Genomic DNA, 115,343 nt, shown 5'->3' with positions numbered 1-115,343 from the left:
CAGCGGCACCAATGCAGGGCGGGTCAGCGGCGGCTCGCAGATGGAGAACAGCGGTCAGCCGCTGACGGCAAACGATGTTCCCGATGTCGACCTGTTCGCCACCGGCACGCTGCAGGACCCCGAGGACAAGACCCAGCCTCCCGGCGTCGACGAGCAGCCCTTCCCGGCGGACGCCAAATTTCGCATGGTTCATGTCGCCAATGGCCGCGCCATGATCGAGGACGATGCCGGCCTGTGGATCGTCCAGCGCGGCTCGAAGCTGCCCGATACCAGCGTCGTCTCGTCGATCGAGCAACGGGGCGGCAAGTGGGTCATGGTCACCAGCACCGACCAGGTGATCGAACTCTCCAAATAGCGGCACACCGGATTTACCCCCGAGCCGCGCAAGGTCCGCGCAAGACTGGCAGCCTAGTCTTGTACGTACCAGCCCGGAGATCCCCATGGAGCCCGTCAATCTTTTCGATCTCGCCGCCAAGCAGTCGCAATGGCTGTCGGTGCGCCAGTCGGCCATTGCCGGCAACATCGCCAACGTCAACACGCCCGGCTACACCGCCGGCGATGTCGAGCCGTTTGAGAAGGTGCTCGACCGCACGGCAGTGTCGCTGACCGCCACCCAGGCAGGCCACCTCGGCACTGCCGCCACTAATGCCGGCTTCACGGTCAAGCCAGAAGAGACGACCGGCGCCATCATGCCCTCGAAGAACACGGTCGTGGTCGAGAACGAACTGATGAAGGCCGGCGAGGTCCGCCGCTCGTTTGAACTCAACACCGCGATCGTCAAGGCCTTCCATTCGATGATGATGATGGCGGTGAAGAGCTGACCATGGACTCCTTGACCTCAGCCCTCAAGATCGCCGCGTCCGGCCTCAGCGCCCAGTCGGACCGCTTGCGCGTCGTCTCGGAAAATCTCGCCAACGCGCAGTCGACCGGCAACACCCCGGGCGCTGACCCCTATCGCCGCAAGACCATCAGTTTCGTCTCGGAACTCGATCGTGCCTCGGGTGGCACGACAGTTGAGGTCAACTCCATCGACCGCGACCCCAGCGACTTTCCCGTCGAATTCCAGCCCGGCAACGAGGCCGCCGACGACAAGGGCTACGTCAAGATGCCCAATGTCAACGTGCTGGTCGAGATGGCCGACATGAGCGAAGCCAACCGCTCCTACGAAGCCAACCTTCAGGTCATCAAGCAGGCGCGTGATCTGATCTCCATGACCATCGAGCTGATGAGGAACCAGTAATGATCAGCGGCATTGGCGGTATCGGATCGCTTCCCCTCAAGCCGGAGATCGGCGGCGCCGATACCACGACCGACCTGTTCCAGGGCACCAAGGCGCCGATGGCCGGCAGCGAAATCGGCACCACCTTCGCCGAAGCGCTGAGCCAGGCTGCTTCAAAGACCGTCAACACCTTGCAGAACGCCGAGCAGGTCTCGATCCAGGCGCTCAAGGGCGACGCCGATACCCGCCAGGTCGTCGACGCCGTCATGAGCGCCCAGCAGGCCCTGCAGACCACGATCGCCATTCGCGACAAGGTCGTCTCCGCCTATCTCGAAATCACCCGTATGGGCATCTGAGGAGACTTGCCGTGAAAGCACTCGCCATCGCAGCGACCGGCATGAATGCCCAGCAGACCAATCTGGAAGTGATCGCCAACAACATCGCCAACATCAACACCACCGGCTACAAGCGCGCGCGCGCCGAATTCTCCGACCTGCTCTACCAGGTCGACCGCACGCAGGGCGTGCCCAACCGCTCCAATTCATCGCTTGTGCCGGAAGGCGTGTCGATCGGCCTCGGCGTCAAGACGACGGCGGTGCGCAACGTCCATACGCAGGGCGAACTGACCTCGACCGGCAACAGTTTCGACATGGCGCTGACGGGCCGCGGCTGGTTCCAGATCGAGGGCGGCGACGGCGGCACGCTCTACAGCCGCGCCGGCGCCTTCAACACCAACGCCACCGGCCAGCTGGTGACCGTCGACGGCGCCAATGTCATCCCGGCCATCACCGTGCCGACCGATGCCATCGAAGTTGTCGTCAACAAGACCGGCCAGGTCTTTGCCCGCATCGACGGCCAGACCGACCTCCAGCTGCTGGGCCAGCTGCAGCTCGCCAACTTCGCCAATGAAGCAGGCCTCGCGCCGCTCGGCGACAATCTGTTCCAGGAGACGCCGGCCTCCGGCCCGGCCAATGTCGGCGTGCCCGGCGATCCCGGCTTCGCCTCGGTCGAGCAGGGTTATCTCGAGGCCTCCAACGTCGATCCGGTCAAGGAAATCACCGAGCTGATCTCGGCGCAGCGCGCCTATGAGATGAACTCCAAGGTCATCCAGGCCGCCGACGACATGGCCTCCGTCGTGTCCAAGAACATCAGGTAAGATTTGATGGTCTCTCCGGCCTTCCGCTCCCCGCTTTGCCGCACCGCGCTGATCCTGGCGCTGGTGGCCGGCGGTGTGCCGGCGTTTGCCCAGGAGAGCGCAGACCAGCAGACCACCACTCAGGTCGCGAGCAGTAAGGCAACCGGCGAGATCGTTCTGATCCCCAACCGGGTCATTTATCCCGGCGAGATGATCGACACCGGCGTGCTGAAACCGGTGACGCTGCTCCCCGGCAAGCACAGGCCGGATGCGGTCGCCACGCGGGCCATGGAACTCCAGGGCAAGGTCGCCAAGCGCACGCTGCTGCCCGGCCGCTATATCCCGGTCGCCGCCATCCGCGACGCCTGGCTGGTCGAACAGGGCGCCGACGTGCAGGTCTATTTCATCGCCGGCGACCTCACCATTTCGGCCACGGCGGTGTCGCTGCAGCCGGGTGCCGCCGGCGATTTGATAAAGGTCCGCAACACAGACAGCGGCAAGATCTTTTCCGGCACGGTGATGGCTGACGGCACCATCCGGGTCAGCGCGTCATGAGACGCGGAGCTGCCCTTCTGCTCGCGGCCGTTGTCGGCCTGCAGCCGGCGCTGGCCGACGGTCTTACGCCGAAGCAAAAGCGCGATCTTGCCGGCCAGAATGGCGGCGCCTTTGTCGATCCCGAATACGATCCGGCCACCACCAACCGCATGTTCAGGGTCTCCAACGGCCCAAGCTCTCTGCCACCCGGCCAGGTCGCATCGCGCATCAAGGACATTGCGCAGCTGCAGGCTTCGCGCGACAACCAGCTCGTCGGCTACGGCCTCGTCATCGGCCTCGCCGGATCGGGCGACAGCCTGCGCAATTCGCCCTTCACCGAACAGTCGATCCGCGCCATGCTCGAAAATCTCGGCATCGCCACCGAAGGTGGCAGCGCGCGGGCCAAGAACGTCGCCGCCGTCATCGTCACCGCCAACATGCCGCCTTACGTGCAGTCGGGCGCCCGCATCGACATCGACGTCTCCTCCATGGGCGACGCCACATCGCTTGCCGGCGGCACGCTGATAATGACGCCACTGAAGGCGGCCGATGGCGAGATCTATGCTGTCGGGCAAGGCTCGGTCATCGTTTCCGGCTTCACTGCCCAAGGCGATGCCGAAAAGCTGACGCAGGGCGTGCCGACGGCCGGCCGCGTGCCCAACGGCGCCATCGTCGAGCGCACTGTGCGAGCCGAATTCGAGGACCAGGCGCTGCTCACCTTGCAGTTGCGCAACCCCGATTTCTCCACTGCCGTCCGCATCGCCGACGCCATCAACGGCTACACCTCGCAACGCTTCGGCATGCGTGTGGCGGCGGAGCGCGATGCACGCACCGTGCAGATCAGGCGGCCGAAGAATGTTTCGGCGGCGCGCTTCTACGCCGAGATCGAGAATTTGGTGGTCGAGACCGACACGCCGGCACGCGTCGTCATCGACGAACGCACCGGCACCATCGTCATCGGCAACGAGGTCAAGATCTCGCGGGTGGCGATCAGCCACGGCACGCTCACCGTGCGGATCACCGAACAGCCGAAGATCGTCCAGCCGGAACCGTTCTCCAAGGGCGTGACAGCGGAGGAACCCTTCACCACCATCGATGCCACGCGGCCTGACGCCCGCGTCAATGTGCTCGACGGACCGAACCTCGAAACGCTGGTGTCGGGCCTCAACCGTCTCGGCGTCAAGCCGGACGGCATCATTGCCATTTTGCAAGGCATCAAGTCGGCCGGCGCTTTGCAGGCCGATCTGGTTCTCCAATAGGCCATGCCGATGATCGATTTCTTTTCCCAAAAGCAGCACCGCCGCAGCGCAGCCTTGGCAGCTTGCGTCATCGCCGCCACCGTCCTTGCCGGCCGCACTGTCCGCGCGGAAGAAGCGGTGCGGCAGGTTCTGCCTGGCGGGCAACAGCCGGCGGCAGTGCAGCAGCTGGTCCGCGAGAAGGTGCCCGATGAAAGCGAGATCCAGCGCTTCTGCTCCAACATCGCCGACGCCGCCCGCGACCGCCGTTACGCGCTGCAGGCCGAAGAGCTGAAGCAGCTGCAGGCCGGCATCGACCTCCGCATGAAGGCGCTGGACGACAAGCGCGCCGAATACGAGCAATGGCTGAAGCGGCGTGAAGTTTTCCTGGCCCGCGCCGAGGATGGCGTCGTCAAGATCTATGCCGGCATGAAACCGGATGCCGCGGCCGAGCGCCTGGCCATGGTCAACACCGATCTCGCCGCCGCCATCCTGATGAAACTCGATTCGCGCAAGGCCGGCGTCATTCTCAACGAAATGGACCAGAAGGCGGCAGCCACGCTCACCGGCATTATGGCCAGCGCGGCGCGAAGGGTAGACCCGTCATGAAGTCGCATATACTCGCCCTGGTCGCCACCGCTTCACTTGCCGGCTGCGCCTCCGACCCCAGGGAGATCGGCAGGGAGCCGGCGCTGTCGCCGGTTGGCACCGGCATTACCGGCAGCGTCAATGCGCCCTACTCCTATCCCGAAACGCCACCCGCGCCAGTGAAGAAATTCTCGCTGTGGGATGATCGCCAGAGCCGGTTGTTCACCGACCCACGCGCGCTGCGCGACGGCGACATCCTCACCGTCAGGATCAAGCTCAACGACAAGGCCAACTTCAAGAACCAGAACGACCGCAGCCGCACCGCCGGGCGCAAGCTCGGCTATGACGTCAACCTCGGATGGGAAGGTGCCACCACCAGCGGCAAGGGCGACGCGGGGCTGAGCTCCACCACCGAAACCAATGCGGACGGCGAAATCAAGCGCTCGGAGAACCTCGAGCTCAACGTCGCCGCCGTCGTCACCGAAGTCCTGCCCAACGGCAATCTGATGATCCGGGGCTCACAGGAGGTGCGCGTCAATTACGAGCTCAGGGTGCTGACCATCGCCGGCATGGTGCGTCCATCCGATATCGGCGCTGAAAACACCATCTCTTATGAACGCATCGCCGAGGCGCGCATCTCCTATGGCGGCCGCGGCCGCGTCAGCGAAATCCAGCAGCCCGCTTACGGTCAGCAGATCCTCGACCAAGTCCTCCCCTTTTAGGACTGGAGAACGGCGCCGTGGCAAATGTCGAACAGGTTCAGCAAAAAAAGGGCCCGTCGCTTGTCATCCAGCTTGCGATGCTGCTGGCGGTGACGGGCGCCGCGATCGGCATGGGCTGGATGTCCGGCGGCTATCTGAAGGGCGTCGGGGGACCGGTGCCTGTGCCCGCCGCACCGGAGAACCAGTCCAATGCCGAGCAACCGAGCAAGGCGGCCGAACATGCTCCCGGCACCGGGCCGACGCTTGTCCAGCTGGCGCCGATCACCACCAATCTGGCTTCGCCTGCTGACACCTGGATAAGGCTGGAAGCGTCGGTGGTCTACGATGCGCCGCAGCCGCCGGAACTTACCGAAAGCATTCACCAGGACCTGCTTGCCATGGTCCGCACCCTGAAGATGCATCAGATCGAAGGCGCCAGCGGCTACCAGCATTTGAAAGCCGACCTCGAGGAGCGCGCCGCAATCCGCAGCGGTGGCCATGCCAAACAGGTTCTGATCAGGACATTGCTGCTCGAATGAGAAAACTCGTCCTCGCCGCCGCGATCGTCGTCGCCGCCACCTCTGTCGCCGCCGCCCAGCAGCTCGATCTCGGCGGCATCGGCAAGGCCGACGGCGCCACCGTCGGCTATATCATCCAGATGTTCGGTCTGCTCACCGTGCTGTCGGTGGCGCCGGGCCTGTTGATCATGGTGACGAGCTTCACCCGCTTCGTCATCGCCTTCTCGATCCTGCGCGCCGGCATCGGCCTGCAGTCGACGCCGGCCAATCTGATCCTGATCTCGCTGTCGCTGTTCATGACCTTCTACGTCATGGCGCCGACCTTCGACCAGGCCTGGAACACCGGCGTCAAGCCGCTGATGGACAACCAGATCAGCCAGACCGAGGCGTTCGAAAAGATTTCGGACCCGTTCCGCACCTTCATGCTGCACAATGTCCGCGACAAGGACTTCGACCTGTTCGCCGATCTCGCCCGCGAACGCGGCCAGGTCGTTGCCAGGGACACCGTCGACCTGCGCATCCTGGTGCCGGCCTTCATGATCTCCGAAATCCGCCGCGGCTTCGAGATCGGCTTCCTGATCGTGCTGCCGTTCCTCGTCATCGACCTGATCGTCGCCACCATCACCATGGCCATGGGCATGATGATGCTGCCGCCGACCGTCGTTTCGCTGCCCTTCAAGATCCTGTTCTTCGTCCTCATCGACGGCTGGAACCTGCTTGTCGGCAGCCTGGTGCGCTCCTTCACCTGACCGTCCGCGCGCCCTTGGCGCCTTGCTAAAATTTTATGCAATATATTTCCGGTTAACCGTCCCGTTTAGTCCTTTGGTAGGGACTTGCCCGCATATTGCTCGCAGATGGCGGGTGATCGGGTCTCACGATCATTGGCATGATGCCGCTCCGTCATACCGGAAAAGCCGGTATGTCAAAAACACCCTGTAAAAATCAAGGTACGAGTAGCCATGTCCAGTATCATGACGAACGCCTCGGCGCTGACCGCGCTGCAGAGCCTGAACAACACCAACAAATCCCTCGAGCAGACGCAGGCCCGCATCTCGACCGGCTACCGCGTTGCCACCGCTTCCGACAACGCCGCTTACTGGTCGATCGCGACCTCGATGAAGTCCGACAACAAGGCCAACTCGGCCGTGCAGGACGCCCTCGGCCTCGGCGCCGGCAAGGTTGACACCGCCTACACCGCCATCAACGACGTCAAGGACCAGGTCGACCTGATCAAGACCAAGCTGGTCACTGCCCGTAGCGCCTCGAAGGAAGACCAGCAGAAGATCGCGACCGAAATCAACGCCATCCAGGCGCAGATCAAGTCCTCGGTCGCCAACGCCAACTTCGCCGGCTCGAACCTGCTGCAGAACGACGCTGCCGCTGCGTCCGACCTGAAGATCGTTGCGGCTTACAACCGTACCGGCGCGACTGTCACCATCGACACCATCGACGTCAAGGCTGCCGATACGCAGGTTCTCGATGTCGCCGGCACGGGCGGCATCGTCGGCGGCCTGCTCGCCGCTGCCTTCTTCGACCCGAGCACCACGGCGGTTACCCCCGCCGCCATCGACACCGCGCTCGGCACTGTTGAAACCGCGCTTGCCAAGCTGTCCACCGGCGCTGCCTCGCTCGGCGCCGCCAAGTCGCGCATTGACACCCAGAAGAGCTTCCTGTCGAACCTGTCGGACTCGATCGACAAGGGCGTCGGCGCTCTGGTCGACGCCGACATGAATAAGGAATCGACCCGTCTGCAGGCCCTACAGGTCCAGCAGCAGCTCGGCATCCAGGCGCTGTCGATCGCCAACGGCAACTCGCAGTCGATCCTGTCGCTCTTCCGCGGCTGATCTCTCGACATTACGACTGACACCATCCGTCGGGCCGCGCCAACAGCGCGGCCCGATTTCTTTTTGCGGCTGTTGATTGTCTTGCTAAATGGCTGCCGATTTTTGCTCTTGGCCAGCGCCCTGAATGGCTTGGTTTAACAGGCCGTTAACCATATCCCGGTAGTCATGGTTAACCATTCCATGGCGGGCAGACCATACGGTCGATGGGCTTATGCCTACCCCCTTGATGAAGTTGATCCGGCGTGTTCGGGACACGCCAGTGTTTGAAAAGGGGTAAATATCTTGGCTAGCATCATGACGAACGCTTCGGCTCTGACCGCGCTGCAGAGCCTGAACAACACCAACAAGCAGCTTGAAACCACCCAGTCACGCATTTCGACCGGCTACCGCGTCGCCACCGCCAGCGACAACGCCGCCTACTGGTCGATCGCCACCACGATGAAGTCCGACAACAAGGCGCTTTCGGCCGTTCAGGACGCGCTTGGCCTCGGCGCCGGCAAGGTCGACACCGCCTACACCGCCATCACCGACATCAAGGACCAGGTCGACCTGATCAAGGCCAAGCTGGTCACTGCACGCAGCGCCAGCAAGGACGACCAGCAGAAGATCGCCACTGAGATCAAGGCTATCCAGGACCAGATCAAGTCGTCGGTCACCAACGCCTCCTATGCCGGCTCGAACCTGCTGCAGAACGACGCTGCCGCGACCTCCGACCTGAAGATCGTCGCGTCCTATAACCGCACCGGCACGACCGTCGCCATCGACACCATCGACGTCAAGGCGGCCGACACGCAGGTCCTCGATCTTCCCGGCACCGGCGGCATCGTCGGCGCTCTGCTGGCGACGACCTTCTTCGATCCCAGCACAACCCAGGTCCTTCCGGCAGCCATCGACACCGCACTTGGCGCCGTTGAAACGGCGCTTGCCAAGCTGTCCACGGGCGCTGCCTATCTCGGCGCCGCCAAGTCGCGCATCGATACCCAGAAGAGCTTCCTGTCGAACCTGTCGGACTCGATCGACAAGGGCGTCGGCGCGCTGGTCGACGCCGACATGAACAAGGAATCGACGCGGCTGCAGGCCCTACAGGTCCAGCAGCAGCTCGGCATCCAGTCGCTGTCGATCGCCAACGGCAACTCGCAGTCGATCCTGGCGCTGTTCAAGCAGTAAGCCTGACCCGGCTTTCTCCTTCTTGAATTGAAGGGCCCCGCCGACAGCGCGGCCCATTCGCTTTGTGGCTGTGTTTTTACGCCTGTAGTTGACCCGGAACCGCTGCACACTTCCGGGCGACATGCTCTATCATCTTCGCACAAGCTTCGCGGTCTAGTGTTCCCACGGAATATCATGCTGGGAGCGCTTGAATCGTGCCGCAACAGATCCAGAGCATCATCTCGAATCTCAGGGCATTTGGCGTCAGGCGCCTTGCCATGCTGGCCGGCATTGCCGCATTGGTGATGGCCGTCATCGGCATCGGCTCAGTCTATCTCAACCGCCCGGCCTATGAGACGCTCTATGTCGGGCTCGATCGCTCCGACGTGAACCAGATCGGCCTGGTGCTCGGCGAAGCCGGCATCGGCTTCGACGTCGGCTCCGACGGCACCTCCGTGCTGGTGCCGGCCGGCACCACCGCGCAGGCGCGCATGCTGCTCGCCGAAAAGGGCCTGCCGACCAGCGCCAATGCCGGCTACGAACTGTTCGACAATGTCGGTTCTCTTGGCCTGACCTCCTTCATGCAGCAGATCACCCGCGTGCGCGCCCTGGAAGGCGAGATCGCCCGCACCATCCAGTCAATATCCGGCATCAAGGCCGCCCGCGTTCACATCGTCATGTCCGAGCGCGCCAATTTCCGCCGCGACGAACAGCAACCCTCCGCCTCGGTGGTCATCCGCTATTCCGGCATCGACGCCGAAAAGAGCGCCATGTCGATCCGCCATCTCGTCGCCGCCGCCGTGCCGGGCCTGTCGGCCGACAAGGTTACCGTGCTCGATTCCAACGGCAACCTTCTCGCCGCCGGCGACGATCCCTCCAACACAAGTGCTGCCCGCACGCTCGGCGTCGAGCAGACCGTCGAGGCGCAGATCGGCGACAACATCCGCCGCGCGCTGACGCCTTATCTCGGCCCCGACAATTTCCGCGCCAGCGTCAAAGCCGACGTCAATACCGACACCCGCCAGACCGAAGAGACAATCTTCGATCCGGAGTCGCGCGTGGAGCGTTCCGTGCAGTCCGTGCGCGCCAACGAAAACAGCAATCAGAGGCAGGCCTCGACCCCGGCCACCGTCGAGCAGAACCTGCCCGAGACCCAGGCGACCAGCACCGATGGTCCGCAGACGTCATCGGAGAATGATCGCAAGGAGGAGATCACCAATTACGAGATCAACTCCAAGAAGATCGCCACAGTCTCCAACGGCTATTCCGTCACCAAGATGTCGATCGCCGTCGTCGTCAACCAGCAGCGGCTGATGACCATCCTCGGCAAGGACGCCACACCCGAACAGATCGCCAAGCGCGTCGCCGACATCCAGAAAATGGTCGCCTCAGCCACCGGCTTCGACGACAAGCGCGGCGACATCATCGATGTCTCGGCGGTCGAGTTCATCGACGGGCTGGACGGCGAGCCGGTCGAACAGCCGGGCATAATGGCGTCGATCGGAACCCATGCCGGTACGATGATCAACGCCGGCGCGTTCATCGTCGTGGTGTTCCTGGTCGCCTTCTTCGGCCTGAGGCCAATGGCCACCGCGCTGAGCGCGCGGCCGACGCCGGCACTTGCCGGTCCGAGCTTCGACGACGTCCAGCGTTCGCTGCCGACACCCGAAGCCGCCGGCGCCGAACCGGCGCCGGCTGCCTTGCCCGGCAGCCGCCCCGGCCCGACTCCACTCGATGATCTTCGCCAGAAGATCAGGCCGGCGCCACAGGAGCGGCTTGCCCGCATGGTCGACATCAATGAGGAGCGCACCGCGCAGATCCTGCGCAAATGGGCGGCCCAGGAAGCAGCGGTATAGACCATGGCCTCGGCAGCGCTTTTCGACCTTTTGCCGGATTTCGGCGCACGCAGCCAGCGTGCCGGCCAGCCCTCGCTCGCGGCCATGGCCGAGCCAAGGCCGGAGACGTCGGCGCCGCAGGCCGACATCGGCGCGCTGATCGCCGAAGCGGTCATCGATGCCGAAGCCGCCCTTGAAGCCCGCCTTGCCATCGCCCACCAGGCAGCGCTCGAGGCGCAGAGACAGGCCAATGCCGATGAAGCAAAGGCCTTTCTGGAAAGTTTCGGCGGCGATCTCGGCGCGGTCGTCACTGCCCGTATCGAGATCATGGAGGCCAAGGTCAGCGACCTCGTCGGCGCCACCGTTGCGCGCATCATTGGCGGCCTTGTCAGCGACGATCTGCAGAAGCGTTCGCTGGAAGCCCTTGCCGACACGATCCGCGAAGCCGTCGGCGACAGCGAGGCGGTGCGCATCGCCGTGCGCGGACCGCTGTCATTGTTCGAGGCACTGAAGGCTTCGCTCGGCCCACGCGCGGCCAATCTCGATTTCATCGAGGCGCCCGGCTTCGACCTTACCGTCGCCATTGACGAGGCGGTGTTCGAAACCCGCATTGCCGAATGGTCGGCCGCCTTGTCGGAGGCCCTATCATGAGCGGGGCCCTATTATGAACGAGTGGACGTCATGAGCGTTGTCGAGGCCGCAGACGCCAGGCACGAGATCATCATCGTGCGGCGCAATCACGACGACCACGACGACGCCCACCATGGCGGCGTCTGGAAGATTGCCTTTGCCGATTTCATGACCGCCATGATGTGCTTCTTCCTCGTCATGTGGCTGATCAACGCCGCCAACGAGCAGACCAAGGCGGCCGTTGCCAGCTACTTCAATCCGGTCAAGCTGGTCGATCGCAACGCCAGCCGCAAGGGCCTCGAAGACCTCGGCGATGGCCCGAGCAAGGTCGGGCTGACGGCCGACGACCCGCGGGACAAGACCAGCAAGGCCGGACAGGACGGCATCGGCGGCGCCGGCACCTCGGACAAGAAGCAATCGAAGGAATCGGCGCCGAAGACCGATCTTTCCGACGAGCATCTGTTTGCCGATCCCTATGCTGTGCTGTCGGAAATCGCCACCGACACCGGCGTCATGCAAAATGTCAGCGAGAAGGGCGATGGCGGCGCGCAGGCGTCCGGCCCGGCTACCGGCGCATCCGGCGGCCAATCCTACCGCGACCCGTTCGCGCCGGATTTCTGGTCGCAGCAGGTGGCTGCACCAGGCGCCGAAGCCACCGCCGAACGCACCAAGATCGAAGGCGATCCCCTGAAGCCGGGTGACAAGGCGGCACAGACGCAAGTGGCGGAGGTGAAGGCCGTGCCGGCCGCGCCGCCAGTGGCCGCGGCGCCGCTCGAGCCGCTGGCGAAATCCGTTTCCGATAAGCCGCTGACCAAGGCTGAAGCCAAAGCAGAGGCCAAGGCCGAAGCCGCCGAAGCACAACCCGCACCCAAACCCGAAGCCGCAGAAAAAGCGCCGACGGCCGCCACTGTTAGAGCCGCGGCGCAGGTCAAGCAGGAACTGGCCGAGGCCTTCAAGCCAGGCGACAAATTGCATGATGGCGTCTCCGTCGAAGCCACCGACAAGGGTGTCGTCATTTCGATCACGGACCAGTTCGATTTCGGCATGTTCGAGATCGGATCGGCTGTGCCTAGGCGTGAACTGGTGCTGGCGATGGAAAAGATCGGCCGCATCGTCAACGAGCAGAAAGGCACGATCAGCATCAACGGCCACACCGACGCGCGGCCGTTCCGCAGCGACACTTACGACAATTGGCGGCTGTCCACGGCGCGCGCCCATTCCGCCTATTACATGCTGGTGCGCGGCGGCGTCGACGAGCGCCGCATCACCGAGGTCGCCGGCTTCGCCGATCGCGAGCCGAAAATTGCAGCCGACCCGATGGCGGCCGCGAACCGCCGCATCGAAATCCTGATGGCGACCGACGGATGAGGCGCGCCGCGATCATCGGCCGCGCCGTCGGGCTGCTGCTGCTGAGCGCTGTCCATCCGCCATCGGCCTTCGCCGAGGACGGCTTGCAGCCCTATCAACTGGTGCGCTCGCTGCAGCTTGTGCAGGACCGCATCGCCGCCGGCGATCACGCCGCGCTGCCGATGCAGGCCAAGCTGCTCGAAATGGCCGACACAAGGCTGCGCGCGGCGGACGCAGATGATTTCAGCGACCCGAAGAATTTTCGCGCCTTGCTGGTCTATGGCATGAGTGGCGGCAACCCCGTCACCGTCGAGGCGGCGGTGTCGCGCGCCAAGACCGACCCGCAAAGCCTGACCATCGCCAAGGGCATTGTCGATTATCTGAACGGCCGGCAGGCGGCTGCGATCGAGGCGCTGAAGCCGATCGATCCGATGACCCTGCCCCCCGATGTCGGTGCCTTTCTGGCGCTGGTCAAGGGCTCGCTTCTCGCCACCGAGCAACCGGTCAGCGCGCTTGCGCTGCTCGACGATGCTCGCCTGCTCAGCCCCGGCACGCTGGTCGAGGAAGCAGCGCTGCGCCGCTCGGTCGGCATCGCCGCCGCGCAAGGCGACGGTGCGCGTTTCGCGCTTGCCTCAACCCAATATGTCGAAGACTACCTCTATTCGCCCTATGCCAGCCAGTTCGCCGACGCATTCGTCTCCGGCGTCATCACGCTGCACATGGCAATCAGCCAGGACAAGCTCGCCGACATCACCGCAATGATGGATCCCGAGCGCGAGAAGGTGATCTATCTGCGCATCGCCCGCCGCGCCGCGATCGACGGTTTTGCCGATCTCTCCGCCTTTGCCTCGGCCAGGGCTGAACGGGGCCGCGACGGCATCCACAATCAGGACGATCCGCGCGCCCAGCTCTATTCCAGTCTGTCCACGGTAACGTCCGGCACCATCGGCGAGGTCCGCGCCAAGCTGGACAAGATCGATCGCAACCAGCTTTCGCAAAGCGACCGCGACCTGCTCGATGCCGCGCAGGCCGTGGCGGGTGAAGTCATCGCCCCGCCGGCGCCGCTGCCTGCCGAAAAGCCCGCACCTGCCGCGGCCAGGCAGGAGCCGGTCAAGACCGCGGCAGTGGAAAGACCCGACGAGCCAGAGCTGCCGCCGGTCGAAGGCGCGATGCCGGAACAGCCAGCCGCCACAACGTCGAGTGAACAGCCCGCAACCGACCAACCGAAGGCGGCAAGTGAGCCGGCCGCGCAGGCACCGAGCACGCCAGAGGCAAAGGCGGCGGAAACGCCTGCAGTCGCCTCGGCCAGCGATGCGGCTCCGGTCGTGCCGGCATCGGTGCCGGCCCCCGCCGCAGTAGAGCCTACCGATCCCACCGACGCCGCCATGGCGAGGACGCGTCGCCAGCTCGATTTGATCGACCAGATGCTTGGAGCAGCCCCGAAATGACCACCAATGTTGGCCAGGCCCTGCCGGCTCCCGCGCACGCCGGATCGAAGCAGTCGGCCTCAAACGCCAAAGGTGGCGACAAAAGCTTCGGCGACATGGTGCGCGGCGACGACGATGCGCCGACACCGATAGGCCAGGGAGCAATTGAGGCCGCGTCGCACGAGCTGCGTTGGGCCAAACGCAGCCCTGCCGGTCCCGGCAAAAGCGAAATCCCACACACCCAGTCTGGCAAAACGGGGACGAAATCCGCTGCCGGCAAGGCCGCAAAAGAACATGCCGATAGTGGCCCGGACAAACCATCCAAGGACGCTGAGGTGGCCGGACGAGACGCGGATGCAGGATCGCTGCAGGATCATTTGCCACTGGTGCTGGCGCTGCACGATATCAGGCATTTCTCAACGGTCCGGACAAGCGGGAACGGCATCGCGACGAATGGACAGACTGGGCAACCGGCGCCCGCTGGCGAGGCCATTTCTGCACAGACGTCGCCTCTGAAGAGACACCGCGCAGCGTCCGGCATTGACAACAGACTCGACACGACGACGCGATCGGAACGGGCCAAGCCCGGTACCAGCGTTTCCGCACAGGATCAGGGGCAAAAGCTGCCCGCGATCGGGCTCCAGTCCGGCAAACTGCCGCACCAGGATGGTCCGACGCCTCCTCTACCGGCGGACCAGACGGCAAGCGACGTTTCGGCACCCGAGGCAAAACGGTCCGCGCCGTCGGCGAAGTCCGTCGATGGAGCCCATTCCGCGGCATCGGCCACACAGGGAAAACAGCCGCCATTCGCTGCGCGCGTCGACATTGTCGCCGAACAGAGCTTCCCGGCCCCGGCGCAAAACCCGATGAACCAGACGACTTCGGCGCTTATCGACGTGCTGGCTTCGGACAACGGACTGCGGCAAGCGGTTTCGACGCCGTCGACGAGCGCCCAGACGGCCGGTTCTGTTGCCGTTCCGACACATATATTGAAGATCGAGCTTCACCCGGCAGAGCTCGGCATGGTCACCGCCAGTCTCAGGCTTTCCGGAGAACAACTTTCGATAGAATTGAAGCCCGAAACCCATGAGGCTTACCGCCGTCTCGCCACCGATAGCGACGCCATCGTGAAGTCGTTGCGCGGGCTCGGCTTCGATGTCGACAAGGTCACCATCCTGCAACCTTCGATAGCAGTCCACGCAGGGGTTCGCAGCGATGCAGCGAACTCGCAGCCAATGCCGCAAGGCCGCGACCAGTCCGCTTTTCAGCCCGGAAACTCGAGCGGCAACAATACGGGTTCGGGCGGCCAGCAGTCGGGAAGAAACCGCAATGACGATGCCCAGGAATTCGGCCGCACTGGCGCGCCTGCTCGCGAGCGCGATGGCGAGGATATGTTTATCTAGCCTCATCGCCGGGCCTGCCAACGCCGCCACCAACCCTTGCGAGCCCGAGATCTTGCGTGCCGCCGACCGCTATGGCGTGCCCGCCGGCATCCTCTATGCGGTCGGGCTGACCGAGACCGGCAAGAAGGGTAGCTTGCAATCTAACGCATTGAATATAGCGGGAAAAGCGGTATTTCCAAGGAGCCGCACTGAGGCCCTGGCCGCCTTCGAAGCAGCCCGGCGCGAGGGCAAGACACTGATCGATCTCGGCTGCATGCAGATCAACCATCACTATCACGCCGCGCATTTCCGCAGCGTCGACGACATGCTCGACCCGCGCCAGAATGTCGACTATGCCGCACGCTTCCTGGCCAGCCTGCATGCGCGTCATGTCAGCTGGTCGATGGCCGTCGCCCGCTACCACGCCGGCCCCGACAATGATCCCGCGCAGAAATTCTATGTCTGCCGCGTCATCGCCAATATGGTCGCCACCGGCTTCGGCAAATGGACCCCGAACGCCCGCAACTTTTGCAACCCTTAGGTGAATCATCTCTTGCGAACGGCTGCAAATCCACGCCCGGCGGGTGACGTGCCACGTCACCCGTTCGGCAACCAACGATACAACCTCCTGATTGCGGTTATTTCGAAACTCGAAATAACTCCCAAGAAAATAGCTACAAGAAATGATGGTTGTTCAGGATTCCCGGCACCGGTTACGGCTCTTCCCACGGGGCAGATGATCTGATTCGGAGGCGGGGCCGATGATTGTAATCGTTGACGAGCGAGAGCTCGTAACTGAAGGCTACAATTCACTTTTCGATCGTGAGGGCGTTGCCTGTGCAGGCTTCGCGTCCGGTGAATTCGGCGAGTGGGTGACATCGGCCGCCGACACGGATTTGCGATCGGTCCGAGCCTTCCTCATCGGCGACTGCCGCGAAGGCGCCATCTCGCCACGCCAGATCCGCGACCGCACCGGCGCTCCGGTTATCGCGCTCAGCGAACAGCACTCGCTCGAGAATACGCTGCGGCTGTTCGAGAGCGGTGTCGACGACGTCATCCGCAAGCCGGTCCATATCCGTGAGATCCTGGCCCGCATCTCCGCCATCCGCCGCCGCGCCCATGAGGACGTCAGCTATACCGAGATCGGCGCCATGCGCATCTTCATGGACGGCCGCGATCCCGAGATCGATGGCCAGCCGTTGCCTCTGCCGCGTCGCGAGCGCCGCATCCTCGAATATCTGGCGAGCAACCGCGGACGCCGCGTCACCAAGACCCAGGTCTTCAACGCCATCTACGGCATCTTCGACGAAGAGGTCGAGGAGAACGTGGTCGAGAGCCACATCTCCAAATTGCGCAAGAAGCTGCGCGAAAAGCTCGGCCAGGACCCGATAGATTCCAAGCGCTTCCTTGGCTACCGGCTGGTGTTCTGATGGCGGTCTGCGCCAGCCTCGCGCAAGACAGAAATTATATCCTCGCGACCACAGATGGGCCTAACGATGTTGGGCATTGAGGAGACGTTCGATGAGCCTTTACGGAATGATGCGGACCGGCGTTTCCGGCATGAACGCGCAGGCCAACCGCCTTTCGGCGACAGCCGACAACATCGCCAATTCCGACACCACCGGCTACAAGCGATCCTCGGCCGAGTTTTCGACGTTGATCATGCCGCAGGTCGGCGGCGCCTATAATTCCGGCGGAGTCAACACCACCATCCGCTCGGCCATCAGCGCCCAGGGCGTGCTGCAGTACACGACTTCGGTTTCCGACCTTGCGGTGAACGGCAACGGTTTCTTCGTCGTCCAGGACCCCAGCGGAACGCCCTTCCTCACCCGCGCCGGCGCATTCGTTCCCGACGCTCAGGGCAGACTGGTCAACGCCGCCGGCTACCAGCTGATGGCCTACAGCTACGCCAACGGCACACCGGCTGCCACCGCCAACGGTTTCGAAGGGCTGGTGCCGGTCCAGATCTCCGACCAGGAAATGACGGCGACGCCCAGCACCACAGGCAATTTCAACGCCAATCTGCCGGCTGGCGCCACGCCGCCCGCCGGTCCGCTGCCTTCCACCAACAGCCCGACCGCCGAATACACGTCGAAGTCCTCGATGGTCACCTACGACAATCTCGGCAACAAGAAGCTGCTCGACGTCTATTTCACCAACACCGGCACCGGCACCTGGTCGGTCTCTGTGTTCGACCAGTCCCAGGCGACGCCGGGCACATCCTTCCCCTATACGGGCGGTGCGCTGGCCACGGCCAACTTGACCTTCGACACCACCACCGGCAAACTCACCGGCGCCGTCGACTCAATCACCATCCCCGTGCCGGGCGGTGCGTCGCTCGATCTCGATCTGTCCAAGCTGACCCAGCTCGGCACCGGCTTCACGGTCTCCGAAGCCAAGGTCAACGGCAACGCGCCCAGCACGATCGAAAAGATCCAGATCGGTGAGGACGGCGTCATCTACGCCCAGTATCAGGACGGCTCGACCAAGCCGCTGTTCAAGATCCCGCTGGCTGACGTCCAGAGCCCCGATAACCTCACCGCACTGCCGGGCAATGTCTATGCACAGTCCACCGACTCCGGGACCGTGCGCATCGGCTTCGCCAATGAAGGCAAGCTCGGCAGCATCATCTCCGGCGCGTTGGAAAATTCCAACGTCGATATCGCCGAGGAATTGACCAACATGATCGCGGCGCAGCGCAGCTACACCGCTAACTCGAAAGTGTTCCAGACCGGTTCCGACCTCATGGATGTCCTTGTCAACCTGAAGAGATAAACGACGGGCACTAGTGGGATGAACCCAAACCAGAGCAGCGCGGTGCGCGGATTTCGAATTCAAGGCCACACCGGCAAACCGGCCGGGGTGGTCTGGAATTGCAGGTTTCCGAACGCCGACGCCGCCGACAGGGCAGAGACGTCATCCCCTCCCCACTGGCCTCGTGAAAGACCCGCATGTCGCTGACTTCCGCATTGACCATAGCCCAACAGTCGCTTCAGACCACATCGAAGCAGACCAGCGTCCTTTCCCGCAATATTGCCGACGCCAGCAACCCCGACTATGCCCGCCGCACGGCGGTCGTCGTCAGCAGCGCGCCCGGCGCCCGCTCGGTCGAGATCCAGCGCGCCACCAACGCCCTGCTGTTTCGCCAGAACCTTAGCGCGCAATCGGCATGGAGCGGCCAGAGCACGCTTTACAGCGGAATTGACCGCCTCGCCGTTGCCGTCAACGGCGTCGACAACGCCTCCTCTGCCTCGACCGCGATCGGCAAGCTGCAGAACGCGCTGCAGCTTTACGCCGCTACGCCATCCAACCAGAACCTCGGCTCCAGCGTCATCGACGCGGCCCAGCAGGTGGTGCGCGCTCTGAACGACGGCACCAACGCGATCCAGGATTTCCGCACCCAGGCCGATGGCGAGATATCGACGGCGGTTAACGATCTCAACTCGCTGCTTAGTCAGTTCCAGGACGCCAACAAGGCGGTCATCTCCGCAACCCGTTCGGGTACCGACGCATCCGACGCGCTCGACCAGCGCGACGCTTTGCTGAAGAAGATCGCGGACTATGTGCCGGTGTCGACCTTCACGCGGGGCGACAACGACATGGTCATCACCACCAAGGATGGCACGACACTGTTCGAGACCATTCCGCGCTCGGTAAGTTTCACCCCGTCGGCGGGCTACACGGCCGGCACACCAGGCAACACCATCTACATCGACAATGTGCCGGTCAGCGCCGGGGCTGGCGGCAACACCAGCGCCGACGGCAAGCTCGCCGGGCTCATCACCTTGCGCGACGGCGTCGCGGCGACGATGCAGAGCCAGCTCGACGAAGTGGCGCGCGGCCTCATCACCGCCTTTGCCGAAACAGCACCTTCGCAGCCCGACCGAACCGGCCTGTTCACCTGGTCGGGTGCGCCCGCCATTCCGGCCGCCGGCACGCTGATCGACGGGCTTGCCGGCTCGATCAAGGTCAACGCCGCAATGGACCCGAGCGTCGGCGGCAATCCGGTGCTGCTGCGCGACGGCGGCGCCAATGGTGCGGCGTATATCGCCAACACCGCCGGCAACGCCTCCTATTCGCAGCTCTTGATCGGCTATGGCGACAAGCTCGACAAGCCGATGCCTTTCGACGCTGCGGCCGGCATCACCGTGACGTCCAGCGTCTCCGACTACGCCGCCAATGCCATTGGCTGGTTCGAAGGCCAGCGCCAGCAGGCCTCGAGCAATGCAGACGCCAAGGAAGCGCTGGCATCGCGCACCGCCGAGGCGCTGTCCAACGACACCGGCGTCAATGTCGACCAGGAGATGTCGCTGCTGCTCGACCTCGAACACACCTATCAGGCCTCGGCGCGCATGATGAAAACCGTCGACGACATGCTGTCAGCCCTGCTCGATGCCGTAGGATAAGCCATGAAAGCCACATCTGTCTCATCAGCCGCCCTCTCCAACGCCGCGCGCTATCAGCAGATGCGCATGCAGGCCGAACTGGTCAAAGCCACCAAGGAATCGACGACCGGCACCGTCGCCGATGTCGGTCTGGCGCTCGGCGCGCGCACCTCGCAGGCGGTCACCTTCTCGCGCGACCTCGACCGGTTGAACGTCATCATCGATTCCAATTCGCTGGTCACCGCTCGGCTGTCCTCGACGCAGGCTGCGCTTGGCCAGCTTTCCGACACTGCGCAGAATTTGCTGACCGCACTGACCGCCGCCGGCAATTCCTCGAGCACCATCACGCAGCAAGCCGGCAAGGCCGCCGTGCAGCAGATGACCTCTATCCTCAATGCCAGCGTCAACGGCGAATATCTGTTTGCCGGCACCAACACCGACGTCAAGCCGATCGACGATTTCACCGCCGCCGGCTCGCCGGCCAAGGCGGCGTTCGACGCTTCCTTCTCGTCGTATTTCGGCTTCACGCAGACCGATCCGCTCGCCGCCAACATCACCGCCGCCCAGATGGACGGCTTCATCACCAGCAATGTCGTGCCGCAGTTCATGGGCGCCGGCTGGCAGGCCAACTGGTCGAACGCCACCGACCAGCAGATCGTCAGCCGCATTTCGCTGGGCGAAACCACCCAGACCTCGGCCAGCGCCAATGAAGACAGCATCCGCAAGCTCGCCATGGCTTCCGCCCTGGTCACCGGCCTGCTCTCCGGCAACATCAGCCAGGCGGCGAAGACCACCGTCGTCGGTCGCGCCCAGGCGATGGTCGGCGAGGCGCTGGGCGGACTCGGCCAGTTGCAGGCCGAGACCGGCCTTGCCGAGAAGCGTGTTTCCGACGCGAGCGACCGCATGAAGACGCAGGTCGACCTGTTCGAGCGCCATATCCTCGATCTGGAGGGCGTCGATCCGGCCGAGGCCGCCACCCGCGTCGCGGATCTGACGCAGCATATCGAGACGTCCTTCGCGCTGACGGCGCGCCTGCAGCAGATGAGCCTGCTGAACTACCTGACCTGACAATCTCAACCGCAACGGTAGAGCCAAACGATGTACCAATTCTCCTACGCCGACATCCAGACCGACTCCGTTGCCGATGCGAAAGATCGCGAGCGGCAGCTTTTGACCCGCTCGATCGAAATGCTGGCGGCGGCGGCGGCGGTCGGCCACACCTCGATGGAGGCGGTCGAAGCGCTGCACTTCACCAACCGGGTCTGGACCACCTTCGTCGAGGATCTCGGTTCCAGCGACAATGTCCTGCCCAAGGAACTGCGCGCCAACCTCATCTCCATCGGCCTGTGGCTGCTGCGCGAGGCCGAGGACATCCGCCAGGGCCGCACCGACAATTTCGAAGGGCTGATCGAAGTGTCCCAGATCATCCGGGACGGCATTCAATGACCAACACGCTGAAGATATCGCTGAAGCCGAACGAGAAGATCTACATCAACGGCGCCGTCATCCGCGTCGACCGCAAGGTCACCGTCGAGCTAATGAACGACGTACAGTTCCTGCTCGAGAACCATGTCATCCAGGCCGACGATGCCTCGACGCCGCTCAAGCAGCTCTATTTCATCCTGCAGGTGATGCTGATGAACCCGGCCGGCGCCATCGAGGCGCGCGCCATGTTCCGCCGCTCGCTGCCCTTGCTTTTGGCAAGCTTCGAGGATGAGCAGATCAGTGGCGCGCTGAAGCAGATCGACCGCATGGTCGGCGAAGACCATATCTATGAAGCGCTGAAGGCTATCCGCGCGCTTTATCCGCTCGAACGCCGCGCACTTGGCGGCAATGACGATGTTCTGGGTGCGAAGCGCCCGCTGGCCGTGGGAGCACAATACTGATGAATGTGGACATGACGACGACGATCCCCACGGGCGCCAACCAGGGCACCCAGCAGACGTCGAAGACAGCGGTCGACTACCAGTCGTTCCTGAAGCTGTTGATCGCCGAGATGAAGAACCAGGATCCGACGAAACCGATGGATTCGACACAGTATGTCGCCCAGCTCGCCACCTTCTCGCAGGTCGAGCAATCGGTGCAGACCAACACCAAGCTCGACCAGATCATGCAGTCGTCGGCGCTGTCGCAGGCCGATGCCCTGATCGGCCGTTCGATCACCTCGGCCGACGGCAAGACGACCGGCGTCGTGGCCTCGGTCAAGCTTGCAAGCAACGGCGTGATCGCCGTGCTGCAGAACGGCACCGAAGTGCCGGTCGGCGCGGGCGTTTCGATAAAGCCGGCCAGCTAGACAGTTCCATAGAGGCGCGCTCACATGAACGAGGCCGACGCACTCGACATCGTCCAGTATGCGGTGTGGACGGTGCTCGTCGCGTCCGCGCCGGTGGTGCTGGTTGCCATGGTGGTCGGCATCGGCATCGCGCTGATCCAGGCCCTGACCCAAATCCAGGAAATCACCCTGACCTTCGTACCCAAGATCGTAGCCATCATGCTGGTCGTGGCGCTGACCGGTCCGTTCATCGGCAGCCAGATATCGGCCTTCACCAACGTCATCTTCGAGCGCATCGAAAACGGGTTCTAGGCAGCGCTTGCAGGCGGCTGTGTTCCGGCTAGATTGCAGGCCATGACTCAGGCAGAACTCACCGGCAGGCCATGTGCGGAATAGCCGGCGTCTGGCGCAAACGAAACCCGATCGACGCCAACGACCTGTCGGATGTCGCCAGCATGATGCAGGCGCTGGTACATCGCGGCCCCGACGATCATGACAGCTGGCACAACAATCGGCTGGCGCTCGGTCACCGCCGACTTACCATCATCGATCCCTCGCCCGCCGCCCGTGAGCCGATGCTGACTTCTTCCGGCGATGGCGTTCTCGTCTACAATGGCGAGGTCTACAATTACCGCTCGCTGCGCGAAACGCTGCAGGCGCAAGGCGTCGTCTTTCGAACCATCTGCGATGCCGAAGTGGTTCTCGAAGCCTTGCATCACTGGGGTCCCGAAAAAGCCGTGCCGCTGTTCGACGGGATGTTTTCCTTCGCCTATTTCGACGCTCGCAGCAGTGCGCTGTGGCTTGCGCGTGACCGTCTTGGAATCAAGCCGATGTCGGTGGCCGACACGCCGGAGCGAATCCTGTTCGCCTCGGAGGACAAGGCGATCCTCGCCTGCGATGGTTTTCCGCGCGACATCGACAGCCGCGAGATCACCTTGCGGCTTGCCTGGCAGAGCCGCGATTCCAGCTACAGCCTGTTCGACCGCATCGAGCGCCTGCCGCCCGCCGGCCTGTGGAAGATCACCGACCAGGGTATCGAGAAGCGCCGCTTTTGGCATGTGCTGGACGTGCTGGAGACCGCGCGCATTACCGGTGACGTATCCTCTGATGCTGAGCACATGGCGACGCTCGAGGCGTTGCTTAAGGACAGCGTCGGGCTTCACTGCATCGCCGATACCAGCGTTGCCACCGCCTGCAGCAGCGGTGTCGATTCCGGGCTGATAACGGCGCTGGCAAAGCGGTTCAGGCCGGAAGTCCATGGTTATGTCGTCGACCCGCTGCTCGGCCACAGCGAGGCCGAAGACGCCGAACGCACCGGCCGCCATGTCGGCGTGCCCTTGCGCCGGGTGCCGGTCGACAGGAACCGGTTTTTCGAACTTTGGCCAAGGGTAATCTGGCATCTTGAAAGCGATGGCTGGCACGCCAGCCATGTCGCGCTGCTGGCGCTTGCCGAACGATGCCGGGCCGATGGCGTCAAGGTGCTGCTCACCGGCGAAGGCGCAGACGAATTGTTTGGCGGCTACCCCTTGCAGGCCTTGAGCATGAAGAAGTGGCGTTCCTGGTCGTGGCCCCGGCGCCTAGTCCATTCGAAGCGCTCGCTCGACCGGAGATTCGAGCAACAGCGTCATGCCCCCTACAAGGTCTCGGCTGGAAGCCACTCACAAATGGATCGCAGCATGGTCCTGCGTGCTTTGTCGCCGGAGCTGAATTTCCTGCAAACCGAGATCTTCGACCGGCTGGAGCCGGTGACGCCGCCCGCGGATCGCGCCTTTCTCGGTAGTTGCCTCTACGACCTCTATTCGCATCTGCAGGACATCCTGCACCGGCACGACCGGCTGAGCATGGCGGCGTCCGTGGAACTGCGGGTCCCGTTCCTGGAAAACCGCCTGATCGACTTCGCCATCCATTTGCCGAGGCGGCAGAAATACCGCGACAAAACAGGAAAATGGCTTTTGCGAAAGGTCGCTGAAAAGCATATTCCGCGCCAGAACGTCCATGCGCGCAAGATCGGCTTCGAGATGTCGTCGCAATTTTCGGCCGGCACGGAGACTTTGCTGCGCGGCGGTTTCCTGCGCGATGCCTTGAAATGGCCCGCCGCGAATTTGGAGGACATGGTCCAGCTCGCGCGGCGCGAGCAACCGTCCAGGCTGCGGCTTGTCGGCATGGAGCTTTTCCTGCGCCTTCACGCCGGCGGCGAGACGCCAAGCACGCTGACCGAAGCCTTGCATGCCGCTGCCCGGGACAGAAGCTGACTTCGCGCGCGGCCGACAGCCCCGCGCAGTGGACCAATGAGAACATCGCTCTGGGTAGCGGACCCTTCCCGGCTGACGTATTTTCGCCTTGCTATCCTGTTGTTGGACCATGATCTTTTTCGAAGATGCGTTCGCCCTTTTGGATGTCGTGCTCTATTTCAAACGGATGCCATGATTGTCGTCCCGGCGGACGAAACCAGCACGTGAAGGTGGGACAGGTCCAATGATCGATGACGAGCCGGACAGCGAACGCGTCTCGGCGCTGGCGCCGTTCCGGCACGGCATCTTCCGCGCCGTCTGGTCGGCCAGCCTGGTGTCGAATTTCGGTGGCCTGATCCAGGGCGTCGGCGCCGCCTGGATGATGACCACCATCGCCACGTCGCCCTATCAGGTTGCGCTGGTCCAGGCCTCGGCCACTCTGCCGATCATGCTGTTTGCACTCGTCGCCGGCGCCATCGCCGACAGCTTCAACCGGCGCAAGGTGATGCTGATCGCCCAAATCTTCATGCTGGTCGTCTCTGCACTTCTAACGCTGTTCACCTGGAACGGCTGGATGACGCCGTGGACGCTGCTTGCCTTCACCTTCCTGATCGACAGCGGCACGGCGCTCAACAACCCGTCCTGGCAGGCATCGGTCGGCGACATGGTGCCGCGCAACAAGCTGCCGGCCGCGGTTGCACTTTAATTCACTGGGCTTCAACCTGACACGCAGCGTCGGTCCGGCGATCGGCGGCATCATCGTTGCCGCCGCTGGTGCGGCTGCTGCCTTCGCCGCCAATGCGCTGAGCTATATAGGTCTCATCATCGTGCTCTTCCGCTGGAAGCCGGAGCTGCCGGTCTCGACGCTACCGCGCGAGACGCTGGGCGCCGCCATGGGCGCCGGCCTGCGCTATGTCGCCATGTCGCCCAACATCGGCAAGGTGCTGGTCAGGGGCTCTGCCTTCGGCTTCAGCGCCGGCGCGGTTTTGGCGCTGCTGCCGCTGGTGGCGCGCGACGTCGTCAAGGGCGATGCCTTGACCTACGGCATCATGCTCGGCGCCTTCGGCATCGGTGCCGTCGGCGGCGCGCTGATCAGCGTGCGTCTCAGACAATTGCTGTCCAGCGAGACGTCGGTGCGCATGGCCTTCGCCGGCTTTGCCGTCTGCGCCTTCAATGCCGCCATCAGCCTCAATGCCTGGCAGACTGCGGCGGGTCTGCTCATCGGTGGCGCCTGCTGGGTGATCGCGCTGTCGCATTTCAACGTCACGGTGCAGATGTCGACGCCGCGCTGGGTCGTCGGCCGGGTGCTGTCGGTCTACCAGACGGCGACCTTCGGCGGCATTGCGCTGGGCAGCTGGATCTGGGGCGTCGTTGCCGATGCGCATGGCGCCGAAACCGCGCTGATTGCGGCGGCCATTGCGATGCTTGTTGGCGGCGCCATCGGCCTGTTCCTGCCGCTGCCGCAGCAGACGACTCTCAACCTCGACCCGCTCAACCGCTTCAAGGAGCCGCATCTCGGCCTCGACCTGAAGCCGCGCAGCGGCCCCATCGCCATCATGATAGAGTACATTATCCGCGACGAAGATGTGCCCGAATTCCTCGCCACCATGGCCGAGCGCGGGCGCATCCGCCGCCGCGACGGCGCCCGCAACTGGACGCTGGCTCGGGACCTAGAAAATCCCGCAGTCTGGATCGAACACTACCACACGCCGACCTGGCTGGAATACATCCGCCACAACCGGCGCGCCACCCATGCCGACGCCGTCGTCGGCGAGCGGGTGCGGGCGCTGCACAGCGGCGACGAACCGCCGCGCGTGCGCCGCCTGATCGAGCGCCCGACGACCGCCGGCACCGCGCTGGTCTCGCCGAAGGGGCCAATCGATCACTGAGCTCGCCATAGCCGTAGCGCCGGTCAGCCGGCGCTCTGGATCATGTAGAGCTTGCGCGTGGTCTCGCGTATCAGCCACTCGCCCTTCCAGCCCTGCGGCAGGACGAGGAGATCGCCCGGACCGAGTTCCCGCACCTCGCCATCGATGCGGCTCAGTTCCACGCGCCCCGAAATGATGTGGCAGATCTCCGACGAGCCCGAACGATCGGCGGTGAAGCGGCCGGGCGTGCATTCCCAGATGCCGACATCAACAGTCCCGTCCGGCGATTGAAAGAACGAGCGCACGGCCTCGACCTGATCCCCTTCAATCGAGGTTGGCTTAGGAGAGAACGCGCCGATCTCGGCCTTGGCGAGATCGTGGAAGGTCGAAAGATCGATCAAGTCTAGCTCCATGGATAAGAGCAATTCCAGGAAACGGGTCTGCCCCGGAATTGCGTGAGAACAAATGGCTTCAGTGGCCGGTGATGCTGTCGGCCAACGCGGCCAGCTTCGAGGTGCGCGCAAGCCCTGCCGCCTCGCGGCCATCGGCAATGCGATAAAGCTGGTACATCGAATGCACGCCCAGCCAGCGGAAGGGCTCCGGTTCCCATGGCCTGACCTTGCGGTTGACCCAAGGCAGCTTCGTCAGCTCGGTGTTTGCCCCGAGAACAAGGTCAGCCAGCGTGCGCCCCGAAAGGTTGGAGCTGGACACGCCGAGGCCGACATAGCCGCCGGCCCAGCCGATGCGGGTCGCGGGGTCGAGGCCGACCGTGGTGCACCAGTCGCGCGGCACGCCGAGCACGCCGCACCAGGCGTGATCGATGCGGCATCCCTTGGTCTGCGGCAAGAGCGTCGTCAGGATCGTGTGCAGCTGGTCGATCGTGGCCTGCTGCGTCTGGCCGTTGACGTCGGTGCGCGAGCCGTAGCGATAAGGCACGCCGCGTCCGCCCATCGTGATGCGTCCCTCACGCGTGCGCTGGGCATAGCAATAGGCATGCGCCGCATTGCCGAGCAGTTCGTGCCCTTCCCAACCGATGTCGCGCCACAGGTCGGGCGGCAGCGGCTCGGTCACGATCTGCGCGCTGTTGAGCGCCAGCCAGGTCCGCTCCTCGCCGGGGATGCCTGATGTAAAACCCTCGGTCGCGCGGATGATCGTCTCCGCCTGCACCGTACCGCGGTCTGTCGTCACGCTGCCCTTGGCGATGCTTGTCACCGTCGTCTTCTCATAGATCGGCACGCCCAGCCGCTCGGCGGCATCGGCAAGCCCACGCACCAGCTTGGCCGGCTGCACCCGCGCCTGGCCATGCACGACGAAGCCGCCCATGACGTTACGGATGTTGATGCGCGTGCGCGTTGAGGCGGCGTCCAGCATCTCGACGCGGTTCGGGTCGACATCCCAGGAACGGATCGTCTCGCATTCTTCGCGCACGCGCTCCAACTGCGCTGCGTTGGTGGCCACCGTCAGATTGTCGACGCGGCGAATGTCGGCGTCGATGCCTTCCTCGGTCGCGACCCGGATCACTTCGTCGACGCAGCCTGCCATCGCAGCCTGCATCGCCATCACGCCTTGGCGGCTCGATGTCTTGAGATATTTTTCGCGCGACCAGCTGAAGCCGCCCGACAGCCAGCCGCCATTGCGCCCCGAAGCGCCGAAGCCGGCAAATTCGCGCTCGACGATCACGACGCGCAGCGATGGCTTCGCCTTTTTCAGATAGTAGGCGGTCCACAGGCCGGTATAGCCGGCGCCGACAATGGCGACATCGGCCTCGATGTTTCCAGGCAAGGGCGGGCGCGGAACGGGAACCGCCCCCAGATCCGCATACCAGAACGATATGTCGCCGTTGCGCTTGGCTTGCATGGAATGACTTTCAGATGGGATCAGGCCAGATGGGATCAGGCCAGATGGAATCAGGTGAGTGTGGTGTCGGCGCTTGCGTCGTCCGCGAGCAGCTTGGCGTCGCTGCCGTCGAAGCAGAGCTCGACCTTGTCGCCGAGGCCAAAACTCTCGCCGGTTAGCGGTGAGCGCACGATCGCGGCCGAGCCGTCGGCGAGCTTAACTTCGTATTTCGATTCCGAGCCGAGATAGATGGCTTCCGCGATCGTCCCCGACAGGCGGTTGGCGCCATTGCCAGCACTTTGGCCGGGCCGCCGTATGGCGAGCTTTTCGGGACGCAGCAACATCACCGGGCTGACTTCTCCCGACAGTTTACGCGGTACCGCCACCGTCTCGCCGGCGATGCTCATCGCGGTGCTGTTGCCATCGCTGCGCGCCTTGCCGCGCAGCACGGTGGAATCGCCGATGAAGCGGCCGACGAACAGCGTTGCCGGCTCGTCATAGAGCTGGCGGCCGGTGCCGACCTGCTCGATGCGCCCGCGGTTGAACACGGCGATGCGGTCGGACAGCACGAGCGCCTCTTCCTGGTCGTGCGTGACATAGACGAAGGTGGTGCCGAGTTCGCGATGGATGCGCTTGATCTCGAGCTGAAGCCATTCGCGCAGCTTCTTGTCGAGCGCGCCGAGCGGCTCGTCCATCAGGAGCAGCGGCGGGTCGAAGACGATGGCGCGTGCCAACGCCACGCGCTGCTGCTGGCCGCCCGACAATTCGCTGGGATAGCGATGCGCGAAATCGCCCATCTTGACCATGTCGAGCGCCCTTGCCACGCGTGTCTGCCGCGTCGCCTGGTCGACGCCGCGCAGCGTCAGCGGATAGGCGACGTTGCGGCCGACGCTCATATGCGGGAACAGCGCGTAATGCTGGAAGACGACGCCGATGTTGCGCTTGTGCGCCGGCATGCCGACGACGCTTTTTTCCCCGACCAGAAGCTTGCCGCTGGTGACATCGGTGAAACCGGCAATCACGTTGAGCGTCGTCGTCTTGCCCGAGCCGCTGGGGCCGAGCAGCGTCATGAACTCGCCGGGCTCGATGCGCAGCGACACGCCGTCCAGCGCCTTGAAGCCGCCATAGGCCTTGCTGATCGCTTCGAGATCGATCGCCGCGCCCTTGCTTGTCGGCTTCGGATTCATTGGCGTCCTTTCCGCTCGCGGCCAAGAAGGAGCATGCCGCCGCCGATCAGGATCGTGGTCGCGAAAAGCAGGATCGTGCCGACAGCCGCGACCGTCGGATCGGCGTCGCGCGTGATCGAGGCAAAAATCTGCACCGGCAATGTCTTGAGATAGGGGTTCGTGATGAACAGCGACACGACAATCTCGTCGAACGAGGTGGCGAAAGCGAACAGCAGGCCTGAGAGCACGCCCGGCGCGATCAGCGGCAGCGTCACCGTGCGAAACGTGGTCAGTGCGCCGGCGCCCAGGCTCGCGGCGGCTGTCTCCAGCCGGCGGTCGAACACTTCGAGACTGGCCGAGACCGCGATCAGCACGAAGGGCAGCGCAAGGATGGTGTGGGCCAGCACGAAGCCGAGCAGCGTCCCGACGAGCTGCGTGTCGAGATAGACGGCATAGATGCCGATCGCCAGCACCACGCCCGGCACCACCATCGGCGTCAGCATCAGCATACGCAAAAGGTTCGCCGGCCGCGCCTTCATGCGGTCGAGGCCGAAGGCGGCAAGCGTGCCGAGCACCGTTGCCAGGACGGCAACGATGGAGGCGACTTTCAGCGAGTTCAGGAAGCTGTTCGACCAGTCCGGATTGGTGGCGAAATTCTGGTACCACTGCCAGGAAAAGCCTTGCGGCGGAAACGCCAGCGATTTGTTTTCGTTGAACGACATCGGCACCACGACCAGCGTCGGCGCCACCAGCCATATCGCCACCAGCAGGCAGACGAGCCCGAGAAGAACGCGGGTGAGCGGCTTCATCTCCATCAGCGCCGCCCCGCTTCCCGATGACTGGACCGCATCACGGGTGCTGCCAGCGCCAGCAGCACGAAGGTGGTGACCAGCAGAACGACGCCCATGGCGCCGCCCCTGCCCCATTGCAGCAGGCTCAGCACCTGCGTCTGCACCAGCGTCGACAGCATGGTCGAGCGCGGGCCGCCGAGCAAAGCAGGCGTGATGTAGAAGCCGAGCGACAGGATGAAGACGATGATCGCGCCGGCATAGACGCCGGGCAGCGACAGCGGCAGATAGACGGTGAAGAACGCGCGCGACGGCCGCGCACCGAGGCTTTGCGCCGCACGCATCAGCCTGAGGTCGATGCCTTGCATCACGGAATAGAGCGGCAGGATCATGAACGGCAACAGCACCTGCGCCATGCCGATGACCACGCCGGTCTGGGTGCGGATCAGCTTGACGCCGCCGAACCCGACCGAGCGCAGCAACGAATTGATGACGCCCGAATCCTGCAGCAGGATCACCCATGACAGCGTTCGCACCACACCACTCACCCAGAACGGGATCAGCACGCAAAGCACAAGCACCAGCCGGACGCGCGGCCCGACCGCGGTCATCAGATAGGCATAGGGATAGGCCGCGATGACGCACACCAGCGTCACCCAGGCCGAGATGACAAAGGTCCGCTGCAGCACCGTCAGGTTCACCGGCGCACCGAAGAACCAGGCATAGTTCTGCAGCCCCCACTCAGGTTCCGACAGGCTGCGCAGCACGATGGTGAGCAGCGGGTAGCCGATCACCGCGACAAGCAGGATGAGCGCCGGCGCCGTGAGCGCGAACGGCCGCCATGCCCGACCGGGCCGCACATCGGCGGCGGGTTGGGCGATGGGTTCGGACGCGCTCACGGCCTGGCTCTCACTCGGCTGTTCAGTTGCCTGCCATCAGCGCCGACCACTTCTCCTGCGCCACCGGGAAGTTCTCGACCCAGAACTTGATGTTCTGCTTGTAACCCTGCTTCTGGCGCTCTGGCGTGTTGGTCAGGAAGGCGGCGACCGACGCATCGACCTTTGGCTGCGCGTCATTGTTGATCGGCGTATAGGAGGTCTGCTGCGCCAGGATCTCCTGCGGCCCCTTGCCGAGATAGGCATTGAGCAGCGCATAAGCCGCATCCGTATCCTTGACGCCGACCGGAATGGTCATCTGGTCCATCACCACCAGCCAGTCCTGCCAGGCCGGCGCATATTTGGCGCCGTTCTTCACCGCCGTCATGGCACGGCCCGTCCACATCATCAGCATGTCGGCCTCGCCGGACTCGGCGAGTTGCTGCGATTCAGCGCCGGTCTTCCAGTAGATCGTGTCGGGGCCGAGCTTGCGGATCACGTCGATGGATTTGTCGATGTCGGCCACCGTCATCGCCTTCGGATCGCCGCCCGACGCCTTCAACGCCTGCTCCAGCAGGCCACCGGTCGGATCGCCGGAACCATCCAGCGCGCGCACGCCCGGGAATTTTGCCGTGTCGAAGAAATCGGCCCAGCTCTTGGGCGGGTTATCCCCATACTTCTCCTTGTTGTACATCAGCACGACGCCGTAGTTCATCGCCGGCACCGAGCATTCGCCGACCTGGCCCTCGGGCACCTTGGAGACGTCAAGCTTGCTGAAATCAAGCTTCTGGAACAGCTTGCCGCAATAGACGTAAGGCGGCAGGTCGGCGGTGTCGACGACGTCCCAGGTGACGTTGCCGGATTCGACCTGCGCCTGCAGCTTGGCGATCTCTGTCGGCCCGTCATTGAGCAGCGTGGCGCCGGACTTTTCGACGAACTCCTTGAGCGCGGCGGCCTGGCCGTCCTGGTAGATGCCGCCATAGGAGACGAGCGTCAGCGTCTTTCCCTTGAGCGAGCCTTCCTTGACCTCACCCGCGACAGGCTTTTCCTGCGCGAACGCTGCGGTTGCCAGAACGCCGAGCGCCAGCACGGCGCCAAGGCCAAGATGTCTTGTTTTCAGCATGATTATTGTTCTCCCATTTGACCCGCATGGATTGAACCTACCTGGCTGCGAGCGGTTTCCAGGCCCTGTATTGATCGAGTTCGGCGCGCACCGAAGTCGGTGGCGCAATGATCCACATCACCTCGGCTCGACCACTGCCGATGTTCTCTGAGCGATGTGCTGTCGATGTCGCGTATTCGATGCTGTCGCCCTCTTCCAGCACATGCCTGACATCGCCGAGCGAAACCTCGACGATGCCGCGCAGCACGACGAGCATCTCGTGCGCGTCGCCATGGGTGTAGAGCGCTGGGCCGGTCGAGCCGCCGATTTCGAACTCGCCGACATAGACTTCCATGTCGCTTAAAGGGGGACGCGAGAGCAGCATCTTGCGGCAGCCGTCGCTGGGCGGCAGGCTCGGCCGCTCGCTGCGCAGCAAGACCCCGCGCTGCCCGGCGGCACTATCCTCGAACAGCATCGCCACGCTCACCCCAAGCGCCGAGGCCATCTGGTTGAGCGAGGCGGTGCTGGCGCCGGTCAGGCCGCGCTCGAGCTGGCTGATGAAGCTGGCGCTGGTCCCGGTCAGCTCGGCGAGTTCGCGCAGCGAAAGCCGCCGGCCGAGACGCAGGCTCTTCAGCCGCTGGCCCAGCATCTGATGGGCATGCGTCGCCGTCGAGGCGACGCCATTCTTGACCGGAGCCTGGTCGGTGCTCATCCCGTCTTTTTCTCCCACTGAACAATTTGTACAGTGACACTGTACACGTGGCAAGCGCCGAGTAGGGACATTTAAGATGCCGGCCGAGGCCTAGTCTTCGCCCGACAGGTCGCGCCGCGCCTTGTCGAGTTCCTCGGCGTAGCGCCGTATCAGATGGCCCTCGGTCAAAAGCCCGACAACGGCCCGGTTGTCGAAATTCTTGACCACCTCCAGTTCCTCCGCGACGGCGCGCTGGATGGTTTCGGCGGTGGACTGGACGTTCATGGTCGGCACCAGCACCGCATGCCGGAATTTGGCCGGCGCCAGCACCGGCGTCTCACCATCGGACGGATCGCTGTGCAGTTCGGCGACGATCAGCACGCCGACATAATGCCGGCTGCTTGCGGCGCCCTGGCGCTGAGGCGCAGTCAGGCTTGCCGCCCCGCTTCAATTCCCCGCGAGCGTGTCGAGGTATATGAGCGATCGCTTACGCAATCGACGCAGCTGTGCTATTTTTGGCCGTCTCTATTTCCCTCAAGGAGGAGAAGATGAGTGCGCGGGGATTTTTTTCATTAGCTGTTGGCATGATTTTTTTGAGCTCGTCTGCGGTGAGCAATTCAAGCATGGATATGCCGGTTAGGTCTGTTGTGTCACACCCGATGTCTCTTTTTTTGGCGGGAGGCAATCCGGAAAACCAAAGCCGGCCGGCAAAGGAATTTATCCAGACTGCACAACAAGATGTTTGCTGTCCTGGCGGCTACCCTTGGTATCGCAATTCGACGAACACCTGCTACGGCAGCTATGAAGACTGCCACGATACCGATGGCGGCGGATGGTCCTGCAGACAGGTCAACGCCTGCTAGACTTTCTTGGGCCTACGCCTTCTTGACTGTGCCCGGTCCTCAGATCGGCTTCGGCTCGCCGGCCTCGTAGAGCATGAGGTTGCGCTCGCCTATGCCGAGCGATGCCCAGCTCGCCCGCCAATCGGCGATGTGAGGCGAGCGGAAATGCGCGTCGAGCGCGGCCCTGTCGCTCCACACCTCGATTACATGGATGAGCCCGGCGTCGAGCACGTCCTGCGCGTAGGAGTATTCGATGCAGCCGGGCTCCGCCCAGCTGCCCAGTATCATGCGCCGCATGGCCGGCCTTGCCTCGTCGAGCCGTTCCGCCGGCAGGCGAATGGTGCCGATGATCACCAGCATGATCTCTCTCCTCAAGGCCTCTGTCGTCCCGGCAAGTAACCAGTCCTCCCACCCTCGCGCAAGCTTGACCGGTTAGGCTCGAAGGGCTGTCGCGTGCTCGGCAGGCTTGTGATTGGGGACGATATGGCCGTCAGCGAAAGCTTAGCGACAGGAACAGTGGCCAAGAACGGCCGCGATGTCTTCTTCGCCATCGGCATCGTCATCATCCTGGCCGTGCTGTTCCTCCCGATCCCGGCCTTCCTCATCGACATCGGCCTCGCCTTCTCGATCGCACTGTCGGTGCTGATCCTGATGGTGGCGCTGTGGATCCAGCGGCCGCTCGATTTCTCGTCCTTCCCGACAGTGCTGCTGATCGCCACCATGCTGCGGCTGTCCCTCAACATCGCCACCACGCGCATGATCCTGTCGCATGGCAATGAGGGCACGCACGCCGCCGGCTATGTCATCGCCGGCTTCTCCAAACTTGTGATGGCCAGCGATTTCGTCATCGGCCTGATCGTCTTCATGATCCTGATTGTGGTCAACTTCATCGTCATCACGAAAGGCGCCACCCGTATTGCCGAAGTCGGCGCCCGCTTCACCCTCGACGCCATCCCCGGCAAGCAGATGTCGATCGACGCCGACCTGTCCGCCGGCATGATCGACGACAAGACAGCGCAACTGCGCCGCCGCGAGCTGGAAGAGGAATCCTCCTTCTTCGGCTCGATGGACGGCGCCTCGAAATTCGTCCGCGGCGACGCCATTGCCGGCCTCATCATCACCGCCATCAACATCGTCGGCGGCATCGCCATCGGTTACATCAGGCACGGCATGGGCATGGGCGAAGCCGCCGATGTCTTCATCAAACTGTCGGTCGGCGACGGCCTCGTCACCCAGATCCCGGCGCTTATCGTTTCGCTCGCGGCCGGCCTGCTTGTGTCCAAGGGCGGCACGCGCGGCTCGACCAACCAGGCGGTGTTCGGCCAGCTCGGTGCGCATCCGCGCGCGCTCTATGTCGCGGCCTCGCTGCTCGTCCTGCTCGGCCTGATGCCCGGCCTGCCGTTCTTCCCGTTCTTCACGCTAGCCGCCGGCATGGCCGGCCTTGGCTACGTCATCCCGATGCGCGCCAACCGAGAGGCTGCCGCCGCCGAAGCGATCAAGGATCTGGAGAAGGCGAACAAGGTCGAGGAAGAGAAGAACTCGGTCAAGGCTTCGCTGACCACCGCCGAGATCGAGCTTCTGATCGGCAAACAGCTGTCGACGCGGCTGCTGGTGTCGCATCAGGAACTGGTGTTCCGCATGGCCAAGATGCGCAAGAAATTTGCCACGCAATATGGCTTCGTCGTGCCGGAAGTGCGCGTCGCCGACGATTTCGGCATCCCGCCGAAAAGCTATCAGATCAAGGTCCACGGCACCGTCGTCGCCGAATACCAGATGCGCGTCGGCGAGATCATGGTGCTGCTCGGCAACCGGGATTTGCCCGACGTTCCCGGCGAGGAAATCCGCGAGCCGGCCTTCGGCATGCGCGCCTTCTCGGTGCTCGAAACCTTCGCCGAGGATCTGAAGCGCGAGAACTATACCTTTGCCGACAACATGTCGGTGCTGCTCACCCATTTGTCCGAGGTGATCCGCAACAACCTGCCGCAGCTTCTGTCCTACAAGGACATGAAGGCGCTGCTCGAGCGCCAGGATCCGGAATACCGCAAGCTCGCCGACGAGATCTGCACCTCGCACATCTCCTATCCCGGCCTGCAGGCGGTGCTGAAATTGCTGCTGGCCGAACGCGTATCGATCCGCAACCTGCATTTGATCATCGAGGCTATCGCCGAGATCGCGCCGCATGTGCGCCGCACCGAGCAGATCGTCGAGCATGTCCGCATCCGCATGGCCCAGCAGATCTGCGGCGATCTCTCCGAGGGCGGCATGCTCAAGGTGCTGCGCCTCGGCAACCGCTGGGACCTCGCCTTCCACCAGAGCCTCAAGCGCGACGCCAAGGGCGAGGTGCGCGAATTCGACATCGACCCGCGCCAGCTGGAGGAATTCGGCCAGGACGCGACCAAGGCGATCCGCAAGCATCTCGAGGCCGGCGAGCGTTTTGTCCTCGTCACCGCGCCCGATGCTCGCCCCTATGTGCGCATGATCATCGAGCGCCTGTTCACGACGCTTCCCGTTCTCTCCCATGTCGAAATCGCCAAGGGCGTCGAGATCAAGGTGCTCGGGACGATCTCGTGAACATACTGTCGCAAGGCGTCGTCATCGCCGCCTTCCTCGCCTTCTGTCGCATCGGCGCCTGCTTCATGCTGATGCCGGGCCTGTCCAGCGCCCGCGTGCCGGTCCAGGTCCGGCTGTTCGTGTCGATCGCCGCCACCGGTGGCCTGCTCGCCTTCCTGTGGGACAAGATCTTTCCCTTCGTCGATGCGCGTCCGCAGGTGCTGGCGCCGATGATCATCTCCGAACTTTTGGTCGGCGGGCTGATCGGCGCGATGACGAGGCTCTACATGGAGGCTCTGCGCTTCATGGGTTCGGCCATCGCCATGCTGATCGGCTATGGCGGCACCGGCGGCCCCGCCATCGAGGAGCCAGAACCGCAGGCGGCTCTCGCCGCCATCATCTCGTTTTCAGCGTTGCTGCTGCTCTTCGTCTTCGATTTCGACCACGAGATCATCCGCGCTCTGGTCGCCTCCTACACGGTGGCGCCGGTCAACGTCTTCTTCAATCCGCAGGCCGCCCTGGTCGATCTCACCGACACGGTGTCGGACGCCTTCTTCCTGGTCATCCGGCTCGGCAGCCCGTTCATCGCCTATGCCATCCTGGTCAATTTGACGATCGGCTTCGTCAACAAGCTGACGCCGCAGATTCCGGTCTACTTCATCTCACTGCCTTTCGTCATCGCCGGCGGCATGATCATCTTCTACTTCGCCATCGGCACCATGCTGTCGCTGTTCGTCGACGGCTTTGTCGATCTGACGCTGGCGAGGTGAGATGAGCACGCGCAAGGAACGGCTGAAGAAACTGGTCAAGGTGCAGGAGCAGTTGAAGGCCCTGCACGAGACGCGCCATGCGGCCTTCCTGGCGGCAGCGGCAACCGCCGAAACCGAGGCCAGGGAACTTGTCCAGCATTTCGACGCCGACCAGTCGATGGCGGTGCTGTTCCCTGACCTCTACCATCGCCGCATCGCCAATGCGCTAGTCCGGCAGGAAGCGAGCCTGGAAAGCGGCAGGCAGGAGGTCACGCTCATCGCCACTGCGACGGCGCGCACCAACATGGTCGAGCGCGCCTACAAGGACGTGCGCCGACAGGACGAACGCGAACGCTCCGACCGCGACCGGCTCGATCTGATCGCGCAGAGGCGCGGGCAGGAATAATCGAAAGTTAAAGCCGCGTCACTTGCGGACGGCGTTCGGTTTCGTTCCGTGCGGCGGGCTGTATTGGGTGTACGGCGCCGTGTTCGGCCTCTGCGCCTACGCCACCTACGATCTGACCATGGCGACGCCGGCAGCGCCCACCGCAAACGACCAGATCGCATCGACCCAGCCGGACTTGCCGCTGCTGATAGCAATGGCCCAGCATCCGGCGAAGGATTTCAAACCGGCAAGCCTGCCACAAGCTTGTTGCGGCATGGTCGCTCAGGAAACCCGGCAAAGAGGCGGACTTTCTTGGCGATTTCTCCACCCAGTGACATCGTTCTCGATGTTGCCCGAGCCGTCGACCCGGCGGATATCGAGGCTGCCCGTGCCGCGCTGGCCAAGCGGGCCAACGGCGTTGGCGGTAATTTTTCTGTCGACATGGCTGCTTCGGTCGATGCCGGCTCGATCCTGTCGCGCGCTACCGCCGACAAGGCCGCCGCAAATGCCGATCCCGCCAGCAAGTTCAAGAAGTTCGAGGCGATGGTCTTGCAGACCTTCATCCAAAACATGCTGCCCAAGGACACCGAGGGCGTCTACGGCAAGGGGCTGGCCGGCGACATGTGGAAATCGCAGCTTGCCGAGCGTGTCGCCGACGTCATGGCCGAGCGCGGAGGCATCGGCATCGCCAAATCGCTGCTCGCCGACCACTACAAGGACGGCAAGCGCACCGTGCCGATCGGCCCGGTGTCAACCGGGCCGCACAAGACCGAGATCGACCAGCAGACCCGGCTGTCCACCTCGCTGGTCGAGGAATTGCAGCGCAAGGCCGCACGGTCGATGACCGGCGACGAGACGACCATCAAAACCGAAATCAAGATCTAGACCAGGATTTTCAATGGCCGATTTTTCAAAATACTCTTCCAACCTGCCGGCGCGTACGTCCGAAGCGCCGATCCCGTTTGCACGGCCGGGCAACCTTGCCGCCATCATCGGCCGCATCGAGGAAGCGGTCGAGGAAGAGACGGCCGGTTTGAAGAACGACACCAGCTATGACCTCAAGGCCTCCAACGCCCGCAAGAGCCGCTACCTCTATGAGCTGACCCGCGCCATGAAGGGCGCCAACGAGATCGAATTCCTGGAACAGCATCGCGACAGTCTGGCGCGGCTGCGCCAGAAGCTCGCGAAAAACGAGGCTGCAATCCTCGCCCACCTCAACGCGGTCAACGAAGTCGCCACGCTGTTGAAGAACGCCATTCAGCGCGCCGAAGCCGACGGCACCTATTCGGCCGGCGAATTCGGTTGGGCGAGCTGATGATTTCGGCAACAGGCGGGAACAACCGGTGATCAAATTCATCGCCGCCGCGATCTGGATCTGCGCCGCCACGCTTGGCGCGGTGTTCTATTCGTTCCAGGCGGCCGGTGAGCGCGGCGTCGGCGAGACGCCGAAACCGATGCTGGGTGGCCTCGACTACGTCAAGACCGACATCATCTCGGTGCCGCTGATCCGCGATTCCAAGATCGACGGCTATTTCCTCACCAAGCTCGTCTACACGGTCGAGCCGGCCGAGATAAAGAAGATGTCGATCCCGGCCGAAGCGCTGATGACCGATCAGGTCTATTCCTATCTCTACTCCAATCCTCAGATCGACTTCACCAAGAAGGAAACCATCGATCTCGATGCCTTCCGCAAGGCCATACGCGACACCGTCAACGCCCGCGTCGGCGCCGACCTGGTGCATGAAGTGCTGATCGACCAGGTCAACTTCCTGACCAAGGACGAAATCCGCGACAACGCCATGCGCCGCCGCAAGGATCCGGCCACGCCGACCGAACCGGCCCCGGCGGAATCGGCCCAGGCCGAGGCGGCGAAGCCCGCTGCTGAACACTAACCTTCGTCGCAGGGCGAATGTTCTCTGCCGCATTCCTTCCGACTGAAACGAGATGACGCATCGCGCGTTGACGTTTACGTCAACTCGAAGCTATATGCGCCAAGCGACCAGGATCGCGGTACGCGCGAGACAGTGACTTCGGCGGAGGCCGGTCACTGAAGCGCGGCAAAACGCAACGAGACCAGGAGAACAGTCATGAGCGTTCAGGACATTGCCGAGAAGATGAGGTCGCGCGTGGCGAGCGCCGGGTTCGAACATTCCGTGAAGTTCGATACCGGCAGCAACGGCGTCATCGTCATCGACGGCGCGACCGTCTCGAACACCGATGCGCCGACCGACTGCACCATCAAGCTGTCGCTCGACGATCTCGATTCGCTGATCGCCGGCGACCTCAACCCGACCATGGCGTTCATGTCCGGCAAGATAAAGGTCGAAGGCGATATGTCGGTCGCCATGGCGCTCAGCCAACTGATCGGCTGAGCCCTTCGCAAAAACAAAACGCCGCCCTCGCTGAAATGCAAAGGACGGGCGGCGTTTGTTTTTGACCAATCAGGCGGCCAGCGACAGCCTCTGCGCCTTGAGCTTGCGACCTGCAGCCCTCAGCGTGCCACGCGCGCCGTCGAGCGCACCATCGATCAGTTCCAGCGCCAGCAGGCGGTGCCGCTCGTACGGACCAGGCATGGCGAGCGCGCCGGTCTTCTCCGCCGAGAAGCCGAAGCGGCCATAGTAAGGCGCATCGCCGACCAGCAGCACCGCGGCATGGCCCAGACGCGCGGCCTCGGCCAAAGCATGGCGCATCAGCGCCGAGCCGATGCCGGCGTTCTTCAGCGCCGGATCTACGGCGAGCGGTCCGAGCAGGAGCGCCGCCGGGCCACCCTCGCCCAGACGCACGTCCCACAGCCGCACCGTGCCGGCAACCGCGCCGGTTGCATCGCGCACGACAAAAGCGAGGCCTTCGGAAGGCCGGCGGCCACGCCGCAGCTTCTCCGACGATTTCTTGCGCCGCATCGGCCCCATGGCGCGATCGAGCAACGCTTCACGCGATGCAATGTCTGCCGCAGTTTCGGCGACGATGGGAATGGCGCCGGCCATCTCCCCCTCGAGGGGGGAGAATCCAATGCCGTCAATGTAATTTACAATGTCCATTTCCGCGATCCTTCACGAGCGGAGCTTGTTCCACAGGCGAACCCGGGCGGACGCAAACGTCCGCCTGGGGTGATCTGAAGGCCGAAGCCGTCAGATCACGTAGGATCGGAGAGGCTCGAAGCCGTTGAAGGCGACCGCCGAGTAGGTGGTCGTGTAGGCGCCGGTGCCTTCGATCAGCACATCGTCGCCGATGGTCAGCGACAGAGGCAGCGGATACGGCGTCTTCTCATACATCACGTCGGCCGAATCGCAGGTCGGGCCGGCGAGCACGCAAGGTGCGGTCTCCGAACCGTCATGGCGGGTGACGATCGGATAGCGGATCGCCTCGTCCATCGTCTCGGCCAGACCGCCGAACTTGCCGATGTCGAGGAACACCCAGCGCACATTGTCGTTTTCGGCCTTCTTCGAGATCAGCACGACTTCCGACTTGATGACGCCGGCATTGCCGACCATGCCGCGACCCGGCTCGATGATGGTCTCAGGGATCGCATTGCCGAAATGCTTGCGCAGCGCCGAGAAGATGGCCTGGCCGTAAGCCTGGGCCGCCGGCACATCACGCAGATAGCGCGTCGGGAAACCGCCGCCCATATTGACCATCTTGAGGACGATGCCTTCGTCGGCGAGCGTGGCGAACACCTTCTTGGCGTCGGCCAGCGCACGGTCCCACGCCGTCAGGTCGGTCTGCTGCGAGCCGACATGGAACGACACGCCATAGGCGTCGAGGCCGAGCGTCCTGGCATGGCGCAGCACGTCGACGGCCATCGCCGGCACGCAGCCGAACTTGCGCGACAGCGGCCACTCGGCGCCTTCGCCGTCGGTCAAAACGCGGCAGAACACGCGCGCGCCGGGAGCGACGCGGGCGATCTTGTCGACCTCCTCGACGCAGTCGACGGCAAACAGCCGAATGCCGAGCTGGTAGGCGCGTGCAACGTCACGCTCCTTCTTGATGGTGTTGCCGAAGGAGATGCGGTCCGCCGGCGCACCGGCGTCCATCGCCATCTCGACCTCGGCAACGGAAGCGGTGTCGAAGGACGAGCCCATCGCAGCAAGCAGGCGCAGGATCTCCGGCGCAGGGTTTGCTTTCACCGCATAGTAGATTCTGGAATCGGGCAGCGCCTTCTCGAAGGCACGGAAATTGTCGCGCACGACATCGAGGTCGACGACGAGGCAGGGGCCGGACGGACGTCGGGTGGCGAGGAAGTCGAGGATGCGCTGGGTGGCCATCGGGGTCTCTCCATTAACGCCTTGCGGCGCGCAATAAGGCTGCGGGACGCGGGCTTTCGGCCTCGCGAACACGCGGTCAAACAAAGGCGGGACGGAAATCCATGGAACCAGCCGGTGGAGACCCCGGAACCATGAAACGCCGTCTCGCGGCGGTGAACCTTGGCCTTGCCCGGCCTCGGTTCGCTTTGTCTGCCTTGGCTTGGATGGGAGACCCGTCCGCACTGCCGGCAATGAAGGTGTGCCTCTTCAGTAACCCCGGTCTTTGGACGACCGGCAGAACACCAGAAAGGCCCGCACCGTCGTTGCTTCAAGGTGTCCTCGGGCTGGCGGTTGGCCGCTAGACCGACTGGAGGGGTTAGCTCCAGTTACCTTACCGATTTCCCTCACCATTCGAGGATCGGCGGACACCCACAGGCACGTGCGACTTTGGGCAAGCGCGATATAAGATCGAAAGATTTCACAATCAATAAAAATCGTACTCCAGGTTGTAAAAATTCCGGCATCGAACAATGCTGGGCCTACTGTATACGGATATCCAACGATGCCAGGCACGCACGGCCCGCTCAACGCCTTTCTCGACCTGCGTCGAATGCCGGTGGCCAATGCGGAACTGGGGCCACTGGCCGGGCTGCGCCTGGCTGTGAAGGACATTTACGACGTCGCCGGCTACCGCACCGGTTGCGGCAATCCGGTGAAGTTCGCCGAGTCCCACGCCGCGTCCAGCACGGCACCGGCCGTGCAGATGATTCTCGACGCCGGCGCGCGTTTCATCGGCAAGACGCAGACCGACGAGTTCGCTTTCTCGCTGATGGGCCAGAACGCGCATTTTCCGTTTCCGGTGAACCCGGCTGCCCCCGACCGCGTCACCGGCGGCTCGTCCTCCGGATCGGCCGCGGCGGTGGCCGGCAAGCTCGCCGACATCGCCACCGGCTCGGACACCGGCGGCTCGATCCGCGCCCCGGCGAGCTTTTGCGGATTGATCGGGCTGCGCACCACGCATGGCCGCATCTCGCTCGAAGGCACGATGAAGCTGGCGCCGAGCTTCGATACGTTCGGCTGGTTCGCCGACGACATCGAAACCTATGAGACGATCGGCAAGCTGTTGCTTGGCCGCGACCCGCATCAGCATCCGCTCAACCGGCCGCTGTCGATCCGCTGGCTGGACGCCTTCGTCGCCGGCCCGGCCGAGGCAGCCGAATATGCCAGGATGAGAGCGCTGGCCGCCAGTCTTGTCGGTGAGCCGGCGCCGGTAGAGTACAGCTTCGCCTCCTTCCCCGACGAGCTCTACTGGTGCTTTCGCCGCCTCCAGGCCGCCGAGGCCTGGCAGCAACATGGCGCCTGGATCATTTCGGGCGAGCGCAATCTCGGGCCGGGCGTCGAGGAGCGCTTTGGTTTTGGCAGGACAATCGACGAAAAGACCGCGCGGGCCGAGGCGGTGCGCCGCCTGACCTTCCGCTCCGAGCTGGCTGCCTTGCTCGGCCAAGACGGGTTTCTTGTCCTGCCCACCGTTCCAGGCCCCGCACCTCTGGTCAAAAGCGAGCCGCAGCAGCTCCAGGCCTACCGCGAAAGGGCCTTGCATCTTTTGTGCCTTTCGGGTCTTTCAGGCTTTCCGCAAATCACCCTGCCGCTGGGCTCGGTCGACGGTGCCCCTTTCGGCCTCTCGCTGCTCGGCCCTCCCGGCAGCGACATTGCCCTGATACGGCTCGGCCGGCGAATTCTCGATGCGGCACGAAAGGCCTGATGATGGATACACTGACCCGCATGCGCGCCTTCATCGACGTCGTCGAGGCCGAAGGCTTTTCGGCGGCCGCGCGCAAGATCGGTCGCTCCAAGGCGCTGCTGTCGAAATATGTGCGCGAACTCGAGGACGAACTCGGCGCGCTGCTGCTCAACCGCACCACGCGGCAGTTCTCGTTGACTGAGGCCGGCCATACCTATTACAGCCGCGCTTCGGAAATCGTGCGCGAGGTCGACAGCCTAGCCGACGCCGTGCGCGAATCCTCCGGCGACGTGCGCGGCAGGATCAAGCTCTCCGCGGCGCGCACCTTCGCCGACGCGCCGATAGGCCAGTCGCTCATCGACTTCGCCAAACAGCATCCCGACATCGTGCTCGACATCCATCTCGACGACCGTTTTGTCGATCTGGTCGAGGAAGGTTTCGATCTTGCCGTGCGCATCTCGCGCCTGGAGAACTCATCGCTGATCGCCCGCCGCCTGGGGCCGTTTTCGATCAAGCTTTGCGCCTCGCCGGAGCTGATCGCCAAGCACGGCAAGCCGACGCGCCCGCAGGATCTCGCCAACTTGCCCTGCATCGTCGACACCAATGGCCGCTCGCTCGCCAACTGGCGCTTCAGGGGCGATGGCGAGGAGTCAGTCAGTGTCAACGTATCGGGTCCCATCGAGGTCAACAGCCCGATGGCCGCGCGAGCCGCCGCCGTGTCCGGTCTGGGCTTCACCATCCTGCCGGATTTCATCGCCGCGCCCGACCTCGCATCCGGGCTTCTGGTGTCGTTGCTCGACGACCGCATCCAGTCGGGCAGCGGCATTTTCGCCGTCTACCCGCACCGTCGCTATCTGCCGGCCAAGGTCCGTGTCTTCGTCGATTTCCTGGTGCAATGGTTCAAGAACCGCGAGAGCGCTTGAGCCGGTCCTGCCGTGCCGCGGTCCCAATTTCGCCCCGTTTCTGGTAACCTCTCGAAATCTCTCCGAGGCCGATGGAACAGCGACCGAGAATGCATCTGAAACGGCACGCAATCATGCTGGCTTCGGCCCTGGCGACGACTTTTGCCTCCGTCGGAGCGGCTGGCGCGCATCCTCATGTCTTCGCCGAGGCCCGCCTCGACGTGATCCTCTCTCCGGATCACCAAAGTGTGAAAGCGCTGCGTCACCTCTGGCGTTTCGATGATCTGTTTTCGAGTACGGTGATGATGGAGTTCGACAAGAACTCCGACCTGAAGCTTGACGACAAGGAGCTGAAGGATGTCGCCGACACCGTTCATGCCTCGCTGGCCGAGTTCAATTATTTCCAGCTCGTCACCGTCGACGGCAAGGACGTGCCGATGACGCCGCCACCGCATCTTATGGCCAATTTCGAAAACGACCAGCTGATCATCCTGTTCGAATCCGAACCCAAGGTGCCGATCAAGCTCGCCGGCAAGATCGATTTCGGCGTCTACGATCCAACCTTCTACACAGCGATCGACTTCACCGAGGATAGCAACATCACGGTGGAAGGCCTGCCCTCGAGCTGCACCAAGAGCGTCATCCGGCCTGATCCAGACGAGGCGATCAAGGAAAACCAGAAGACCCTGACGGACGCGTTCTTCAACGACCCGACAGGCACCGACATGAGCAAGATCTTCGCCACCAAGCTCGAACTGAATTGCCCGCCAGAAGGATAGATCCGGTGATGAAACCGTCCCTGCGTTTGGCATTCGGCCTCGTGGCCGCTGCCCTGCTGATGACGCACTTTCTCGGGCAGGCCCATGCCCAGAGCTCACTCGGCATCGGTGTCAATGACGGCATGGCGCCCACCACCGGCCCGTTCGCCCACATCCTGATGTGGATCAATCTGCGCCAGCAGGAATTCTACCGCGCATTGGCCACGGCGATGAAAGCAATGCGCGAGGACGGCAGCAAGATGTGGCTGCTGATCGGCCTGTCCTTCGCCTATGGCATTTTCCACGCCGCCGGCCCCGGCCACGGCAAGGCGGTGATCTCGTCCTACATGGTGGCCAATGAAGTGGCGCTCAGGCGCGGTATCCTGCTGTCCTTCGTCTCGGCGCTGCTGCAGGGCCTGACCGCGATCCTGGTGATGCTGCTTGCCTATTTCGTCCTGCGCGGCACCGCCATCTCGATGACCGACGCAGCCTGGTTCATGGAGATCATGAGCTATGTCTTCGTCACTTTGTTCGGCGCCTGGCTGCTGTGGCGCAAGCTTGGGCCCACGGTCCAGCGCTGGTTCGGCAGGGCGCCCGCCTACAGCCTGTCGGCAGCCCACGCCGGCCATGGCGGCCATTCGCATGCCGGTCACAGCCACGCGGCGCAGGCGCATGCCTTGCATGTGCATCACGACCATTCGCATGATCATCACGATCACGCCGCGCACGACCACGACACGCACGATCATTCCCATCACGACCACGCTCATCACAATCACGCCGCTCACGATCAACCGGCCGGCGAGGTCTGCGACACGTGCGGCCATTCGCATGCGCCTGATCCGGCGCTGCTGTCGGGCGACCGCTTCGACTGGCGCACGGCCTGGTCGGCTGTAGCCGCCGTCGGCATCCGCCCCTGCTCCGGCGCGCTGATTGTGCTCAGCTTCGCGCTGCTCAACGGCCTGTGGCTCGGCGGCCTGCTGTCGGTGCTGGCGATGTCTATCGGCACCGCCATCACAGTCTCGGCGTTGGCGACGATCGCTGTGACAGCCAAGAACTGGGCGGTCTATTTCGCCGGCGATGGCCGCATGGGCAACCGTATCCACACATTCGTCGAAATCGGCGGCGCCGCGTTCGTCTTCCTGTTCGGGCTGTTGCTGTTGTCGGCGAGCCTGTCCGGAACTGTATGACCGCGGCGGGTCAGGCCTGACCCGCGATCTTTCCGCCCAACTCATCCTCGATATGAGCGCGGATGATTTCATCGAAACTGTTTTCGGCGCTGAAGCCGAGGTCCCTTGCACGGCGCGCCTCGAAGCGCGTCGGCCAACCCTTGACGATCGCCCAGATGGTCTCATCCGGCTGTTCGCGGATCAGCTTCACGACGTCGGCGCCTGCAATGCGCTCCAGCGCCTCGATCTGCTCGCCGACGGTGACGGCAACGCCGGGCATTGTGAGGTTGCGGCGCGGCCCGACAGCGGCACCGTCGAGCCCGGCGGCATGGATCAGGAAGTTCACCGCCGAACGCGGGCTGGCATGGGTGTGCAGCACCGAGCGCGGCACCGGCAGGATCGCCTCGTGGCCGCTCAGCGGCTCGCGGATGATGCCGGAGAAGAAACCTGACGCCGCCTTGTTCGGCTTGCCGGGCCGCACGCAGATGGTCGGCAGCCTTATGCCGATGCCGTCGAAGAAGCCGCGCCTGGAATAGTCGGCCAGCAGCGCCTCGCTCATCTGCTTCTGGGTGCCGTAGGAGGTCAGCGGCGTCGGATGAAAGTCGTCCGGGATCACATCGGGGAACGGCGCGCCAAACACCGCGATCGACGAGGTGAAGACGAGGCGCGGCGAAAAGCCCGCCAGCCGGACCGCATCGAACAGAGCCCGTGTGCCGTCGAGATTGACGCGGTAGCCGAGATCGAAATTGGCTTCCGCCTCACCCGACACGATGCCGGCGAGATGGAACATGACGTCGGGGCGTGACGCCACCAGGCTCTCGGCAGCACCGGCGTCGGCAAGGTCGCCGGTATGCGTGGCGATGCTGACGCCGTCCATCGCCGGCGCCTGCGGCGGCACGATGTCGTGCAGGTCGAGCCCGGTGATCTTGCGGCCGTTGAGCGTGCCGTCCTTGGCCAGCCGGTCGACAAGTTTGCGGCCGACCATGCCGGCGGCGCCAGTAATCAGGATGCGCATTTCAAAGCCTCTTATTTGCCCTTGTTCTGGCTGCGACCCCGCAACCAGAACACCAGAAAGAATGCCAGCACGAAGGCGATGCCGACGATGCCGGCAAGTACGGTCGAGATATTGCCGACAGCCAGCATCACCGTCGGCAGATAGAACGCCGCGATGCCGAACAGCAGCATGATCCAGGCTGCGGCAATCAGCGCGTTTCGCGTGTCGCGATCCATCATGCCGTCCCGCCACAGCGGGAACTCGTCAACTCGGATGCCAATGCCATGAAATTCCCTGTCAGTGATAATGGCCGTGATGCGGTGGCGCACCATGGTCGTGGTCATGATCGTGCTCGTCATGGCTGTCGGCGCACTGGCCGAATTCCGGTTCGACCGTCGCGTGGCTGATGCCGTGTTCGGCGGCGAGCCGCTTCTTGATGGCGCTGACCGCCTGGTGCGGATCGACGCCATCGTTGAGGCAGGCATGCAGCGTCGCCATGTTGCTGGAGCCGTCCAGCGACCAGACATGCATATGGTGCACTTCGCGCACGCCCTTGACGGTGCCGGCAATGTCCTTGGCGATGATGTCGCGGTCGAGGCTTGCCGGTACGCCTTCGAGAAGGACGTGGGCGGCTTCGCGCATCAGCGACCATGCGGTGGACAGGATCAACACCGAGACCAGCACCGACAGAATCGGGTCGATCGGCGTCCAGCCGGTGGCCAGGATGACCAGCGCCGCCACGATCGCCGCCGCCGAACCGAGCAGGTCGCCCAGCACATGCAGGATGGCGCCGCGCATGTTGAGGCTGTCGTGGTCGCCGCCATGCAGCACGAAGAACGAGGCGAAGTTTACCAGAAGGCCGGCGATCGCCACCACCAGCATCGGCCCGCCCAGCACCGGCGCCGGCGTCATCAGCCGGCCCCAGGCTTCGTAGACGATCCACAAAGCAATGGCGAAGATGGCGATGCCGTTGGTGTAGGCGACCAGCGTCTTGACCCGGCCGAAACCATAGGTCAGGCGCACTGTCGCCGGCCGTCCGCCAAGATGGAAGGCGTACCAGGCAAGGCCAAGCGCGATCGAGTCGGCGAGCATGTGGCCGGCGTCGGCCAGCAGCGCCAGTGATCCCGTCAAAAGGCCGCCAAGCACTTCGGCCACCATGAAGCCGGCGGTCAGGCAGGCTGCGATCAGCACACGCTTCTTGTCGGTCGAGCCATGCACGTGGCCGGCGCCATGCCCAGCATGCGAACCATGATCATGGCTGTGCGCCATCGGAAAAAACTCCTGTTACGCGCCGAACTCGGCGCGGAAATCCTCGAGCCGCCGCTTCTGCCGGCCTTCGCCATCGAAATTGGCGGGATCGAGCCATGCCTCATAGGCTTTGCGCAGCGCCGGCCATTCCTTGTCGATGATCGAGTACCATGCCGTATCGCGGTTTTCACCCTTGACCACAAGATGCTGGCGGAAAATGCCCTCGAACTTGAAGCCGAACCGTTCCGCCGCGCGCTTTGACGGCTCGTTGCGGTTGTTGCATTTCCACTCGTAGCGGCGATAGCCGAGCCCGTCGAAAATGTACTTCATGAACAGGAACTGCGCCTCGGTCGCTGCCGGCTTGCGCGAGATCAGCGGCCCCCAATAGATGTTGCCGATCTCGATGACGCCATAGGTGGGATCGATGCGCATCAGCGTCTGTCGCCCGGCGACCTTGCCGCTGGCCTTGTCGATGACGGTGAAGAACAGCGGATCCTCGCTCGCCTCGACCTTGTCCAGCCATGGCTGGAAATCGGCGCGGGTTTGCGGCGGGTAGTCGGGCAGCCAGGCAAAGCGTCCATCGATGTCGGGCACGGACGACGCCTCGTACAACCCATCGCCGTGCTTTTCGGCGCTCAGCGGTTCGAGCCGGACATAGCGCCCGTCAATGGGCTTGCGCTCGGGCCGCGGACGCGCTTGCCAATCTTTGAGATTTTCCGACACGCAAAACTCCAATCCGTTTGACTTTTGTGAGCAGACGCTCACAAAAACGCGACCTAACAGCAAGAACCACACGGACGGGAAAAATGCTCCACACGATTTCGGCCTTCGACCGTCTCGGCGAGGAAAACGCCTTTGCCGTGCTGGCGCGGGCGACCGCACTGGCTCAACAGGGCCGCGACATCGTCAATCTCGGCATCGGCCAGCCCGACTTCAAAACGCCGCAGCACATTGTCGAGGCCGCGATCAAGGCGCTGCGCGACGGCCACCATGGCTACACCCCGGCCAATGGCCTGCTGGCGACGCGCGAAGCGGTGGTGCGGCGCACGCTGACCACCACCGGCGTCGAGGTCTCGCCGGAAAATGTGATGATCCTGCCCGGCGGCAAGCCGACCATGTTCGCGGCCATCTTGATGTTCGGCGAACCCGGCGCCGAGATCCTCTATCCAGACCCAGGCTTTCCGATCTACCGCTCGATGATCGAGTTCACCGGCGCCGCGCCCATTCCGGTGCCGATCCGCGAGGAGAACGGCTTTGCCTTCTCGGCCGAGGAGACGCTGGCGCTGATCACGTCGAAGACCAGACTGCTAATCCTCAACTCACCGGCCAACCCGACCGGCGGCGTCACGCCGCGCGCCGAGATCGAGAAGCTGGTGAAGGGACTGCAAGCGCATCCGCAGGTCGCTATCCTCTCCGACGAAATCTACGACGTCATGACCTATGACGGCGAGACGCATTTTTCGCTGCTCAATTTTCCGGAAATTCGCGACCGGCTGATCGTGCTCAACGGCTGGTCGAAGACATGGGCGATGACCGGCTGGCGCATGGGCTGGTCGATCTGGCCGAATGGCGACAAGGGCGGGCATCTCTACGACAAGGTCCGCAAGCTGGCGGTCAATTGCTGGTCCTGCGTCAACGCGCCGAGCCAGTTCGCCGGCATCGCCGCCATCGACGGCCCGCAGGACGATGTCGACAAGATGATGCGCGCCTTCGACAACCGCAGGAAGATCGTGGTCGAGGGGCTGAACGCGCTGCCCGGCGTCTCCTGCATTACGCCCAAGGGCGCATTCTATGCCTTCCCGAATGTTTCGAAGACCGGCTGGAAGGCCAAGAAGCTCGCCTCGGCACTGCTCGAGGAGGCCGGCGTGGCGCTGATCGGCGGCCCCGATTTCGGCATTCTCGGCGAAGGCTACATCAGGCTTTCCTACGCCAATTCCGAAGAGAACATCTTGCACGCGCTGGAGCGGATCGAGGCGTTTTTGAAGAAGTAGGCCTTCGGCTGTTCACCCACGCCCCACGAACGGCATCTTGGTCGCCATCACCGTCATGAACAGCACATTGGCGTCGAGCGGCAGGCTGGCCATGTGGACGACGGCGTCGGCGACGCGCTGGACGTCCATCACCGCCTCGGCGGCGATGGTGCCATTGGCCTGCGGCACGCCGACCGTCATGGCATGCGCCATATCGGTCAGCGCGTTGCCTATGTCGATCTGGCCGCAGGCGATATCATAGGGCCGGCCGTCGAGCGCCAGCGTCTTGGTCAGCCCCGATATGGCGTGCTTGGTCGCGGTATAGGGCACCGAGCCCGGCCGCGGCGCATAGGCCGAGACCGAACCGTTGTTGATGATGCGGCCGCCCATCGGCTTTTGCTTGCGCATGGCGCCGAAGGCGGCGCGGGCGCATAGGAACGATCCGGTGAGATTGACGCCGACAATATCGTTCCAAACCTCGACCGGTATCTCGTCAATCGGCGTCGACTTGTAGCTCATGCCGGCATTGTTGAAGAGCAGGTCGACGCGGCCGAAGGCTGCGGCCACCGTCTCGAACAGATCATCGACTTCGCCGGCCTTGCTGATGTCGCAGGCAACCGCCAGCGCCTTGGCGTCCGTTTTCCCGGCTTCGGTAATGGCGGCATCGAGCACCGCTTTGCGGCGGCCGCAAAACACCGTGTTCCAGCCCGCCTTCACCAGTGCCGTGGCGACGCTCTTGCCGATGCCGGTGCCGGCGCCGGTGACGATGGCGGTTTTCTCTGGGAAGGCTGTCATGGATTTTGCTCCTGCGCGCCGCGCATCCCGGCACAGATCGGGGTGCATCCGAATGCACCGACCCATCGCAAATGAAGGCGATCATGGCAAGTCGGACACTAATGCATGTCGCTCAAAAGTGGCCCCGGTTCTGAGAGAACGACATGCATCAGGACAAAAACATGAAGCGCCACGCGCTTTATGTGATCGGTCCGACAAAAAGGGCGGTCATTGGCGACCGCCCCCTGATCTGAACCGGGCTTGGGAGGAGGAAAAGCCGATCCGACTGACTAAAATCATGCGCTTCCTCGGTAAACGAGCAGTTAACGCTTTTCCCGCCGCGGCTGCGTTGTCTACCAGCGCGGGTTCGGCGCCGTGCCTGACGGAACCGGCACCTTGGCCGCCGACACCGTCGCCTCGACATGATCGACGAGCGCATCCGGCAGGCCGAGCCGGCCGGCGAGCAGGTCGAGATAGCCGCGTTCGGCGCGCGTATCGGGGTCGATCGTCAGTCGCGACGCCGTGTAGAGCTCGAGCCTCTGCTCATCGGTCTTGGCGCCTGCGACCAGCGTATCGAGGTCGAGCGGGCTATCCAGCTCGGCCATCAGAAACTTTTCCGCTTCCGTGCCGATGCCGGCCAGACTGAGCTTGCCGGCGATCTTTTGGCGTTCCGCGTCATCGACATGGCCATCGGCCTTGGCCGCCGAGATCATCGCCCGCACCAGGGTCAGCGTGAACTCGTCCTCCCCCTGTGGCGCCTGTGAAGGATGAAAGCCGGTGTCGGCGGGCGGCGGCAGCAATTCCGGCTGGCCGGCCGCCGGCGCCTGCTCGGGTGCATTGCCGGCCTTGTAATTCTGGTAGGCCTTGTAGGCGAGACCGCCGATCGCAGCCAGTCCGCCGAGCTTCACGGCCGTGCCGGTGACCTGCCGTCCCGTGCCGGTTCCAAGCAGCACCGCGGCCAGCGCACCGGCGGCCAGCGGATTGTCCTTGGCCATCTGCACAGCCTGCCCGGCCTTGTCGCGAACGGTGCCGGTTGTGCCGGGAACTTGCGAGCCGAGCAGATCGTCGAGAAGCTTCTTGGGGTCGAACATGGTGCCTCCAGAAAAGGGCCCGCACCAACGTGGACGGGCAGGTTTTGGACGTTGCAGACGTAGGTCCCGCACACTGACATTACAATGACGGAGGCGCGCTTTGCTATCGGCGCCGGCAATGCCGCAAATCGGTGATCCGTGTGTCGATACCGGTCTCGGCTTGCGCTAATGTCGCCGCCGCATTGCCGAGGGAGGAACCTTGCTGTGACCGATCAACCTGGCCGGGAACCGGCGCGCGATCCGCAGGATCTGGAACGTTTGTTGATCGACCGGCAATGGGCGGGAGACATTGAGGGCATGGTAGCGCTGTTCGAACCCGATGCCGTCATCGACACCGGAGCAGCCGAATTGACGCGTGGCCATGAGGCGATCCGCGCTTTGTTCGAAGCCTTTGCCGCGAGCTGGCGAAAATTCCAGCGCGGCGAGCAGCGCCCGGCGGCCATTAACGGCGACCTCGCGTTGACGTCGACCAGGCTTGCCGACGGCTCGATAACCTCAGAGGTCGCGCGCCGGCAGGCCGACGGCACATGGCTGTGGGTGATCGACCGCTATTCTGTCGTGTGGTGATCCAGTCAGGGCGTCGGCGGCACTTAACTGCCGATATGTCCCCTGCCCTGCGCCTGCGCAAGTTCGACCTGGCGCTGGCGCTCGGCATAGCGGGTGCGATCCTCATCCGAGCGTGCCTCGTAGCAATGCGGGCATGACACGCCGGTGGAAAAATGCGGCGACAGCCGGTCCTCCGGCGTCAGCGGATGCCGGCAGGCGCGGCAGAGTTCGGCCTCGCCTTCGGTCAACCCATGCGACACCGAGACCCGCTCGTCGAAGACGAAACACTCGCCCTGCCACAGGCTGTCTTCGGCCGGGACCTCTTCAAGATATCTGAGGATGCCGCCCTTGAGATGGAACACATCCTTGAGGCCGAGCGACTTCACATAGGCCGTCGCCTTTTCGCAGCGGATGCCGCCGGTGCAGAACATCGCGACCTTGCGGCCGTCGAGTTGGTCGCGGTGTTTTTCCACCCAGGCCGGGAATTCGCGAAAGCTTGACGTGCGCGGGTCCACCGCGCCCTCGAACGTGCCGATCGACACTTCGTACGCGTTGCGAGTGTCGATGACGATGGTGCCGGGGTCCGAGATCAGCGCGTTCCAGTCGGCCGGCGCGACATAGGTCCCCGCACCCGTCGCCGGGTCGAGGTCTTCGACGCCCATGGTGACGATCTCGCGCTTCAGCCGCACCTTCATGCGATGAAACGGCATTTCGGCGGCAGTGCTGTATTTGACCTCGAGATCGGCAAGACCCTCGATGGCCTCGAGATAAGCGATCAGGTCGGCTATGTCGGTTTCGCTGCCGGCGACCGTGCCGTTAATACCTTCCTGCGCCAGAAGCAATGTGCCCTTGATGCCGCGCCCGCAGCAGAAGGCGGCAAGTGGCGTGCGCAAGACCCGCAGCGCCTCGAAGTCGCCCAGCCTCGCAAATTTGTAGAGTGCGGCAACGCGCACGGGTTCACGGTTGGTCATCGCCAAGCCACTAAACCGTGGTCAAAGCGGATTCAAGGCAGAGCTAAAGACACTTCGTCGGTATTCGCCAGCAGGCTCGTTGGCCGACATGTGACATCGCGGCAGGCCGGGTTTCGTGGACTCGGAATCGGCCTTCTGCTAATCGGTTGAAATCATACAGGGAGAGACAAGCAATGCCCAGCAAGACCGAAAAGCTCCTGTCGCTGCTCAATGGCCAACCGGTCATTCCGGTGCTGAAGATCGCCAATGTCGCGGACGCCGTCCCGCTCGCCCGGGCGCTCGCCGCCGGCGGCCTGCCGGCGATCGAGATTACGCTTCGAACCGCCGATGCGCTGGAAGCGATCCGCCGCGTGGCCGGTGAGGTCGAGGGCGCCATTGTCGGCGCCGGCACAATTCTCGATGCCAAGCAGTTCGACCAGGCAGCGGCGGCTGGCTCGAAATTCATCGTCAGCCCCGGCATCACGCGCGAGTTGCTGGCGGCGGCCAAGGACAGCGACGTTCCCTTGCTGCCCGGCGCCATCACGCCCGGCGAGATCATGGCTGCCCGCGAGGCCGGCCTGCGGTTCCTGAAATTCTTCCCGGCCGAACAATCCGGCGGCATCGCCTCGCTGAAGGCCTTTGCCTCGCCGCTGGCCGACGTAAAATTCTGCCCGACCGGCGGCATCTCGGCCAAGAACGCCGCCGACTATCTCAGCCTGCCCAATGTCCTCTGCGTCGGCGGCTCGTGGGTGGCGCCGGACGAGTTGGTCAAGGCCGGCAAGTGGGATGAGATCGAGGCGCTCGCACAGACCGCGAGCAAGCTCGGAAAATAACCTCCGCTACTTTATCTTTGCGCAATTCCCAAGGGAAGCGCTCTTTTCCCGGGAAAATCACACTGTTCCCGGAATTGCACTCGGCACAAAAACCCGCCAGCTGCGCCGACCGGGTTTGCTACGCGTTGAGATTTTGGTTCCCGCTCATGGGCTCGAACCACGATTCACGCCTTCAAAGGGCTTAGACCCAATCCAGCTTTGTCCAGCCTGGTCCAACGAAAGCCCGAAAAACCGCGGCTCGTGTGCAGTTGTACTCAAGCTTGTGTATGCCTGTCCAAGTGCGTATATTGGACAAATTGTTGGACAAGGAAACTCGGCAATGGCCAAACGGGTAAGAGACGCGCAGCTGGAAAGCAGGACGGCTAGAGCGAAACTCGCTCAGCGAGGCAAGCCCTACTACAAGGCAATCGGCGTCGGCCTGCACGTCGGTTACCGGAAGGGAAAGACCGGCGGCGTTTGGGTTGCACGGCTCTATAAGGGCGAGCAGGATTACCTCGTGCAGAAGGTGGGCGTCGCCGACGACGTCCGCGATGCAGACGGCGCAGCCATCCTCGATTTCTGGCAAGCGCAGGCTGCGGCTCGGGCGTTCGCCGCTACTGTCGAGACGCCGTCGACAGCCGACGTGGCGCCGCTCACTGTCGCCGATGTCGTCACCGCCTACGTCGTAACTCGCGATGTACGCGACAGCCGCCGCCGAGGACGCGCGGTGCGGTCAGACGCAAGCCGGCGCCTACATCGATACGTCCTGGGGCAAGGCAAGCGCGGCGCGCATGTAGCTGTCCCGGCCGCGCCGCTGGCCGGCGTGGCGATGGCTGCTCTGAACGACGAACACCTATCAGCCTGGCGGGCAGGACTGCCACCACTCAAGGAGACGACGAAACAACGATTGGTCAACGACCTGAAGGCCGCGCTGCACAGCCAGCGCAGGCACCTCCCGGCGGCGCTTATAGTCAATGCAGCGCTGCGTTCCGATGTCGATGTCGATGACAGTGCCGATGTCGCAAGAGAGAACCAGATTTTGGCTGACGGCCAAGTCGTAAGGCTGCTCGTGGCAGCGCGGCAGGTCGACGCCGAGGAGGGCTGGGACGGCGATCTCTACAGGCTGGTGCTCGTGCTGAACGCCACGGGCGCGCGCTTCAGCCAGATCAGCAGAATGCGGGTGCGTGACGCCCAGCTGAAGGAAGGGCGTTTGATGGTGCCGTCAAGCCGCAAAGGGAAAAGCAAGAGCGGCAACATCGCAGTGCCTGTCGAGCCGGCGGTCATTGAAGCCTCGCGGCCGGTGGTCGTTGGCCGCACCGGTGACGCGCCGCTTCTGGAGCGTTGGCAGTACAGGCAGATACCCGGCAGCATTAAATGGGAGCGAAACGGGCGCGGGCCGTGGCAGACGTCATCAGATGTCGCGCAGGCGTGGAAGGCGATCCGCGAGCGTGCCGAGATGCCGACCGTAATCATGTACAGCCTTCGGCATTCATCGATCGTGCGAGGCATCAGGGCCAACTTGCCCATAAGGCTGGTCGCCGCGCTCCACGACACGAGCGTAGCTATGATCGAGCGTCATTACGGCCGTTGGATCGTTGACGGGTTGGAAGATATGGCACGCGATGCGATCGTGCCGCTGATGCCAGCGCCGCCGCTTGGCGAGGGCAAGGTTCTGCGGATAGGAGAGTGGTAATGGGCACCCCCGATTTGAAGCAAGGTCTTGCCAATGTGCTGGCTGAGCGCGAACGGAGCAAACGCGATGCGCTGGTAGCCCGCACCGACGCGGCGCTAGCCAAGATCGACGGCGAGCTCGCAGCGGCCATGCGCCACGTCATCCTCAATGTGGATGTGCCATCGGAGCCGCTTGAACGATTGCTGAGCGCAGCCGAAGACGCCCGACACGGAATAGGAAGACCGGCAAAAGACGCCACTAAGTCGGCGGTCGAGGCGGTCACCGCGGCGGCGGTCGACGCGCTGATAGGTTCCGACAAAAGCCTGTCTCTAAAACAGGCTTGTGAGAAAGTGGCCGCCAAAACCCGCGGTAATCTCAACTGGAAAAAGCTGCGCACCCTCCGCTCGAATATCATGGGCGGCAAAGCGCCCCGCGATGCTGTGGATTGCTATCACTGGCGCCGCAATGGCACGCCCACCCAAACGTTAGACCCGCCGGCACCAATGACGCTAGACGAAATTGAGCAGATGTGGGACGCGCTCGCAGCCAAAGAATAAAAACTACCCTCTTTTACTACTTTCTCGGCAGGTAAATATTCTTCGCATCCACCAGCCGCCCGATGGGTTCACCTTATTCCAAGACGGGCCAAAAAATGAGGATGCAAAACAATGAACGCCGTCATGCAAGCCCTTAACGCCGAGATCAGCGTTGCTTCGCGCGACCCTTCAATTCCGGGGTTCTGCCAAAGGCATAAGATGGGCCGATCCAGCTATTACAACTTGAAGGCGGCAGGGCACGGCCCGCCCGAGTATGTGATCGGGAAATTGGTGCGTATCTCGGCCGAGGCTGAGGCCGAGTGGGTGCGCGAACGCGAAGCAGATACGTCGCGCGCTAGAACCGCTGCTTGAAGCAGAACGCCGGCCGCTGAGAGACAGCAACCGGCGCGAGAAGAGCCTTCGAACTGAACAGTGTTCAAAACATATATTCTTCTCCTGCTTTTTGTCAATCAGACGGCGGCCAAACCGAAGGCATGCCGATATGTTCACCAAAAATACACAACGACCGGCCCCCCGCGAAATCGTAGCGGCTTGGCAAGAGCTCTACCCCGACACGTTCAATCTACGTTTCCGCAAACCGCTGAAGATCGGTATTCGCGAAGACATGCTCGCCGCCGGCCACGGCCTGACCGAAGTCACACTCGGGCTGAAATACTATGTCGGCGGGTCTGGCTACTTGCGCGGCTGTCAGAAGGCCGGCGCCGTTCGCATCGACTTAGCTGGCCAACCAAGAGGGATCGTCACCGAAGCGGATGCGACCTACGCGTTCAAGCTCTTGGCGGGGCAGGCCGCCAGGAGCCATCAGGAAGTACCGATCGAACCTCCAAAGCCGCCGAAATTGCGGGACAGTCTGGCGGCGCTTAGAGCGGCCGCAAAAGCGCGTCGCGAACAGGTGGAACATACTACATCATGAGCATGTTCCAGAAGGCGACCGACAACAAGGCCGTGGCAGCATCAAATTCCTCGCTCGATGCCGCGCTGATTTGGGCCGAGAGGGGCATTCCGGTGTTTCCCTGCCACGGCAATCAGAACTCGGAAAAATATAAGCGTCCACATACACCACGCGGCTTCAAGGACGCGACGACCGACGCGGCGACGATCAAGGCGTGGTGGGCAAAGCACCCGGATGCGATGATCGGCGTGCCGACTGGCCCAGCAAGTGGTTTCGACGTCGTCGATCCCGACCGGAAGAACGGCAAGGACGGCTTTGCTTTCATTCCTGATTGGGAGACGCTGAGCCCCGCCATTGTCAGGACGCCCAGCGGCGGCGCGCATCTGTACTTCCGCTCCGACGGTACGATCAAAAACGCCACCGACGTCAATGACATGATCGGCGTCGATGTCCGCGGCGATGGCGGCTATGTGATCGCTCCGGGATCAGCGGGCTATATGTGGGCTGATGGTCGCGATGACCTGTCGAACCTGCCGCCCTTTCCGGAAGCGTTTCGCCCCGGCAGCAACAGGCCAAAGCTCAACCAGAAGCTCGAAGAGCGTTTCCAGCCCGCAGGGCAGCCCGGCGACAATCCGTATGCCGAGCCATGGGTGCTAGGGATCGCACTTGAGGCGGTCCCAACGCCTAATAGCTACACGCCTTGGAACAACGTAGCGATGGCCATCTATCGGGCAACCGAAGGGAGCGAAGACGGGTTCGAAGTCTTCGACAGATGGTCGCGCAAGGACATGAAGAATTACGGCGGCACGCGGGAACGGTGGGAAGCCCTTGAAATATCGCCGCCAAACAGCATCGGCGCTGGCACTGTCTTCCACATGGCAGACGAGGCCGATCGATCCTGGCGCGAGCGCGCTGAGGCCGTTGAGCCCGGTTGGCAGCAACGGGCGATCATCGACAGTTCGCAACGGACATTGGCCCGGCTCGCTCGGTTCTTCGAAACGGACAGGGGCCGGGGGATCGCCGTTCGCATCCAAACCTATTTCGCGGAGGTGGGGCCGAGAAGGGCCGCCACGCACCTACATGCCGTGAGCCTCGCCGATTTCGACGGCCAGACAGTGCCGCCGCGGCAGTTCATCGTCGAAGGCATGATCCCCGATCGGAACGTTACGGACCTGTCTGGCGACGGCGGCACCGGCAAATCGATCCTCGCGCTTCAGGCCTCTGTGGCAATTGTGACCGGTACGGAATGGCTCGGCTTTCCAGTCGTTCCCGGCCGCGTGCTCTACGTGTCGTGTGAGGACGAGATGGACGAAATACGCCGCCGAGCAGAGGCGCTTTGCCGGCAACGCGAGATCACGTTCAAGCACCTTCGCGACCTCTACATCATCGACCTGACGACGGCGGACGGCACCGAATTGGCGGCGCTAGACAAAGGGAAGCTGTCGCTTACGGTGGTGTTTGCCGGTCTGGAAGAGAAGATCGCCGAGTTGCGGCCGAAGCTGGTCATTCTGGACACGCGCGCGGATGTTTTCGCAGGTGATGAGGTAAATCGGTCTCAGGTCCGCGGGTTCGTGAAGGCGCTTCGAAGGCTGTGCTTTCAGTACGATCTCGCAATCTTGATGCTTTCGCATCCTTCGTTGACTGGCATGAGTAGCGGTAGCGGGCAGTCAGGGTCGACCGCTTGGGGCAATAGCGTGAGGTCAAGGCTCTATCTGGACCGGCCGAAAGGCAGCGATGGCAGCATCGTCGATCCCGACTTGCGGGTGCTGTCCACCAAGAAGGCGAATTACAGCGCATCCGATACAGAAGTCAGTCTTCGCTATGTGGGTGGCGAGTTCGTTGCCCAGCGCGAAGGCGCGCTGAGCGAGCTCGATCCGCAGGTGCGGGGCCACAAAGTAGAAGATCGGTTCGTAGAATTGCTCAAGGATTACGATTTGCAGGGGCGCCACGTCAACGACGCTGGGACATACTATGCGCCCAAGGCGTTTGCGGAAACGGACCCGTCAATCGGTCAGCGGCACTTCCGCACGGCCATGCTGGCGCTACTCAAACAGGGACGCATAAAGAAGGTGCAAAGGGGACCGGCATCACGCGCGACGTCGATGCTAGTAATGGTGCAACCATGAAACACCCCCTGCAGCCCCTCCTGCAAGCCCCCTTGCAAGTGGGCGAAAACGGCTGCAAACACCCCTGCAACCTCCCCTGCAACCTCCCCTTCAACCTCCCATGCAACCCTCCCTGCAACGCACCTACCTCCCCCTATAGGGGGAGGGTCTATGGGACCCTCTCTCCCCTCGGGGGTTTCGCGCGAGAAAGCGAAAACGGCGTTGCCAATGCAATGGAGACTGACCCCGCGCGCTGGGCGCGGCGCGACCAAAGCCAAGTGAGCCAATTCCAACCGAACGAAACCCTGCTCATGTCGAATATCATCAGCCATCGCTTTGATACGCGGCGCTCTCTCCCTCCGCCTAAAAACGGACCCGGCAGCTTGAAAAGGAGATCTGCCATGCGAATGCCAGACGACGACCTGCAAAAAGCGCTTGCCGAAATGCAGCGATTACTCCGCGAACCGCCGCCTGCCGAGCCCGCTGCTCCAAGTCCTAGCGCAAGCTCGCTGGAGCAGATCCGGAATTGGATCAAGGAAGCAGAGCTGCAACTTCGCGGCGGCCGCAGTCGGTAAAGGGCGGTGGTCAGACGCCGCGAGCCGCCGTCACCGGCACCTGCACCTGCGCCGCAAGCACGGCAAACGGACCGTGATGTCGGAGCGGATATGACACCCCCTAACACGCGTGCGCGCCCGCGCGCGAGCGCGCACGAGACTTCGAAGCCCATCAACAGGACCGGCAAGGGCTGGTTTCCGGTCGGCAACGCCGGCGGCCAATCGACCTATCGCCTAGAGGCCGCCACTCTCGCCGAGCAAGGTGCAACGTTATCCGAGATCGCCGCCGAACTGGGATGCTCCGATCGCACCTTGTCACGTTGGCGCCTCCAGTATGCTGAATTCCGTGAGGCCCTCGACCTCGGCCGGAAGAGACGGGCGGTTGTGCAGGCTGACGCCGTCTTAGCCCGCGAGATCGAAGCGCAGCGCCCAGTCCATGAGGCCGCATTGGCGCTTGAGGAGATGCTGAAGGAACTCGTTGCCCCTACTACAGCGGTTGATGACCCTGCCGAGCCCGCCAGAGGCCGCCAGCCGCTTTCCGGCACCCGAGAGCCTCCCGACCCCGCCAGTCGCCTTGCTGAGCGACGCGCCGAAAGGCGCCAACCGGTAGATGCGTGGCAAGGCGACGCGTACCAGGGTGGCGAGCCGGGCGATGGCGAGCCCGTCGAGCTCGACGACCCCCGCGCCGACTGGTGACCTTGCGCCCAAACGCACACCTGCGCCGTCCTAAGGCGCAAATAAGACTTAACTGAACGTAGAAAAACTAACAAAAACAGAGGAGTTACAGCGAAAACGTGATACTTTGTCCAATAATTGTACTATTAAAGGGGTCCGAAATGCCCGCAGCTGGTGCCCTGGCAGCCCGGCCTCAGCCGACAGTCACGAAGCCCGAGGCTCAATCTCGCGTAACCACGGGCGCTAGCTCTTCCTCGACCGGATCGACGGCAGATCCGTCCTTGCCCGCCGATACCGAGACGCGCTGGCTCAGCTGATCGCCGCGCTCGTGCGGCGCGCCCTAACGATTCATTCCCGTCTATCCAATCGAGAGTCTTCGCAATTCACCCGCTACATTGGGTCCGAACTGCAGATCATGCAGTCGGCTTTCGTTGAGGTCAGTAATCAGGGCGGCCATGTTCTGCCACCTGAGACGACGACCACCACCTGCTGCCCGCATGCCTCGACCGTCGACCAACTCGACCAGCTTGTCCTGGGCTTCGGGCGAGATGCCGAGTGCATTGCCGGTATAGACGAACTGAAGTCCGGTCAGCTTGCCGAAGTCCGCTATATGCCTGTCCGGTTCAAACTCCGGGAGAATCTCTGGAACCCCCTGAACAAGAGTGGAATTAAGGATTTCGACCTCGCTCCACATGGCCGTCCCGATCGTGTTGGTGACCTCTGAAATCCACGGGCTTGCGACACCGTGGAACGAAAGGATCAATTCTCTTTTGGCGCGGGTCATCGCGACATAGAGTTTACAAGAAGTGCGATACGCCTCCTCTTCAGGAGCATCGTGCGGAGGCAAAATTCCGTTACGGCACTGAAGAATGATCAGTGTGTCAAATTCGTAACCCTTCGTCTGCTCCAGATCGCAAAACACAAGACGATCCGAGCTGGGATCGTAGGCGCCGTCAAGCGCGGCGACGCCGCAACTCTTTGCGAATCCCTTTACGTCCCGGGCGGAAAAGCCTGCAAAAGCGACGCACACAGTCTTGGCGCCTTGCTCCAATCGTGACGCGGCATAGGTCCGTGCATAGGCTATTTCCTCTTCCAGTGTATCCGCGGCAAGCGCCATTGGAACGTCACCGCTGAAGTTCGCGAACTTTGGGTCCAGGATTTCCAGATCCTCACTATTGAACATTTCCTCGTAAAGATTGTTTCGCAGCACGTCATATGCTGCCGTAAGGATCTCTCGGCTATTCCTATAATTCTGTCGGATACGTTCCCGGGTGATGCTGGCGAGACCCGCATCGGTAAGGGATCGGTGCTTCGGCAAGATGGTTTGGGCGATATCGCCACACAGGAATACGTCGTTTGGTCCGGTTCTGACGAGTTGTCGAATAATGCGAAGCTCGGTGGTGCCGAAATCCTGAGCTTCGTCGACGAGGATGTTCGAGTAGAGGGGTGCAATTTTGTCCCGGTGCTTCGTCAATGCCGATGTCAGACCGAGATAGTCGATGACGCCGACATCGCGCATCTTCCTCTCCCAGCCGTCTAGTCCTTCCAGCAGACTCTGCCTGCGTTCGGGTAGTATCGGAAACCTGCGCCCCTTTCGCTCTAGATCTAAATATGTAGCGCGACCATCCGGTGCGACGGCACTTCTTATCCAGTCGAATTCCTCACGCAAATAGGCCTCGCCATTGACGTTGCGCGCAGTCATCGATCTGTGCAGCGGCATCAGTATTTTCGCGTCGTCATTGTTCGTCCACTGGCGGTAATACTCGCGGAATACCTCGTCGACATGTTCGCCGGACTTCCAAGTCACATCGCTGAAATGGCGGTCGTTCTGCGGTTCGAACATATGTAGAAGCCGCTGAGCCAATTGGAAAAATGACGTGACTTCAATCCTGCTCCTCACTAACGCGTCGGTGCAGGCGGCGTCGACGAGTTGTCCGAGCAGGCCGGCAAGGCTCCGGTTCAGTGTGAGCAACAAAATCTTCGCATCCGACGATTCCGCCAAGCGCATAGCACGGCGAACGGCAACGCAGGTCTTGCCGGAACCAGAAACGCCAGAGAGCTGGGAAACACCAGGGTAGTCGGCTTTTACGACCTTTTCCTGCTCGGGGTGAAGATAGAGAAACCACTCGTACCAGTTGGATCGTTTGTCAAACGCGGCCAGCCAGGCCTCGTATTCAGGAGACCCGATGCGCAACCGACGGATGTCCTCACCGTCGGCCACCTCGAGCATCTCGAATTCGCCGACATCGTCGAGGAGCCCTATCCGCCCCATACTGAGATCGACATGGGCCTGAGCGCCGTCATAGTTACCCGCGAGGAGTAGACTAAAGACGGCCCGCGCGAGTTCAGCCTTCTGCGCTTCGGGAATCTCGCCGACCAGGAATTCGAGCTCGACCGTGGTGGAGCGGGCGTCGAGCGCCTCAAGCTTCCGCGCCACGCTGCGCGGGAGACCGTCCAGCACGTGATCCATCGCTTCTGCGTCGAGGCGCTCGACGAGCGGCTTGTCGTGGTGGTCGGCGCGAAACTCACTCCCATGTGCGATCTGGAGGCCCGATCCCGGAACCAGTTTCGCTCTGCCGTCCTTAACGGCAAACTGCTGGCCACGGTGGGCATCGAGCCAATGGTCAGTGTCAGCGTGGTCTCCGACGAAAAGAAATCCGCAGGTCTTGTCCGTTTGCTGCGTTACAAGTCGCCAGCCATCACCGAGATCGTATTTAACGCAGTTGCGTATGCGGCTCTCGCCGTGGTTGGTGACGGAGACTCCAATGAATCGGAAAGGGTCTGGTTCTCCAAGGCTATTCAGAATTGCCTTGACCTTGATTGCCCTGTTCTTCCCTTGCCCGCCTGTTTGAATGGCGCGGTGTAAGGACTTATCGAACTCCTTCGTGATGAAATATGCGATTTGCCCGCCGCCGGGGCGGGCCTCGGCCTTGATGCCTGATGTGATGTTCACGTTTTCCCCGTTCCCTTCCTACGCCTGATCGACTGGCCCTCATCGGCGATGCTGCTTCTTCTCCGAAGAGTAGTCTTACCGCCAGAAATTCAGAGTCTGTAACGTCATGTTGAATACTGCTCGTTTGTAGGTCGGCCCGTTGCGATCCCAACTCTGAAAGGAAACGGTCAGAAGGAGCATCGCTCGTTCGGCCTAGCTATCGGTCGTGTTTTCGTTGGGGGCTGGTTCACCGCTCAAAATGATTGCTGCGAGACGCTCGATCGCTAGCATATCGAGGCCGGAACCCTGAATTTCTCGCGTTGTGATCAGGATGCGGTCCCCATTCCCCCGATCTTCAATCGTGCGGACACCGGCATCGAAGTATGCTTGGCGCTTGATTTCCCACCGTCGCGCATAGTCAGGATCGACTAGTAGGCCCAGATGCTCCCAATAATAGGTGATGCCTGCATCATCATCTTCGATCGTGAAATCTGGGTAGCGCGTCCTGTCACCAAGTTTGAGAGGCTGTTCATAGACGTAGGGTACGCCCATGGCGTTCAACTTTTCCGCAATCGCGAGTTCCGCCTTCGACCGAACGAGTTCATTGCGGCTGGTGCGATGAATGAGGCCCTGCTCAAGAAATACCGGTCCGCGCTCGGAAACCACTTCGATCGGCTCGGGATCGGTGAAGAGGTCTGTCATGCGTCGAGCGATTTCGGACGTAGAGGGGTGCGTGTAACGCTGGAGCGCGCCGATCTCATCTTCGTGCAGAAGGACGATGTGATCTTGCTGCCGAGTCAGCGCCGTATAGAGCATTTCGCGTGACAACGGACGACAGTTGCGCGGCAAGACGAGCAAGGTCCGACCGAACTGGCTCCCCTGCGTCTTGTGAACGGTCAGCGCATAGGCAAGTTCAAGCTCCGGCGAACCGTCATCGCCACGAAATTCCCAGGCGGGATAGGTAAATTTTACGCCCGTTTGGCTTTGGAACTCGACATCGATGTCGCGGGGCCGCCGCTTCATCGTCTTCGTCCTATAGCCTCCGACGATCACGCCTATATCGCCGTTGGCGACGTAGGCTTTGTCTTGAAGGGGATAGGTACGCCGGCGGCCGTTGTTCCGGACATTGATAACCTTGTCGCCCCAGAGGAGCGCTTGTGGCCCGGCGGGTTTTGGAATCTTCGTCCCCCATTGGGTGGATTCAGCCATGGCGCGGACGCGTGTTCGGAAGCGTTGTTGTATAGACAGATTTAGAGCGTCAACGCCAGCGAGCCCGGCCCGCACCGGGGACAGAACCTGCCAGTCATGTGACTTCGATGCAGCTCCATCTTTGCCGCGAACTTCGCGCGCGGACCAGAAATACATTTTGGGCGGCGTTCCAAATGGCGTGGCTCCGAGACTTGCCTCGAAGCCGGCTTCGTCTGTAGCGTCGGCCAGGGCGAGTTCCGTCACAAGTTCAGCGTTGAGTATGTCGCGGACAACGGCTGGACCGGACCAATGCACGGCCCGGACATGGTCAAGGCGACCTTCACGTAGCCGGTCCCAAACTTCGTCCGCTCCTGCGTCGAGCGGTTCGCCGCTGAACATCCGGGCTAGCATGACATCTCCACGGCCAACACCTCGCTGGCGGCCCATGATCGTGAGTTCAGCATAGCCGCGCGCAAGACGAGGAAAGATCGGCGGGAGTGCTGGCGGCGCCAGATATCGACAGATATCGACGAATGGTCGGCCAGCCCCGATTGGGGGCAATTGGCGGGGGTCGCCTACGAGGACAATCCGATCTACTCCCTCGACGGCGTCAAAAAGAGCCGCGAGTTGATCCTCTGTAAGCATTGAGGACTCATCTATGATGATCGTTCGATAGCTCTTCTCCCGAGGGGCTTCAGGGTTCCAAAAATACCGACCGCTATCCCCGTCGTAGCGTTTCAAGCGTTGGAGAAACTGTGCCAGCGTCTGCCCCTGGCCGAGTCTTTGGGTAGCTTCCTCCAGTCGAACTCGTGCCTTGCCGGTTGGGGCAAGGAGCAGCACGCTGGAACGGATTTCTGGCAGGTCGCAAAGGATCTTAAGTAGCGAGGTTTTACCTGATCCCGCCGGTCCAATCAGGACGGAAAACCTAGCGCATGCAATCTGCTCGAGCGCGGCGGTTTTCTCGACGCGCGCCAACACCTCATCCTCTGTGAGGGTTTTGTCCTTGGCGCCGGCTCTGTCGAATTCGGCATCCACCAGGTTGCGCCAAGGATGCGAAAGCTCATGCACACGGCCGGCCACGCGTTTGCGAACTGAAGCTGCAATCATCGCCTTCGCGGTTGCATAACGCTTGAGTTTGAAGGTCGATTCGCCCGCGATCGTCTTACCTGGAGAGACTACGGCATCGATAAAGCCCTGTCCCATTGCCAGGACATCTTCGTCGGCCGCGCATTTGGGCTCCAATGGTGCATCCAATGCTCGCCGAACAATCCAAGATCGCGGCAGGAGAGTATGCCCCTCGTTGGAGACAGCTTCCTCCAGTAGATCCACGACAAGCCCACGAACACGGCGGCGATCGATGGAGTCGGTCATCGCGGTCGGCGACGTCAAGGGTGCGGTGGCGCGCACTGCGTCGATGGGGAATACTCCACGGTCGAGTACCGAAAACGAAATGCGATCTGCGGCCGCTTCATCCCTTTCGAATAGCACGTAGGGGTTCGCCAGAATGTCGGCGTCGGAGACGTCCAATCCTGCCATCTTGCGATTGCTGGGTTGATAGGCGCGATCAGCTTGTTTGGGTGTCAACTCACAGCGCGCGATCAGATCGAAAAGCGATCGCCGGTCTTTCGGCAACTTGCGCCATTTCTCCCGAAAGCTCGCGCCGAAGCCAAAAGCCTCAGCTTCAGGAAACAGTTTTGGGTCTCCGACAAAGGCGTCAATGAAGGCCACCGCGTTGAAAACCTCGCCATCCCGCTCCCCAGCTCGAACGATCTCGTGGGCGAGCAGAGCTCCGTGTTCGAGGCCAAAGGCGGTGAGCGCGGATCCAAGCCCAGGGTGAACACCCCGGGCCTTCCAGAGACGACCGAGTTCTCGATCCAGCCAGGCAAGCTGCGTCCGCACTGGAATGCCGACATGTTCAGCTATGGCCTTGAGCGCCCTGACGCATGCCAGGAGGGAAGCGATTGCGCCATCGTGTGTGAGATGCTCCGAGCCGTATGAGAAGGACTCGAATTGATCGTCCGGCGCAAACGCGATGCAATCTTCAAGCGGAAGGCCGGAATTAGCCTGTGCGGCCACCAATACGTCCGTGTAAGGCATTAGGAAGCCGTCGGACTGATCCGGGCGAATAGAGTGGCGGACGTTACGTTCCCAAAGGACGCCCTTCAGATCGCCAGCGCGCTCGTAGACATAGTCGGTTGGTTGCCCGATTCCTTTCACGCGACCAACGCCGACGATTACGCGTCGAGAATTTTCCGAGAGCGGTGTCCGCTTGGCGTAGAAAAAGCACAGGGACGACTCAGGTTTAAGCGCGCCGAAGAATGTGTCCAGCATGATAAGCTGGTTGTGGCGGTCTTGGATCCAGCTTGTCTCAAAGGATAGGTCCGGTTCACGCGCGGGATCGTAGCCGAGTTTTAGCGCTTCGGCCTTTCCGACTTCGCCCGCCCGCTGATCGCCCTCGACCTGGCGGCGCAGCATCCAGCCGAACGGAATGCAAGCCGCGGCAAAGGCCTCTAGCCGCAGGGGGGTCTGTCCGAAGTGCCCGTGCGTGTCTGGGCTCGACAGCTTGTATGGGTGGGTCTTCTGAAGTGTAAGATCGTGCTCATCCATGAACCCACCACGCTCATTGACGCAAGGGGGAAGGTCGGAGCGATCAAGGCTTCCGAACGCGCGGCCAGCGAACTCGTCGCGGTTCTCTCGGATACCGCCGGCGATGCGTGCTAGCACGAGACATGAAGTGTTTGCCGATGGCAATTTACACACATGCCCATTCCAACCAGCGTCGTGCCAAGGCACCCTTATTGTGATGTGGCGTTGTGACAACGGCCGTGAACCCTGGATCATCATCCCCCCGTCGTGAAAGCTATTATTGCTCTTTGCTTTATTCTCTGTTCACCTCAAAGATCTCGTCGTCAAGGCCCTTGTCGATGACACCGATTTCCTCGTCGAGATCTGTCCTTTATCGGATTTAGAATGTCGATAGCGGGCGACATGCTCTACGTTATCGGTGAAGGCCGGGCAAACGCGCGTCCTTGCCGATCCCCTCGACTGTGATCCTGGCAATGGACTCGGCGGCGGCGGTCGCCCGCATCGGTGCACCGGCATCGAGAACCTGCCTGCCGAGTTTTATGGCATCCCGAAATGAGGACATCGCTGCGGTCTGTAACAGGAAAAGTGCGCCAAGAACTGACCTTCAACAGTAGAGAGCAAGACGAGATCGTCTACTCGACTCTTAGATTGTGAACCTATAGCTTCAGGGAAGGAATCGGGGCAGACTTGGAAGAACACGACAACATCGCACGCGATTTGTTTGGGGAGCCTGTGCCTGTGTCGGCACCCAGACGCAGGAAGAAGGCTGGGATTCCTTATCGTTCGTCGGCGAGCACTGCCGAGGCTACCAACGATCCCGGTTCCCCAGAAGTACGATTGCAGTTCCCTGCCGTTTTCTCGATCGATGGGTCGGTCGCAAAGAATCCGATACGCCAGTTCGCCAAGCGAACCGGAAAGTATGCGGGAACGCTCGAACCGGTTACATTCAAGCGATTGGCGGGTTTTCGCTTCCGGTTGATGTCAGGCGAAAGCGTTCTGATTGTCTCAAAGAAGACACTCACTGCTGTCAATGGTGAGCCGGTTCTTTTGGTTCCAGGTGCCGAGACAGCCGAAGCGATCAAGGATGGGTTAGAGAAGCGGCTCGGCGTCTGGTTGTCACCCAAGCCAAAGAAGCCCGCCACGCTCTCCAAGGAACAAGCGTGCGCCGGCTGCGGTCGAGTCATGGACTCTTGGCGCGACCAATTCAGCTTTCGGGAGGGAGCACCTACCACAGATACGACCCCGGAGGTCTTTGGTCTGCGAAAGCCGCAGGTAGGAGCGCTCCACGCGGCGCTCGCTCACATTACAAGTTCAGTCGAACCGGCAACAATTGTGATGCCCACCGGCACGGGCAAAACAGAGACGATGCTCGCCATCTATGCGCACGAGCGTTTCGAACGCATAATAGTGGTGGTGCCGACCGACGCGTTGCGCGAACAAATCGCTGGCAAGTTCGAAACGATGGGCGTTTTGCAGGATCAGCTCTGCCTTCCGTGGCACATCGAATACCCCGTAGTGCTCCGGCTAGAGCACATCCCAAAGTCAGGAAACGACGTGGATGAGCTGTTCGCCCGAGCGAACGTGATCGTGACAACCATGGCCATCGCCGGCCGAGCGATACCCGAAGTGCAAGAACGCATGGCCCAGATGTGCGGAGCGCTCTTCATAGATGAGGCGCATCACATCAAAGCAAGGACCTGGAGGGCGTTTCGCGCGTGGTTCGCTGAAGCCGCGATTGGGAAGCTGATCTTCCAGTTTACCGCGACCCCCTTCCGCGAGGATGGCGGTAAGGTTGACGGTAAGTTTATCTACTACTACCCGTTGCTCAAAGCTCAGAAGGAAGACTACTTCGGAAAGATCGCGTTTCGGGCCGTCAGCGATCTGGATGGCGAAGAGGCTGACGACGAGATCATTCGGCTCGTTGGCGAGACGTTGGATCGAGACATTGCAGCCGGTCTTTGCCACTTGGCGATGGTTCGCTGCAAGACAATCGCCCGGGCGCGGCATCTTCACTCGCGATATACCCGCGAACTTGGAAGGTATAGACCGGTCATCGCGCACAGCGATCAGAGCGATACGGAACGGCGGCAGAACCTAGCGAAGCTGCGCCAGTTTGAGAGCCGTATTGTCATTTGTGTCGACATGCTTGGCGAAGGTTTTGATCTGCCCGAGTTGAAAATAGCGGGCATTCATGACGTGTTTGCCAGCGTGGCCGTGACGCTCCAATTTGTCGGGCGTTTTGCCCGCGCCAGAACCGATCTTGGCATTGCAACGGTCATTGCCAACACTGATCAAGACCGCGTGGATCGGGCGCTGGCCAAACTCTACGCCGAGGAAGCGGACTGGAACGCCCTAATCTCGGCCATTAACGCTGACCGCGTCGGACGCGAAATGGGCCGTGCCGAGGTTTTTGCTGGATTTACCGGAGAACTTCGGGAGATACCTCTTCAGACTATCGAACCGACAATGAGCACCCTCGTCTTTCGGGCGAAGGGCTGCGAGCAGTGGGACCCACATAAGATCGAGGATACCGTCCCGCACGGATCTTTCGTCGGCATAAAGCTCAATCAAAAGGAACGCATCGCCGTCTGCATTCTTCGGCATGAGCAGATTGCGAAGTGGACGACGTCAGCCACGGCAACTGACGTATCCTGGGAATTGATCCTCGCACACTGGGACGATCAAAATGGGCTGCTTTACATTAGCAGCACGGACGGATCAGCAACCGACTCACTAGCGCAGGCGATCTGTGGTGATCAAACGACGCGCATTCGGGGGCAAACAGTCTTCCGCTGCTTTCATGAGTTTAATCAACTCGTCATCCGCAATCTGGGCATGACCCATCGGCAGGGTGGCGGGACGCGTTACTCGATGCTCATGGGTATCGATGTCAGCGATGGCATAGATAGCCTAATGAAGTCCGAGCGTATCCAGAACAACATCTTCGGATCGGGCTTCGAAGACGGCGAGCCACGAACACTTGGATGCTCGATCAAGGGCAAGTTCTGGTCACAGCCCCGTGTGCATGACCTGACCGATTGGACTGAATGGTGTCATCGGATCGGGGCGCTGCTGGACAATGACAACATCCCGGAGTCGGCGGCCTTCGCCTCGGCGATGCGCCCAAAGTCAATAACCGTGCGGCCCGATGCGCATCCACTGGTCATCCATTGGCCCATGAGCCTCCTGCTGTCGTTTGAGGAGCGGATTGAAATCGCCTTTGACGGCGATTCCTATCCATTTGCCGAGTGCGATCTTGTTCTCGCGAACAACAATCGGACTGGGCCGCTGAGGTTTGGAGTTCGTGCGGGCAATAAGCATGCCGAGTTCGAAATCGGGTTCACGGCTACTGACGCGACCTATACGCAGATAAGAGGGCCAGCGTGTAGGATTAAGACCCGGCGACACGATCTGCCGATGGCAGAGTTCTTTGCTGACGACGCTCCGCAAATTGATTTTGGCGATGGATCATTCCTGATCTACTCGCATCACTATGTACAGCCGAAGGAACTCGATCTCGCCCCTATTCTTGATAGCGTCCTGGTCACCTGGGACTGGGCAGGCACTAACCCGCGCATTGAATCTCAAGGGCCGGAACGGCGCCCTGACTCCGTTCAGTACCGAGTGATCCAAGAGTTGAAGAAGAGCGACTACGACATCATTTTTGACGACGATGGCACTGGCGAGTTTGCGGATGTCATTGCTATCAAGGTGCGAGAGACGGTCGTCGACGTGCTCATGTGCCACTGCAAGTTTGCCGGAACCGATACTGGGGCTGCGCGCTTAGACGACCTCTATGAAGTTTCAGGCCAAGCTCTAAAGTCAGTTCAGTTCTGTCATAAGCCCAAGCGGTTCATCCGCAATATGGTCAATCGTGAAAGACGCCGGTTGGATCGGGGTGAGTCGACCCGTTTCGATCGTGGAACTCTCGGCACCTTGCGACAGCTATATTCGCGCTGGGACCAGTATCGTTTCGAGTACAAAGTTTGGATCGTTCAGCCGGGCTTGTCGAAGAAGGCAGCGAGTCAGCCAATCCTTCAATTATTGGGGTTCGTCGAAAAGGCGTTGATCGATCATCGGCGCATTCCGTTGACAGCAATTGTACGTGAGTGACAGCACACTGGAACAAGGATGATGTGTGCATCGTCCAGGGGCGAACGCTGAGTGTGGAGGTTTGCTGAGCACGAAGACTGCAAGCGTCGCGATGGTGATACAAGGGATGCCATGCTCTGCGGGTTCACCCGTGTTTTCTGAATTGCCTTACGGCCTCGACTGGCCCTGCCTTCCAAGAAAAGCAGTTCTGCCGGTGCCGAAGCTTCCTTGCGCTTGCGTGGGGTGAGCATGTAAGCAGAGTTGCGATTTGGGGGGCTGGGCGCAATGGGTATCACTTGGATCTACGAGGATAGCCAAGAAGCCGTATATTCCAACACGGAACATGTTCCCCCTCCTGGGGGGTGGGCGACTGTCCATTTCACCTGCCCATTCTGCGATGAATCCTTTCCCGACTTCCCCGCGATGCAACGGCACGCATCGAGCGAACACCGATTGCAACGGCCAGTTCTCATGTGGAACGGATATGAGGTTGGTGCGGATCGGAGGATCGTTTCGCAAGGCTCGTTCGCTGTCGCTAACTGCATGAACGTCTTGGTTTCGGTTGATGGCGCCCGCGAGCAGCCGATCACGATTGACAAACTTCTGGCATTCCTCAAATCGGCGACCAATGCCCTTGTCAGGATTCGGCTTGAAAACCGACCCGACAAACGAATGACCACTGCCGTATCGGCCTATCGTCTCGAATTCCGCATCGCAGATCAAGTTTCGCTTGCCAGGGTCGAGGAGGCCTTTCGCCAGCACATCATGCATTCGACGCCGACACCGGATGCAATACGGATTTTCCTTGAGGACCCACGTTGCCTTGGAGTCGCCGGCGAATATGCTTCAGGCCTCTATGCCTATGTCCATGCGCTTCTCCTGAAGGAAAAGGTCGGCGACGGTGGCCTTATGTCTGACTATGCCATGCATTCCGAACGCTTCGGAGAGGCCCTACAGAAACTCGAGGATTTAGATCGGAAGCTCGCACGTTTGGTGTGCACGATCGTGCGCCTAATGCGCAACGACATCTCCGGCGAGGGCAGTGCCGCTCCCGGTAACATCGGGATCGCGCACAAAATGCTGTGCGGGCCAGCTGCACTAGGATCGTCGAAGCGTCACAACAGTTCAGTGCAGGACGAGCGCTTGTGTCCTGTCGATCATGGCACGAGCCGGGTGATAGCGCTGGCCAGCAGACTGGCGGAAGCTGATCGCTGGAGTAATCTGCTCGAAGAGGAATGCCGGTCAGCTGCGACCAGCGATAGCCTTTCCGTCGACGACCATCGGAAAGTCTTCGCATATTGGGCAGTAACGGCAATGCGCCTTGGTGATCGAGAAGCTGCACTCTATCCACTTCAACAGATAGCCAGCATATATCCCTTCGAGCAGTGGGCCGATGCCGCACTCGCAAAATACGGACGGGAACTCGGATGAACAGAGATCGAACCGGACCGGGCCCCGACGATGGTCCGTGGAACAGATCGAATGAGGGCGAGCATCGAAAGGCGCATGCACGTCCCCAGGCGACGATCGAAAATGCTGACTCTAGCGACACCAAGCCCGCGGTTCTGGACCAGCGCGACCTGCTCACTCGTGCCGAGTCGAAGTACCTGGGAGCAGCGGACGAATCGCCTTCTCGTAAGACAGATCTTTCGGACATGTCGGTCGTGGAAGACGAGCATCCTGCCGCCGCAACACCAAAGGTCCCAGGCAGCGAGGAAAATGCTGAAAAGGCAGTCGAGCCGACGTTGGAAGCCTATTTCGGACCGGATGTCGTTCAGGTATCGGCTTTTGTCAAAACGCTGAAGAATGCGAAGATCCGCAAGTTCGGTGCGGCCGATACCTCGGCCGCAGAAGATCTGGTCGCCGAGAATGACAAGGACGGCTCGATGCTTTGGCAACTTGTCGCCCATGCATCGAGCTTGCATCCAGTTTCCATATGGGTCTGGCCGTTCATCCAGAACCGGGTCAACAGACTAGTCGGCGCTCAGATTGATATAAGCGAGCAATCGCCCACTCAGATTATCTGCAATGTCGTCACGGCCATATCTGGTCCGCTTAACGGGGACGATCGACAGGGAGCGAGGCGCGCGGAGAACGATCTCCGCCTCGCCATTGCTTGGTTGCTCGAGCGTCGCAACGCTGATGTGACGGACATTGCCGAGCCGATCTCCCACCTCTTCATCAACACCGAAGGCGAGGTGGAAGGACGCGTCCGCAAAGCGATGGCAGTTGGCAGCAAGGTGGAACTCCAGGCTACCATCGCTGCCCTCTTCCTTGCCGGCGACCAGATAAGAAATGCAAAGCGCGAGCGCGATCTCGAGCGGCGAGAGCGGTTCGACCTGAAGGTTGCATTGGATTCGCTGCGCGAAGAGACAGCCAGCCGTGGCGAGTCGATCCGCCGCTTGGAAGGTGAGAAGGCCAAACTAGAACGACAACTCGACGAAGAGCGGAGAAGGGCCGACGGCGATAGGCGGCATCATGCCCATTCTTCGTCTCAAACGCGAGCGGATTTCAGCACGTCCGTGCAACGGGTGAAGGGACTCGTCGAGGAAGCAGGTGAGGCGGTCCAGATCGCCATGAAACGAGCCGACGAAGGAAGCCTGCGAGGACTCCAGGCCGCCGAGAGGCGTATTACGTCAGCAGTTGATGCAATATCGGAGATCGGCAAATGAGCGGACAGATATTCGGGATCGATTTCGGAACGACGAACAGTTTAGTGACACTTATTGACGAGCAGGGGCGCCCGATCCCCCTCGTCGAGATAGAGACCAACCGGCCGCATCCATCGGTCCTCTGGTACCGCGGGAGCGAAATCGTCGTCGGCCGCAAGGCTCGCCGCCACCTCGACATCACCTCCGACGGAGCTCCCCCGGGGTTCGTCCGCTCGCCGAAAATGGCGTTGCGCCAGGATAGCGCGATCCAGGTCGACGGGCGCATTATCGACCCGTCCGACGCGGTCTCGGAGGTTCTGAAACATCTGGTCGCCGACGCCGCTAAGCCTCGCGACGGGCGCGTAGGAGAGCATGTCGCTAGAGCTGTAATGACGGTTCCTGTCAATTTCGGCGGTCCGCAGCGGAGGGCCCTGCGCAGGGCGGCAGCGAAGGCCGGAATCGGCGTCGTCCAGTTCGTTCACGAGCCGGTGGCTGCGCTCTACGCATATCTACGATCCCAAGAAAATGTAGATCGCGAAATAGCGCGTTACGAAGAGCGCACGATGCTGGTTTTCGACTGGGGCGGTGGCACCCTCGATCTCACCCTTTGCCGGATTCAAGGAGGCATGATTCGGCAGATCGACAGCCTCGGAGACAACGACGTCGGCGGCGACCGCTTCGACGAGCGCCTGCGCAACCTCGTCCGCGAGAAACACGCAAAATCCTGTAAGCTGCCCGATGTCGTCGCCCTTGAGCGACCGGGCATGGCGGCTCGGCTTCTCAATCAGTGCGAAAACGCGAAGATCGATCTCTCCGATCCTGACAAGGATCGCACCGACTTCATTATCAACGGCTATTTGCAGACCGACGACCAATCCGCGGATCTTCTAGAGGTCGTCACTCGCGAGGAACTAGATACCATTACGCGGGATATCGTCCTGCAGGGCCTTGGCAGCATAGACGAAATTCTTGAGAGGTCGGGCCTACAGGCAAGGGATGTTGAGTTCTGTCTCGCCACGGGCGGGATGGTGAACATGCCGGCGATCCGCAATGCTCTCGCAGAGAAATTCCCAGGGAGATACCGGGCGCCTGCGAACGGCGACAGGATCATCTCGGAAGGTGCCGCATGGATCGCGGCGGATGGCCTTCGGCTCTGCCTCTCGAAGCCGATCGAAATCCTCAGCGCAGATAGTACTGGGCGCGGAACCTATCAGACTCTTGTATCGGAAGGGACAGTCCTGCCGATTGAGAACGCTAACCATGCAGTGATGAATTCTCGACTCTATTGCGTGGACCCGAGGGAAGGAGTCGCCTGCATCGAATTCGCAAAGCCGAGACGCCCAGGCAAGCCACGTCCCTCAGACAAGCGAACAACACTTCAGACGCTTACGGTTTCGGTCGATCCGACCGCGCGTCCTCTCATCGAACGCATCATCTGCGATCTTGTTATCGACCATGACTACGTTGCAACCGCCACCCTTCGATCGACGGCTAGGGGCGATGTTCGCGATGTCGAGTTCCACGATCTCGACTTCGCACTTGCTCTGCCCCGCCATGTCAGCGATCCCGTCAAGCGAAAGGATGGCCCAATAAAGAAGCGTCCTTCTCAGCCAGTAGACGGCCCCTTTTTGCGTGCGGCCGGTTCGATAAATCTCACTCAGCGTCCAAACGTCGTTTTCGCACCAGGCGCCGATGATCGTGTCGATCCTTTTTGGCGGTTCGTGCCGGGAGACATCGTTGGCAGCTACCAGTCAGGCTACTTCGATGTCCGCAGTACACAGGCCACCGAACGGCAGCACGAAGAGAGAGATTTCTATCAGCCCTGCGCTTCGTGCCGACGGCTGCTGACGGAGATCAGAGCAGTTGGCCCAGTCGAGACCTGTCGGGGGAGGCGGTGCGGAATATCGCTACCTCCGTTGGCAGAGCCCATGATCGGTCCTTTCCCTCAGAGTCTCTAACAACGACAGGTGCTTTTGCCGTCAAGGTGGGGTTCGAGACGGCCAAAGCTCGTGCATCAATCTTGCCTGCCCTTGGATGTCAAGGCTTCGACGATCGCTGTTGCTCGAATGAGAGCTGTCCGCGCGGCCGAGAGTTCAATCGTCAATTCGAGTCCTTCCTGATCGGCTAGCTGCATGATTGTCTTCATTACCGCCGTCGAATTCCTGGCCAATAGAATGAGGTGCAAACCACCTGGGCCATGATCTCCGTTCAACCAATGCCTCGCGCTACGGTCACTGGCACCCGTCCAAAACATCACCGTTTTCGTCGCTAGACGGCTTGTGCCGACCTCGGATGCCAAGGCTTTGGCGATAGCTGCTGCATATGCCGCTTCGGTTGCGCGAATGGATCCTTCTGGAAATTTATTGCCGCTTTTCGGAAACATATTTCCGGCTCCTTGAGCTAAAATCGTTTCGCAGCTTCCTGCTTGTTCCGCACGTGGCCCGAGATGGTAATCAATTGGAACCAGACGGGCGGGAGCGAAGCCCGGCACGCGCGTTCCAGGATTCGAGCCGCCCAATACGTTCGCATGTCGACCGAGCACCAGAAGTACTCGACCGACAACCAGGCGTCGGTGATACAACGGTATGCAGAGGAGCGCGGCTTCGAAATCGTCCGAACTTACGCGGACGAGGGCAAAAGCGGCCTACGTCTTGTCGGAAGGGATGCCTTGCAGGCCCTTCTGGACGACACCGAAAGCGGCCGCTCGGACTACGCAGCAATTCTTGTCTACGATGTCAGCCGATGGGGACGCTTTCAGGATCCCGACGAAGCGGCCGCGATTGAGCTTAGATGCAAGCACGCCGGGATTCGCGTTCACTACTGCGCCGAGCAGTTCGAGAACGACGGCAGCATCGGCTCTTCCATTGTAAAAACAGTCAAGCGGGCGATGGCCGGCGAATACAGCCGTGAACTCTCCGTGAAAGTTTTCGCCGGCCAGGCTCATCTGATTCGCCTTGGATTTCGGCAGGGCGGCGCCGCCGGATACGGATTACGTCGGGTTCTTGTCGATCAGAACCAAAATCCGAAAGCCGAACTCGAACGAGGCGAACAAAAGAGCATCGCGACCGATCGGGTCATCCTTGTCCCTGGGCCAAAACATGAGGTCGACACCGTACGAGAGGTCTATCGGAAGTTCATAACCGAGAACCGCACCGAGCGAGAAATCGCCGAGATTTTGAACGCCCGTGGAATCCTGTCAGACCTCGAACGGCCTTGGACGAGGGGAACGGTGCATCAGCTCCTGATCAATGAAAAATACATCGGGAACAACGTGTGGGCACGTACGTCCTTCAAACTCAAGCAGTCGCATGTCCGAAATCCTGAGGACGCCTGGGTACGAGCCGACGAGGTGTTCGACGCGATCGTCGACAAGAATTCCTTCATCAGGGCACAAGCCATCATCGGAGCAAGGTCGGATCGTCTGTCGGACGAGAGCATGCTGAACCTCCTCGGCGCAATTCTGGCGAAGAACGGTCACCTCTCTGGCATCATCATCGACGAGGCAGAGGACTGCCCCTCGAGCAGCTCGTACACGTCCCGCTTTGGCAGTCTGCTGCGCGCCTATGCTCTCGTCGGGTTCGTTCCCGATCACGACTATCGATATCTGGAGATAAATCGCGCCCTTCGAAGGATGCACCCTCACGTGATGGCGGAGGTGATGGAGAGAATCAGGGCAGCTGGGGGAACTATCGAACAGGATTTGTCAACGGACATGCTGACGGTGAATCACGAGTTCACCGCATGCATTGTGATCGTCAGATGCTTCCATACCGGGGCAGGTTTGCTTCGCTGGAAGCTTCGTTTGGATACGGAGCTGAACCCAGATTTGACGATCGCAATACGTATGGATTCAAAAAACGCGGAGCCGCGAGACTACTATCTGCTTCCCCGTTTGGACATGCATACGGCCGTCTTGCGTCTTTGCGAGCACAACGGGTTATCTCTCGATGCATACCGATTCGAGACGCTGAATACTTTTTATGAGATGTCCGCACGAACCCTGATAGAGGAGGCCGCATAATGTCCGCGACGCCGGCGCAGCGGGTTGAAATGATCCCCATAGAAAAGATCACGATCGTCAATCCCAGAATACGCAACAAGCGAAACTTCAGTGATATCGTCGATAACATCTCCGAAATTGGTCTGAAACGTCCGATAACAGTTGCCCGTCGCGCCGAGGCGGGAGGACCATATTACGATCTGGTTTGCGGACAGGGCAGGCTGGAGGCTTACAAGGCGCTTGGCCAACATGAGGTCCCCGCTCTTGTCGTAGCAGCCGATCCAGAGGACTGTCTCGTGGCCAGTCTGGTCGAGAACTGCGCACGCAGAAAACACCACGCGATCGATCTTCTCAACGACATCGGCCGCATGAAACAGCGTGGGCATAGCATTGCCGACATCGCCAGGAAGACAGGACTCACGGCGGAATACATCCATGCGGTGGTTAGGCTTCTTGAAACCGGCGAGCAGCGCCTTCTGCGAGCGGTGGAATCCGGTCACATTCCGTTCAGCGTCGCGCTCGACATAGCGGAGGCGGACGACCAGGATGTCCAGGCTGCACTTCAGAACGCTTACGAGAAGAACCTGCTTCGCGGAAGAAAGCTCCATGCCGCGAAACGGCTTGTTGAGCAGCGACGAGTTCAGGGCAAGCGGCTGAAGAACCACCCGCATTTGAAGCCGAGGAGACTGTCGACGGAGGCCCTTGTCCGCGCTTACCAACAAGATACGGATCGGAAGCGGATGCTGATCAGGCGCGCGCAGGCAGCGAGGAACCGCCTCATCTTTATCGCTGAAGCCATGCGCAGGCTGCTGCACGACGATGAATTCCGGGACCTGCTCTCCAAGGAAGGGCTGACGACCTTGCCCAAGAATTTGGCGCAGCGTCTTGATCGCCTGGAGGCATCCAATCCATGAGTACGGCCGGCAAAACAGCTCTCGTCAAAATAGCGTTTGAGACCGCGAGCCTCCGTATTTCGATCGATGAGATATTGCCGCTCCGGCAACTCACGCCTTCGGTAATAAAATCGGTGAAGTATGCCCAGATCGCCGCTTCCATCGCCGAGGTAGGCATCATCGAACCTCCCGTCGTGGTCAGGGATAGCACCGACAGAACCCGCTTCCACCTGCTTGATGGCCATATTCGGATCGACATCCTGCGGGGGCGTGGCGAGACCGAAGTCGTGTGCCTGGTGGCCACCGAAGATGAGGCGTTCACCTACAACAAGCGTATCAGCCGGATCGCCATCATCCAGGAACACAAGATGATCCTAAAGGCGATCGAGAAGGGCGTGTCGGAAGAGCGGCTCGCACGGGCTTTGAACGTCAACATAAACAGCATCCGCCACAAACGCAGCCTGCTGGAGGGTATCTGTCCGGAAGTCGTTGAACTGCTTAAGGACAGGCATGTGCCGATCCACACGTTCGGAGAATTGAAGAGACTGAAATCGATCAGGCAGATCGAAGCTGCCGAACTGATGATCGCGATGAACAAATACTCCATCAGCTATGCGAAATCCCTGGTGGCTGCGACACCTGACAGCCAGCTCGTTCGAGACGTCAAAACCGTGAAGGGTCTAAGCCAGCAACAGATCGAATTGATGGAGGGCGAGTCATCCACGCTCGACCGTGAATTCAAGGCGATTGAACAGGATTACGGAAGCGATCACCTGGATGTCGTCCTCGCGACAGGGTATGTGGCCCGCCTGCTCGAAAACGCTCGTATTGTGCGGCATATGGCGCAACACCATCCAGACCTGCTTGCTGAGTTCCAGAAGATAACAGAACTTCAGAAGGCGGCATAACGGGGGACCGGACCCATCGAAAGCGGGGATCGCAGGAGACGCTACACTCTCGGACAGACTGGCGGCGCGGGGATAACGGCGAACCCGTTCGGCGCCCACAAGGTTGGCTGTCATATGTCCAGCCAGCGCAGCTTCAACGGCGATGGCAGCGGATTCGAAAATCAAATCCAACGTCCGATTACAGCCTGCAGCCATCCACAAAATTCAGTATCAAACGTCGTTCCGGAGGTGAGCGACCTCGTCTCGGCCACCTGTAGCCCGAACTTCTACTGCACTGGAGGTACTCAACGCATAGAGCACCATTCCGTTCATCTCGAAGGGGAACATGATCGGATTTGAAGCAAGCGCCGCCACGGAAATTGGGCGCCCTGAGTATCGAATGCACGCCTCCACGAGCCATGCGATAAGTTTGGGCTCGCTCACCTTTGTTTTCGGCACGCGAACCAAGCGCTTGCCATTCACTGTGCGCTCAAGCGTCCGCCAGCTTGTCTGAGACTGAAGCACCATGTTGGTCATGCGGCGGGTACCCTCACGCTCGCCATAGATCTCGGCCATTCGCCGATGCACCTCGGCGGACGCGCAATCGTCCTGCAGCCCGGTCAGACGCCCGACAATCTCGGCCACCTTTCCAAAGAACGGATAGGTGGTGATGGCCATGCCCCAGGTAAGCACGGGAATGGGGGAGAGCGGGAAATCCCGATAAATTTGAATGCCGCGATCGGAAAAGTCCACTAGATCAGGCCTTGGCTCCAACCACAGACGATTGAGCACCGTACGGGTCTTCTTCTTTGCCGGTTCGCCCGAATGGGTTGCGTCGATCAGCTCCGTCAATTCCTCGATATCGGAAAGGCCAGCGCGAACGCGAAGCGCAGCAGCCGCCCAATCGAGTTGGATGAAGCGATCAAAGCCGATCTTTGGTGCCATTGCATTCATTTACTCGTACTCGCGTGGGTTACCTTGATGAACGGAACGACGAGCTCCTCCACCGAGAGGCCGCCATGCGCTACGATTGGCTCGCCCTTCTGAACAAACGCGCCGCGCCCGTGGGCGAACAGCGGCAAGAAGTCGGCTGGCAGTCCGGCGATATCAAGCCGAGACGCATCGATATCCCCTGGCGTCGATGCGGCTAGGGCGTCGCTCCGGTAGGTTCGCACACGCGCGCCGCGAAGCTCGGTCGCAACGCCCTGGTTGAGCCGGCCGATTCCCACGGCATCGACGTTGCCGTGGTCTGCCGTAAGGTAGATGTGAAATCCCTTTTCGAGCAGCTTACTGAATAGTTGCTCAATGAATCCCGAGTCGCACCAGGACTTGACCTGGTTTGCGATTCCGCGCTTTCCGAGGACGGAGCCATGAACGACCTCGTCGATCGTATCGACAACAATTCCCGCCGCCTTGATCGCCGGATCGGCGATTGCCGCCTCGATCTCTGACAACTGCCCCGTGCGCTTAATACCCTTCCGATAGGCGACCTCATTCGCGCGCAGTCCGTGATCCTGCCAGAATCGCGACCACTGGATCGGCTCCTGCGCTGTCGTTTCGATGGAGTTAGCGAATTCCCGAGGCTTCAAGCCGGAGAACAGTGCTTGACGGGAAACAGAGGTGAGCGTCGGCAACCATGCAAAGCAGCCATTCTCCTCGAAGGCGAGGTGGGGTGCTCGCTGTGCCAAGCACTCGCGAATTTGGACCCATTGGTCCATCGCCATGCCGTCGAATACTAGTAGAGCCACACGGACCTCTCCTGCATCACGACGCAGCGAAAGGAACCGCGGCACATGATGCACCATCACAGGCCCCTTTGCGACAGGGAGGGACGGCAAATCGGCGTAGTGCGCGATCACCCATTCGCGAAGACGTTCATCGGCCGCCTTCTGAACTTCGAGAACCTGATCGCCTATCGGCTCGGCCTGAACCGGCGGCAGACTGTGGAATCGAAAAATTACCTCACCCAGACGGCGAGACAACTGCACCCAGTCCCGGTGGGTTGCTTCCGCGCCGGGCAGTGAGCCAGCAAGACGCGAGGCGCCTTCCGCCACAAGTTTCGCGAGAGCGTCGGGATCCTCGACGACACCGACTTTCGCCCACTCCGGTATGCCTGTCGGCCGCCCTTCGATCGCCACCGGGTGAAGTGTGCCGTCGAGAAACATCGAATCCACAATGACCCGAACATCGGGATGTTCGAACGGGATGACAGGCGTGCTTTCACGCCCGCTTCGGGCAGGGTCCACAAGCCGCGAGCTTACCAATCCGTTTCCCGCCAGAAACTGATCCCAGGCGTCCTGAACCATCCTCAGGAAGAAAGCTTTCGACGAGAATAGGTCGTCGAGCGGCAGTTCCTTGAATGCGCCTTGGCTGTCGATGACGCTCGCGACGTGACTGGCGAGAACCGGTGGAAGCACCTTGTCGCTGAAATGCAGCCGCAGCAGCTCGCGCCAAAGCGCCTCGGGCCGGGAAATCAGGTATGGGCTCACGCCGAATATATGCGTGAGGATGAAATCCTTCGTCCCGGCGTCACCGAGCGTCTGCGCCGCATGTCTCAGCTGGGCATCGAACAGCGCCTCGAGATGCTCGGCCCCAATCTGGCGCACGACGCTGTAGCTAAGCTTCGGAAAGAGGTCCGCTAAGCTGAGGCTGACTCGTCGTCCGTCGCGTAGGTAATCCCACGGCAAATCGTCGACGATGCCGCTGCGGAGATGAAGCACCAACGCTTCAGCTGGACCTGGTTCACCTCGGTCCCAGGCTGTGCGATACCTTTCCTCATAGTCTGTCCGGAACGCGACCGAATCCTCGAATGGTAGCAGCTCGAAACCTCGACCGCGTAGGCTCGCGAGTATCTGCTCGTCGAGTAGGACGTTGTCGGGGTCGGCTGCAATCCAGAACCGCGAGAGCTCCGACGGAAACTCTCTCAGTATGTGCTCGATCCAACGGCTCATGATGCCGCCTTCTCTTGGCCGATCCGAAGCATCAGCACCGCGTTTAGGTCGGGCGTGTAGGCCTCGGCGATATCGAGCATCGCCATGCGGGCTTCATGTTCGGCCAAGAGACGTTTGCGGCGATAGTCGCGCACCGTGGGCAGGCCGATGCGGCCGATCGCCTGGTGGCGCGCATCATAAGCGTAACGGGCTCTCTCCCGCTCGTCTCGAAGACGCGCATGGTGTTCCTCGACCAGCTGCAAAAACCGCTGCTCACCCTGCGTGCGTGCCGCGTCGTGTGATGCTTCGAACCAGCGCGCGCCATCGTCCACCAACGGCACAGCCGCAAGATCGATCTGCTCGGTTAAAAGCAAATCCCAGATCCGCTTGGCGGTCGGCATGAAGGTTCGGCCGTCGTCGGCGACGAAGATGCTTAAGAACCGCCTTCGGCTGAATCCTTCGGCCGAAAGGCTGATCTCCCAGAGGGACCACACGCCGTTGACCGTATCGGGCAGTCCCCCGATCCTGACGAGCGGGAGTGGCTGTGCCGCCACGCATCTAGGTAGCTGGTTGATCACGGCGCGGGCACGTGGATCCTCCAAGGTGACCCATTCGAGTTCCGGATGCTCCGCAGCGGTGCGGGCATCGAAACACACCCGGGCGGACTCGCTTCCATCCACCCAGCGCACGCGCCAAGCATCACCCTCCTTGATCGCGGCTCCGCCGCGCGCCGGCAATCCCATGGTGATAGCCCGTTCCAGCCAGAACTGCGCCGGATGATCGCGCCACTTGCGAGCGTCGTCGGCGTCAAGCTCATGACTGTCGGCAATCAGGTCGCTGCTATTCCGGCTTTCAGCGAGCCTTGATCGAAGCTGTGAGACGACCGCATCGCATTCCTTTTCGATCGCGTCCGGGTTCTGGAGCCCCTGGACGAAAAGCTCATCGAACAGCGGCTCGGTTTCGACCGAATCCATCACGTCCGCCGCCTTGTCGAAGCCGAACTCCTCGGCGATCACAGCGAGCTTGGCTTCCAGAACCTCCCGAACTCGATGTTCGACGGTCTGTTCGAGCACGAAGTTGAACGCGCGCACGATATGCGGCTGACCGATGCGGTCTACACGACCGATGCGCTGTTCGACGCGCATCGGATTCCACGGCATGTCGAAGTTGACGATCACGTGGCAGAACTGAAGGTTCAGACCCTCACCGCCGGCATCCGTCGAAATCATGATGCGCACGTCCTGCGCGAATGCCTGCTGTGCCTTGGTGCGCGCGTCCAGCTCCATCCTCCCGTTCAGGGTGGTGACGGAGAAGCCGCGGCTCTCGAGAAACTCTGCCAGCATAGCCTGGGTTGGCACGAACTCGGTGAATACCAGCAGTTTCAGCGCGGGATCGTTTTCCTCCTGCTGCAGCTTGTAGATCAGCTCCAGCAGCGCTTCTGCCTTTGCGTCCGTACCCTGAGCTTCAGTGGCTCGAGCGAGTTCAAGGAGCGCATCGACCTCGGCTTTTTCCATCTCCCAGCCCTTCGCTTGAACGGCGACGTCCACCTGGGCTTGGCCGTCGAGTTCGGCCCAATCGTCTAAATCGGGCGCATCGAACAGCGACAGCTGAAGCTGTGGCTGTTCGAGTAGGGTCCTCCGCTTCTCGAGCGTGGTGCGGATCGCTGCGGTGCTCGACGTCACTAGCCGCTGCATCAGGATCATCAGGAAGCCAATGTGGCGCTGCTTGGCGGCCATAGCCTGGTTATAACCATGGCGCACATAGTCGGTGACTGCCTCGTAGAGCCGCTGCTGGGCCGCGTGGCGATCCTGCCAGGCGACGGCTTGTAGCCGCGTCCTCCGCGCCTTGAACAGCGGCTGCCCGTCCGCATCGATCGCGGCCCGCTTTTCGGTACGGATCACGAACGGCCTGACGCGATCGCGATTGACGCTGCCTTCGTGGGGGAAGGAATCTCGATCTACGAGCTGCATCAAACGCATGAACTGGTCAGTCTTGCCCTGGTGCGGGGTGGCGGAAAGGAGCAGCAGATAGGGTGCCGCCTCCGCCAGCGCCGCACCCAACTTGTAACGCGCCACCTGTTCCGTGCTGCCGCCCATGCGGTGCGCCTCGTCGATGATGACGAGGTCCCATGATGCCGAAACCAGATCCTCGAACCGCTCCCGATTGTAGGTGCTGAGCTGATCCAGGCTCCAGCCACGACGACTCTCGAGCGGCTTCACCGAATCCAGCGAGCAGATCACCTGATCATGTAGACGCCAGAGGTTCTCCTCATCATTCCGCCATTGACGGAATGCCGACAGCTCAGCCGGCTCGATGAACTGTAGTGTCTCGCCGAAGTGCAGGCGCATTTCTGTCTGCCACTGACGCACCAGCCCCTTCGGTGCGACGACCAACACGCGGCGGACCATACCGCGAAGCTTTAGTTCGCGGAGGATCAGTCCGGCCTCTATCGTCTTGCCGAGCCCGACCTCGTCCGCCAGTAGGTAGCGGATCCGATCGCGGCTCATCGCCCGGCTCAGGGCGTGGAGCTGGTGGGGCAGTGGAACAACGCTGGACTGGATCGGCGCCAGAAGCAAGTTGTCCTCCAACGCATCGAGAAGCTTAGCCGCTGCCGCCGTATGCCTCATCTGCTCTACGGTTGGCCGGACCGAATCCAGCCCGAGCAGGTCACGGGCGCGGGCGCGAATGACGGCATCCTTGGCTGGGAGCCAGACGCGGTAGGCGGTCTCGCCCCACACATCCTGTCTCTCGACCACGCGGCACGGCGCTCCATGCCGCTCATACCAACACCAGTCGCCTACATTTTTCCCGCCACCCCCACGCGTCACTCATCAGCCTCCATGCGGGTGAGCGCCTGGTCATACCAAAGCAGCAGCTTTTCATCTTCCTGGAGCGCCTCCTCCGGGATTTTCTGGGAGATCGCGATGATAGTCTTGTAGTCCCTGGCCGCCCACGCGGTCTTGAACCCTGCTCGGAGGACCTCGAGACGGAACTCTTTGAGCCTCCGACCGGCGATGGTCTTGTAACCTTCGAACTCTTTCAACAGTGAGCGTTCGCGCTTCTGCTCGAGATCCTTCGCCTTGCTGGGGTCCGGAACGTAACAGCGGTCTTTGGCTTTCGCTTTGAGCCGGGGATCGGATTTTTCAAGGTTTCGGAGGTCGTGATAGTTCGTTGAGAGATAGTTGTGGATCTGGCTCGGCACATCGCCACTGCCGTCGTAGCGTAGGAAATTGCCCTCCAACAGGTTGGAAAGCTCCGGCTTCTCTTCATGCTTCTTCCATCCCGCGCCAATCTGGGTAGTGAATTCGGGGTGGATTTCCTGGTAGGTCGACGGTCGCTTACGCAGGAAGTCGGTCAGCCAGTCGATGGCGCTACGCTCATCAGCGACAAACATTTCCATCTGCGGCGCTTGAGCCGACTGCGCGCGCTTGCGATCGTATTCGGTGACCTGCTCCGAAAGAAAGATCATGCCGTCACGTTCCGAGTGGCGGCTACGCAGCCCCTCCAGGAATTCCTCGGTTGAAAGCGGTACGGGAAAGTCGTGGCGCACGAACCATGCAACCATACGGTCGTAAATACGGCGAGGATCGCGTTCGACCACAAACTCCAGCCCCCCATTCTTCGACTTCGAGATAGGTAGCTGGCGCAAATGGGTTTGCACAAAGTCCCAAGCGGACTCGGGCGCTGCTCCACGCTCGGCTAGGCGCTGTTCCAGCCCGCCATTGGGCTTGTAGGCAGAGATCACGAGGTCCTGTTTGACGGCAGTCGTGGAGGTCACCTGGCGGTAGCTTCCCTGCACCTTGTCGAGCGCGGTCACCTCCGCAACCACAAAACCGGCTTGCTGCAGTGAAACCTGGATCGCATTCCAGACCGATGCCTTGCTGTTGGAGAAGACAACGGTCATCCATCGGCCGGGTTTCAAGACGCGATAATACTCGGTGAAGCAACGTTGCATGAGGCGCTGGTAGTCGGGGAGAGCTTTTTGCTTGAATCGATCGATGATCGCTTCTGGCTCTGCATCCGTCGTCACACCATGCCAAGACTCAACTAGGAAATTTAGATCAGAATAGTAGATGTTTTCGCCGAACGGTGGATCGGTAAAGACATAGTCAATCGAGGCCTCGCGCAAGGGCAATGAAGCAGCGGTTCCTGTGGAAACCGCTGCGGAGCTTCCTCCGGTGCGATACCCACGGAATGCTTTCTCTAGACGGTTCAACTTACCGCCCAGATTGTACCAGGGGCTACATTCCGAAGTTTGAGACGCAACATAGTATACCCCGTTGAGCGCACGATTTACTTGTGAAAAGTGCGAGGGGCTATAGCGGTTTAGAATCGAGAAGCCCCAAATCGACTGCTCAACCATAAAGATCAAGGCAGCTCTAATTCGAGCATCCGCGTGAGCCTTAGATTTCCCCCAAAGAAGCCCAATAGCGTGGGCGGCCCGTGGTAGAAAGAAATGGTGCAAGTGAGTGACACCCGCCTGATCCATGCGTGCGCGCTCGTGCGTCATGTGCATGGGCGGTATTTTGATCGTTGGGAGTACAGTAGGAAAATTCAGACCCGCGATCTTCTGGATGACGGCAAGGTCATTCTCATCGGGCTTCTTCTCATACCGGGTTTTTCCAACTCGGTAGGAGATCAGAGCTGGCGCTCGCTTTGGTACCTTGAGGACTTTGCCCGTGGCCGCATCGATCTCGTTTATCCAAAGCTTATCGAGTTTTCGCTTTGTGAGTTCGGCTCCACAGTGCGGGCATGGGAAATCGTCCTTTACACGCCTAGTCTCTTCATCCAATGCTTCGTCGGTGAAGTTCACCTCACCTGTGCATTCCGGGCAGCTATAGAGTTGCGTCCAGACGGTAAATTCAATCCGCCCTTTTGTCTTTCCGTCCGAATGCAGCGTCTCGTACATCCAACCGAGTTCGCGCTCGACATCGCGGAGCAGCTGCTTCCCCGCCTTGGCGAAGGCATCGACATCGAATGGCAGGTTGTAGTTCGCGCTAATGAATGTCGCCGCGGGCGACAGATCGTTCAGCACCGCGCGGCGCGCCCCCCATTTCGGCCCCGCAGACCCAGCCTTCTTCCACTCCATCTCCAGCTTGTGGCGATAGGAGGGAGGCGCCGTCCCGCACCACTGCGCCGCAACGCCCGTCATCCCCGATCCGGCAAACCCGTCGAGCACGATGTCACCAGGCTCGGTGAAGTGTAAGATCGATGGTACGATAGCCAAGTGCGGGACCTTGGTGTGGTAGGAATGGGCCTTGTAGAGAGGGTCGGTTTTTCCCTCCGACACGTCGATCGCCATCGGCTCCCGCGCGTATTTTTCGGCGGGGTCGTAGGGCTTGCCATAGCGCGTCACGAACTCCGCGAGCCACGGGTTAGGGCATACGGTGTAGTATGGCGGATCCGACATGGCGAGGATGGCTTCGTCGGTCCCTTGCGGAAAGCCTTCCTGCTGGCGGAAGGCCGGATCCTTCAGCTTGTCCGCAAGCAGCTTCAGGAAATGCTCCCTCCGAGTTTCTTCGCTCGGGAAGGTCAAGCCGAGGCATTCCACCGAGGCGGTGGTCCGTTTTGAATGGGATTGAAGGAGATCGTTCATCGGTTTGGTCTCATTTTTTCTTGGCTATGTGCGGGCATAGCGATCACTCCACCACGAAGCGCAGCTTGTTAGTGTCCCGACCTTTGCAGCGGTCATTGAGGAATGTTTCGAAGCGTCTGCGCAGATCGTCGGGCGTAGCTGGCGACCCACCTAGGAGCAAAGCTACCCTGATTTCGTCGCCAGTCACGTTGATCTTCTCGAGCCCCGACAGCGCTTCCTGAACGGCAGAAATGAATTCAGGTGTGACGAATTCCGGGAGTGTCTTCTTCTCCGCGAAGCCCGTCACGATCTTACGCGACGACGCCTTCAGCAGATCGAAGTTCGACTGGATGATCGGATCTTCGAGATTCTCGACCAATGTCTGAACCCAGTTTTCGAGAAGCCTATCAAGTTCATCGTCGAGTTGCTTGAGCACGTTGGCGGCAGGCAGCATATCGCTCTGTTCGCTGGATGGTCGGAATTGGCAGTGCGGGCAGACCGGGCTGGCTGAAAGCTCGGATTCCACCAGCGCGGCGCAGCTTCTCAATTTGTCCAGCTTGTCGTCGAAACTCGTCAGCTGGCTGGTCGGCATCAATGAGATCCCGGCCAGCGCGCGCATCGCGGTGAGGCGCGGATCCTTCCTCAGCGACGCCTTCGTCTTGTCCTCCGCGACTCCCAGCCGCGCCTTGCTGTGCTGGCCGATATAGGCGGTGACGTAATCCTTCTTCAGCTGGGAGAGCGTTTGACGATATCCGGCGCCCTGCTGAGCGGTCCGATCTTTCGACAACTTGTCGAAGACATCTTTTCGCGTGGCATCCGCCTGCCTAACCCATGTGTGATCGGGCGAGATGACTATTTCGGCTTGCGACAGGTAACTCGCAGTGCCGCCCAGTTCGGCCACAAACTCCATCATCCGTTCGATGGCCACCAGCGTCTCGAGGTTCTTCTTCTGTGCTTCGATATCGTCCGAACCGATGCGCAAGTTCTTGAGCTTGCCCACTGTGTTGTAAGGCGACAGGCTCTCGGTGAGGGCCTTCAAGGCGTCCAGACGGCCGCGCCATTCGCGGATCTCATCCTCGCGTAGCAGCGGCTGCCCCCAGAAGCTGAGCCTACTCTGCATGTCCGTTGTGGCGTGGAGCACACGCCGCACAAGTCCGCCGACAGCTTCGACCAGTTGCTTCACGGGTTCCTCGGAGCCCTGGGTGGCCAATTGCGCCAGTCCCGGCGAGAGCCCCAGCAACTCGAACAGCGCGCGCAGGACGGCTACATTGATCTCCTTGGGCGCCTCGACGTGCTTGAACTGCTTCAGGTCATCCAGGGCCCGCTCGGAGAGCAGCGTGACCTTACCGGAGTCGATCTTGTCGCCGGTGACCGCCAAGACAATGTCACCGGAATATACGAGCCCGCCGAGCACTGTGACCAGCAGATCCGGCTCTAGACGATATTTGAGAGGCGCGAAATATTCGACGTCACTCGAACCGCTCAGCAGTTCGCTGCGGTTGAGAACCTGGCCATGCCCCTTGCCCTTCAGGCGGGATAAAATCTCCCGCGCGTAACGTGACCGCGTGGGATCGATTCGATCGCCATCCAACATCTCCAGGGCGTCTAGAATCCCAATAGCGTCCTTGGTCCGCGTACCACCGGCCAACGACTTAAGCGCATTCCCCACGAGCTGCTTGCGGTTGGATTCTGTGACCAGCACCGAGAAGGTCGGATATTCGGGTGAGACCTCGGCGAACTGGTTGTTGAGCGCCAGGCCGGAGATGACGTTCACGACATCGCGGAAATTGATCCGGTCATCCGGCCCGAGCTGGGCCTTGTCGCGGAGTGAGACACCCTTGGTCCATTCCTGCAGGGTCTTGGTCTTGCCCTGATAGGTGACCTCGTAAGCGGTCATCTGCTTCTCTTGCAGCCATTTTCTCATGTCACGCAGGGCGTCGTTCACCTTGTCGAGATAGGTGGACTTGGCGCCACCGCTTGCAGTCGAAGCGAGATCCTGGGCGGCCGCATAGAAGGACAAGTGACGCTTGAAGGATTCGTCCCGGCCCTTTAGTCGGAAAAACACCTCGTCCGGTTTGGTCTCGTCGCGGAACCGCGGCGGTTCGAACGGCTGGATGAAGTAAATGTAGAAATCCCGCTCGGGCTGAGCCGTGGGCCGGTCGTTCGGCGCGCCGAAGAACAGATAACCGTTGCGCTCGACACGACGGTCCTGCCACTCGATTTGATACTGCCAGATCTGATGGCCTGTGACGTAGGCAGTGTCGTCAGTACGCTCCATCAGCTGGCGGATCGCGCCGTAGTAGGCGCGGTCGAGCGCATCATCTGATAAGGCCTCGGTGCGTTTCTCAATCTGGGCGTCGTAGTCAACGTCCTTCTTCAGATCGAGATAGTACTGCTCAGTATCGGGCGCCTTCGAAATGAACTGCCCATTTACGGTCTTGATCGTTTCTCGCAACACTGTCTGCACGAGCGAGAGGAGATCAGCGGCCGGCTCACCTCCCATGTCCTCTATGCCCGGCTGGTAGAGGCACAGCGTGTCGCGCAACTCCTCGGCGGTCGGCCCGATCGGAACGTAGATGTCGCCGCCCGTCGTCAGCCTATACACGGAGAGGCCATTGACGATGCGCTGTGCCATCGGCCGATAGGCAGGACGCGTGAAGGCCTTCTGAACGCGCTCGGCCAAGATCTCTGACACCTTGAGAACCGGGCCGATGTTGGGGTCAGCGCGCAGCACCGAGTTGGACGTCACCGTGTCCCAGAACTTATCATAGCCGATCAGACCGGGCCGATCGGTCGGCACCTCATCGATGAGGATTGCCTGGATCTGGTCCCGCAGCGTCACCAGCGCGCCACGCTTCTCGGTGAAGATCAGGCGCTCGAATGTGCTGATATATTCGGGATGAACGGGAAACAGCCTGACGTACTCATCCATCCGCTCGTTCATAGAGCCGTAGAATTTGGCGAATGACGTGAGATGGGCTCGGATCTTGTTCTGTTGATCGGCCGACTTCTTGAGCAGCCTCTCGGCGACCACGAAACTGACGTCCTGCCGCGCCAGCAGCACCTGGGCGAACCGCTCCTGAACGCGTCTGAGGCTGTCCGCCACGTGCGCGAAGCGGCTGCTATCGAAGATCGCCTCCTGAACACCAGCCATGAAACGGAAGCGCAAATGCTTTGTCACTTCGCCGATTTCGCGCAGGAACGAAAGGTCAAGAATCAGATCATGGTCCTTGCGGGACCGAAGATACTCCAGGAACTCGTCGACGACGAGCAGCACGCCATGGTTCGGATGGACATCGGCGAACGCCGCCATCATCTCCTCGAAGGCTGGCTTGTTGCTGACAACCTTTTCGGCAGGTGGGAAGGAGAAGCTGACGCCCTGCCTCTCGAGGAAAAGCTCCAGCTGCTGCGTGATGATATCCCGTAACGACATCTGGCTGGAGATCTCGATCCGATGGACCTTGAACTTTCCCGCGATGGCGCCGGCAGCGTCGGCGACCTTGAGATGGCGGATCATCGGCACGTAGGCGGCATCCTCCGCCACCAATGAAAGAACAGACATCAGGTGGGATTTACCTGTGCCGTAGTTGCCAACGATCAGGACACCTTTGTGGTCGACCGACTCGTCGAAAGACAGCTGCGGGATGATCTGCTTGCTGATCCTCTCGGCCATGTCGTCGGAAATAACATAGGTCGCGACGAGCTTCTTGGCTTCGTCTGGACGGTTCGCGTCCAGAAGCTGGATCACCGACTCGATCGGCTCAAACTGAATTAGATCGCTGTAACGCATCGAAAACTCGCCTTCCCCCATCAATTGGTTCTAAACGGGACCAGGCCATCGACGCCGTAGTCCTGATATTCTGGATGCCCTATCGCCGCGTAGGTGAGCCGGCCGCCGCTAAGCTCACCGGGCCAGACCGCTACGACCCGTCGCACGTGCGCCTGTCGCTTCAACAGATCAAGCGGGTTGAGTTGCAGTGAGCGGTCGAACAGCAGCTCGATATTGTCAAGCAGGACGAGTCCCTCCACGGCATGCCCTGCCGCCACATCCTTGAAGATGCCACCCGCCTCGGCATGACGGCGAGTGCCTGGGACCTCCAGCAGCAGACGCCCCAGGGCCGCGCCGACGTTGACTACGCCGAACTGCCGCCGCTCCGCCAGAGCATTCAACAGTTTCGTCTTTCCGGACCTGGGCGGCCCGACCAAGAGGATCAGTTTGCTGTTGAGGGTAGCAACGTCCTCGACCCGCTGGTTGAGCGTCTCAAGCATGCGCGACTGTCCGAACGATCAGTCCGGTCCCATGTCGGCACAGAGCGGCGCGCCTCGACGATTGAGGCGCGCGCTTACCACAGCCGCCCCGGCGCCCGATTTCTTGTCTTGGACGAGGATTGTGACTCACTAAAGCTTCCCCCAACTCTTGCTTATGGCGCATGTCACGAACAGACAAGTAACTTCCAATTCCAACCCCTCGTCACCTTCGGGTGACCGTCTGACGTCTCAAAGCTGCAGAGCTTGGTAGCCAATAGGCCATGCGCAGCAGGCGCACCGCTTAGGCGCCGGTCAGTTGCGACGAACGCCACTCGTCGAGAGACTAAAGCGATGTAACCTCTTGGTGGCGATCCAGCCCGCGGCGCGACCGACCTCAATGCGGGCCATTACTAAACGGTGGCGATAGTCACTGCTAGCGCCATGCCTCGCTCAAAGTCCCGATCGGTGCGAAAGGGCGGCGAAACCAAATCTCGGGGGGTCGCCGCTCTGCTTATCGCCCTTCGCCATCACGGCGATTATCGGCCAAATATTGGACAATCCAGCGAGGAAATCTTCTAAGTACTTGAAAGCATTGGTTCCCGCTCATGGGCTCGAACCACGATTCACGCCTTCAAAGGGCGCTGTCCTACCATTAGACGAAGCGGGAATGCAGCTTGGTGGTTAGCATTCTGTGGCGATGGAAGCCAGTGCTCGAGATCTCGCTAAAAACAAAAGCCGCACAGGTTGCCCAGCGCGGCTTCGAGTCGATAACGCCCCGGTCACGCCCTTACTTCGTCTGGAAGCGGGCGACCGAAAGGAATTTTACGGCATTGCCGGTGAAGCGGTTGGCATCGGCCATCTGGTTGTCCGCCTGGAAACCTGCGGTGTAGACCTCGCTCGGCGGCGTATGCACGATGTTGTAGGCATAGCGCGGCGCAGTCGTCGGGCTGGAAACGGTGGCGATGTTGTCGCCGCTGCTCAGCGCCCAGCGCGCCGCCTGCGGTTCGGCCGCCACCACCACTGCCTTCGGTCCTGGCTTCAGGTCGCGAGCCGAAGCCCTTGCTTCCTTGCGTGTCGTCTTGACGCCGGCGCCGATCACCGAGGCTGGATCGGTACCGGCGGGACGGGCAGCAATAGCACCGCGCGGCGATGCGGCATCGACACCTGACGGATCGTTGAACGCCGAGCGAGGCTCGAGCGACGCAACCTGATAGTCGTCGGTAGCACCGGCTGTATCGGCGGCGCTGGCCTGTTCGAGAACCGCCTTGACCTCGTCCGGACGCTGCGACGGCAGCACCGAGAACGCGTCGGTTGCGGTCTGCTTGTGGGCAGCCGTATCGGCCAGCGCCAGCAGAACGCCCTTGTCCTGCGGCGCAAGCTCAGCCGGCGGCGAAGAGCGGTCGGGACGCCAGGTCGGCAACGGGACGTTGACCGCGACCTGCGCCGGAGCGGCAGCTTGATCGGCCCCCTGGTCGGCATTGCTCGCATCGGCCGTGCCGAACGGCACATTGGCCGGCGCCTGCGCCGTCGCCACCGTCTGTTCGGTGGTGGCATCGGCCACGCCGAACGGCACGGTCTCAGGTTGTTGCGCGCCGACATCGGCCTTCGGCCGCGGTGCGAAAGCGGGCAGCGGCACTTCCTTGGCGGGCAGCGCGGCGATGATCGTCTCTGGCGTGTCCTGCGGCTCCGAATCGTCAGCGCTGTCGTCGGCAAGCTGCGGAATGTTGGCGCGCTTGGCGTTCTGCGGCGACACGATCGCGATGCCAGGCAGATTGCTGTTGTTGTTGCTCGTGGCAGCCAGCACCGGCTTCACGCTTCTCGGCGGCGGCGCGGCGGTAGCGACATCGGCGCTGTCGTCGGCTTCGTCTTCACCGCCACCGCCAAAGAACGCGGACAGGAAGCCACCGGATTTCTTGGTGCTGCCGCCTGCGCTGGCCATCATGATGGCAGGAGAACCGGCGCCCTTGCGCGCCTTGTAGGAGGCGAGCGCCTGGTCATAACCCGGCAACGGCCTGCCGTCGCTCGGCACATGCAGCGTCTTGCCATTGGGGAACAGGCTGACCAGTTCCTGGCGGCTGATGCCTGGCCAATGCCGCACATTGCCGACGTCCATGTGGACGAAGGGCGAACCCGACGACGGATAGTAGCCGACGCCGCCGCCCTGCATCTTCAGGCCGATGTTGCGCAGCTTTTTCAGCGGCACACCCGGAATGTAGAAGTCCATCGCCTTGCCCAGCATATGCTGGCTTTCCTTGGCGACACCGCGGCTGCGGCTGCGCAGCATCGAATTGGTCGACGGCGAGCGATAGCCGCAAACGACCTGGATGTAGTCGGTGGCGCCGGCCTGCCGGTAAGCTTCCCACACCAGATCGAGCAGGCGCGGATCCATCTTGGTCGGTTCGTTGCGACGCCAGTCGCGCAGGATGATGTTGATCTTCCTGAGGCCTGCCGGATCGTAGCGGCCATTGCGCTTGTAGACGATCTCGGCCTTTTCGTGCGTGTGGAGGTGATAGAGCTTGAGCGAGCGCGTTTCAGCGCTGGCGCCGGCAGCAGTTGCGGCGAGGAAAGCGAACGCAACGATCAACGCTGCCAGCCATCTCGGCCAGACGCCCATGTGATCGCGCCGCCCGTTTCTGTGTCGTTCGACTTTGTTCAAATCAAAAGGCCTTGCAGGCTGCCGTTTGTCCCCGGATTTGTCCAAACGGATGCGTGGTTCTCACATCCGAATATCGATCCTAATGGTTAATCATCGCTTATTGAAGCCGAAATGCGGTAACACCGTGGCGATATCCCGTCAAAAATAATACACAGGATTTCTTGGTAAACTGCTGGTTTAGATCAAGATTCAGCCTTTTCCCGCTACACGATCTGTTACCGCTGGCCTTAATGCGTGAACAACGCTGTCCGCATCAGCCATATTCCCGCCCCAACCCTTATGCAGCGCCGGATGTGGCATGGCAAGCTGGTCCCGGCCTTGCGTTGGCAAGCTGTGGAATTCGGCGTTCAGGAGGCAAGGCGGTCGAGGCGGCCGGTTTCCGGGTCGATGCCGTATTCCTTGAGCTTGCGGTAGAGCGTCGAGCGGCCGATGCCGAGACGCCGTGCGACCTCGCTCATCTGGCCGTTGTAATGGTCGATGGCGAGCTTGATCATTTCGAGTTCGACATCGGCCAGCGCACGCACATTGCCACGCTCGTCCAGCGCCCTCAATGTGCCGAAACGCTGAAGCAACCTGGCCGGAGGGGCGAGCTCGGCAGCTGCAGTACCGGCGTCATCAGTCTGCGCGCCATCGCCTTGCGATCCGGTGCTCAAGGCCATGCCGGGGCCCGACAAGGACGCATCGGCGTCGAGATTGACGGTGCCGTCGACCTGCGCCCGGATCTGCGGAAATTCGTCAGTCGTGAGCACATCGCCTTCGGCAAGCACCGAGGCCCTGAACACGGCGTTTTCCAGCTGCCTGATGTTTCCCGGCCAATCATAGGCCTGCAGCATGGCCAGTGCGGCATCCGAGATGCCGTGCAGGCGATTGCCCGCCGGCGCCACCTTGTCCATGAAATGCTTGACCAGATAGGGGATGTCGTCGCGGCGGTCGCGCAGCGGCGGCACGACGATCGGGTAAACGTTGAGCCGGTAGAACAGGTCCTCGCGAAACTTGCCGTCCTTGACCTGCTGCAGAAGGTTGCGGTGCGTGGCCGAGATCAGCCTGATGTCGACCCTGACGGTGGAACGGCCGCCGACCGGATCGACCTCGCCATCCTGCACGGCGCGCAACAGCTTGACCTGCACGTCGAGCGGCAGGTCGCCGATCTCATCCAGGAACAGGGTGCCCGAATGCGCCTCGACGAACTTGCCGGTGTGCTTTTCGGTGGCGCCGGTGAACGAACCTTTTTCGTGACCGAACAGGATCGATTCGACCAGATTGTCGGGGATGGCGCCGCAATTGACGGTGACGAACGGCTTTGTGCGGCGTTCGCCGCTGCCCTGGATGGCGCGCGCCACCAATTCCTTGCCGACGCCCGATTCGCCCTCGATCAGGATCGGGATGTTGGAGGCCGCAGCCTTCTGGCCGAGGCGGATCACCCGGTCCATCGCCGGGCTGTGCGTGATCATGTCCTTGAAGGTCAGGTGGCCGCCGCGACGCCGCGACGTGCGCTTGACCTCGTCCTCGACCGCCTCGACCTTGAGCGCGTTGCCGACCGCGGTCTGCAGCCGGTCGGGAGACGCCGGCTTGACGACAAAATCGAAAGCGCCGTGGCGCATCGCCGAAACCACCGTTTCGATGCCGCCCTGCGCAGTCTGCACGATGACGGGAACAGTGATGCCGCGCTCGCGCATCGCCTTCAGCACGCCGATGCCGTCGAGGCCCGGCATGACAAGGTCGAGGATGACTGCCGAAATATCCCTCGCATTGGGTCCGTCAAGCGCGCTCAGACCGGCCTCGCCGCCATCGGCAACGATGGCGCTGTGGCCAAATTTCGTCACCGCCGCCTCGAGCAGCCGGCGCTGCACGGGATCGTCATCGACTATAAGAATGGAACCTGTCATGACTGATTTGAGTTGCCCGCCTGGGAAATTCCCATGGATCATCTTGGCACAGGGTTCTAAACAAGGTTTCAAAAAACCCGGTGAACGAATTCCTTAGGATTTGACCGGCTTGTCCTTTCCCCTTGATTCCAGAAGGTAATTGTTGATGAGCAGGATTCTCGGTCGGCAGCTTGCGGCGGTAGCGTCCGGTCAGGGCGCGGCGGAACTCGGCGACCTGCCGGAATGGAATCTCGCCGATCTTTATTCCGGCATGGAGGCGCCCGAACTGAAGCGCGACCTTGCCAAGGCGGCGGCCGATGCCGTCGCCTTCGAGAACCGCTGGAAGGGCACGCTGGCTGCGGAGGCCGAGCGCGGCAGCGCCGGCAGGCTTGGCGAGGCGCTGACAGCCTATGAGGCGCTGGAGGAACTGATCGGCCGCATCGTCTCCTATGCCGGCCTGATCTATGCCGGCAACACCGCCGATCCGCAGCGCGCAAAGCTCTATGGCGACATCCAGGAGAAGATGACCGACGCCAGCGCGCATCTTTTGTTCTTCGCGCTGGAGCTGAACCTGATCGACGACAAGGCGCTAGAAGCAGCCCTCGCCGCCGACGCCGGCTTTGCCCATTACCGCCCCTGGGTGCTCGACCTCAGAATGGACAAGCCCTACCAGCTCGAGGACCGGGTCGAGCAGCTGTTCCATGAGAAATCGATCACCGGACGCGGTGCCTGGAACCGGCTGTTCGACGAGACGATGACCGATCTGCGCTTCGACATAGACGGCGAGGAACTGACGCTGGAGCCGGCGCTGAACCGCCTGCAGGACGCCGATGGGGAGGTCCGCCGCCGCGCCTCCGAAGCGCTGGCCGCAACCTTCCGCAAGAGCCTGCGCACCTTCACGCTGATCACCAACACGCTGGCCAAGGACAAGGAGATTTCCGACCGCTGGCGCGGCTTCGAGGACATCGCCGATTCACGCCATCTCGCCAACCGCGTCGAGCGCAGCGTGGTCGACGCGCTGGCGTCGGCCGTGCGCGAAGCCTATCCGCGCCTGTCGCATCGCTACTACGCGATGAAGGCGCGCTGGCTCGGCATGGAGGTGATGAACCACTGGGACCGCAACGCCCCCTTGCCCGAGACGCCGCAGGCCGTGATCCCTTGGGACGACGCCAGGAACACCGTGCTGTCGGCCTATCAGCGCTTTTCACCTGATATGGCCGAGATCGCCCGCGTCTTCTTCGACCGCAACTGGATCGACGCGCCGGTCAGGCCCGGCAAATCGCCCGGCGCCTTCGCCCATCCGACCGTGCCTTCGGCGCACCCTTACGTGCTGCTCAACTACATGGGCAAGCCGCGCGATGTGATGACGCTGGCGCATGAACTCGGCCACGGCGTGCATCAGGTGCTGGCCGGCGGCCAGGGCGCCCTGATGGCTTCGACGCCGCTGACTTTGGCCGAGACGGCCTCGGTATTCGGCGAGATGCTGACCTTCCGTTCGCTGCTCGACCAGACCACCGACAAGCGCGAGCGCAAGGCGATGCTCGCCCAGAAGGTCGAGGACATGATCAACACGGTCGTGCGCCAGATCGCCTTCTACGGGTTCGAGCGCAAGGTGCATGCAGAGCGCAAGAACGGCGAACTGACCTCCGACAAGCTCGGCCAGTTCTGGCTCGAGGTGCAGGCAGAAAGCCTGGGGCCGGCGATCAAGCTGCGCGAGGGCTATGAGGTCTTCTGGACCTACATCCCGCACTTCGTCCACTCCCCCTTCTACGTCTACGCCTATGCCTTTGGCGACTGCCTGGTGAACTCGCTCTACGCGGTCTACCAGAACGCCGAGCACGGCTTCCAGGATAAGTATTTCGAGATGCTGCGCGCTGGTGGCACCAAGCATCACTCCGAACTTCTCGCCCCCTTCGGCCTCGACGCCACCGACCCCGCCTTCTGGCAGATCGGGCTTGGCGTGATCGGCGGCCTGATCGACGAGTTGGAAGCGCTCGACAGTTAATGCGCGCACCCATTGGACCGATGGCGCAGAGTGGCAGGTTCAGCAGCGGCCTCGACTTTGCAGAATCGCAGAACAGTTTAGCCGGAATGCATGTGACGGCAGCTCTGTTCTTGTTCTAAATATCTGTTCTTGAATAACTCTCCGGCGAAAATTCCGTTAGCTTTCCCGAAGCCGTATGATAGCTTTCCGACTGAAGCTCAGCCGGGCGCGCGGCTTAAGGCCGGACAGTATCCCGGCCCATGGCAGCGGTCTGACGAATGCGACAGCGACGGTTGGCAATGGGCGGAAAGCCGAACGCCGACACTCGACGACAGACCGGCTGTTCCCTGAGCCGCCGAACCACATTGGATGATCCGATCTGCCAAGGTCATGACTTGGGACGGCGGCGGACGGATCCGACTGGAGAGAGACGATGACCTTCTTTTACATTGTCCTGGCGTTCCTTGTAGGTGTGTTGGTTGGCTGGTTTATCTGGGGCCGGCTGCGCGGCGAACTCGACAGCCTGCGCGGCGATCTCGACCGCACCCGCAGCGAGCGTGACAGACTGCGCGCCGACGCCGATCGCCTGACTGGCGAACTCGACGCCTGCGGCAAGACCCGCGCCGATCTCGAACGCCGGCTGCGTGAAACATCAGCTCCATCCGCCAAGCCTTCAAGTTCGGCGCCGGCCGCGCTGGTATCGACAGCGGCAACGGCCAAGTCCGCCCCGGCCGCGAAACCGACCCCCGCCAAACCCGCCGCGGCCAAACCAGCTGCGGCCAAATCCGCGGCCGCAAAACCAGCGGCCAGCAAACCTGCCGCCGCCAAGGCCGCTCCCAACGCCGCGGCTTCAAAGCCCGCCGCCGTCCCGAAGAAGGCCGCCCCGGCAGCTGGAAAGGCCGACAATCTGCGTCGCCTGATCGGTATCGGCCCGGTCAACGACAAACTGCTCAAGGGCCTTGGCGTCACGACCTACGCGCAGATCGCCGGCTGGACCGCGGCCGACGTCAAGCGCATCGAGGACACGCTGAATTTCGACGGCCGCATCGCTCGCGAAAAGTGGGTCGAGCAGGCCAAGCTGCTTGCCGCCGGCGACGAAAAGGAGTTCGCACGCCAATTCCCGAGCGCCGGGACCGCCAACAACAGCTGATCTGTCATCGGCAACATAACCAGAAGGCGGCGCTCTCGGGCGCCGTCTTGCATTCGCCACTGTCTTTGCCCCGCGACGCCGCTCCCTCGATTGCACGCCGCCCGGCCCCCATATAGAGCGGTTCTGGCGTCATCGACCGCAGTACCCGAGCCCCATGCCCCTGCCCTCTGCCATTTTCCGCAACGATGAAAGCGGCCGTCAGTTGGTCTTCGACCACCCGGCCCACATCATCATTGCCTATGATGCCAAGGATTTTCTGCCGGCGCTGGCGGCTGCGCAGGCGGCGAGCGATGCCGGCAAATGGCTGGCCGGCTATTTCTCCTACGAAGCGGGCTATCTGCTCGAACCGAAACTCGTGCCGCTGCTGCCTGAAGGCCGGCGCGCGCCATTGGTTTGTCTGGGTGTCTTCGATGCCCCGGCCGAAGAGGCCGTGCCGCGCAACGATGCGCCGGCCACCAATGGCCCCATCTTCGACGCCAGGGCCAGTTGGTCCGCTCAGGACTACGCCCAACGCTTCGCGCGCCTTCACGACCACATCCGCAAGGGGGATTGCTACCAAGGCAACCTGACCTTTCCGGTCCGTGCCCAATGGTCGGGCGATCCGCTTGCTGCCTTCGACGCACTGACAGGACGCCAGCCGGTCAAGTATGGCGCGCTGATTTCGCTCGGCGATCCCATCGTCTTGTCGCGTTCGCCCGAGCTGTTCTTCGCGATCGATGCCGAAGGCATGATCGAAACCCATCCGATGAAGGGTACCGCACCGCGCGGCGCGACCAAGGCCGAGGACGCGCGGTTGAAGTCCTTCTTGCGCAACGACGAAAAGAACCAGGCCGAGAACCGGATGATCGTCGATCTCCTGCGCAACGACATCTCCCTGATCAGCGAGATCGGCACGCTGGAAGTGCCGGAACTGTTCCGCATCGAGAGCTACCCGACCGTCCATCAGATGGTGAGCCGTGTGCGGGCGAAGCTTCTGCCTTGTCTCGGCATCCGCCAAATCTTTGGCGCGCTGTTTCCCTGTGGCTCGATTACCGGCGCACCGAAAATCCGCGCCATGGAAATCCTGCACGAGCTGGAAGAGACACCGCGCGACGTCTATTGCGGCGCCATCGGCTGGATCGCGCCTGGCGGCATGATGCGCTTTTCGGTGGCGATCCGCACCATATCGCTCTTTTCCAGTGGCGAGGCCGTTTACAATGTCGGCGGCGGCGTCGTCTTCGATTCGACGGCGCAAGAGGAGTATCAGGAGTGTCTGCTGAAGGCGCGCTTCGCGACGGGGACACCGCCGATTTCGAGCTGATCGAGACGATGCGCTGGGAGCCCGGCCAGGGCTTTCTGCGCTTCGAACGCCATCTCGCGCGCCTTTACGGCTCGGCGGAAGAACTCGGCTTTGCCTGCGATCCGCAGCGGATCGGCGAGGTGCTGGCGAATACTATCGGGGCGCAGCAGACGGCGCTGCGCACCCGGCTCGTCCTGCAGCGCAATGGCGAAGTGACCGCCTCGGTCCAGGCCTATGAGCCGTTCGCCGCCGACAAGGTCTGGCGGCTGCAGCTGGCACGGGTGCGGCTCTCCTCGGCCGACACGCTGCTGCGCCACAAGACCGGCCGGCGGCAAGTCTACACTCACGCCCGCTCCGAATATCTGATCACCCAGGCCGACGAAGTGTTGCTCGCAAATGAGCGCAGTGAAATCTGCGAAGGCACCATCACCAACGTCTTCGCCGATTTCGGTGATGGCATGCTGATGACACCCAGGCTCGACTGCGGCCTGCTGCCTGGCGTATTGCGCGCCGAGCTGCTGGACGAAGGCCGCGCCCAGGAGGCGATCTACAGCTATGACGAGTTGAAATCCGCCAAAACACTGTTCGTCGGCAATTCTCTGCGCGGCTTGATCCCGGCAACATTGGCCTGATACGAAGCGGCTGCGAGAATAACAGCGGGCATTGGACACTTTCTAGCGAAGCATGAATTCTCCTCAGCCCACGCACACGCCCTATGATGGCTCCTCAAAGCTCTTCACCATCGGGCTGAAGCCGCTCGAGCTCGACAAATGGATCGAGGTCGACCGGTATCTCTTCGACCATCTCGCCGAAAAGCGCCGGCTGTATGCCGAAATTCCCGACAAGGTGTTTGTCGAGGAAGACGGCACGCGCGACGCCCAGCGCGAAGTGCGCGGCCTCATCGAAGCACATCTGCTGTCGACATTTCCCGGGATGTACCGGCGCACCAATGCCGGGGTTGAGGTCATTGGCGCCAAAGCCGACTCTGACGCCACCATCCCCGATGCCCCGCTGGTCGCAGCGTCGCTGCTCGTCCAGGAAGACCTGATCCTGATGCGCCGTGACGACACCGGCTGGCGGCTCGCCGCCGGCTCGCTGTGTTTCCCGTCATCCTGGTCGCTGGTCGAGAAATTCGGCCGGCCGCTGCAGCAGATCCATGCACCGGTGCCGGGCTTCGGTCCGGGCACCAGGCCGGCCGAGCTCATCAACCGCATGTTCGACGGCCTGCAGGGCCAGGCCGTCGAACGCTTCAACTGGTCGATCCAGGCCGGCGACGCGCTCTATCATCCGCTCTCCAATGTCGAGCGCATCGACCGTGCCACCAACCGCCCCTCGCGATTTCCCGACGGCGACGTCAACGCCCACGCCTTCATCCGCGTCGAGCGCCAGACGCTGCGCAAACTGCCTCTGTCGCGCGACATCCTGTTCACCATCCGCATTCATCTCGACCCGCTGAAAGTGCTGGCGCGGCATCCCGACCGGGCAACGCTTGCCGCCTCTTTCGCGGCGCAATTGCAGGCGCTGGATGAGGCTCAACTCGACTATAAGGGGATGACATCAGACCGTGACCGGCTGGTGCAACGCCTGCAAACCATGGCTCAGGAGTGACGATGATCCGACATGTTCTGAAGCTAGCCGTCCTGCTCGGTGCATTGCTGGCGTTGCCGGCAACAGCGCATGCGGAACCGGTGACCTATGCGGGGAAGCTCGGCAACATCGACATCGTCGTCGAGTTTACCGGTGATCCGGCGACGGCTGGAGAGGCACTGGCGGGCCGCTATTTCTACCGCTCCAAGGGCGTCGATATTCCTCTGCAGGCGAAGTCGAGCAAGGGCGCCACCTTTCAATTGGCCGAGGAAGAAGCCTGCGATGCCAAGAAGTGCGGCGACGGCCAGGCTCCAGCCATCGGCGCCGTCTGGCGGTTGAGTTCCGCCGACAAGGGCAAGACGCTGGAAGGCACCTGGACGGCCAAAAAGACCCTGCCGCTGAAGCTGACAAGGTTCGCCAGCCGTGCCCAGACGGAGACGCCGGCGACGACGCCACGCGATCTCTATGATTTCACCGATATGACATTCTCGGGTGACGATGCGCCGATCACCATGGCGGCATCGCCCTACGACTATCTCAAGCTGGATTTCGCGCCCAAGGCAGACGCCAAGGAAGGTTGGCCGGATGCAGCCTACAACTATGTCACCGATCCACGCACCAAATTCGCCAGGCCGCGCATCGTCGATCTCGCCGGCGGTGCGCCGATCGAAGCCGCCAATGCCTTGCTGCAGAACCGCCATTGGCATGACAGCCTCAGCGCCTTGACGTGCGCGGCGCTGCAATACGCCGGCTTCCACGATGGACCACCGATGGAGGGCATGGATGACGATTCGCTTGGCGGCTACGAAGACACGACGTCCAAAGTGACGTCATTGACGCCGAAGCTGATGAGCTGGTCGGAATCCGGCAGCCTCTATTGCGGCGGTGCGCATCCGAACAACTATTCCGACGCCTATGTCATGGACGTGCGCCGTGGCGCCTTGCTTACCCTTCAGGACATGTTTTCCGATACGGGCGACGGCAAGCCAGGCCCCTCGCTGGCCGCCTTCGTCAGGGAAAACCGCAAGAAGCCAAGCGACCAGACCGAGGTGGATTACGAGGCCGAATGCGGCATCGACGATTTGATCAGCGACTATCTCGGCGCCAGCCTGAAGCGCGATGGCGACAGGCAGGTTCTGGTCTTCGGCCTGCAAGGTTTGCCCAACGTCATCCAGGCTTGCGGCGGCGATCTCGTTGAAATGCCAGTCTCCGAAGCACAAGCGCTGTTCACACCGGAATTCGCGAAACTGCTCGAACCGTAGGCGTATCTGGGCGGCCGGGAACTAACCTTATCCCTGCTTTTCGCTTTATTGTGACAATGATCTATGGTTTGTCGCGCGGCGGTCGAACGGCCGTTTTGGCGCGTTGCTTGAAGGAGTGCTCGATAAAATGGCGAATGAAAACTGGCCCGTTTACGGTGAAATCACCGGCCCTGTCGTGATGATCGGCTTTGGTTCGATCGGACGGGGAACGCTGCCTCTGATCGAGCGCCATTTCAAATTCGACAAGTCGCGCATGACGGTCATCGACCCGCTCGACACCGACCGCAAGCTGCTCGACGAGCGCGGCATCGCCTTCGTCCAGGAGCACGTGACCGAGAAAAACTACAAGAAACTGCTGACGCCGCTTTTGACCAATGGTGGCGGCCAGGGCTTTTGCATCAATCTGTCGGTCGATACCGGCTCGGTCGACCTGATGCGGCTCTGCCGCAAGCTCGGCGTGCTCTACATCGACACCGTCGTCGAGCCGTGGCTCGGCTTCTATTTCGACGCCAAGGCCGACAATGCCAGCCGCACCAACTACGCGCTGCGCGAAGCCTTGATCAAGGAGAAGCACGACAAGCCCGGCGGCGCTACCGCGGTTTCGACCTGTGGCGCCAATCCGGGCATGGTCTCGTGGTTCGTCAAGCAGGCGCTGCTGAACCTTGCCGGCGACCTCGGCCTCGAGTTTTCCGAACCCGCGCAGGACGACCGTGACGGCTGGGCGAAGCTGATGAAGAAGGCCGGCGTCAAGGGCATCCACATCGCCGAGCGCGACACCCAGCGCACCAAGAAGCCGAAGCCGATGAACGTGTTCTGGAACACCTGGTCGGTCGAAGGTTTCATCTCGGAAGGGCTGCAGCCGGCCGAGCTCGGCTGGGGCACGCATGAGAGATGGATGCCGAAGAACGGCAAGGAGCACAAGCATGGCTCCAAGGCTGCGATCTATCTCGAACAACCCGGCGCCAACACCCGCGTGCGCTCCTGGTGCCCGACGCCGGGCGCGCAATACGGTTTCCTGGTGACGCACAATGAGGCGATCTCGATCGCCGACTTCTTCACCGTGCGGTCGAAGAAGGGCAAGGTGCAATACCGCCCGACCTGCCACTATGCCTATCACCCCTGCAACGACGCCGTGTTGTCACTCCACGAAATGTTCGGCGCTGCCGGCAAGCCGCAGCCGGTCCACCATGTGCTTGACGAAAACGAACTGGTCGACGGCGTCGACGAGCTTGGCGTGCTGCTCTACGGCCATGCCAAGAACGCCTACTGGTACGGTTCGCAGCTGTCGCTGGCCGAAGCCCGCAAGCTGGCGCCCTACCAGAACGCTACCGGCATGCAGGTCACCTCGGCCGTGCTCGCCGGCATGGTCTGGGCGCTGGAAAACACGGAAGCCGGCATCGTCGAGGCCGACGAGATGGACTACAAACGCTGCCTGGAAGTGCAGTCCCAGTATCTCGGACCGGTCAAGGGCTACTACACCGACTGGACGCCGCTCGATAACCGTCCGGGCCTGTTTCCCGAGGACCTCGACAAAAGCGACCCGTGGCAATTCCGCAACATCCTCGTTCGATAGCGGTTCCATACCCCTGCCTCACTGCCTTGCAATCGCCCGGAAATCGGGCGATTGAAGGGATGCGGACGAGAGCAGTGTGCATCCATTTGGACGCACGAGGGACGGCTCTGGAAACTTGAGGCCACGCACATCGTGTTCCCCAAAAACGTCGTTTGACGATTGGGCCGATGCGTCAGGAGAGGATTTGATATGACGATTGCGCGCAAAATTCTTTCTGCGGGCGCGGCAGGCGCTCTTGCGACGATGCTTGCCGCCTGCACCACCGGCGGTTCCGACGGGCCACCGATCTCATCGCAGGCGCGAGGCGTCGAAGGCTCATGGCTGAACGCCGAAGGCAAGGCGGTCTCGACATTGAACGGCGGCGTCTTCACCACCGTTTCGGCGGAGACCGGTGAGAAATTCGCTGACGGCAGCTACACCAAGACCGGCGCCACCTCGGTCGAGATCAACGGAACCTCGCTGATCCGGCAGCAGCCAATCGCTTTCAACTGCCTGCTGGTGTCCATAAACCAGCTGAATTGCACCAGCTCCGCCGGGCAGAACTTCGTGCTGACCAGGCGCGGCTGAACCTTTCCCATGCGGCTTTGCGGATGGCGGCGGCGCGATGCCGCCGCCTTTTTTATGCCGGCAAACCGATGCCGGTTATCCGCCCTGATTCCTCTTGCATCGCCACAACCGCGATGTGAACATACCCGAAATGCTGGCTGTTATCCTGCAGTCGGGCAAGAGCGTTAAACGCCTTTGATCATATCCGGGAGACGAAGATGAAGAAGCTCGCCGCCATTGCCGCCCTCTCTGCCTCGACACTCGGCCTGTCGGCCGCACCATCCTTTGCCGACTACACGTTGAACATCCTGCATTTCAACGATTGGCACAGCCGCATCGAAGGCAACAACAAATACGAGTCGACCTGCTCGGCCGAGGAAGAGACCAAGGGTGAGTGCATCGGCGGCGCCGGCCGGCTGGTCACCGCGATCGCACAGGAGCGCAAGAAGCTCGAAGGCCAGAACGTGCTGCTGCTCAATGCCGGCGACAGCTTTCAGGGATCGCTGTTCTACATCACCTACAAGGGCACGGCGGAGGAGGAATTCCTCAATCAGATCAAGCCCGACGCGGTGACGCTCGGCAACCACGAATTCGACGATGGCGAGAGCGCGCTGGTGCCTTATCTCGACAAGGCGAAGTTCCCGATCGTCAGCGCCAATGTCGTGCCCAACGACAAGTCCGGCGCCGCAGGCAAGATCAAGCCGTCGATTGTGCTTGAGATCGGCGGCCAGAAGATCGGCATTGTCGGCGCCGTGACCAACGACACGCCGGAACTCGCCTCTCCCGGCCCCAACATTACCATCGAGGACGACGTCAAGTCGATCACCGCCGAGGTCGAGAAGCTGAAGGCGCAAGGCGTCAACAAGATCATTGCCGTCACCCATATCGGCTACAGGCGCGAGCGCGATGTCATCGCCAAGATCCCGGGCATCGATGTGGTGGTCGGCGGCCACAGCCATTCGCTTCTGTCCAACACCGACCCGAAGGCGGAAGGCCCCTATCCGACGATGGTCGACAACCCCGACGGCTCCAAGGTGCCTGTCGTGCAGGCCGCGTCCTATTCGAAATATCTCGGCGAATTCAAGGTCGTGTTCGAAGACAATGGCAACGTCAAGGAAGCCAGCGGCGACCCGATCTTCCTCGACAAGTCGATCATTCCCGATCCGGCCGTTCTTGCCCGCATCAAGGAACTCGGTGCGCCGATCGAGGCGCTGAAGAACAAGGAAGTGGCCGAGACCACCGAGGCCATCGACGGCAGCCGCGAAAGCTGCCGCACCAAGGAATGCCCGATGGGCAACCTCGTCTCCGACGCCATCCTCGACCGGGTCAAGGGACAGGGCGTCGAGATCGTCGTCTCCAATGGCGGCGGCTTGCGTGCTTCGATCGACAAAGGCACCGTCACCATGGGCGAGGTGCTGACCGTGCTGCCGTTCCAGAACACGCTGGCGACCTTCCAGATTTCCGGCAAGGATCTGGTTGCCGGGCTGGAAAACGGCGTCAGCCAGGTCGAGGACGGCGGCGGCCGCTTCCCGCAAGTGGCAGGTCTGAAATACTCATTCGACAAGTCGGTCGCGCCCAATGCCGGCCGAGTCAAGTCGGTCGAGGTGATGGAAGGCGGCGCCTGGGCGCCGATCAACCCGGACAAGGACTATCTGGTCGCCACCAACAACTATGTCCGCCAGGGCGGCGACGGCTACAAGGTCTTCGCCGAGAAGGCCAAGAACGCCTATGATTACGGCCCCGGCCTCGAACAGGTGGTTGCCGACTATCTCGCCGCGCACCGGCCCTACACGCCCAAGCTCGACGGCCGCATCACCGAGGTTGCCGCAACCGTAGCGGCTGCCCCGGCCGCCGAGCCGGCAAAACCAGCCGAACCGGCACCTGCTCCAGCGGAACCGGCAAAATCGGCCGAGGCTGCACCGGCGGAGCCGGCGATGCCCGCATTGCCGGCAGGCTCCGGCGACATCACCACCACGCCGCCGACTGTCCCGGCGGAAACCGCCCCGGCAACGCCGGCTCCGGCCGAACCGGCAAAACCGGCCGAAGCCGCACCTGCTCCGGCAAAGCCGGCTGACGGCGCCCCGGCCGAAGCCAGCCATGTCATCGTCGCCGGCGATACCTATTGGGATCTCGCCAAGAAGGCCTACGGCGACGGCGCCAAGTGGAAGGTGATCTCCGAGGCCAACAAAGGCTACGAGCCACGCCGGCTTCCGGTCGGCGCGAGCTTGACCATTCCGGCGAAGTAACCTCGCTTCGCGCTTGCGACCAGCAAAATCCGTCCGGGAAACCGGGCGGTTTTTGGCTTTCAGGGTAAGGTGCGGCCAGACGCAGCATTGAAAACTCGCGCCGCATCGCTAGGTTCGCCCGACATCGTCGGTTTCGCGGTGTCGGGAGACCTTCATGACGCTTTCCACGCCTGTCGACCCCAAAGCCGCGAAAGCGCTCGACCTGCTGCCGGCGGGACATCCGCCGGTAAAGGCAGGCAAGATCGGCGTCATGCTGGTCAATCTCGGCACGCCCGACGGTACCGATTTCAAGCCGATGTGGCGCTATCTCCGCGAATTCCTGTCCGATCCGCGCGTCATCGAACTCAACAAGGCGATCTGGTATCCGATCCTCTACGGCTTGGTGCTGACCACCAGACCGAAGAAGTCCGGCGCCAATTACGCCAGGATATGGAACCGCGAGAGGAACGAGTCGCCGCTGCGCACCTACACCCGCGCGCAGAGCGAAAAGCTGGCCGCAGCGCTCATCGACCTACCCGATGTCGTGGTCGACTGGGCGATGCGCTACGGCAACCCCTCGACCGCGAGCGTCGCTCAAAGGCTGGTCGAACAAGGCTGCGACCGCATCCTGTCGTTCCCACTCTACCCGCAATACTCCGCGACCACCACCGCGACCGCCAACGACCAGCTGTTTCGCGCCTTGATGAAGATGCGCCGCGCGCCTGCCGTGCGCAGTGTTCCGCCCTACTATGACGAGCCGGTCTACATCGAGGCGCTCGCCCATTCGATCGAACGGCATCTGGCAACGCTAGACTTCGAGCCCGAGGTGGTCATCACCTCCTATCACGGCATCCCGAAGCCCTATTTCGAGAAGGGCGATCCCTATCACTGCCACTGCCAGAAGACGACACGGCTGTTGCGTGAACGACTGGGGTGGGATGAAAAGAAGCTGATCATCACCTTCCAGTCGCGCTTCGGCGCCCAGGAATGGCTGCAGCCCTACACCGACAAGACGGTCGAGAAACTGGCGAAGGACGGCGTGAAATCGATCGCCATCGTCAACCCAGGCTTTTCCGTCGACTGCATCGAGACGCTGGACGAAATCGGCCGCGAGGCGGCCGAGACCTTCCATCACGCCGGCGGCGAGAAATTCGCCCACATCCCGTGCCTCAACGACAGTGCAGAAGGCATGGCGGTGATCGAGGCGATGGTGCGGCGCGAGCTGTCGGGCTGGGTCTGAGGCCGCCACGTTGCGGCGATCGATCGCCGCAGTTGCGCTATTCCATGCACTAATAATCAACGATCACCTGATTGTAACATTATTGAAACACACCTAAGTGTTTGGTGAAGTCGGTTGCATGGAATCAACGCCATGGCCGGCATCTGAGGGAGATTCAAATGGACTTCAGTGGTTTCGGTATTGCGATTGGTGCGCTTGCCTTTCTGGTATTGGTGCTTCTTATCAAAGGCATCCGGACAATCCCGCAAGGCTATAATTATACGGTGGAGCGCTTTGGTCGTTACACCAAAACACTAAGCCCCGGCCTCAACCTCATCGTGCCGTTCGTCGACCGAATCGGCGCCAAGATGAACATGATGGAGCAGGTGCTCGACGTTCCGAGCCAGGAAATCATCACGCGCGACAACGCCATTGTGGGCGTCGACGGCATCGCCTTCTACCAGATCCTCAATGCGGCCCAGGCCGCCTACCAGGTCGCCGGCCTGGAGAACGCCATCCTCAATTTGACGATGACCAACATCCGTACCGTCATGGGCTCGATGGACCTCGACGAATTGCTGTCGAACCGCGACGCCATCAACGAGCGCCTGCTGCGCGTCGTCGACGAAGCGGCGCATCCGTGGGGCATCAAGATCACCCGCGTCGAGATCAAGGATATCAATCCGCCGGCCAACCTCATCGAATCGATGGGTCGTCAGATGACCGCCGAACGCAATAAGCGTGCGCAGATCCTCGCCGCCGAAGGCCTCAAGCAGTCGCAGATCCTCGAGGCCGAAGGCCGCAAGGAAGCCGCCTTCCGCGACGCCGAGGCGCGCGAACGCTCGGCCGAGGCCGAAGCGCGAGCCACCCAGGTTGTATCGGAAGCCATCTCCAAGGGCGACGTGCAGGCACTCAATTACTTCGTGGCGCTCAAATACACCGAAGCGATGGGCAAGATCGGCACCGCTAACAACAGCAAGGTCGTGCTGATGCCGATGGAAGCCTCGGCGCTGATCGGCACCCTCGGCGGCATAAGCGAGATCGCCAGGGAGGTGTTCCGCAGCGAAGGCACCGCCGGCGCCGCCAGGCAGGCCGCCCGCCCTCCGGTGGTTCGCCCAAGCGAAAACTGAGATCGGGCGAGAACTGAGATCATAAGAGCATGATCCCGAAAAGTGGGAGCCGGTTTTCGGAAAAGATCATGCTCTCAAACAAGAACTAGGAGCGCACTCCCATGTTCGACCGCATCATTTCCGAACTTGGTCCGTGGAACTGGATGGTTCTGGGCTTCGTCCTCCTGGTGATGGAGGTCATCGCGCCAGGAATATTCATGCTGTGGATCGGCATCGCCGCATTGGTGATCGGTGTGATTTCCCTGCTCGTCTGGGACGCAAGCTTCTGGGCCTGGGAAGTCCAGGTCCTCGCCTTCCTGGCCCTGTCGCTGGTCTCGGCCTTTGCCGGAAAGAAGCTGGTTGGTGGGCGTAATACCCCTAGCGACCAGCCGCTGCTCAACCGGCGCGGCGCGCAGTTGGTCGGCAGGATGGCAACGCTGGCCGAGCCGATCAAGGACGGTCGCGGCCGCATCAAACTCGGCGATACACTGTGGCGCGTCTCCGGTCCCGACCTGCCGGCCGGCACGCAGGTGCGCGTCGTCAGTTCGGCCGACACGGATCTGGAACTGACCGTCGAGGCTGTTTGACATTTCGAAAGCGCATGGCGCTTTCGATCCGGAAAATCAGGCCGCGTCGTCTAGGGCTTCCCGAACGCGACGCGTCCTTTGATTTTTTCAGGCGGCGCCGATGCGCAGCAGGTCGTGCAGATGAACCAGTCCCACGAGCCGCCTGCCTTCGACCACCATCAGGCTCGTAATGGCCGAATTGTTGATAATCTGCAGCGCCGTCGCCACCAGCGTGTCCGGTGTGGCCGTCTTCGGCTTTTTCGTCATCACCTGATCGACGCTCATTTCCATGAGATTGCTGCCGATGTGACGCCTGATGTCGCCATCGGTGATGATGCCCACCAACGCGCCATCCGCCGTCGCGATCGCCACGCAGCCGAAGCCCTTGTTCGACAATTCGAGGATCGCCTCGCGCATGCCCGTGCCGGAAGCCACCAGCGGCAGCCTTTCGCCGACATGCATGATCTCGTGGATCTGCGTGAGATTGGCGCCGAGCTGGCCGCCGGGGTGGAACGTGCGGAAATGGTCGGGCGTGAAGCCGCGCGCTTCGAGCAGCGCTATGGCCAGCGCATCGCCGACCACCAGTTGCAGCAGGGTCGATGTCGTCGGCGCCAGACCGTGCGGGCAGGCTTCCGGCGCGGACGGCAGGAGCACCACCACGGCGGCCGCGCGCGCCAGCGCCGAGGCCGCGCCCGCGGTAATCGCAATCAGCGGGATCGAGAAGCGCCTGGAATAGGCGACGATGCCCATCAACTCTTTGCTCTCGCCGGACCATGACATGGCAATGATGGCATCGTCTCTGGCGATCATGCCAAGGTCGCCATGATTGGCCTCCGCCGGATGGACGAAGAAGGCAGGCGTGCCGGTCGAAGCCAGACTAGCCGCGATCTTAGTGCCGATATGGCCGCTTTTGCCGACGCCGGTGACTATGACGCGGCCATTGATGCGCGACACCATGTCGACGGCGCGGGCGAAAGGTTCGGCCAGTTCGTTCTCCAGCGCGGCGGCCAATGCCGCCACGCCGGCCTGTTCCGTGGCTACCGTTCTCAGCGCCGAGGCGACCGAAGCCTCCAAAGGCTTCTTTTCTGGGGATCCCGCATGCATGGCTGATGCGATTAGCGCTTTGCCGTTCGCCTGTCCAACAGAATTGCCGTCCAGCCATGTCGTGCAGGCACACCTTCAACCCTCCGTTAACCATCCCCGTTTACGGTTCGGTAAGTATGGCGCGCTTGCGCCGCGCAAGCAGTGGTGACGATGTCGCGGGCCCAGCCTCAAGAGAAAAAAGGTCGAACGGGCAGAGCCTTTTGCGCTCTGCTTCTGGCGACGAGCGTGCTCGCTTTGCTGCGGCCAACTGCGCTTCATGCCCAGCAGACCGAGCTGCGCGGTGAAGTTTCGGAATCGGCGATCCTGTCCGACCAGCAGCGCCGGGCCAGGCAATTGAGCAAGGCCAACACGCAGGTCAAGCCCGCCCCTGCCGACACCGCCCCCACGGGAAACACGCCAACCGCTTATGTGCCGGCCAGCGATGGCGCCTTGCCTGACGACACCGACCCGTCACAGGCCGGCGCAAACAGCATTTTCGACCCGCCGGCGACCATCGACGATTCGTTCGCCGACAAGCCGCCAACTGTCCAGCCACGCCGTCCGTCGACGGCAAAGCAACGCGCCGCCGCGGATGCAGACAAGGCCAAGGACAAAACCAAGGCCGCCGACAAGAAGAAGCCTGGCAAAGCCACGGACCAGACCACCACCGCCGCGACTCCGGACGGCACTGCGGCAGGCGACGCCGATCAGGACACAGCCAACCGCCGTGTCCTCACCGTCGACGGCGTCGACCGACACCCTGGAGCCGAACGCACCGACGCCATCGAGGGCCAGAAGAAGAAGCTCGAGGACGACCCGTACGCGGCGCCCGGCATCAAGGTCGGCTCGTTCCTGCTGCGGCCGACGCTCGAGCAGGGCGTTGCCGTCACGTCGAACGCCGATTCCAGCGCTGGCGGCAAGTCGGCGGTGCTGTCCGAAACGGCGCTGCGTTTCTCCGCCGCCTCCGATTGGCGCGAGAATTCGGCGGTCATCGACGGCTACGGCAATTTCCGCAACACCATTTCGGGCCAGAAGATCAATGAGGCACGCGGCCGTATCCAAGGCACGTACAATGTCGACCTCGACAACGAACTGCGCGCCATCGCCAAGCTCGGCTACGAGATTGCGCCGGAATCGGCCTCCGCGCCCGACGCCATTGCCGGCGTCAAATCGCAGCCGATCCGCCAGACGGTCGACGGCAGCCTCGGCGTCGAGAAGGACGTCGGCAAGATGCGCTTTGCGCTGACCGGCGCAGTCTCCCACGACATCTATGGCGATGCCGAACTTACCGATGGCACCTCGCTGTCGCAGAAGGACCAGGACAACACGCTCTATACCGCAACGTTGCGGACCGGCTATGAAATTTCCCCGGCTCTGACGCCCTTTGCCGAGATTGAGCTCGGCCGCCGGGTATATGACCAACGGATCGACAACAAGGGCTTCGAGCGCTCTTCGACCCGGCTTGGCGCACGCGCCGGTATCGAAGTCGACATGGGCGAGAAGCTCAAGGGTGAGTTCTCGGCCGGCTGGCTTCGGGAAGCGATCGACGACGAGAACCTGGAGGCGATTTCGGGAGCCACCATCAATGCCGACCTCAAATGGTCGCCCGAGCGCGGCACCATCATCGGCCTCACCGGGCGAACCACGGTCGAAGGCACAACGAATGCCGGTGAGAGCGGCGACATCCTCTATTCCGGCCGCCTCACCGGCGAGCGGCAGATCCGCGCCGACCTGACCGGCAACGCAGCCCTTGGGCTCGACTGGCGCAATTACACCGGCTCCGACAGCCATGACATGACGCTGAGTGCAGAGGCCGGGCTGACTTGGTGGCTGAACCGCTATGTCGGCCTCACCAGCCGCGCCCGCACCGAAAAGCTGACCAGCAATCTGCCCGGGCGCAACTACACCGCCAACAGCATCTATTTGGGGCTGAAGCTGCAGCGGTAGCTAAAAAGCAGCGCCGCGACGCTCGGATGGCTTCATCTCATCAAGCAGCGTGCGGATGACGCCGGCCATGTTCTCGTTCATGTCGCTGCGCCACAGCGCGAAGGCGACATTGGCCTCGACGAAGCCTTCCGGCGAGCCGCAATCGAAGGTGCGGCCCTGAAAGTGGTAGCCAAAGAAGGGCTGCTGCTTTTCCAGCTTCAGCATCGCGTCGGTGAGCTGGATCTCGTTGCCGGCGCCCTGTTCCTGGCTTTCGAGGATCTTGAAAATCTCGGGCTGCAGGAAGTAGCGGCCGTTGATGTAGAGAGTGGACGGCGCGGTGCCGGGCTGGGGTCTCTCCACCACTTCGGGGATGCGGAAGCCGTGATGGGTGTCCGCGCC

At 61.9% G+C, this 115,343-nt stretch carries 99 protein-coding genes, 1 tRNA gene and 2 pseudogenes (1 of these 102 running past the window's edge); 70 read left to right on the top strand and 32 right to left on the bottom strand.

Going from position 1 to position 115,343, the window contains the following annotated elements; genetic code table 11:
- The 29 genes and pseudogenes from NKI88_RS04690 to NKI88_RS04550 form a co-directional block, all read left to right on the top strand.
- A protein-coding gene (locus NKI88_RS04690) for a hypothetical protein (RefSeq protein ID WP_352653950.1) crosses the window boundary here: on the top strand, window positions 1-355 show its final stretch. The gene continues 512 nt to the left of window position 1, outside the view; only the last 355 of its 867 coding nucleotides appear in the window; its start codon lies off the left edge, out of view; it ends in the stop codon at window positions 353-355.
- A gap of 85 nt (window positions 356-440) precedes the next feature.
- On the top strand, window positions 441-821 hold the full coding sequence (gene flgB, locus NKI88_RS04685; protein WP_023683310.1) for a flagellar basal body rod protein FlgB: 381 nt from the start codon (window positions 441-443) through the stop codon (window positions 819-821).
- Window positions 822-823: 2 nt separating this feature from the next.
- Window positions 824-1,240, top strand: a complete 417-nt coding sequence (gene flgC, locus NKI88_RS04680) for a flagellar basal body rod protein FlgC (RefSeq protein ID WP_352653948.1) — start codon at window positions 824-826, stop codon at window positions 1,238-1,240.
- The gene (fliE, locus tag NKI88_RS04675) at window positions 1,240-1,575 is read left to right on the top strand and encodes a flagellar hook-basal body complex protein FliE (RefSeq protein WP_352653946.1); all 336 of its coding nucleotides are present in this window, start codon (window positions 1,240-1,242) and stop codon (window positions 1,573-1,575) included. The genes flgC and fliE overlap by 1 nt, the downstream gene beginning before the upstream one ends.
- Before the next feature lie 11 nt (window positions 1,576-1,586).
- Window positions 1,587-2,375 (top strand): flagellar basal-body rod protein FlgG, encoded by a 789-nt coding sequence (gene flgG / locus NKI88_RS04670; RefSeq protein ID WP_023673650.1) that lies wholly within the window; start codon window positions 1,587-1,589, stop codon window positions 2,373-2,375.
- Between the two features lie 6 nt (window positions 2,376-2,381).
- The gene (flgA, locus tag NKI88_RS04665) at window positions 2,382-2,909 is read left to right on the top strand and encodes a flagellar basal body P-ring formation chaperone FlgA (protein ID WP_352653944.1); all 528 of its coding nucleotides are present in this window, start codon (window positions 2,382-2,384) and stop codon (window positions 2,907-2,909) included.
- Window positions 2,906-4,147 (top strand): flagellar basal body P-ring protein FlgI, encoded by a 1,242-nt coding sequence (locus NKI88_RS04660; RefSeq protein WP_023673652.1) that lies wholly within the window; start codon window positions 2,906-2,908, stop codon window positions 4,145-4,147. The genes flgA and NKI88_RS04660 overlap by 4 nt, the downstream gene beginning before the upstream one ends.
- Before the next feature lie 3 nt (window positions 4,148-4,150).
- Complete coding sequence (locus tag NKI88_RS04655) at window positions 4,151-4,732, top strand: MotE family protein (protein ID WP_488377112.1); 582 nt, start codon at window positions 4,151-4,153, stop codon at window positions 4,730-4,732.
- Complete coding sequence (flgH, locus tag NKI88_RS04650) at window positions 4,729-5,433, top strand: flagellar basal body L-ring protein FlgH (protein ID WP_023673654.1); 705 nt, start codon at window positions 4,729-4,731, stop codon at window positions 5,431-5,433. The genes NKI88_RS04655 and flgH overlap by 4 nt, the downstream gene beginning before the upstream one ends.
- Before the next feature lie 17 nt (window positions 5,434-5,450).
- Window positions 5,451-5,951: a flagellar basal body-associated FliL family protein gene (locus NKI88_RS04645; RefSeq protein WP_023673655.1), complete on the top strand. Its 501-nt coding sequence runs from the start codon at window positions 5,451-5,453 to the stop codon at window positions 5,949-5,951.
- Entirely contained in the window at window positions 5,948-6,679 is a 732-nt protein-coding gene (gene fliP / locus NKI88_RS04640) for a flagellar type III secretion system pore protein FliP (RefSeq protein WP_023710973.1), read from the top strand. Before NKI88_RS04645 ends, fliP begins: the two co-directional genes overlap by 4 nt.
- A gap of 210 nt (window positions 6,680-6,889) precedes the next feature.
- Window positions 6,890-7,774, top strand: coding sequence for a flagellin N-terminal helical domain-containing protein (locus tag NKI88_RS04635; protein ID WP_023683303.1), 885 nt, complete (start codon window positions 6,890-6,892; stop codon window positions 7,772-7,774).
- Between the two features lie 282 nt (window positions 7,775-8,056).
- Entirely contained in the window at window positions 8,057-8,941 is an 885-nt protein-coding gene (locus NKI88_RS04630; RefSeq protein ID WP_023683302.1) for a flagellin N-terminal helical domain-containing protein, read from the top strand.
- A 194-nt stretch (window positions 8,942-9,135) separates the two neighbouring features.
- Window positions 9,136-10,776, top strand: coding sequence for a flagellar basal-body MS-ring/collar protein FliF (fliF, locus tag NKI88_RS04625; RefSeq protein ID WP_023683301.1), 1,641 nt, complete (start codon window positions 9,136-9,138; stop codon window positions 10,774-10,776).
- A 3-nt stretch (window positions 10,777-10,779) separates the two neighbouring features.
- Window positions 10,780-11,406 carry a hypothetical protein gene (locus NKI88_RS04620; protein WP_352653942.1) on the top strand — a complete coding sequence of 209 codons (627 nt, stop codon included), beginning with the start codon at window positions 10,780-10,782 and terminating at the stop codon, window positions 11,404-11,406.
- Window positions 11,407-11,436: 30 nt separating this feature from the next.
- Complete coding sequence (locus NKI88_RS04615) at window positions 11,437-12,753, top strand: MotB family protein (RefSeq protein WP_352653940.1); 1,317 nt, start codon at window positions 11,437-11,439, stop codon at window positions 12,751-12,753.
- Window positions 12,750-14,180, top strand: coding sequence for a MotC family chemotaxis protein (locus NKI88_RS04610; protein ID WP_023820678.1), 1,431 nt, complete (start codon window positions 12,750-12,752; stop codon window positions 14,178-14,180). The genes NKI88_RS04615 and NKI88_RS04610 overlap by 4 nt, the downstream gene beginning before the upstream one ends.
- The gene (fliK, locus tag NKI88_RS04605) at window positions 14,177-15,562 is read left to right on the top strand and encodes a flagellar hook-length control protein FliK (protein WP_023691730.1); all 1,386 of its coding nucleotides are present in this window, start codon (window positions 14,177-14,179) and stop codon (window positions 15,560-15,562) included. The genes NKI88_RS04610 and fliK overlap by 4 nt, the downstream gene beginning before the upstream one ends.
- Entirely contained in the window at window positions 15,540-16,082 is a 543-nt protein-coding gene (locus tag NKI88_RS04600) for a transglycosylase SLT domain-containing protein (RefSeq protein ID WP_352653938.1), read from the top strand. Before fliK ends, NKI88_RS04600 begins: the two co-directional genes overlap by 23 nt.
- 220 nt (window positions 16,083-16,302) lie before the next feature.
- Window positions 16,303-16,971 (top strand): response regulator transcription factor, encoded by a 669-nt coding sequence (locus NKI88_RS04595; protein WP_352653936.1) that lies wholly within the window; start codon window positions 16,303-16,305, stop codon window positions 16,969-16,971.
- Between the two features lie 91 nt (window positions 16,972-17,062).
- On the top strand, window positions 17,063-18,316 hold the full coding sequence (locus NKI88_RS04590) for a flagellar hook protein FlgE (RefSeq protein ID WP_352653934.1): 1,254 nt from the start codon (window positions 17,063-17,065) through the stop codon (window positions 18,314-18,316).
- Window positions 18,317-18,492: 176 nt separating this feature from the next.
- Entirely contained in the window at window positions 18,493-19,947 is a 1,455-nt protein-coding gene (gene flgK, locus NKI88_RS04585) for a flagellar hook-associated protein FlgK (RefSeq protein ID WP_023701067.1), read from the top strand.
- A 3-nt stretch (window positions 19,948-19,950) separates the two neighbouring features.
- The gene (locus NKI88_RS04580; RefSeq protein WP_352653932.1) at window positions 19,951-20,994 is read left to right on the top strand and encodes a flagellar hook-associated family protein; all 1,044 of its coding nucleotides are present in this window, start codon (window positions 19,951-19,953) and stop codon (window positions 20,992-20,994) included.
- A gap of 30 nt (window positions 20,995-21,024) precedes the next feature.
- Window positions 21,025-21,372, top strand: coding sequence for a flagellar biosynthesis regulator FlaF (gene flaF, locus NKI88_RS04575; protein ID WP_023671893.1), 348 nt, complete (start codon window positions 21,025-21,027; stop codon window positions 21,370-21,372).
- On the top strand, window positions 21,369-21,812 hold the full coding sequence (gene flbT, locus NKI88_RS04570; protein ID WP_023695743.1) for a flagellar biosynthesis repressor FlbT: 444 nt from the start codon (window positions 21,369-21,371) through the stop codon (window positions 21,810-21,812). Before flaF ends, flbT begins: the two co-directional genes overlap by 4 nt.
- Window positions 21,812-22,219, top strand: a complete 408-nt coding sequence (gene flgD / locus NKI88_RS04565) for a flagellar hook assembly protein FlgD (RefSeq protein WP_023671895.1) — start codon at window positions 21,812-21,814, stop codon at window positions 22,217-22,219. The genes flbT and flgD overlap by 1 nt, the downstream gene beginning before the upstream one ends.
- A 24-nt stretch (window positions 22,220-22,243) precedes the next feature.
- Window positions 22,244-22,510, top strand: a complete 267-nt coding sequence (gene fliQ / locus NKI88_RS04560; protein WP_023671896.1) for a flagellar biosynthesis protein FliQ — start codon at window positions 22,244-22,246, stop codon at window positions 22,508-22,510.
- A 71-nt stretch (window positions 22,511-22,581) separates the two neighbouring features.
- Window positions 22,582-24,450 carry an asparagine synthase (glutamine-hydrolyzing) gene (gene asnB, locus NKI88_RS04555; RefSeq protein ID WP_352653930.1) on the top strand — a complete coding sequence of 623 codons (1,869 nt, stop codon included), beginning with the start codon at window positions 22,582-22,584 and terminating at the stop codon, window positions 24,448-24,450.
- Window positions 24,451-24,673: 223 nt separating this feature from the next.
- A pseudogene (locus NKI88_RS04550) lies at window positions 24,674-26,318 on the top strand (MFS transporter).
- A 23-nt stretch (window positions 26,319-26,341) separates the two neighbouring features.
- Here the strand turns inward: NKI88_RS04550 and NKI88_RS04545 are convergent.
- From NKI88_RS04545 to NKI88_RS04510, 8 genes are all read right to left on the bottom strand, one after another.
- Entirely contained in the window at window positions 26,342-26,710 is a 369-nt protein-coding gene (locus NKI88_RS04545) for a cupin domain-containing protein (protein ID WP_352653928.1), read from the bottom strand.
- Window positions 26,711-26,768: 58 nt separating this feature from the next.
- A complete protein-coding gene (locus NKI88_RS04540; protein WP_352459802.1) occupies window positions 26,769-28,154 on the bottom strand; it encodes an NAD(P)/FAD-dependent oxidoreductase in 1,386 nt (461 codons plus the stop codon).
- Between the two features lie 50 nt (window positions 28,155-28,204).
- Window positions 28,205-29,320 carry an ABC transporter ATP-binding protein gene (locus NKI88_RS04535; RefSeq protein WP_352653926.1) on the bottom strand — a complete coding sequence of 372 codons (1,116 nt, stop codon included), beginning with the start codon at window positions 29,318-29,320 and terminating at the stop codon, window positions 28,205-28,207.
- Complete coding sequence (locus NKI88_RS04530) at window positions 29,317-30,114, bottom strand: ABC transporter permease (RefSeq protein WP_023695739.1); 798 nt, start codon at window positions 30,112-30,114, stop codon at window positions 29,317-29,319. The genes NKI88_RS04535 and NKI88_RS04530 overlap by 4 nt, the downstream gene beginning before the upstream one ends.
- Window positions 30,114-30,986: an ABC transporter permease gene (locus tag NKI88_RS04525; protein WP_023683283.1), complete on the bottom strand. Its 873-nt coding sequence runs from the start codon at window positions 30,984-30,986 to the stop codon at window positions 30,114-30,116. The genes NKI88_RS04530 and NKI88_RS04525 overlap by 1 nt, the downstream gene beginning before the upstream one ends.
- A 22-nt stretch (window positions 30,987-31,008) precedes the next feature.
- A complete protein-coding gene (locus NKI88_RS04520; RefSeq protein WP_023683282.1) occupies window positions 31,009-32,085 on the bottom strand; it encodes an extracellular solute-binding protein in 1,077 nt (358 codons plus the stop codon).
- Between the two features lie 37 nt (window positions 32,086-32,122).
- Entirely contained in the window at window positions 32,123-32,776 is a 654-nt protein-coding gene (locus NKI88_RS04515) for a helix-turn-helix domain-containing protein (RefSeq protein ID WP_027049833.1), read from the bottom strand.
- A gap of 90 nt (window positions 32,777-32,866) precedes the next feature.
- The gene (locus tag NKI88_RS04510; protein WP_352653924.1) at window positions 32,867-33,136 is read right to left on the bottom strand and encodes a hypothetical protein; all 270 of its coding nucleotides are present in this window, start codon (window positions 33,134-33,136) and stop codon (window positions 32,867-32,869) included.
- 167 nt (window positions 33,137-33,303) lie between these two features.
- Here NKI88_RS04510 and NKI88_RS04505 point away from each other — a divergent pair, with 167 nt between their 5' ends.
- Window positions 33,304-33,618 carry a hypothetical protein gene (locus NKI88_RS04505; RefSeq protein ID WP_155921527.1) on the top strand — a complete coding sequence of 105 codons (315 nt, stop codon included), beginning with the start codon at window positions 33,304-33,306 and terminating at the stop codon, window positions 33,616-33,618.
- Window positions 33,619-33,657: 39 nt separating this feature from the next.
- On the opposite strand, the gene NKI88_RS04500 is transcribed toward NKI88_RS04505, so the two are convergent.
- The gene (locus tag NKI88_RS04500; RefSeq protein ID WP_023691739.1) at window positions 33,658-33,957 is read right to left on the bottom strand and encodes a putative quinol monooxygenase; all 300 of its coding nucleotides are present in this window, start codon (window positions 33,955-33,957) and stop codon (window positions 33,658-33,660) included.
- A 123-nt stretch (window positions 33,958-34,080) separates the two neighbouring features.
- Here NKI88_RS04500 and flhA point away from each other — a divergent pair, with 123 nt between their 5' ends.
- The 7 genes from flhA (at window position 34,081) to NKI88_RS04465 (ending at window position 39,653) form a co-directional block, all read left to right on the top strand.
- Window positions 34,081-36,168 (top strand): flagellar biosynthesis protein FlhA, encoded by a 2,088-nt coding sequence (flhA, locus tag NKI88_RS04495; protein ID WP_023671908.1) that lies wholly within the window; start codon window positions 34,081-34,083, stop codon window positions 36,166-36,168.
- Window positions 36,165-36,917 (top strand): flagellar biosynthetic protein FliR, encoded by a 753-nt coding sequence (fliR, locus tag NKI88_RS04490; protein WP_023691740.1) that lies wholly within the window; start codon window positions 36,165-36,167, stop codon window positions 36,915-36,917. The genes flhA and fliR overlap by 4 nt, the downstream gene beginning before the upstream one ends.
- A gap of 1 nt (window position 36,918) precedes the next feature.
- Complete coding sequence (locus NKI88_RS04485; RefSeq protein ID WP_352653923.1) at window positions 36,919-37,302, top strand: hypothetical protein; 384 nt, start codon at window positions 36,919-36,921, stop codon at window positions 37,300-37,302.
- Window positions 37,303-37,593: 291 nt separating this feature from the next.
- Window positions 37,594-38,166: a rod-binding protein gene (locus NKI88_RS04480; RefSeq protein ID WP_023671918.1), complete on the top strand. Its 573-nt coding sequence runs from the start codon at window positions 37,594-37,596 to the stop codon at window positions 38,164-38,166.
- Between the two features lie 13 nt (window positions 38,167-38,179).
- On the top strand, window positions 38,180-38,596 hold the full coding sequence (locus NKI88_RS04475; protein WP_023671919.1) for a hypothetical protein: 417 nt from the start codon (window positions 38,180-38,182) through the stop codon (window positions 38,594-38,596).
- Window positions 38,597-38,624: 28 nt separating this feature from the next.
- On the top strand, window positions 38,625-39,173 hold the full coding sequence (locus NKI88_RS04470) for a hypothetical protein (protein WP_023683275.1): 549 nt from the start codon (window positions 38,625-38,627) through the stop codon (window positions 39,171-39,173).
- A gap of 195 nt (window positions 39,174-39,368) precedes the next feature.
- Complete coding sequence (locus NKI88_RS04465) at window positions 39,369-39,653, top strand: SCP2 sterol-binding domain-containing protein (protein WP_023695725.1); 285 nt, start codon at window positions 39,369-39,371, stop codon at window positions 39,651-39,653.
- 69 nt (window positions 39,654-39,722) lie between these two features.
- Here the strand turns inward: NKI88_RS04465 and NKI88_RS04460 are convergent, their stop codons facing one another.
- Both NKI88_RS04460 and odc2 read right to left on the bottom strand, forming a co-directional pair.
- Window positions 39,723-40,265, bottom strand: a complete 543-nt coding sequence (locus NKI88_RS04460) for a GNAT family N-acetyltransferase (protein ID WP_352654078.1) — start codon at window positions 40,263-40,265, stop codon at window positions 39,723-39,725.
- 144 nt (window positions 40,266-40,409) lie between these two features.
- Window positions 40,410-41,543 carry an ornithine/lysine decarboxylase gene (gene odc2 / locus NKI88_RS04455; RefSeq protein ID WP_352653921.1) on the bottom strand — a complete coding sequence of 378 codons (1,134 nt, stop codon included), beginning with the start codon at window positions 41,541-41,543 and terminating at the stop codon, window positions 40,410-40,412.
- Between the two features lie 541 nt (window positions 41,544-42,084).
- Here odc2 and NKI88_RS04450 point away from each other — a divergent pair.
- The 4 genes from NKI88_RS04450 to NKI88_RS04435 all read left to right on the top strand — a co-directional run bounded on the left by NKI88_RS04450 (window position 42,085) and on the right by NKI88_RS04435 (window position 46,113).
- Window positions 42,085-43,284: an amidase gene (locus NKI88_RS04450; protein ID WP_352653919.1), complete on the top strand. Its 1,200-nt coding sequence runs from the start codon at window positions 42,085-42,087 to the stop codon at window positions 43,282-43,284.
- 2 nt (window positions 43,285-43,286) lie between these two features.
- On the top strand, window positions 43,287-44,186 hold the full coding sequence (locus NKI88_RS04445; RefSeq protein WP_023671925.1) for a LysR family transcriptional regulator: 900 nt from the start codon (window positions 43,287-43,289) through the stop codon (window positions 44,184-44,186).
- A gap of 89 nt (window positions 44,187-44,275) precedes the next feature.
- The gene (locus NKI88_RS04440; protein ID WP_023683271.1) at window positions 44,276-44,944 is read left to right on the top strand and encodes a DUF1007 family protein; all 669 of its coding nucleotides are present in this window, start codon (window positions 44,276-44,278) and stop codon (window positions 44,942-44,944) included.
- Window positions 44,945-44,952: 8 nt separating this feature from the next.
- Window positions 44,953-46,113, top strand: a complete 1,161-nt coding sequence (locus NKI88_RS04435) for a nickel/cobalt transporter (protein ID WP_502909429.1) — start codon at window positions 44,953-44,955, stop codon at window positions 46,111-46,113.
- 10 nt (window positions 46,114-46,123) lie between these two features.
- Here the strand turns inward: NKI88_RS04435 and denD are convergent, their stop codons facing one another.
- From denD to NKI88_RS04415, 4 genes are read right to left on the bottom strand one after another with little or no spacing between them, the layout of a single operon-like run.
- Complete coding sequence (denD, locus tag NKI88_RS04430; RefSeq protein WP_023683269.1) at window positions 46,124-47,107, bottom strand: D-erythronate dehydrogenase; 984 nt, start codon at window positions 47,105-47,107, stop codon at window positions 46,124-46,126.
- Between the two features lie 11 nt (window positions 47,108-47,118).
- The gene (locus tag NKI88_RS04425; RefSeq protein WP_023683268.1) at window positions 47,119-47,325 is read right to left on the bottom strand and encodes a hypothetical protein; all 207 of its coding nucleotides are present in this window, start codon (window positions 47,323-47,325) and stop codon (window positions 47,119-47,121) included.
- 58 nt (window positions 47,326-47,383) lie between these two features.
- A complete protein-coding gene (locus NKI88_RS04420; RefSeq protein WP_023744207.1) occupies window positions 47,384-48,355 on the bottom strand; it encodes a cation diffusion facilitator family transporter in 972 nt (323 codons plus the stop codon).
- Window positions 48,356-48,370: 15 nt separating this feature from the next.
- Window positions 48,371-49,057 carry a GNAT family N-acetyltransferase gene (locus tag NKI88_RS04415; protein ID WP_023701049.1) on the bottom strand — a complete coding sequence of 229 codons (687 nt, stop codon included), beginning with the start codon at window positions 49,055-49,057 and terminating at the stop codon, window positions 48,371-48,373.
- Window positions 49,058-49,140: 83 nt separating this feature from the next.
- Here NKI88_RS04415 and NKI88_RS04410 point away from each other — a divergent pair, with 83 nt between their 5' ends.
- Window positions 49,141-50,325: a pyridoxal phosphate-dependent aminotransferase gene (locus NKI88_RS04410; protein WP_352653916.1), complete on the top strand. Its 1,185-nt coding sequence runs from the start codon at window positions 49,141-49,143 to the stop codon at window positions 50,323-50,325.
- Between the two features lie 12 nt (window positions 50,326-50,337).
- On the opposite strand, the gene NKI88_RS04405 is transcribed toward NKI88_RS04410, so the two are convergent.
- Both NKI88_RS04405 and NKI88_RS04400 read right to left on the bottom strand, forming a co-directional pair.
- Window positions 50,338-51,099: an SDR family oxidoreductase gene (locus NKI88_RS04405; protein WP_352510391.1), complete on the bottom strand. Its 762-nt coding sequence runs from the start codon at window positions 51,097-51,099 to the stop codon at window positions 50,338-50,340.
- A gap of 332 nt (window positions 51,100-51,431) precedes the next feature.
- Window positions 51,432-52,169: a tellurite resistance TerB family protein gene (locus NKI88_RS04400; protein WP_023671935.1), complete on the bottom strand. Its 738-nt coding sequence runs from the start codon at window positions 52,167-52,169 to the stop codon at window positions 51,432-51,434.
- 204 nt (window positions 52,170-52,373) lie between these two features.
- Here NKI88_RS04400 and NKI88_RS04395 point away from each other — a divergent pair, with 204 nt between their 5' ends.
- A complete protein-coding gene (locus tag NKI88_RS04395; protein WP_352510390.1) occupies window positions 52,374-52,736 on the top strand; it encodes a YybH family protein in 363 nt (120 codons plus the stop codon).
- Between the two features lie 23 nt (window positions 52,737-52,759).
- On the opposite strand, the gene trhO is transcribed toward NKI88_RS04395, so the two are convergent.
- Window positions 52,760-53,686 (bottom strand): oxygen-dependent tRNA uridine(34) hydroxylase TrhO, encoded by a 927-nt coding sequence (trhO, locus tag NKI88_RS04390; RefSeq protein WP_352653913.1) that lies wholly within the window; start codon window positions 53,684-53,686, stop codon window positions 52,760-52,762.
- Window positions 53,687-53,859: 173 nt separating this feature from the next.
- On the opposite strand from trhO, the gene NKI88_RS04385 reads away from it, so the two are divergent.
- From NKI88_RS04385 to NKI88_RS04355, 7 genes are all read left to right on the top strand, one after another.
- Window positions 53,860-54,498, top strand: coding sequence for a 2-dehydro-3-deoxy-phosphogluconate aldolase (locus NKI88_RS04385; protein WP_352653911.1), 639 nt, complete (start codon window positions 53,860-53,862; stop codon window positions 54,496-54,498).
- Window positions 54,499-54,817: 319 nt separating this feature from the next.
- Window positions 54,818-56,170 carry a site-specific integrase gene (locus NKI88_RS04380; protein WP_352653909.1) on the top strand — a complete coding sequence of 451 codons (1,353 nt, stop codon included), beginning with the start codon at window positions 54,818-54,820 and terminating at the stop codon, window positions 56,168-56,170.
- Window positions 56,170-56,706: a hypothetical protein gene (locus NKI88_RS04375; protein WP_352653907.1), complete on the top strand. Its 537-nt coding sequence runs from the start codon at window positions 56,170-56,172 to the stop codon at window positions 56,704-56,706. Before NKI88_RS04380 ends, NKI88_RS04375 begins: the two co-directional genes overlap by 1 nt.
- Window positions 56,707-56,817: 111 nt before the next feature.
- Window positions 56,818-57,057: a transcriptional regulator gene (locus tag NKI88_RS04370; RefSeq protein WP_352653905.1), complete on the top strand. Its 240-nt coding sequence runs from the start codon at window positions 56,818-56,820 to the stop codon at window positions 57,055-57,057.
- 130 nt (window positions 57,058-57,187) lie between these two features.
- Window positions 57,188-57,619, top strand: coding sequence for a ProQ/FINO family protein (locus NKI88_RS04365; protein ID WP_352653903.1), 432 nt, complete (start codon window positions 57,188-57,190; stop codon window positions 57,617-57,619).
- A complete protein-coding gene (locus NKI88_RS04360) occupies window positions 57,616-59,724 on the top strand; it encodes an AAA family ATPase (protein WP_352653901.1) in 2,109 nt (702 codons plus the stop codon). The genes NKI88_RS04365 and NKI88_RS04360 overlap by 4 nt, the downstream gene beginning before the upstream one ends.
- A gap of 644 nt (window positions 59,725-60,368) precedes the next feature.
- Window positions 60,369-60,953 (top strand): helix-turn-helix domain-containing protein, encoded by a 585-nt coding sequence (locus NKI88_RS04355; protein ID WP_352653899.1) that lies wholly within the window; start codon window positions 60,369-60,371, stop codon window positions 60,951-60,953.
- Between the two features lie 337 nt (window positions 60,954-61,290).
- Here NKI88_RS04355 and NKI88_RS04350 read toward each other — a convergent pair whose 3' ends face one another.
- Both NKI88_RS04350 and NKI88_RS04345 read right to left on the bottom strand, forming a co-directional pair.
- Window positions 61,291-63,885 carry a UvrD-helicase domain-containing protein gene (locus tag NKI88_RS04350; RefSeq protein ID WP_352653897.1) on the bottom strand — a complete coding sequence of 865 codons (2,595 nt, stop codon included), beginning with the start codon at window positions 63,883-63,885 and terminating at the stop codon, window positions 61,291-61,293.
- 192 nt (window positions 63,886-64,077) lie between these two features.
- Window positions 64,078-67,659 (bottom strand): ATP-dependent DNA helicase, encoded by a 3,582-nt coding sequence (locus NKI88_RS04345; RefSeq protein WP_352653896.1) that lies wholly within the window; start codon window positions 67,657-67,659, stop codon window positions 64,078-64,080.
- Between the two features lie 666 nt (window positions 67,660-68,325).
- Between NKI88_RS04345 and NKI88_RS04340 the strand changes: the two genes are divergently transcribed.
- The 4 genes from NKI88_RS04340 to NKI88_RS04325 all read left to right on the top strand — a co-directional run bounded on the left by NKI88_RS04340 (window position 68,326) and on the right by NKI88_RS04325 (window position 76,339).
- The gene (locus NKI88_RS04340) at window positions 68,326-71,751 is read left to right on the top strand and encodes a DEAD/DEAH box helicase (RefSeq protein WP_352653894.1); all 3,426 of its coding nucleotides are present in this window, start codon (window positions 68,326-68,328) and stop codon (window positions 71,749-71,751) included.
- Between the two features lie 522 nt (window positions 71,752-72,273).
- Entirely contained in the window at window positions 72,274-73,161 is an 888-nt protein-coding gene (locus NKI88_RS04335; protein WP_352653892.1) for a hypothetical protein, read from the top strand.
- Window positions 73,158-74,402, top strand: coding sequence for a hypothetical protein (locus NKI88_RS04330; protein WP_352653890.1), 1,245 nt, complete (start codon window positions 73,158-73,160; stop codon window positions 74,400-74,402). Before NKI88_RS04335 ends, NKI88_RS04330 begins: the two co-directional genes overlap by 4 nt.
- Window positions 74,399-76,339 (top strand): Hsp70 family protein, encoded by a 1,941-nt coding sequence (locus NKI88_RS04325; protein ID WP_352653888.1) that lies wholly within the window; start codon window positions 74,399-74,401, stop codon window positions 76,337-76,339. The genes NKI88_RS04330 and NKI88_RS04325 overlap by 4 nt, the downstream gene beginning before the upstream one ends.
- A 56-nt stretch (window positions 76,340-76,395) precedes the next feature.
- On the opposite strand, the gene NKI88_RS04320 is transcribed toward NKI88_RS04325, so the two are convergent.
- Window positions 76,396-76,872, bottom strand: a complete 477-nt coding sequence (locus tag NKI88_RS04320; RefSeq protein ID WP_352654084.1) for a hypothetical protein — start codon at window positions 76,870-76,872, stop codon at window positions 76,396-76,398.
- Between NKI88_RS04320 and NKI88_RS04315 the strand changes: the two genes are divergently transcribed.
- The 3 genes from NKI88_RS04315 to NKI88_RS04305 are packed head-to-tail and all read left to right on the top strand — an operon-like array spanning window position 76,828 to window position 80,182.
- Window positions 76,828-78,402 (top strand): recombinase family protein, encoded by a 1,575-nt coding sequence (locus tag NKI88_RS04315; protein ID WP_352653886.1) that lies wholly within the window; start codon window positions 76,828-76,830, stop codon window positions 78,400-78,402. The two genes, NKI88_RS04320 and NKI88_RS04315, sit on opposite strands and share 45 nt — an antisense overlap.
- Window positions 78,402-79,295: a plasmid partitioning protein RepB C-terminal domain-containing protein gene (locus NKI88_RS04310; protein ID WP_352653884.1), complete on the top strand. Its 894-nt coding sequence runs from the start codon at window positions 78,402-78,404 to the stop codon at window positions 79,293-79,295. The genes NKI88_RS04315 and NKI88_RS04310 overlap by 1 nt, the downstream gene beginning before the upstream one ends.
- A complete protein-coding gene (locus NKI88_RS04305) occupies window positions 79,292-80,182 on the top strand; it encodes a plasmid partitioning protein RepB C-terminal domain-containing protein (protein ID WP_352653882.1) in 891 nt (296 codons plus the stop codon). The genes NKI88_RS04310 and NKI88_RS04305 overlap by 4 nt, the downstream gene beginning before the upstream one ends.
- Before the next feature lie 210 nt (window positions 80,183-80,392).
- Here NKI88_RS04305 and NKI88_RS04300 read toward each other — a convergent pair whose 3' ends face one another.
- The 9 genes from NKI88_RS04300 to NKI88_RS04260 all read right to left on the bottom strand — a co-directional run bounded on the left by NKI88_RS04300 (window position 80,393) and on the right by NKI88_RS04260 (window position 97,456).
- Window positions 80,393-81,106, bottom strand: coding sequence for a hypothetical protein (locus NKI88_RS04300; protein ID WP_352653880.1), 714 nt, complete (start codon window positions 81,104-81,106; stop codon window positions 80,393-80,395).
- 5 nt (window positions 81,107-81,111) lie between these two features.
- Entirely contained in the window at window positions 81,112-83,112 is a 2,001-nt protein-coding gene (gene pglZ, locus NKI88_RS04295) for a BREX-3 system phosphatase PglZ (RefSeq protein WP_352653878.1), read from the bottom strand.
- Window positions 83,109-85,847, bottom strand: coding sequence for a DEAD/DEAH box helicase (locus NKI88_RS04290; RefSeq protein ID WP_352653876.1), 2,739 nt, complete (start codon window positions 85,845-85,847; stop codon window positions 83,109-83,111). Before NKI88_RS04290 ends, pglZ begins: the two co-directional genes overlap by 4 nt.
- A gap of 68 nt (window positions 85,848-85,915) precedes the next feature.
- Window positions 85,916-88,687, bottom strand: a complete 2,772-nt coding sequence (locus tag NKI88_RS04285) for a DNA methyltransferase (RefSeq protein WP_352653874.1) — start codon at window positions 88,685-88,687, stop codon at window positions 85,916-85,918.
- 43 nt (window positions 88,688-88,730) lie between these two features.
- Window positions 88,731-92,456 (bottom strand): DUF6079 family protein, encoded by a 3,726-nt coding sequence (locus tag NKI88_RS04280; protein WP_352653872.1) that lies wholly within the window; start codon window positions 92,454-92,456, stop codon window positions 88,731-88,733.
- 20 nt (window positions 92,457-92,476) lie between these two features.
- Entirely contained in the window at window positions 92,477-92,935 is a 459-nt protein-coding gene (gene brxF / locus NKI88_RS04275) for a BREX-3 system P-loop-containing protein BrxF (protein WP_352653870.1), read from the bottom strand.
- Window positions 92,936-93,507: 572 nt separating this feature from the next.
- Window positions 93,508-93,581: transfer RNA gene (locus NKI88_RS04270), tRNA-Gln, on the bottom strand.
- A gap of 120 nt (window positions 93,582-93,701) precedes the next feature.
- Window positions 93,702-95,528, bottom strand: coding sequence for a peptidoglycan L,D-endopeptidase MepK (gene mepK / locus NKI88_RS04265; protein WP_023728404.1), 1,827 nt, complete (start codon window positions 95,526-95,528; stop codon window positions 93,702-93,704).
- Window positions 95,529-95,917: 389 nt separating this feature from the next.
- Complete coding sequence (locus tag NKI88_RS04260; RefSeq protein ID WP_352653868.1) at window positions 95,918-97,456, bottom strand: sigma-54-dependent transcriptional regulator; 1,539 nt, start codon at window positions 97,454-97,456, stop codon at window positions 95,918-95,920.
- A gap of 145 nt (window positions 97,457-97,601) precedes the next feature.
- Between NKI88_RS04260 and NKI88_RS04255 the strand changes: the two genes are divergently transcribed.
- The 12 genes from NKI88_RS04255 to NKI88_RS04200 all read left to right on the top strand — a co-directional run bounded on the left by NKI88_RS04255 (window position 97,602) and on the right by NKI88_RS04200 (window position 111,956).
- Window positions 97,602-99,440, top strand: coding sequence for a M3 family oligoendopeptidase (locus tag NKI88_RS04255; protein WP_352653866.1), 1,839 nt, complete (start codon window positions 97,602-97,604; stop codon window positions 99,438-99,440).
- Window positions 99,441-99,852: 412 nt separating this feature from the next.
- Window positions 99,853-100,569, top strand: coding sequence for a helix-hairpin-helix domain-containing protein (locus NKI88_RS04250; protein WP_023733477.1), 717 nt, complete (start codon window positions 99,853-99,855; stop codon window positions 100,567-100,569).
- Window positions 100,570-100,723: 154 nt separating this feature from the next.
- Window positions 100,724-101,869 carry an aminodeoxychorismate synthase component I gene (locus NKI88_RS04245; RefSeq protein ID WP_023733478.1) on the top strand — a complete coding sequence of 382 codons (1,146 nt, stop codon included), beginning with the start codon at window positions 100,724-100,726 and terminating at the stop codon, window positions 101,867-101,869.
- The gene (locus NKI88_RS04240) at window positions 101,818-102,480 is read left to right on the top strand and encodes an aminotransferase class IV family protein (protein WP_031245950.1); all 663 of its coding nucleotides are present in this window, start codon (window positions 101,818-101,820) and stop codon (window positions 102,478-102,480) included. The genes NKI88_RS04245 and NKI88_RS04240 overlap by 52 nt, the downstream gene beginning before the upstream one ends.
- 52 nt (window positions 102,481-102,532) lie before the next feature.
- Window positions 102,533-103,456 (top strand): heme-dependent oxidative N-demethylase family protein, encoded by a 924-nt coding sequence (locus tag NKI88_RS04235; RefSeq protein WP_023740963.1) that lies wholly within the window; start codon window positions 102,533-102,535, stop codon window positions 103,454-103,456.
- Between the two features lie 2 nt (window positions 103,457-103,458).
- Window positions 103,459-104,697 carry a hypothetical protein gene (locus tag NKI88_RS04230; RefSeq protein ID WP_352653863.1) on the top strand — a complete coding sequence of 413 codons (1,239 nt, stop codon included), beginning with the start codon at window positions 103,459-103,461 and terminating at the stop codon, window positions 104,695-104,697.
- 127 nt (window positions 104,698-104,824) lie between these two features.
- On the top strand, window positions 104,825-106,270 hold the full coding sequence (locus NKI88_RS04225) for a homospermidine synthase (protein WP_352653861.1): 1,446 nt from the start codon (window positions 104,825-104,827) through the stop codon (window positions 106,268-106,270).
- A gap of 189 nt (window positions 106,271-106,459) precedes the next feature.
- Window positions 106,460-106,837, top strand: coding sequence for an Omp10 family outer membrane lipoprotein (locus NKI88_RS04220; protein ID WP_023683250.1), 378 nt, complete (start codon window positions 106,460-106,462; stop codon window positions 106,835-106,837).
- Window positions 106,838-107,034: 197 nt separating this feature from the next.
- Window positions 107,035-109,062: a 5'-nucleotidase C-terminal domain-containing protein gene (locus NKI88_RS04215; RefSeq protein WP_352653859.1), complete on the top strand. Its 2,028-nt coding sequence runs from the start codon at window positions 107,035-107,037 to the stop codon at window positions 109,060-109,062.
- Window positions 109,063-109,216: 154 nt separating this feature from the next.
- Window positions 109,217-110,281, top strand: a complete 1,065-nt coding sequence (gene hemH / locus NKI88_RS04210) for a ferrochelatase (protein WP_352513985.1) — start codon at window positions 109,217-109,219, stop codon at window positions 110,279-110,281.
- A gap of 158 nt (window positions 110,282-110,439) precedes the next feature.
- Window positions 110,440-111,390, top strand: coding sequence for an SPFH domain-containing protein (locus NKI88_RS04205; protein ID WP_023671952.1), 951 nt, complete (start codon window positions 110,440-110,442; stop codon window positions 111,388-111,390).
- A gap of 101 nt (window positions 111,391-111,491) precedes the next feature.
- Window positions 111,492-111,956, top strand: coding sequence for an NfeD family protein (locus tag NKI88_RS04200; RefSeq protein WP_023671953.1), 465 nt, complete (start codon window positions 111,492-111,494; stop codon window positions 111,954-111,956).
- A gap of 87 nt (window positions 111,957-112,043) precedes the next feature.
- On the opposite strand, the gene NKI88_RS04195 is transcribed toward NKI88_RS04200, so the two are convergent.
- A complete protein-coding gene (locus NKI88_RS04195) occupies window positions 112,044-113,039 on the bottom strand; it encodes a KpsF/GutQ family sugar-phosphate isomerase (RefSeq protein ID WP_352653856.1) in 996 nt (331 codons plus the stop codon).
- A gap of 150 nt (window positions 113,040-113,189) precedes the next feature.
- Here NKI88_RS04195 and NKI88_RS04190 point away from each other — a divergent pair, with 150 nt between their 5' ends.
- Window positions 113,190-114,965 carry an outer membrane beta-barrel protein gene (locus NKI88_RS04190; RefSeq protein WP_352653854.1) on the top strand — a complete coding sequence of 592 codons (1,776 nt, stop codon included), beginning with the start codon at window positions 113,190-113,192 and terminating at the stop codon, window positions 114,963-114,965.
- Here the strand turns inward: NKI88_RS04190 and NKI88_RS04185 are convergent.
- Window positions 114,966-115,343, bottom strand: a pseudogene (locus tag NKI88_RS04185) (UTP--glucose-1-phosphate uridylyltransferase); the annotation flags it as partial.

Origin of the sequence: Mesorhizobium sp. M0317 (assembly GCF_040321555.1) — a bacterium.
Lineage (GTDB): Bacteria > Pseudomonadota > Alphaproteobacteria > Rhizobiales > Rhizobiaceae > Mesorhizobium.
Note: the sequence above shows the minus strand (reverse complement) of the source record. Positions and strands in the feature narration are given on the sequence as shown.

Excerpts from the sequence above, each read along its gene's own strand:
- NKI88_RS04300 (WP_352653880.1), bottom strand. The coding sequence starts at position 81,106 with ATGGCACCAAAGATCGGCTTTGATCGCTTCATCCAACTCGATTGGGCG.
- flgC (WP_352653948.1), top strand. The coding sequence starts at position 824 with ATGGACTCCTTGACCTCAGCCCTCAAGATCGCCGCGTCCGGCCTCAGC.
- NKI88_RS04315 (WP_352653886.1), top strand. The coding sequence starts at position 76,828 with ATGGTAATCAATTGGAACCAGACGGGCGGGAGCGAAGCCCGGCACGCG.
- fliK (WP_023691730.1), top strand. The coding sequence starts at position 14,177 with ATGACCACCAATGTTGGCCAGGCCCTGCCGGCTCCCGCGCACGCCGGA.
- NKI88_RS04505 (WP_155921527.1), top strand. The coding sequence starts at position 33,304 with ATGAGTGCGCGGGGATTTTTTTCATTAGCTGTTGGCATGATTTTTTTG.
- NKI88_RS04615 (WP_352653940.1), top strand. The coding sequence starts at position 11,437 with ATGAGCGTTGTCGAGGCCGCAGACGCCAGGCACGAGATCATCATCGTG.
- NKI88_RS04540 (WP_352459802.1), bottom strand. The coding sequence starts at position 28,154 with ATGCAAGCCAAGCGCAACGGCGACATATCGTTCTGGTATGCGGATCTG.
- NKI88_RS04530 (WP_023695739.1), bottom strand. The coding sequence starts at position 30,114 with ATGGAGATGAAGCCGCTCACCCGCGTTCTTCTCGGGCTCGTCTGCCTG.
- NKI88_RS04305 (WP_352653882.1), top strand. The coding sequence starts at position 79,292 with ATGAGTACGGCCGGCAAAACAGCTCTCGTCAAAATAGCGTTTGAGACC.
- NKI88_RS04385 (WP_352653911.1), top strand. The coding sequence starts at position 53,860 with ATGCCCAGCAAGACCGAAAAGCTCCTGTCGCTGCTCAATGGCCAACCG.
- NKI88_RS04190 (WP_352653854.1), top strand. The coding sequence starts at position 113,190 with ATGTCGCGGGCCCAGCCTCAAGAGAAAAAAGGTCGAACGGGCAGAGCC.
- NKI88_RS04475 (WP_023671919.1), top strand. The coding sequence starts at position 38,180 with ATGGCCGATTTTTCAAAATACTCTTCCAACCTGCCGGCGCGTACGTCC.
- NKI88_RS04635 (WP_023683303.1), top strand. The coding sequence starts at position 6,890 with ATGTCCAGTATCATGACGAACGCCTCGGCGCTGACCGCGCTGCAGAGC.
- NKI88_RS04520 (WP_023683282.1), bottom strand. The coding sequence starts at position 32,085 with ATGCTGAAAACAAGACATCTTGGCCTTGGCGCCGTGCTGGCGCTCGGC.
- NKI88_RS04370 (WP_352653905.1), top strand. The coding sequence starts at position 56,818 with ATGAACGCCGTCATGCAAGCCCTTAACGCCGAGATCAGCGTTGCTTCG.
- hemH (WP_352513985.1), top strand. The coding sequence starts at position 109,217 with ATGACGCTTTCCACGCCTGTCGACCCCAAAGCCGCGAAAGCGCTCGAC.
- fliP (WP_023710973.1), top strand. The coding sequence starts at position 5,948 with ATGAGAAAACTCGTCCTCGCCGCCGCGATCGTCGTCGCCGCCACCTCT.
- NKI88_RS04285 (WP_352653874.1), bottom strand. The coding sequence starts at position 88,687 with ATGAACGATCTCCTTCAATCCCATTCAAAACGGACCACCGCCTCGGTG.
- NKI88_RS04660 (WP_023673652.1), top strand. The coding sequence starts at position 2,906 with ATGAGACGCGGAGCTGCCCTTCTGCTCGCGGCCGTTGTCGGCCTGCAG.
- asnB (WP_352653930.1), top strand. The coding sequence starts at position 22,582 with ATGTGCGGAATAGCCGGCGTCTGGCGCAAACGAAACCCGATCGACGCC.
- NKI88_RS04460 (WP_352654078.1), bottom strand. The coding sequence starts at position 40,265 with ATGGCCGGCGCCATTCCCATCGTCGCCGAAACTGCGGCAGACATTGCA.
- NKI88_RS04230 (WP_352653863.1), top strand. The coding sequence starts at position 103,459 with ATGATCCGACATGTTCTGAAGCTAGCCGTCCTGCTCGGTGCATTGCTG.
- NKI88_RS04245 (WP_023733478.1), top strand. The coding sequence starts at position 100,724 with ATGCCCCTGCCCTCTGCCATTTTCCGCAACGATGAAAGCGGCCGTCAG.
- NKI88_RS04200 (WP_023671953.1), top strand. The coding sequence starts at position 111,492 with ATGTTCGACCGCATCATTTCCGAACTTGGTCCGTGGAACTGGATGGTT.
- NKI88_RS04195 (WP_352653856.1), bottom strand. The coding sequence starts at position 113,039 with ATGCATGCGGGATCCCCAGAAAAGAAGCCTTTGGAGGCTTCGGTCGCC.
- NKI88_RS04280 (WP_352653872.1), bottom strand. The coding sequence starts at position 92,456 with ATGCGTTACAGCGATCTAATTCAGTTTGAGCCGATCGAGTCGGTGATC.
- NKI88_RS04445 (WP_023671925.1), top strand. The coding sequence starts at position 43,287 with ATGGATACACTGACCCGCATGCGCGCCTTCATCGACGTCGTCGAGGCC.
- NKI88_RS04425 (WP_023683268.1), bottom strand. The coding sequence starts at position 47,325 with ATGATGGATCGCGACACGCGAAACGCGCTGATTGCCGCAGCCTGGATC.
- NKI88_RS04500 (WP_023691739.1), bottom strand. The coding sequence starts at position 33,957 with ATGCTGGTGATCATCGGCACCATTCGCCTGCCGGCGGAACGGCTCGAC.
- flgK (WP_023701067.1), top strand. The coding sequence starts at position 18,493 with ATGTCGCTGACTTCCGCATTGACCATAGCCCAACAGTCGCTTCAGACC.
- NKI88_RS04375 (WP_352653907.1), top strand. The coding sequence starts at position 56,170 with ATGGGCACCCCCGATTTGAAGCAAGGTCTTGCCAATGTGCTGGCTGAG.
- NKI88_RS04345 (WP_352653896.1), bottom strand. The coding sequence starts at position 67,659 with ATGGATGAGCACGATCTTACACTTCAGAAGACCCACCCATACAAGCTG.
- NKI88_RS04310 (WP_352653884.1), top strand. The coding sequence starts at position 78,402 with ATGTCCGCGACGCCGGCGCAGCGGGTTGAAATGATCCCCATAGAAAAG.
- flbT (WP_023695743.1), top strand. The coding sequence starts at position 21,369 with ATGACCAACACGCTGAAGATATCGCTGAAGCCGAACGAGAAGATCTAC.
- denD (WP_023683269.1), bottom strand. The coding sequence starts at position 47,107 with ATGCGCATCCTGATTACTGGCGCCGCCGGCATGGTCGGCCGCAAACTT.
- NKI88_RS04405 (WP_352510391.1), bottom strand. The coding sequence starts at position 51,099 with ATGACAGCCTTCCCAGAGAAAACCGCCATCGTCACCGGCGCCGGCACC.
- flgB (WP_023683310.1), top strand. The coding sequence starts at position 441 with ATGGAGCCCGTCAATCTTTTCGATCTCGCCGCCAAGCAGTCGCAATGG.
- NKI88_RS04485 (WP_352653923.1), top strand. The coding sequence starts at position 36,919 with ATGAGCACGCGCAAGGAACGGCTGAAGAAACTGGTCAAGGTGCAGGAG.
- NKI88_RS04215 (WP_352653859.1), top strand. The coding sequence starts at position 107,035 with ATGAAGAAGCTCGCCGCCATTGCCGCCCTCTCTGCCTCGACACTCGGC.
- NKI88_RS04595 (WP_352653936.1), top strand. The coding sequence starts at position 16,303 with ATGATTGTAATCGTTGACGAGCGAGAGCTCGTAACTGAAGGCTACAAT.
- NKI88_RS04335 (WP_352653892.1), top strand. The coding sequence starts at position 72,274 with ATGAACGTCTTGGTTTCGGTTGATGGCGCCCGCGAGCAGCCGATCACG.
- flgH (WP_023673654.1), top strand. The coding sequence starts at position 4,729 with ATGAAGTCGCATATACTCGCCCTGGTCGCCACCGCTTCACTTGCCGGC.
- trhO (WP_352653913.1), bottom strand. The coding sequence starts at position 53,686 with ATGACCAACCGTGAACCCGTGCGCGTTGCCGCACTCTACAAATTTGCG.
- flgD (WP_023671895.1), top strand. The coding sequence starts at position 21,812 with ATGAATGTGGACATGACGACGACGATCCCCACGGGCGCCAACCAGGGC.
- NKI88_RS04620 (WP_352653942.1), top strand. The coding sequence starts at position 10,780 with ATGGCCTCGGCAGCGCTTTTCGACCTTTTGCCGGATTTCGGCGCACGC.
- NKI88_RS04220 (WP_023683250.1), top strand. The coding sequence starts at position 106,460 with ATGACGATTGCGCGCAAAATTCTTTCTGCGGGCGCGGCAGGCGCTCTT.
- NKI88_RS04250 (WP_023733477.1), top strand. The coding sequence starts at position 99,853 with ATGACCTTCTTTTACATTGTCCTGGCGTTCCTTGTAGGTGTGTTGGTT.
- NKI88_RS04610 (WP_023820678.1), top strand. The coding sequence starts at position 12,750 with ATGAGGCGCGCCGCGATCATCGGCCGCGCCGTCGGGCTGCTGCTGCTG.
- NKI88_RS04205 (WP_023671952.1), top strand. The coding sequence starts at position 110,440 with ATGGACTTCAGTGGTTTCGGTATTGCGATTGGTGCGCTTGCCTTTCTG.
- NKI88_RS04435 (WP_502909429.1), top strand. The coding sequence starts at position 44,953 with ATGAAACCGTCCCTGCGTTTGGCATTCGGCCTCGTGGCCGCTGCCCTG.
- NKI88_RS04410 (WP_352653916.1), top strand. The coding sequence starts at position 49,141 with ATGCTCCACACGATTTCGGCCTTCGACCGTCTCGGCGAGGAAAACGCC.
- odc2 (WP_352653921.1), bottom strand. The coding sequence starts at position 41,543 with ATGGCCACCCAGCGCATCCTCGACTTCCTCGCCACCCGACGTCCGTCC.
- flaF (WP_023671893.1), top strand. The coding sequence starts at position 21,025 with ATGTACCAATTCTCCTACGCCGACATCCAGACCGACTCCGTTGCCGAT.
- NKI88_RS04535 (WP_352653926.1), bottom strand. The coding sequence starts at position 29,320 with ATGAATCCGAAGCCGACAAGCAAGGGCGCGGCGATCGATCTCGAAGCG.
- pglZ (WP_352653878.1), bottom strand. The coding sequence starts at position 83,112 with ATGAGCCGTTGGATCGAGCACATACTGAGAGAGTTTCCGTCGGAGCTC.
- NKI88_RS04465 (WP_023695725.1), top strand. The coding sequence starts at position 39,369 with ATGAGCGTTCAGGACATTGCCGAGAAGATGAGGTCGCGCGTGGCGAGC.
- NKI88_RS04325 (WP_352653888.1), top strand. The coding sequence starts at position 74,399 with ATGAGCGGACAGATATTCGGGATCGATTTCGGAACGACGAACAGTTTA.
- NKI88_RS04365 (WP_352653903.1), top strand. The coding sequence starts at position 57,188 with ATGTTCACCAAAAATACACAACGACCGGCCCCCCGCGAAATCGTAGCG.
- brxF (WP_352653870.1), bottom strand. The coding sequence starts at position 92,935 with ATGCTTGAGACGCTCAACCAGCGGGTCGAGGACGTTGCTACCCTCAAC.
- NKI88_RS04655 (WP_488377112.1), top strand. The coding sequence starts at position 4,151 with ATGCCGATGATCGATTTCTTTTCCCAAAAGCAGCACCGCCGCAGCGCA.
- NKI88_RS04360 (WP_352653901.1), top strand. The coding sequence starts at position 57,616 with ATGAGCATGTTCCAGAAGGCGACCGACAACAAGGCCGTGGCAGCATCA.
- NKI88_RS04515 (WP_027049833.1), bottom strand. The coding sequence starts at position 32,776 with ATGAGCACCGACCAGGCTCCGGTCAAGAATGGCGTCGCCTCGACGGCG.
- NKI88_RS04225 (WP_352653861.1), top strand. The coding sequence starts at position 104,825 with ATGGCGAATGAAAACTGGCCCGTTTACGGTGAAATCACCGGCCCTGTC.
- NKI88_RS04450 (WP_352653919.1), top strand. The coding sequence starts at position 42,085 with ATGCCAGGCACGCACGGCCCGCTCAACGCCTTTCTCGACCTGCGTCGA.
- flgA (WP_352653944.1), top strand. The coding sequence starts at position 2,382 with ATGGTCTCTCCGGCCTTCCGCTCCCCGCTTTGCCGCACCGCGCTGATC.
- NKI88_RS04440 (WP_023683271.1), top strand. The coding sequence starts at position 44,276 with ATGCATCTGAAACGGCACGCAATCATGCTGGCTTCGGCCCTGGCGACG.
- NKI88_RS04330 (WP_352653890.1), top strand. The coding sequence starts at position 73,158 with ATGAACAGAGATCGAACCGGACCGGGCCCCGACGATGGTCCGTGGAAC.
- flhA (WP_023671908.1), top strand. The coding sequence starts at position 34,081 with ATGGCCGTCAGCGAAAGCTTAGCGACAGGAACAGTGGCCAAGAACGGC.
- mepK (WP_023728404.1), bottom strand. The coding sequence starts at position 95,528 with ATGGGCGTCTGGCCGAGATGGCTGGCAGCGTTGATCGTTGCGTTCGCT.
- fliE (WP_352653946.1), top strand. The coding sequence starts at position 1,240 with ATGATCAGCGGCATTGGCGGTATCGGATCGCTTCCCCTCAAGCCGGAG.
- fliQ (WP_023671896.1), top strand. The coding sequence starts at position 22,244 with ATGAACGAGGCCGACGCACTCGACATCGTCCAGTATGCGGTGTGGACG.
- NKI88_RS04235 (WP_023740963.1), top strand. The coding sequence starts at position 102,533 with ATGAATTCTCCTCAGCCCACGCACACGCCCTATGATGGCTCCTCAAAG.
- NKI88_RS04255 (WP_352653866.1), top strand. The coding sequence starts at position 97,602 with ATGAGCAGGATTCTCGGTCGGCAGCTTGCGGCGGTAGCGTCCGGTCAG.
- NKI88_RS04590 (WP_352653934.1), top strand. The coding sequence starts at position 17,063 with ATGAGCCTTTACGGAATGATGCGGACCGGCGTTTCCGGCATGAACGCG.
- NKI88_RS04355 (WP_352653899.1), top strand. The coding sequence starts at position 60,369 with ATGACACCCCCTAACACGCGTGCGCGCCCGCGCGCGAGCGCGCACGAG.
- NKI88_RS04400 (WP_023671935.1), bottom strand. The coding sequence starts at position 52,169 with ATGTTCGACCCCAAGAAGCTTCTCGACGATCTGCTCGGCTCGCAAGTT.
- NKI88_RS04580 (WP_352653932.1), top strand. The coding sequence starts at position 19,951 with ATGAAAGCCACATCTGTCTCATCAGCCGCCCTCTCCAACGCCGCGCGC.
- NKI88_RS04545 (WP_352653928.1), bottom strand. The coding sequence starts at position 26,710 with ATGGAGCTAGACTTGATCGATCTTTCGACCTTCCACGATCTCGCCAAG.
- NKI88_RS04600 (WP_352653938.1), top strand. The coding sequence starts at position 15,540 with ATGGCGAGGATATGTTTATCTAGCCTCATCGCCGGGCCTGCCAACGCC.
- NKI88_RS04260 (WP_352653868.1), bottom strand. The coding sequence starts at position 97,456 with ATGACAGGTTCCATTCTTATAGTCGATGACGATCCCGTGCAGCGCCGG.
- NKI88_RS04420 (WP_023744207.1), bottom strand. The coding sequence starts at position 48,355 with ATGGCGCACAGCCATGATCATGGTTCGCATGCTGGGCATGGCGCCGGC.
- NKI88_RS04380 (WP_352653909.1), top strand. The coding sequence starts at position 54,818 with ATGGCCAAACGGGTAAGAGACGCGCAGCTGGAAAGCAGGACGGCTAGA.